Here is a 115,343-nt window from a genome sequence, read left to right on the forward strand (position 1 = left end):
TGCCTTGCCTGAAAATGCAGTTTTTTTAACACGTAATATACTGCCTTCAATCGTTGGTAACTCCACCACACCATTTGCTAAACCAGCAACGAGTTTTGCTGCCAGCCGCGGGGCCAATCCCTTGCCACTGAACGAATTGGATAGCACAACAATGGACGAATTTTCTTGCCTCGCGGCTGCTTCTATAATGGATGCATAAGCTTGATTTACGAAAGATTTAAGTTTATCTGAATTAGCAGTTAATATTCTATTTGCGCCGTATTTGCTTAGTCCTTTAAGGTTTTCATCCTTTACATCGCCAATAGAAAGTGCAACTAAGGGCTGATTAATGGTGTTCGCGATGGCTTTAGCATAAGAAACCACTTCATGTGCGGATTTCTTAAAGACACCTTCTATATTCTCTACAAATACTAATACCGACATCTTTTTTCGATTTAAATTATTGTATATGGTTTTACCTCAAAGTATGGGTCTTTTTAATGCCATACTAGATTACACGTGCTTTTGTATGTAATAGTTCAATTAATTTTTCAGGTTCGGCCGCATCTATTAGCGTAACTGCTCCCCTTGGAGCAGGACTTTCATATTGCACTATTTTGGTTAGTGTTTCCACTTCAATGGCTTCAATAACCTCCAACGGTTTTGTGCGAGCAGACATGATGCCTCGCATATTCGGTATGCGCGGTTCTGCTACGCCTTCTGCAGTCCCGACAACCAAGGGTAGGGGACTGGAAATAATTTCCTTACCGCCCTCGATCTCACGTTCTACCAATGCCGTTTTCTCATGAATATCAATTTTTTTTGCGATAGAAATGGACGGAATGTTAAGAAACTCTCCTAAAAAACCAGCTACCTGTACTCCGTTGTAGTCAATAGATTCACGACCTGTCAAAATCAAATCAAATTGCTTTCCATTTGCATAGTTTGCAATCTGTTTGGCTACAAACCAGGCATCGCGTGGTGCGGCATTAACTCGCACAGCATCGTCTGCTCCTGTGGCTAGTGCTTTTCTAATGGTTGGCTCAGTGCTTACCTCGCCTATGTTTATTACCGTAACAGTCCCTTTACCTCCTTCTGCTAATTCGATCGCTCTGGCGAGCGCTATTTCGTCATAGGGATTGATGATAAATTGAATACCTGTATTGTTGAAAGAAGTTTTATCTTCAGAAAATGTGATTTTTGACGTAGTGTCCGGAACATGACTGATACACACGAGTATTTTCATAATTGCTGCATTTAAATAATAAATTGATTCCCCGCTTGAACCAATGATAGAGGAAGTTATCTTCTGTCTTTGTGAAAAGAACCGTACTTTTTTATCTTTGGCTTCTAAAGTTCTAAAGATAGGAAAAATCACATAATAATTAAATTTTAACCGCTGAATCTATGAGCAATGACCGTTTGGAGCAACTTTTTAAATTTCTAGAGGCAAGTCCTGATGAACCTTTTATTTTATATGCAATTGCTACAGAGTACGTTAAAAGGGAGAATTCGACTAAAGCCTTACGTTATTTTCAGGAACTTGTAGATAAGCGGCCGGATTATGTCGGTACTTATTACCATTTTGGTAAACTATATGAGTCATTGGGAAGGGAAAATGATGCGATAGCCACCTATCAAAGAGGTATGGACGTAGCGAAGCAAGCGAATGATATGCATGCTTTCTCCGAACTTCAAGCGGTTTATAATAACATCCTAGGAATAGAGCCGGACGAAGAGGACTGGTAAATAAGTAACAAAACAAATATAGCGGCGAAGTGCGGCCGCTAATTCCCAATTTTATTTTATTTTTACGCCCCTAAAGAAAGTTGATTTTGGCAAAGACAGCAAAGAAAGAAACTCCATTAATGCAGCAATACAATAGTATCAAAGCAAAATATCCCGGTGCTTTGTTATTATTTAGAGTCGGTGACTTTTATGAAACCTTTGGTTCCGATGCCGTTAAAGCAGCGGAAATATTGGGCATCGTTTTAACTAAGCGTGGTAATGGCAGTGCTTCTGAAACCGAATTGGCCGGATTTCCTCATCACTCATTAGAAACTTATCTGCCGAAACTGGTGAGGGCGGGACAGCGAGTTGCAATCTGCGATCAACTGGAAGATCCTAAATCTGTAAAAACGATTGTAAAAAGGGGAGTGACAGAATTGGTAACTCCGGGTGTATCTTACAATGATAATATCATTCAACAAAAGGCTAATAATTATTTAGCTTCCTTGTATCTTGATAAGAATGCAATAGGTGTTTCCTTTTTAGACATTTCAACAGGTGAGTTTTTAGTTGCGCAAGGAAGTGGTGACTATATTGATAAATTGTTGCAAGGGTTTAAGCCAAGTGAAATTATCCTGCCGAAACGTTCTTATAGCGATTTTGTAGATCAGTTCAGCGATCGATTTTACACTTATACATTAGATGAATGGCCCTATAGCGGCGATTATGCGAAAGAAACGCTTCTGAAGCACTTCGAAGTTAATTCCCTAAAGGGATTTGGAATTGACCGTATGCATCTTGCTATTGTAGCGGCGGGGGTTGCTTTGCACTATTTGAACGAAGCGGAACATCGGAACTTACAGCATATCTCTAACATTGCACGGATTGAGGAAGATCGTTACATGTGGTTGGATCGATTTACCGTCCGTAATTTAGAATTGATCGGTTCAGCTAATGAAAATGCCATTACATTAGCCGACGTATTGGACAGTACTTCATCTCCAATGGGCGCCCGGTTGTTGAAACGTTGGATGGTTATGCCTTTAAAAGACAAACGACCAATTACGGAGCGATTAGAGGTTGTGGAGTACCTTTTAAAACGAGCCGATCTACGGGAACAACTGACGCAAGAGATTAAACAGATCGGTGATTTGGAGCGATTGATAAGTAAAATCGGACTGCAAAAAGCAAATCCGAGGGAACTGGTTCAGTTAAAAAGAGCTTTGCAAGCTATCGGACGACTTAAAGAGCTGACGGCTACTGCGGACGCTCAGGCCTTAAATGTGATTGCAGAGCAATTAAACCCCTGTAAAATAATTTGCGATCGGATAGAAAAGGAGTTGAAATCGGAGCCTCCTGTGTTATTGATTAAAGGGAATGTAATTGCTGATGGAGTGGATGCAGAGCTTGATCGCTTACGTAAGGTTGCATTCGGAGGAAAAGATTATTTACTTGAAATTCAGAAGCGCGAGTCGGAAATTACCGGTATCCCGTCTTTAAAGATTTCTTTTAATAATGTGTTTGGGTACTATCTTGAGGTGACCAATGCCCATAAAGACAAGGTACCCGCTGATTGGGTAAGAAAGCAAACCCTGGTGAATGCAGAACGTTATATTACCAATGAGTTAAAAGAATATGAAGAACAGATTCTTGGAGCGGAAGATAAGATACAAGTCATAGAAAATCGTTTATATAACGAACTTCTCGCTTCGCTGCTTGACTATATAAAGCCCGTTCAACTGAATGCCAATTTAATTTCTCAACTGGACGTACTGTTGAACTTTGCAACAATTGCTCATAAGAACCATTATGTGAAGCCTATCATCAACGATGGTAAACTCATTGATATCAAGGGCGGGCGTCATCCGGTGATCGAAAAAAATTTGCCGATTGGTGAAGAATATATTACCAATGACGTGTTTTTAGATAGTGACAGTCAACAAATCATTATCATAACAGGACCCAACATGGCGGGTAAATCTGCTCTATTACGACAAACAGGCTTAATTGTACTAATGGCACAGATGGGATGTTTCGTTCCGGCAAAACATGCCGAAATTGGTTTGGTAGATAAGATTTTTACTCGGGTTGGAGCCTCTGATAATCTGTCATCAGGTGAATCCACATTTATGGTCGAAATGAATGAAACGGCCAGCATTCTTAATAATTTATCCGATAGAAGCCTTATTTTACTAGATGAGATTGGCCGTGGAACAAGTACTTATGATGGGATATCAATCGCTTGGGCCATTGCCGAATACTTGCATAACCACCCTTCTGCCAAGGCAAAAACTTTGTTTGCGACGCACTATCATGAGCTGAATGAACTGACAAATACTTTTAATCGGATAAAGAACTTCAACGTTTCGGTAAAAGAAGTAAATAATAAAATTATTTTTCTTCGTAAACTCGTTCCCGGTGGTAGCGAACATAGTTTCGGAATCCATGTTGCTAAGATGGCGGGCATGCCTGCCAAGCTTGTTGTGAGGGCTAACGAAATACTAAAAAGGCTTGAACAGGAACGAACAGGTGGCGAACATATTAAGGATAGCATGAAGAAGATACAGAAGCAGGCTTACCAGCTGCAAATGTTTTCAATTGACGACCCGATTTTAGTCAAAATCCGTGATATGTTAAATAACTTGGATGTCAATGCATTAACTCCTGTTGAGGCCTTAATGAAACTCGATGAAATTCAGCGTCTATTGAAAAATTAATCGCGGAGCGACAATCGGACAAGATATTGGTCGTTTTCATCTTCGTATAGTATTTGAACCACCCAGCCATCTTGCCGGGCAATTTTGATGAGCGTATCTTGGTCGATATACAACCATCCAAATGAAGCGCCTCTTTGGCCTTTATATTCATATTGAAATTTCACCTCTCCATAATAAGCCCCAGCGGCTGGGATATGGCCCTCGTACAAGTAAGCAATGTCAGATGAGTCGAATAATAATTGGCCGCCTTTCTTTAAAATCTGTTTACAATGAATAAGAAGTTGTTTTAAGCCATGTATGGTTTCCACCAGACCGATGCCATTCATTAGAAAAAGTATCGTATCGAATTTTTTCTTTCTATAATGGAAAATATTAGCGTTCACCACCTGTTTTACTCCCCGATCCTTCATGATTTCGCATGCAGTCTTCGAAATCTCCAAGGCGGTGACCTCAAAACCTCTATTTTGTAAGTAGAGACAATGGCTGCCGGCTCCGGCTCCTACATCTAATACAACACCATCGCACAATGAAAGTGCGATGAATTCCAGCTCAGGAAACTCCTCTTCTTCTCTAAAGAATAGATCTACCGGCATTTCCTCATCTTCACCGTAATTATTATGTAATATCAATGGTGCAGTTTTTCCTGTTTTATAAAAGTCAAACAGGGCAGCTCCGTAAACATCTTGATTCATTATAATAAACTTAGGACCTAGTTAGTCATTGATGCCAAGGATAGTTTTGCTCAATTCAATCATATCTGGGTCTCCCGTATATTTGCCTTTTACGTCGGAAAGCTTTACTACCGGTGTCCAGTATGCTTCTTCCGGGTACGCTTCGGTCATTTTAACAACAATATTCATGGGCGTTAGCCCTACATCATTTGTGAAATTTGTACCTATACCAAAAGATATTCCGATTTTTCCCTGGCAATGTTTAGCAATTCGTTCGACCTTTTCATAGTTAAGTCCATCAGAAAAAATGATGGTTTTGGATATGGGATTTATCCCTTTACTTTTATAGTGTGCGATAGTTTTGTCGGCAAAATCAAGGGGATCGCCACTATCATGTCTTACACCATCAAAAAGCTTAGTGAACATTTTATCAAACTGAGAAAAAAATACATCGGTGGTATAAGTATCTGAAAGCGCTATTCCTAAATCACCTCTATACACATTAACCCAATGCTCTAACCCTAAGCCATTAGCCATCTTAAAGCCATATTTAGCTGCATGGAACATAAACCACTCATGTGCATGCGTACCTATTGGTTTGGTTTGGTTAAGCATAGCCATATGCACATTGCTGGTTCCGATGAAGCTGGTATTACCGTATTGTTTTAAAGTTTGTACAACTAAACGATGTGTATGATAAGCATGACGCCTACGCGTGCCGAATTCGGCAATGGTTACCCCCAACTTATTGTATTGTTCAATCTTATTTTTTGCTGTTGTAATAATTTGCTCATCTTGATCGCCTTGAAGGTGGTTAAGTTTATAGTAGAGCTCGGATATCAGCGACATGATAGGCACTTCCCATAAGATGGTTCGATACCAATACCCGGTAATTTTAACCAACAGATTGGGACCTTCCTGCGATATTATTACTTCATCAGGGTCATAACGATAGCCTTGTAAAAAGTCGAGGTAGGTGGGGTCGAGGTAAGGACAGGTATCTCTTAGGTATTTTTTCTCCTCGCGAGTTAAGTGTAGACCTGCCATGCTGTTAACGGAGGCTCTAAGTGCATCTGCAAAGCCGGAAGGGAAGTGGTGATTTCCACGATTGATGAATTCGTACTTTGCCTTAGCTTTTGGAAATAATTTAAACACGGCATGTTGCATAGTGAATTTGTAAAAATCATTATCCAACACAGAGTTTAACGTGATGTGAGAAGGTGTCATTTTATATGCTAAGCCATACGGCCAATGGTTTAAATCAAACGAGTTTATCTAAAATCGGGAATAGTCATTAATCGGTAAAATTAGGTAAATCCGTTGATCAATGGCTATTCATCCAAAGTAACTAGAGGCCGACTGCTTTAAGCCATGCTTGAGCCATTAGAGCCGCACCTGCCAAGCTGGGATGTACACCGTCGCCCGTCCAGTAATTTGCTGGAGCCTGTTTGATCGCTTCATCAAATACTTGTTGATAGGGAATAAAAACAGCATTGAATTCATTGGCGATTTCCTTTGCCGCCATTCTATATTCATTGAATTTAGGATACCATTCATCTGTTACTGCCCGAACATCCTTTACAGCAAAAGGTTCGCCTATGATCAGTTGCACTTCAGGTAATTCTTTTTTTGTTCGCACTAATAAACTTTTTAAATCTTTTTTGTAGGTGTCAATTGTTCCTTGATAGGGATTTTCTTTAGCAAGGGTGTGCCAATAATCGTTTACTCCTATTAAAATACTCAATACGTTCGGTTTTAACCTTAAGCAATCATCGTCCCATCGATCTGCTAATTGATAAACTTTGTTGCCACTAATGCCTTTATTAAAAATCTGAAGATTAAGCGAAGCTCTTTTTAACAATAGCTGTGAGGCAGCAACAAAGGAATAGCCGTTTCCAAGCGTTGCAGGATCATTGGCTTGCTCCTTCTTTTTGTCTCTACCGGCATCTGTTATGGAATCTCCTTGAAACAAAATGACATCATTTACGTTTAAGTTAATCGATGTTCCCTTTATACCGGCAGCAGCGACGATTTTAGGAAAGCTTAGTGCTACGGAGGTGCCAAGAGCCAAATTTTGAATAAATTTCCTTCTATTGGTCATAGATTTAAATTTAGTTAAGTAATGGTTAAAAAGTAAAAAAAATGTAACAGTTGAATTCAAAAGATATCAAACGAATGTTTAAAAGTAAGTCTTTTAGAATTAACACGAAGGAACAAAGATTAAAAAATTCACGAAAATATCATAAAAGGAAAAAAGACAAAAGAGGATTAACTTTTATGTTACTAAATCAGGAATTTATTCAATAAAAAACTACTTTTGCAAAAAAAGGCACTTGGCATCCTTTGTGCCCATAGCTGATAAATAGAACTAATGATTTCTAAGAAAATAGACCAAAAGCTTATTCAGCTGGGTAATGTACATCACTTTATCATGCGATTCTTCAAAGAGTTAGTTATGCCACCTTATGAATTTAAGGAGATCATAAATCAATGTTATGAAGTTGGTGTAAAATCTTTACCACTGATCTCTTTGACTGGTTTTATTACCGGTATTGTATTTACAAATCAATCGAGACCATCTTTAGAAGACTTCGGTGCGACGGCCATGCTACCGTCACTGATCGCTATTGCCATTGTACGTGCATTGGCGCCTTTGGTAACGGCCTTAATCGCTGCAGGGAAAGTAGGATCTAACATTGGCGCAGAGCTGGGGTCCATGAAGGTGACAGAACAAATCGATGCGATGGAAGTTTCGGGAACTAATCCATTTAAATTCCTAGTCGTGAGTAGGGTGCTGGCTACCACTATTATGATTCCTATTTTAAGCTGCTATACAGGGTTTGTTGGTCTTATGGGATCCTTTCTGAATGTCTATCAGCATGAATCCGTTAGCTTTATAAGCTTCTTCGATCAAGTGTTTGAAACGGTAACTTTCCTGGATATTTTTCAGGCAATTATAAAAGCTGCTTTTTTTGGTTTTACTATTGGCATTGTCGGTTGTTACCAAGGGTATAACTCTTCCAAGGGAACAGAAGGTGTAGGGAAAGCAGCCAACGCAGCGGTAGTCGCTTCCATGTTTCTCATTTTTATTGAGGAGCAATTAGTTGTAATGATTGTTCAAAGTATACGTGGATAAGAATGGAAAAGCAGCTATCTCATATTAATTACCAGAATCCCGTAATCAATATCTCAGGACTTCGTAAATCGTTCGGAGATCTACATGTGTTGCGAGGTGTAGACTTACAGTTGTTTGAAGGGGAGAATCTGGTGGTTTTAGGGCGGTCAGGTACCGGCAAATCAGTATTGATAAAAATTGTATCGGGCTTGCTTTCGGCAGATGAAGGAACAGTCAATGTTTTAGGACAAGAAGTAGGAGATCTCGATGAAAAAGAACTAATGGCTTTGCGGTTACGAATCGGTTTTTCTTTTCAAAACAGCGCGCTGTACGATAGCATGACCGTGCGTGAGAACCTTGAATTTCCTCTTGTTAGAAATAAACGTTCGTTAACGAGAGCGGAGATTGATAGAGAGGTACGTGAAGTGCTGGACTCCGTTGGTTTATTGCAGGCGTTGAATCAAATGCCGTCCGAATTATCAGGCGGGCAGCGCAAGCGAATAGGTATAGCTCGGACCTTAATCTTGCGACCGGATATTATGTTGTATGATGAACCGACAGCTGGTTTAGATCCGATAACCTGTACAGAGATCAATAATCTGATCAACGAAGTACAACAGATATATAAAACATCGTCCATTATTATTACACACGATCTTACCTGTGCAAAAGAGGTTGGTGATCGTATTGTTATGTTATTGGACGGAAAGTTTGAACGACAAGGCCGATTCAATGATATTTTTGATTCGGATGACGCACGTGTCAAAGCATTTTATGATTATAATTTTATTGCATAGTATATGGCTAATAATTCAGATAGTAAAAAGTCGGTTATTGTAGGTTTGTTTACCTTATTAGGGATTATATTTTTTGTTACGGCAATCTTCGTTCTTGGCGGAAATCAAAAGCGTTTTACAAAAACTATTGGGCTTAGAACAATATTAACTAACGCCGGAGGATTAAAAGCAGGGAACAACGTCTATTTCTCCGGTGTCAAAATCGGAACCATCAAGAATATCAAGTTAATTGAGAACTCGCATGTAGAGATTGATTTCAATATCGAGCAAAAATCACAGGATTATATCCGTAAAGACGCAGAAGTTCGTGTAAGTTCTGAAGGTTTTATCGGGAATAAGATTATTGTTATACAAGGGGGGAGTCCGAACGTTGCGGTAGTTGAAGAAGGTGATCTACTGCAATCGGTAAAAAGTATTGACACAGAAGAAATGATGGCTACTTTACAGGTGAACAATCAAAATCTGGTTGCCATTACCAGCGATGTAAAGAAGTTAAGCGAAAAAATAGCTAACGGGGAAGGAACAATTGGTGCTATCCTCACGGATTCAACCATGGCTCTTCAGGTAAGGGCGATCATGGCGAGTCTGACACAGACCGCTGCGAATACAGCTAAAGTATCTAGTGCTTTAAATGCTTTTACTACCAAATTGAATACGGAAGGTTCTTTAGCTAATGAGATTTTAACGGATACCAGTGTTTACCAAAGCCTACGCAGCTCAGCCGCGCAGTTACAAGGAGTTACGCAGAGTGCAGCAGCTTTGACCGCAAATCTTACCAAGGCAAGCGAAAAGATGAACAGTAAAGATAACACGTTAGGAGCGCTTTTAAATGATCAGGAAATGGCGGTTACCATGAAGCAGACCATGTGTAATTTGGAGGAAAGTACTGATAAGTTAAATCAAAACATGGAAGCACTTCAACATAATTTCTTGTTCAGAGGCTTCTTCAAAAAGCAAGCAAAGGAAAGAGAAAAAGAGGCAAAGGCCGCGCTGGAGAAAACGAATTAATCTACGGTATAGTTTACGCCGTTACGTGCGTTATTTAAATTTGTTTTCACCTTTTACCTCGGTTTTAAAGCTGTTAAATCGAGGTTTTACTATTTTTATACTCTGCTTGGACAACGCGATACTCGCATTGAGTTCAAAACCGATTAGCAAGATAAGCGAATTTAGGTATAACCAGATCATGATGACGATCAGCGTCCCTATTGAACCGTAGAGTTTATTATACGTGTTAAAGTTATTGATGTAGAAGGCAAAGCCCCAAAATGTAAGAGCGGCTAAGACAGTAGCTAAAGTAGCTCCGGGGCTAAAAAAGCTCCACTTTCTTGAGGAAGAGGGGCCATATTTGTAAAGAATACTGAGTGTGAAAAAGTAGATGCCCAATAATATAATCCAGCGTGTAATTCCGATAAGCCAAGTCCAAAAACCACCGGTAATTTCAATGGTGTTTTTTAAATGGTTGATAATAAAGGATGCCAGCGTAACGATACCCATCCCTATAGTCAATGCCATAATAATCATAATGGCCAATGCGAGTGCAACCAGTCGCTGTTTTACGAAGCTCCTACTTTCCAATACCAAGGAAGACTTATTGAAAGCTCGCATCAAGCTATGAATACCATTAGTGGCAAAAATCATAGCCATAAGGAAACCAAATGAGAGCAATCCGCTATTTTGATTAGTAACGATATCCAGTAAAGTAGATTCAATTGTTTTGTATGCATTTTCAGGTAAAATCATCTGCATAAATTCTAATAATTGCTCCTGAAAATCGTCGATGAATACCTTGATATAAGGAATAAGTGTAAACAGAAAAATGATACCCGGAAAAATGGCCAGCATAAAAGAGTAGGCCAGGGAGGAAGCTTTGTTTAGAAGTGATTCCCTGGCAATTTCCTGAAAAAAGAAAAGGCCTACTGTATAAAGAGGTAATTTGCCAAAACCAGGGAGCACGACGACCTTCGTCCACTCAATAAAAAGATAGTAGGGCTTTAGGTTTAGCAATTTTCGGTGTAACCAACTCATTTACCCTCCTCGAAATGTGGCGCTAATCGATTCTGAAAGTCTTGCGGAGGCAGGCACGGTTTATTCTTATCCATATCAATAAACACAAGTGTCGTGGCTCCTGTGTTGATTAACTCCATGCTTTCATTAAAAAGCTCATAGTCGAATTTAATCCGTAAAGACGGTTTACTTCGAATAGACACTTTTATAGTTAGCAATTCGTCGTATGTTGCCGGTTTAATATATTTACATGTTAAATCTAAAACAGGCATCATAACCCTTCTCGCTTCCATTTCTTTGTAGGAAGTGCCTAAGCTACGAAGCATTTCTACCCGCGCTACTTCATAGTATTCGGCATAATTGCCATAGTAGACGTAGCCCATTTGATCGGTTTCACCATATCTCACTCTTACTTGGGTTTCGAAGGTTAACATGTTTATCTTTTGATGTTTCGTTCGTTTAAAGCTTGTTGAAATTTCCTTGCATTAATCAAATGCTCGGCCTGATTAGTTGAAAAATTGTGATAACCCGAAAAATCTTCTTTTGCACACATGTAAATGTAATTGTGCTTTTGATAATTAAGAACTGCATCAATTGAGGCAATACTTGGCATCATTATCGGCCCGGGCGGCAAACCTTTATAAATGTAAGTGTTATAAGGAGAGTCTGTGCGTAAATGTCTATTTAGTACCCTCCGAATAGTAAAATCATTTGTAGCAAAAATCACCGTGGGATCAGCTTGGAGTAATATGCCTTTTTGTAATCTGTTCAAATATAAGCCTGCTATTTTAGGCATTTCGTCCGTATGTAACGCCTCGCCTTTTACAATGGATGCCAATATACTGACTTGGATGGGGGTTAAGTTAATAGACTCAGCTTTTTTCCTGCGTTCCTCAGTCCAAAAGTTATTATACTCCTTATTCATTCTGTCAAAAAAGTCATTGGCCGAGATATTCCAATACATTTCGTATGTATTTGGAATAAACATCGTGAAGAAGTTATCGGTATTGAATCCGTACTTAGCGGCTAGTGTGTCGCTGTCCAACAAGGTGATAAGGATAGAGGAATCGGGCTCTATTTGGGTGCCGATGTAGCCGGCAAACTGATCTTTTAATCGAATGTTTTGAAAACGTAATTTTACAGGTTCTTGGAATCCACCACCCAGCATATTAATTAGCGATCGGTTGTTCATGCCTCCTTTTAACTTGTATTTTCCCGGTTTGATGCGAGATGGATATTCCATTTTCTCTGCAGCCCACCGGAAACTGGCGGTATCCACCAAGATGTTTTTCTCTCCCAGCTCTTCCATTAAATTATCGAAGGAAGCCCCGGTTCTAACATATAGATATTCTTCTGATTCCGTTACATTAGGTGCAAAATATCTCTTATAGTAAGTATATGCAATAACACTACCTGCCAACAAAGCAATTAGTATGATGACGCTAATAATCCTTTTGCCTATTGACCTTTTCTTTGGTGTAGGAACTGTCTCCATGCTGCGATATTTAACAATTGTAAAGATTTAATTGCTCAAAGCTAAGTTTACGGGTGTGCCAATGCTCACTTTTTTCATGTTAGAAGTATCTGCTTCCGGTGTTTGGCTAACGACGCGCGCGCTAGCACTGTCTACAACGGGCCCCATATATTTTACAGTTCCTAACGTTAACGATGCCCCTTTTAGCGAGAATATAGCTTCATCAAGGGTGTATCCAACCAGATTAGGCACGGCTACTTCGCTATCACCCATTCCGTTCCCAAGAACCAAGTCAATTTTGCTACCCTTTGGAATTGGTTGACCGGCATTTATTTTTTGTCCTGCATATTTAACATCTAATACGCGATCACGAGCTATATCCGGTATATAAATAGTATCTCCCAATTTTAAGCCGTAATTATTCAACGTAGAAATGGCTTCCAGGAGTGCCATTTCTGTCAAATTAGGTAACTGGACCTCGGGAGCGTTTTTTGTAATAATTGTTAAATAAAGTGTCCGGTTTAATTTAACTTTCGTCCCTGGGTCTGGATCCTGTTCTATTACTAATCCTGGTTGCTTGTCTGCTTGGTAAACAGAATCAACTTGATATCGGAAGCCTTGGGCTTCCAGCTTTTCTATAGCATTTTCTATGCTTATCCCTTTTAGCGCTGGAACTTCTATTGATTCTCCGTGACGTGTATAAAACCTTAAGCTGTAAAAAAGTAAAAGAAGGAAAATCACACCGGATATAATGGCGATGATTAGATTCTTTCTGAATGTTTGGGTTCTTAAGTACTGAAAAAGTTTGTTCATCTAAGATGTCCTCGTTGAATTTTTAGCCTAATTCTAATACGTAAAAAGTATGCCAATTCTTGTAAGACGATGAATAAAGATAACAATATTCAATTATCTTTGCTGGTAATACTTTACTGATATATGAGCGCAAAAATAGCATTAATTACCGGTGGATTTACGGGTGAGATAGAAATTTCCTTAAAAAGTGCCGCTTTCGTTGAGCAGAAGCTGCAGACGAGTCGATTTGATGTTTATAAAATAATATTAACTCCTGAAAGCTGGTACCATGTAGATGATGCGGGGATTAAACATGAAGTAAACCGAAATGATTTTACCTTATCCCTTAAAGACGGCCTCGTTAAGTTTGACCTGGCATTTATTATGATCCATGGGTCACCTGGTGAAGATGGAAGGTTACAAGGTTATTTGGATATGATCGGACTAAAGTATACTTCTTGTGATACACTAACGTCGGCTTTGACAATGAATAAAGCTTATACTAAGTCTTTATTGCAGGGAATTGACGGTTTATATTTAGCTCCATCAGTTTGCCTTTCCCCTGCCACGAGAGCGGTTAGTGAAATAAATGTTAAGAATGAGCTGAAGCTGCCCTATTTCGTAAAGCCAAATGGAGGAGGAAGTAGCATCGGTATGACGAAAGTAAAGCAACTTGACGAACTTTCGTCAGCTATTGATCGGGCATTGGGTACCGAGAATGCGGGGAAGCAGGTTCTAGTAGAAGAATTTGTTTCCGGGAGGGAGTTTTCTGTAGGTATTTATAATAGTAAAGCAGGGTTAAAAGTACTACCGGCAACAGAAGTCATCACTACACGGGAGTTCTTTGATTTTGAAGCTAAATACATCCCTGGGCTTACAAACGAAATTACACCGGCTGATTTAACGAATGAGCAGCAAGGTCGGGTAGAGCAATTGGTGAAGGAAGTTTATATTAGATTAAACTGTAAAGGATTGGTTCGCATTGATTTTTTTCTTGAAAGAGAAACCGATAAGTTTTATTTCATTGAAATCAACACGATTCCAGGGCAAACCGAAACAAGTTTTATACCACAGCAAGTTAGGGCTGCAGGTCTTCAGGAAACCGATTTTTATACAGAACTGATCGAACAGGCTTTGGTAGAATAGATGGAAAAACAACAATTGGCTAATTATTAATTAGCCAATTTCAAGATAGCTAAATCGAATATTTCTCCAGCATTTCCTCCGTTATGAAGGCTGATTTCCCTGATTTGAGATCAATCAGCGCATAATCGAACCAGCCATCGCAGGAAACTTTTCCTGAATCTTTAAATTTTATAGCAAAAGTTACCACACATCCTTTGTCTTTCATTTCATCTACACCTGTTTCAACAATGAAGTATTGCCCTAATTTTAGCGGACGTTTGTAGTTAACATGAGCCGTACGCACTACCCACCCAAAGCCTTGTTCCATAAACTCTTCCATGGTCATACCATAAAATAGTTCCATTTGCTCATACCTCGCCGCTAATACATAGTCAAAATACTTGCTGTTATGCACATGCTGAAACATGTCTATATCATCGGGCCGCACTTTAAATTCGCTCTCAAAGCGAGCATAGTTATTAATCATTCCCGCTAATATAGCGAAAATTTTGGCTTAATCAAGCATTTCTCAGTCTTAAGGGACAATTTAGGTAGAACTGTGCAGTAAATGATTTCTAATTATTTACTGCTTTATTTGGAAAGCAGGCGTATTTGTACTACCTTTGCAGCCAATTAATTTTTTTATTAACGCTTTAATATTATTCAGGTAATGTATTTAAGTAAAGAGTACAAAGAAGGGATTTTCGCAGAATTTGCAGGAAATGCTAAGAACACGGGTTCTACCGAAGGACAGGTAGCATTATTTACTAAACGTATTGCTCATTTAACTGAACATTTGAAAAAGAATCGTAAAGATTTTTCCACTCAGTTAGCTTTGCAGAAGTTGGTAGGTAAACGTCGTTCCTTATTGTCTTATTTGTATAAGAAAGATATCGAAAGATACCGTGCAATTATCAAAGCTTTGGAACTGAGAGATATTATAAAATAACTTTTGGTAAAAAGAACGAGGAAGCCATTACGTGTAACGTAATGGCTTCTTTGTTTAAACAGATTGTGGATACACTTGCTAATGTGTTCATTTTAACCGATCGGAATCTTATTCTTCACGCAGAGACGTCACCGGTTTAGCGCTAGCTGCTTGAATTACCTGAATGGAAATGGTAAGCAATGCAATTATAAGCACAGCCATTCCTGCTATAAAAAACATCCACCACCGGAGTTGAATGCTATAGGCAAAATTATTTAACCATTTGTTCATCCATATATATCCTAGGGGTATCGAAATAAAAAGGGAGATAACGACCAACTTCAAAAAATCTTTGGAAAGTAATCCAACGATACCACTTATAGTAGCTCCCATAATTCTTCTTATACCTATCTCCTTGATACGTTGTTCAATTGAGAATGTTACCAAGCCTAATAGCCCCAAACAAGAAATTACAATAGCCAATATCGCGAAAATAATAGCAAGTCTCGACGTGGTTAATTCACTTTTATACATGTTTTCATACTCTTGGTCGGCAAATTGATACATAAAGGGAAAGTTTGGATTTAATTCATTATATACTTTTTCCAGATTCGCCAAGGCGGTCGTTAACTGATTAGGTTTGGTGCGAACAATAATAAAACCAAAATACTCATATTCCTTTACGTCTAAGATTAGGGGTTTTATTGGGTCGTGAAGAGACTCCGTATGGAAATCCTTTAAAACACCAATGATATGTCCTCTTTTGTTCCAGGCCGATACCCATTTACCCAAAGGATCTTTATATCCCATTTGCCTTACGGCTTCTTCGTTTACCAAAAAAGCATCAGCAGAATCCGTTTGTATGTTTCTTGAAAAATTCCTTCCTTCTGTAATCGTTAACTTCATTAAGTTGACAAAGTCAAAACCGACAGAAGCTGGCTTGAACGCTACGGAAGCATTGTCGGGCTTCCCTTGCCAATCAATGGGTGTAGTGGTTTCGAAGCTCATTTCATGAGGTGCTTCTGAACTCCGATCAATCATACTAATACCAGGTAAATTTGATGCTTTCTGTTTAAATAATTAATATTTATCAAATTTAGAAAGCTCGCCTTCGATGCGAACATAGAGCAAATTTTCGCGATCATAACCTAAATTGTTATTTTTAATGAAAGATACTTGATTGGAAATAACAACTGTAGCGATAATCAGTAAAGAGGAGAGGCTGAATTGAAATATAGTGGTAGTCTTTCTAAACAGAATGGCTTTTTTTCCTGAACAGTTAATGCCTTTTACGATCTGAATAGGCTTAAGTGAAGATAAGTATAAGGCAGGGTACATGCCTGCAATGATACCTGTTATAAGAACTAGGCTGATGATTTCAATCCAAAAAGAAAGTTGAAAAAATGGGTAATCCATTTCTTTACCTGTCAACCCATTAAAGGTTGGTAATAAAATTAACAAAAGTATAGCGGACAATATTGTTGCCAAAGCACAACACAGGATGGATTCCCCAAAAAATTGACCTATCAGACTCGTCCGATTCGAACCAACTACTTTTCGAAGCCCTACCTCCTTTGCTCTCTTTACTGATCTGGCGGTAGCTAAATTCATAAAATTGATACACGCCAAAAGGAGAATAAAGATGGCTGCCCCTTTAAATAGTCGTATATATTCTATACGTCCACCGGTTGGTTCACCTTCAACAAAATGATTGAACAGGTATTGGTCGCCAAATCGTTGTAGACCCAGCTTGGTTTGAATACCTATTCGTTTTTCCAATTTCGTATCGAGCAGTAGCGATAATTTTTTCTCAGCCTGTTTTATATTAGTATCTTTTTTAAATTGAACATAGGTAAAAATATTATTGGAAGCCCATTCCAGTAAGCGCTTTTGCGCATCCCAATTAAAGACGTAATCGAACTGAAGCGAGCTTTCTTTCGGAATATTTTCGAATACCGCCGTCACAATAAAATTGTACTTATTTTCATAACGTAAACTTTTTCCCATTGCTTCCCGTGGACTTCCAAAAAAGATTTCTGCCATTTTTCGAGAAATGGCAACACCATATAAGTTGTCCAACGCAGTTTCAGCCCCGCCTTCAATTAATGGAAAGCTAAACATTTTAAAGAAATCCTTGCTTGCTCGTGAACCGGCTAATTTCACTTTCTTTTCCCCTAGCTGAAAAGTTTCCAGGTGCCCCCATGGTAATTCATAGGCTGCGATATAAAATGAAAGATGCTCTATTTCAGGAATTTGCTCTTTTGCATCTTCCAGTAACAAAGTAACTTCTGTGCCATTACCGCGAAATGGGCTGGCATAGGTGGCTTCTTTTTTTCCGTCAGCGGTTGAAGTTATGTAGGTAGTGTAAAGTTTGCTTTGCTGTTCGTGAAAATTGTCTTTGCCCTGTTCATCCGATAGCCATAGCGAAATGAGTAGGTAACAAGTAATGCCCAAAGAAAGGCTCAAAATGTTGATGGCGCTCTGCACTTTGTGTTTGATGATATTTCGCCAAGCGGTTTTAAAATAACTTCTAATCATATTACGCATAAATTGGTATCTTTCAATAACTTTGTCTTATGAAGGCCAATTTATTAAGATTAAAATTGGACGAATGAACCAAGATCGATTCAAGTTCGTTCAACCTTGTTCAAATACGACCATTTTTCATAAATGATAGAAAATAAAGATAGATATAGGCTGGCTTGTTTACGTTTGATCGAAAAGAAAGTCGGTTGGGGTGATGGCTCACATTGGTCTAACGCTGATTTCGAAAAACTGAGCAATCTAATCTACGAGAAAACAAATGTATTATTAAGCGCAAGTACCCTAAAACGCGTTTGGGGAAGGGTCCGTTATGACGGAAAGCCGGCAATATCGACGTTAGATGCACTTGTGAATTTTATTGATTATGAAAATTGGCGAGCCTTTGTGGTACAATATGATGAACAAACAAAGCAGGAGACACCAACATCACCGCCTAAAGAAAGGAATGCCTCAAAGTTCAGAACAAGGCTGATATTTTCGTCGTTAATGGTATTAGTTGGTTTATTTGTGATTTTTTCGTTTTTGAACAGAAAAGAAGAAAAGGCAAAAACCAGTCATTTTACATTATCTGAAAAAGATTTTTCCTTTAGTAGCAAACCACTCACAAGAAGTATTCCCAATTCGGTCATTTTTACTTACGATGCTTCTAAGGCAATCGTTGATTCGGTCTTTATACAGCAGACTTGGGATGCAAACCGACGAGTTCAGGTTCCTAAGGACGGAAATACACACACCGCAGTTTATTATGAGCCGGGTTATTACACCGCGAAGCTGAGCATTGGAGACCAAGTTGTTAAGGAACATCCTTTGCTAGTTGCTACTGATGGCTGGCTAGCCACGATTGACCGTAAACCGATACCTATCTATTTAAAGAAAGAGTGGTACCTCAATAAAAACCAGCTAAGTATACCCGCTAGGATTGTCGAACAGTCTAAAATAAGTTTACTCCCGAATCCACCTGTCGTCAAATTTTTTAATGTAGGAAACTTTGAACCTACTTCAGTGAGTGATTTTTCTTTTGAAGTTCAAGTTAAAAATGCTTTTAATGACGGCAGTTCTGCCTGTCAATTTTCTCATATTCTTCTTATCACTGATGCAATGCCCATTGCCATTCCACTTTCTATAAAAGGATGTGTGTCAGACTTGAATTTAATGACAGTCGATTCCGTGATCTCGGGCAAATATACAGATCTATCCAAATTTGGTGCTGATCTTTCAAATTGGGTTGAAGTAGCTTGCAGATCGGACGGAAAAGTATTACAGTTTCATGTAAATAATGAAAAAGCCTTTGAGGCGCCCTTAATTTCAAAGAATGCAAAAATTGTTGGCATGGCTTATACCTTTATGGGTACCGGTTCAGTCAAAGGCATCAAACTGTCGAATTCAAGCAAAATGCTTTATAAAGCATTTTAACACCTTTGCTAAACTGCCAACAAAATATTTCATTACGGAGTTTGTGCAACAATTAACCCCGACCTTATACGTTAAGCCTCTTTAAAGTCTGTAAATTTCCAAATACCTTCGTCATCCTGTTGATAAGAGACGTTGTATTTTCTTTTACCGATTTCTATTTCGAAAGAAAATGGTTTACCTTTTGAAAGTTCAGGCTTATGCTGATTGAGCCTTGCATCGGCAATTTCCTGAATTTGTTCTTTACTATATACTTGGTCCATACTATTTTGATTGATGTTGTTAGCTTATGAACAATTTTCGGCTGGTAATGTTGATTCTTTTTTAAAAAATACAACGTGAAAACAGCTACTATGCTCTGTGCGAGAGATTATTACAGATCATTAAATATACTTAATAACTGCTCCGCAATAAGCTGATTGCCTCGGTCCGAAGGGTGTAACCCATCGTAGGTCATGTTAATAGACTGGGGCGGATAAGGGTATTCATCTTCGTCAGCATTAAAAGGAATGTTAATATAATCAGGATATTTGAAATTTTTATAGGCGCCGTTAGTTTTATCCCTAAGTCTTTTATAATGGACTAAATTTGCTAAATCAAGTTGCTTATTATGAAATAAATCTATTACCTTGAATCCTTCCAGTTTACCGATGCTAATGATCGCGTTGGCAAATTGCTCTAAATGCTGTCCGTTTTTCTCTTTGTAAGAGCCCCAGGCATTATTATGCATATCGTTAATGTAGACGAAATCTGTTCGTTGCATGGGAGTAATTAGAATAATATCCGCTTTGCGATTTAACTGTTTGATTTTATCGGTTATTGTTTTAAATGCTCCAAATACAGTCGAATTTCCTGTTCCTTGCTGATAGTCCTTTAATGAACCAAGTGTGAGCCCCGCCCACCAATCATTCGTGCCTAAAAAAATAGTATAGACATCTGCTTTCACCAATCCGAGGTTTTCAATCTCCTGGGCTATACGTACAGCAGTCCATCCATTATGCCCCTGGTTAATATAACGAAGAGACGGCTTTTTTTCGGTAACATAAGTCATATAGCCTTTATGGACCCTATTGCCCGTCTCGTTTAAATGATCGTTCAAATAGGTAATGGAATCGCCCAAGGCTAACCATACCGTTTCTTTTTTTGTAAAGGAAGAATAGATAGTAAACACCATCAAAAGAGTCAGAAATCTTTTCATATATAATCGCATTGATTCAGTTTTAGGTGCATCGTTTTTTACTTAAGCCGATAAAGGTTGAGGTGTTATTCATTGTGTATGTCCCTACAGTTGGTGTAAGCATGCCACCAATCTTCCAACGACCGGATAACAGGCATAAGTGTTTTTCCAAGATCTGTTAACTTATATTCGACACGTGGAGGTGATTCAGCGTAAGCCTTTCTGCAAATAATGCCATCACGCTCCAATTCGCGTAACTGGGTGGTTAATGTTGCTTGCGTAACGTCCTCCATTTCCCGTCTCAATTCTCCAAATCTTTTAGGGCAGTTACTATAAATAGCATTAATAAGCAAAACCTTCCATTTTCCTCCAATTACCTTAAAAACATTTGTCACGGCACAGTTATTTTCTTTCGAACTTGTTTTTTTCTCATTTTCAAGATGCTCATTATCAATAATAGTATTCTTTTCCATACTTAGTATCGCTTACCAAACTACTTGTGTAATACGCTGAAATCCCTCACTTTCGATTTCTAAAGATAAGTAAATAAGAGCAATCTAATAGGCTTAACATACAAAATAGAAAGCTTCAAAACACTGTTATATGAATAAAATGAATAATAAGTGGTTTCTCCTTCTCATTGTTTCCTCAGCGATTTTTTTATCTGTCATCGACCTTTTTATCGTAAACGTTGCCGTACCCTCCATTAAAGAGGGGATTCGAGGATCGGACGGTGATATTCAATTGGTAATCGTATTGTATGTTATTGGTTATGCGTCGTTTCTTATAACGGGAGGTAGGGCTGGTGATTATTTTGGAAAGAAGCGTGTATTCATTGCGGGTATCTTAATTTTTACCATCGCTTCCTGTGCTTGCGGCTTTGCTCAAAATGCCTGGCAGTTAAATCTAAGTAGATTGGCGCAAGGAATAAGTGCTGCTTTTATGGTCCCTCAGGGTGTCGCTTTTATACCGGTGCTTTTTCCGGATCCCAAAGAGCGAGAGAAAGCTCTAGGTATTTATGGCAGTATTGCGGGCACGGCATCCGTCATCGGACAATTTTTGGGCGGTGTATTACCAGATACCCATTTCTTTGTTGCTGGCTGGCGTCTTATATTCTTGATTAATCTTCCAATTGGTCTTGTTGCCTCTTATATGGCTTATCGTTTTCTGTATAACGACAAAGAGAGGCCATCAATAGATAAGACTGCTCAAACGCACAAGAAAACAACCTTTAACTTTTCCGGGGTTGTGCTTCTTATGTTGGCTTTGATCGCTTTTATTTATCCGCTTATCCAAGGGCGCGAACTAAATTGGCCCAAATGGAGCATCTTTTTATTGATTCTGTCCATACCGATATTCTTGATTTTTGTTTATAATCAACGTCATTGCATGAGAATAAAGAAGGAGTCACTGATCCGTTTCGATTTATTTAGTAACAAGTATTTTACTATTGGGTTATTTGCTGCGATTTTTTATTATATGGTGCAAGATTCTTACTTTCTTATCAACGCGATGCATCTTCAAAAGGGCCTTCATGTAAGTTCTTCAATGACCGGGCTTTATTTCGTATTCCAAGGCCTCGGATATGTCATTGCTTCCTTTCTTTCAATAAAACTGGTACAACGTTTTGGTAAATGGGTGTTAATAGGAGGGATTTCCTGTATGATTGGTTCTCTTTTCTTGCATCTCTTGGTGCTACGAGACGGTAATCTGCAGACGATGAAAGTTCTCCCCGTGTTGTTTGTTTATGGACTGGGTTGTGGTTCGGTGCTACCAACCATGTTCACCCTGTCACTTAAGAGCATTGCTTCGCAATTTGCAGGCGCAGCATCAGGCCTCTATTTAACCGTTCAACAAATTTCGATTGCTCTAGGTGTAGGTGTTGTTGGCGGATTGTTTTTCAGTGTGTTAGACAACAGGGAGGCCGAAGCGTCCTACTTTCAGGCATACAGCATAACGACAATAGCGAATATATTGCTATTGGTGTTTGTTGCCTTAATATGCTCCTTGTTCCCGTCGCGTCCGTCACGTAGTTAATAATCTATATTGTATACCACCAAAACGTAATCGGTTGAATGGAGTTGATACATTGATGATAGCTATGAATATTGCGGCATTTACTCTAGAATAAAAATCTTCTTTTCAGGAAGACTAATGGCTATTTTTTTGCCCAACCAGTCAATGCTGGTCTTACCTTCATAAATCAGACCTTCTACAAAAGATACCTTCGGTGCTTTTATATGGGCGGTATTATTTGCTGTTTTGATTGACTCAATGGAACCGATAAAAAATCGATTGGTTTTAAGTGAATCAAATTCACTTTTTTTAGCATAGCTCTCAAACTGATTGCTATCTAATTCAAGTGTTTTCATGAATTTTGAGTGAATCCAAAATGAGTTTTGACCCGCTCCCGCATCCAGCGCCACTTGGATCGTTATCTTATTGTTCAATGTTACATATGTGAAAATATCTAAAGCCTTATCTGCATGGTTTGCTATTTGAATATCAATATACTTTTTTTTATCCTTTATATCCAGCTCGCCTAAAGAGATTGTCTTATTTTTATAGTCAATGGTAATGGGAGTATTCTGAAAAGCTTGAAGTGAAATCAAACCATCAATCCCATCCAGCGTTAAGTCGAACGTACTGTAAATTTGATTTTCGAATAGTTGATTGCCAATCCTTAAATCTTTGGCATAATAAATTGGTGTTGTTATAGCTTCGCCGGTTGCCCGATGAGCGACGAAGATATTATAAGAATCTTTTACTTGCAGCTTTTTGGCGAAATCTTTAAAAAACAGATGAAGGCCGGCACCGGTATCGAAGATGAATTTTCCTTTAATGCCATTCACCGTTGCCTCGATCACAAGGTGTCCGGAAGAAGTCAACGTAAAAGGAAGAATGTCTTTTGTTTGTGATCGAGCAATTAAGCCATTTAATAACAATAATAAGATCAGGATTCTTTTCATACTATGCGGAAATACTTATTTTTTTAAGAGGGCCATTCCTCGTGATGTAGGCCAAACCTCCTCGAAACCATATTGAGCGTATAGCTTATAAGCGTCGCCATCTGCCACTAAGCTAATATAACAAGAAGCAGGCAATGCATTGTCTATATATTCTTTTAGTTTCTTCATAATCCGCTTACCTAATCCGTTTTTCTGATGGGAGGGAAGTACACAAATATCAACGATTTGGCAATGGCATCCTTTATCGCCAATAATACGCCCCATACCCACCGGTTGATTATTATCGATATCTAACGCGATTACCGAACAAATTGAGTTTGCCAATCCTATTTGAGCTGCTTCCAATGTCTTGGCACTTAAGCCGCTTGCGGTTCGTAGGTGAATATAAGTGATGGGATCAAGGTCACCAAAGTCAACTAAATAGTTATCTGCTTTCATCTTTTTCAAACTTAACAAAAGGGTTGTTAATAAGCAATTGGAGGACTATAAAGCTATTGTTTTTTTGGGGACTTGGTTAATTGAAGTCTATATACATAGATTGAAAATTGATAGTCATTTTATTAAATTGATTTATAATGTCTTGACCGATGTTGCCATAAAAATGCGCATCAAAGTCGCCAACAGATTCGGTTAACACCGGCAAATTAGCAAGTGCCACTTTTTTGCCCTGAATAGTAAAAGTTGACAAAGGTATTTTGTAGACCTCAATTTTATGCACACCGCCTGCGCCGCCTCTACCGATACTGTCGATCTTGCCTTCGCTTTCCACTTTTGATTTGTTAGCATCATAATATTTTTTAAAGAGCTCTGTTTTCATTGCTCCGGTGTCGAAGTGGCAAAGTAAGGTGTCATCTCCTACTTGCAATTGAATAACCGGAGTTAGCTCGTCTAAGAATAGGTTTTGACCAACATTGTTAGAAACAGATGGAGGGATATAAAATTGGCCATCTCGTGCAATTTGTACTTCCCGTAAAAGGTTCATTACCGGAAATCCGATAATCCCGTGAATAGCAAAGTCGAGTTGAGGGAATTGCAAGTTTTTATCAGGAAGAACTAAAAAAACCACATTTTTTAACTCAGTTTTATCAATAAAAATACTTGGTGCAATGGCGAGCATAGCTTGGTTTTGTATGGAAGTGCTACTTCCCAAATCGATGCTTGTTGCTATGATTTTCAATTTCAGCTTTTGCGCATAACTTAAACTAATAGTAGATAAGTTCGCGCCTGTATCAAACACGAAATCGCTCACTTGATTTCCTATGCGGATCGGAATATTCATTAACCCTATTTTGTCTCTCGTCCATTTTACACGACTTTCTACTTTCGTAATCTGCTGAGGGGGGACATTCTCCAGTGCACGCCATAGTTTTATTGTATTTTTCAAATCGGCAACTTTGGCTGAGTCTAAAAAAGTGCTATAAGAAGCAAGGATTTGCTCGCCCACTTTTGCCGCTTTGCGATACGCATTCAATTTAACGAAATTGTCCATCTGTACGTTTAATAATGGAGGTGCAGTCTGCGGTGTCAGTTCACTTTTATGGTATTTTAGTAGACTTTCAATTTTTTTCGCAGATTGTGTACATCGGTTTGAAGCATTGTCAATAAATGCTCCGTAATATAGGCTATTGAGTTCAGAAAGCGTGTCCTTTTGTTGTCTGTAGCTTGCTTCTAGTTTTAAAAAGTCTTTCTCCTGAAGAAATTTTTCAAGAACTGACGTTCCCGTCTGTTGAGCGAGTGCATAGTTACTAAGGGAGAGAAAAAAAATTGAGAGCCATTGTATTTTCATTGCCTTGAATCGATGTTTTGAACTAATTGCCTTAAGACGTAGAAATACCCTAAAAGGTTGCATAACTCGCTAATTTTTCTGATACGAATTAGCTGAAAGTAAGAGGTTATCGGTTGAGAAACTAGGCAGCGGATCCTGCTGAGTGCTTGAGGGGTTATACTGATGTAAACAGCCAAAAGAGCTGACTCGTCTAAATCGCGCTGATGATTTGTTAATATAAAAGCATTAAAGAATTAACACAGAGAGAATAGTTTTGTCGAATACTATATCGCAAAAAATTGAGATGAAACAGCTAATTCTTCTACTATTTATTTTTTTAATTGCTAAACAGCCGATCTTTTCACAGACTACGCAAGCCTCTATCGCCGGAAAAGTCAGTGACGAAACCGATCAACCCATAGCGGGTGCCTCGGTTCAGGTGCGAAATGAATCAACCGGATTTACGACAAAAACGTCTACCAGCACGAGCGGTGATTTCAATTTTAAAGAACTGCCACTGGGAGGACCCTATACGGTACGTGTACAATTTATAGGTTATGGCGAGCAAATCCGTACAGGGTATACCCTCAATCAGGGAGATGTGGTTCGTATTAGTGTAAAGATGGCTGAATCTTCCCAAAACTTAGATGCGGTAGAAATAACTGCTGCCACCGGTTTGAAGGATAAGATTGAGAATCTTGGAGCGGCAACCGCGGTTAGTGCTAAGGATGTGACCCGCTTGCCGGTTAATGGGAGGAATTTTACTTCCCTTACCGATTTATCGCCCTTGGCAAGTGGAGGAAGCATCGCCGGGCAATTGGGCTCATCAACCAACTTTACAATTGATGGGATGAATTCGAAGAATCCCACCTCGGCGGGATCTACAACCAGTCGAAGCGGTGCACCCTTTTCAATTTCCATTGAAGCGGTACGCGAATTTAAAGTTGTGACCAATCAATATGATGTTACATTGGGGCGCGCTGGAGGTGGTACTATCAGCGCTGTAACCAAAGCTGGTACGAATACACTGAGTGGTAGTGCCTGGAATTACATGCGTGCCGACTGGTTATCGAGTCCTTATGACATCCGTGGCAATAAACGCAATGATGATTTTTCTACTTATCAATATGGTTTTACCTTGGGAGGGCCCATTGTTAAAGATAAGGTTCACTTCTTTGTAGCTTGGGATCATCAGCGGGACGCAAGACCTTTAATTATTGCAGATATCAATTCCCCTACAGATGAAAGACGTTTTAATGTTACACAATCGACATTGGATGAATTTGTCGAAATCGGTCGTTCAAAATACGGTTTAGGTGCTGGTCCACAATACGGTTCTTTCGGAAAAAAAAGAGGATCCGACGCTGTTTTTGCCCGTATTGATTGGCAGTTGAATGATCGTAACTTATTAACAATCCGTGATAACTATACCAACGACCGAAATAAATTAGGTTTAGCCGATAACACGCGAATTAATTTGTATGAGTCTTATGGAGATGATAAGAATATTGATAATAGCTTTTTGGCTACTTTACGTACAACACTAAGTCCTCGGCTCACCAATGAACTGAAAGTGCAACACTTATATACCTATCAAAAAAGTAGTCCGGGTAGTCAATTACCGGAAGCCAATATTCCACGTGCTATTGTTGAAAACGTGGCTTCCCAGGTTGGCGAAGACAACTTGTTCACCAACATTCAATTAGGTGGCCATCGCTTTGCGCAAGAAGGGTTTACAAATAATGTGATTCAATTGATCGATAACATTTATTATAATACCGATAAAATCAATTATACATTTGGCGTCGACTTGATGTATACGCATGCCAAATCATTATATGGTAGTGAGGTGAATGGACGTTTCCAATTTAGGCCAACAGCGGCAACGGAGACTACCCCCGGAGCTACGGCTTTAGAGAACTTTAATAATCTCGCTCCTTATGCGTTCTACCGTGAAGTCCCTTTGGTAGCAGACCCAACTGTTGTTGGAAAGATTTTTAATGCAGGTATATACGGACAAATGCAAACAAAGTTAGCCACAGGTCTGGAAATGATGGCCGGTTTGCGTGTGGATTACGGGCATTATCCAAAATCACCTTTAAACCAGGAATTATACGATGCCTTAGGCGTACGTACCGATCATAAGTTGAAATCTTTTGTAATACAGCCACGCTTCCAGTTTACCTGGGATGTTAATGAGGAACATAGGGATTATATTCGCCTAGGAGCAGGTGTCTTTGCTTCGGATATCAATAATTACATGACCATTAATAATTTAACATTTGATGGTCGACATTTTGCTACGGTGGATGTAAGGGATGCTTCTATATTAAGGCCCGATTTCATTGCCTATAGAAATGACCCGTCTACTATTCCGACTTATGCAGACTACCAGGTGCCAACCATTAATACCTATTCGTCGGATGCTAAAATTCCAATTGTTTACAAGGGGAACATCTCTTACACCCGTTTTATCACCGATAAACTGAAAGTAGGTGTGACAGGTTATGCTACATTAGGAAGAAACAACTATATGTATGTAGATCGCAATATGGTAGCTGATCCGTTTTTTCGCTTAAGTAACGAAGATAACCGTGGCGTGTATGTACCGGCGAGGGCCATCGTTAATGGAGCTGCCGATTGGAAAGCCGGGCGAATTAGTGATCGCTTTGGCCGCGTGCTCGAATTGAATAGCGAAGGGAAAGTAAATCAATTTGCGGTGGTGGTTGACGGTACCTATCAATACTTTAAAGATGGAGAGATATCGGTAAGCTATACATGGAATGACACCAAGGATAATACATCTTATAATGGAAATGTGGCAAATTCAGCGACCTTATCCCTTCCGGTGAAAGATGATCCGCGTGATCTTAGCGTGATGAGTTATTCGAACAGTCAGTTTAGGCATAAGGTGGTTTTCTATGGTACCTCACCTAGTTTCCATGGTTTCAATATCGGCATTCGTTATTCCGGTGTTGCAGGTACCCGCTACAGTCTTCTGGCTGGTGGTAATACCAATGGTGACTTTGTTACCAATGACAATGACTTAGCGTTCGTTTTCGATCGGAACGACCCGAGCACTGCCGAACAGATACGTACGGGTTTACAAGCTTTATTGGATAATCCGGAAGCAAGCCAAAGTTTAAAGGATTATATCAACAAGTATTCGGGTAAAATTGCAGAGAGAAATGGCGGTGTTAATGGGTTCTATGGAGTGATTGATTTAAGGGTAACAAAAAAGTTTATGCTCTACAAAACACACTCGTTGGAATTATCATGTGATATTTTTAATGTCGCTAATCTGTTTAAAAAGACTTGGGGAGCAAACGAATCTTTAGGAAATCAAGCTTTGTATGCCTTGACTGGTTTTGATGCAGCAACGCAACAGTATAACTACCGTGTAAACAATACAGGCATTGTGAATCCTTCAGGAAATCCTTACCAATTCCAATTAGGTGTACGTTATGGATTTTAATTGCAAATACAAATATTAAGAAGCTTTTATGGCCGATCGAGCCCATAGTTATAATGAGGGTCCGATTGGTCAAATCCCTATACATTTTACAGAAGCCACACTATAAAGTGATGGCTTTTTTTATTTACCTTTGTGGCAAAATAAGAGTCTAATAATTAAAAATGGATGCGTTTTTTAAGACGACCAACGCATCACTGAACGAAAACATGAGTTATAACGCAATTAAAAAAACATTCGATATTGGCGATGGCCGTCAGATCGAAATTGAAACCGGTAAATTAGCGAAACAGGCTGACGGTTCCGTTGTGGTTAAGATGGGGAACACCATGCTTTTAGCCACCGTGGTATCCGCTCAAGAAGCAAAACCAGGAACTGATTTTCTACCTCTATCTGTTGATTATCAAGAAAAATATGCGGCAACCGGTCGCATTCCCGGCGGATTTTTGCGAAGAGAAGCACGCTTATCCGACTATGAAATTTTAATTTCACGCTTGGTTGACCGAGCGCTGCGCCCTTTATTCCCTGATGATTATCATGCAGATACACAGGTTATGATAACACTGATATCAGCTGATAAAGATATTATGCCGGATGCATTAGCGGGATTAGCGGCATCCGCAGCTTTAGCTGTTTCCGATATTCCTTTTAACGGACCCATTTCGGAAGTCCGCGTAGCAAAAATTGACGGTAAATTCGTAATTAATCCATTATTAAGTGACTTGGAGAGAGCTACGCTTGAATTTATTGTTGCAGGTTCGGCCAACGATATTGTGATGGTAGAAGGCGAGGCTAAGGAGATTTCCGAAGAAGAAATGGTGGAAGCCATTGCTTTTGCCCATGAGGCTATTAAAGTGCAGGTACAAGCACAACTCGAATTGGCAGAAATGGTTGGTAAACTTGAGAAAAGGGTTTACAACCACGAACCTAGTAACCTGGAATTAAAAGAACGTGTTTACGCAGCTACTTACGACAGTGTGTATGCCGTTGCTAAATCCGGTTTGTCTAAAAAAGAGCGATCAGCCAAATTTGCTGACATTGCAGAGGCTTTTGCCCTTACATTGGGCGAAGATGTGGATGAAGAAACCGTATTCTTAGCAAAGAAATATTTCCATGACGTACAATATGATGCTGTGCGAAACCTCATTCTTAATGAAGGTATACGGCTCGACGGACGTGATGTGCGTACCGTGAGACCTATTTGGAGTGAAGTCGATTATTTACCTGCCGCACACGGATCGGCAATTTTCACCCGGGGTGAAACGCAGTCGCTTACTTCAGTCACACTAGGGGCGAAGGAAGATGAGCAAATGATCGATGGTGCATTTATTAACGGCTATAGCCGATTTATCCTACACTATAATTTCCCTGGTTTCTCCACCGGTGAAGTGAGACCAAATCGTGGCCCGGGTCGTAGAGAGGTTGGACATGGTAACTTGGCGATGCGTTCATTAAAACAAGTGCTGCCTAGTCAAGAGGAAAATCCTTATACGATACGAGTTGTTTCTGATATTTTGGAATCCAATGGTTCGTCCTCTATGGCTACCGTTTGCGCCGGAACATTGGCACTTATGGATGCAGGTGTAAAAATCACAGCGCCTGTATCAGGAATCGCGATGGGACTTATTACGGATGAAAAAACAGGTAAGTATGCGGTATTAAGTGATATTCTTGGTGATGAGGATCATTTGGGAGATATGGACTTTAAAGTCACTGGAACTAGCAAAGGTATCGTTGCTTGTCAAATGGACTTGAAAATCAATGGGCTGAAATGGGAGGTTCTAAAAGAAGCACTATATCAAGCTAAGGAGTCACGTTTACATATCTTAAACGAGATGCTCAAAACGATCGAAGCTCCTCGTGAAGATTTTAAACCACACGCTCCGCGCATTGTGAGCTTAACAATTGATAAAGAGTTTATTGGTGCTATTATCGGCCCCGGAGGCAAAATCATCCAGGAAATGCAAAGGGAAACCGGTACTACCATTTCGATCGAGGAGATTGAAGGTAAGGGCATCGTACAAGTCTTTGCAGACAATAAAACTTCTATCGATGACGCTGTTAGGCGCATTAAAGCGATTGCAGCAAAACCGGAAGTAGGCGATGTTTACGAAGGCAAAGTGAAATCTATTATGCCTTTCGGTGCCTTTGTCGAAATCTTACCGGGTAAAGATGGATTGTTGCACATTTCTGAGATCGATTGGAAACGTTATGAAACCATGGAAGGAATTTTTCAAGTCGGTGAAATTGTTAAGGTTAAACTGTTAGATATCGATAAACAAGGTAAATTGAAGCTTTCCAGAAAAGCACTTTTGCCTCGTCCCGAAAAAAAGCAGGAACCGGAAAATAAACAAGAACAATAGTTAAATACTAGAAGCCATTGCTTTCTTTGCGTTTGAGCATTTAGCAATGGCTTTTGCTTTTCTACCGTTTTGGTCCTTCACAAAAGATTTTACCAATGAAACATTTAGTAGCTCCTTCAATTTTGTCTGCCGATTTTGCTAATCTTCAACGCGATATTGAAATGCTCAATAAAAGCGACGCTGATTGGATCCATGTAGATATTATGGATGGTGTATTTGTTCCCAATATTTCTTTTGGGTTTCCTGTTGTAAAAGCCGTAAAGCAACACGCCCTTAAACCTTTGGATGTGCATTTGATGATCGTAGATCCGGATCGTTACTTAAACGAATTTAAGGAGGCTGGCGCGAACAACATTTCCGTTCATTTTGAAGCCTGTATCCATTTGCATCGCACTATACAAAAGATTAAAGAATTGGGATGTCGGGCAGGGGTAGCGATTAATCCTCACACACCGATCGCCCAATTGAGCGATATTGTTGAAGATATTGATTTAGTCTGTATGATGTCCGTGAACCCGGGTTTCGGGGGGCAAAAATTTATAGAGAGCACCTACCGGCGCATTCGCGAATTGCGTTTGCTTGCTCAGGATAGAAATCCAAATCTGTTAATAGAAATTGATGGCGGTGTAAACCATCAAAATTCGTTATCTTTATTGCAAGCGGGGGCCAATGTATTGGTGGCTGGTAATACTGTTTTTGGCGCAGATGATCAAATGGCGTCCATAAAACAACTTAAAGACGTGTCGATAACAAGAAAAGCCGTTTAAAGACAATACAAAATGTAAAGGGGGCCGATGGCCCCTTTTTAGTTTTTGGATAAAATACAGAATTTAATTTTGTTATCTATTTAAGCCAACGAAAAGATTGTCATTATTTTGACAATAAAACCTCAAAAACTTTGAATTTTTTTTATAAAAAGTTTACATTTGCCAAACATAGATGAATTCGTTTATATGCAGTATCTACTGCATTGACATGTAAAATGAATCTGTTTAATTCTCCTCTGCCATTGAAGGCATTTTTATAGAGGAATAAAATGATTTATTGCTATACCAGTATAAAAAGCTATTTTAAGTGAAATTGTTAATTAATGCTCATTTTTTAAATCTATAGAAAGAATAATGAAACACAATTTTGGTGCGGGGCCATGCATACTTCCTTCAGAGGTCTTCCAAGAAGCTTCTCAAGCAATAATTGATTTTAATAATTCCGGTTTATCCATTTTAGAAATTTCCCATCGTTCCAAAGCCTTTGAAGCCGTTATAGAAGAAACTGAGGCGTTAGTAAAGGATTTATTATCTGTCCCCGATGGGTATTCGGTGTTGTTTTTGCAGGGGGGGGCTAGCCAACAGTTCGCAATGGTGCCGATGAATTTACTTCCTCAAAATGGAAAAGCAGCTTATTTAGACTCAGGAACCTGGGCGTCAAAAGCTTATAAAGAAGCTCAGAAATTCGGAGCTATTGAGGTGGTCGCTTCGTCCAAAGATGCGAATTATACCTACATTCCTAAGGAGTATACGATACCGGCGGATGCGGCTTATTTTCATTATACTTCTAATAATACAATTTATGGAACTGAGCTCTTCGAAGCACCACAGTCGCCTATTCCATTAGTCTGTGACATGTCGTCCGATATCTTAAGTCGTAAGATTAACGTTGCTGATTACGGACTCATTTATGCAGGGGCACAGAAGAATATGGGGCCTGCGGGAGTGACGCTCGTTATTGTTAAAAACGATATTTTAGGAAAAACCGGTAGGGATATCCCATCAATATTTGATTATCGTAAACATGCGGAAGCCGGATCTATGTATAATACACCGCCGGTTTATGCTATTTATGTCTCCTTATTAAATCTCCGTTGGCTGAAGGCGAAGGGGGGTATAGAGGAAATCGAACGTGAGAATATTATCAAAGCAAGAACATTGTACGATGAAATCGATCGTAATCCATTGTTTAAGGGAACAGCCAAGCTAGAAGATCGCTCAAGAATGAATGTTACTTTTGTTATGGAAAACGCTGAACTGGAAAAATCATTCCTTGCCCTAACGGAAGAGCGCGGGTTAGTCGGGCTGAAAGGACATAGAAGCGTAGGTGGTTTCCGGGCATCTATTTACAACGCGCTTACTATTACTAGTATTAATACACTAGTTGATTTGATGCAAGAGTTTGCTGAGAAAAATGCTTAGTGAACATAACTGCCCGAATTAATGATGAATGGCATATAGATAAAGGTTTTGATAAAATTGCTGCCAAATTCTTTATGCTATGTTTAAATTATTTCCTTGTTTGTCAACATGGACAGCAGGAGTTTTATGAATTTTTATAGATAGAATATCATAGTATGAAACTATTAGCAAACGACGGTATAGATCCACTAGGAAAGGAATTGTTAGAAAAAGCTGGATTTACTGTTGATACTAACCATATCCCTCAGGATGAGTTAGCTGTGAAATTACAGGCTTATGATGCCATAACGGTTAGAAGTGCAACCAAAGTCAGAAAGGATTTAATCGACGCTTGCCCAAATCTAAGATTGATTGGTAGGGGGGGTGTAGGCATGGATAATATTGATGTCGAATATGCAAAATCAAAAGGGATTGCCGTTGTCAATACTCCTGCAGCGTCTTCACAATCAGTAGCGGAGCTTGTCTTCGCACATCTTTATAATGGTGTTCGATTTCTGTATGATGCTAATCGCAAAATGCCTGTAGAAGGAGATACGAATTTTGCCGGATTAAAAAAGGCTTATGGAAAGGGGGTTGAACTGAAGGGGAAAACGCTAGGTGTAATTGGTTTTGGCCGTATTGGTCAGGAAACTGCAAAAGTAGCACTGGGCGTTGGTATGAATGTTATTGCCAGTGATTTTGTGGCTATACCCAAGGCGTTAACTTTAACGTTATCAGGTGGTATTTCTGTTGATGTGCCGGTAAAACAGGTAAGTACTGATGAACTGATCAAACAAGCAGATTTTATTAGCTTGCATGTGCCTTTCTTAGATAAGCCGGTTTTAGGTACAGCTGAATTTGCCCTGATGAAAAATGGGGTAGGTATTGTTAATGCCTCTAGAGGTGGTACGATTGATGAATTAGCTTTAATCGAAGCATTGAATAATGGGACGGTTTCGTTTGCAGGTCTTGACGTTTTTGATAGCGAGCCGACGCCAAGCAAAGAAATACTTACTCATCCAAGAGTATCGCTAACACCTCATATTGGTGCTGCAACAAACGAGGCGCAAGAAAGAATCGGAGAAGAATTGGCCAATATCATAATTGGATATTTTAAAGGGTAGTTTAAACAACCATTCATTCTTAATTATGAGAAGGGAAACTAAAAACGTTTCCCTTTTTTTGTTTGAAGCCTTCCTTCCAGGATTACCTCGCTTTGCTCGGTGATCCCCAGGAGGAGGGCTTCAAAGCAACATCAACGACTCTCTGCGTTCGTCACATTTTGTTGTTAATAGGCTTTTGTTTAAGCAAGCTCACAAAAGGGATTACCTCGCTTTGCTCGGTGATCCCCGGGAGGGGGGCTTCAAAGCAACATCAACGACTCACTGCGTTCGTCACACTTTGTTGTTAATAGGCTTTTGTTTGAGCAAGCTCACAAAAGGGATTACCTCGCTTTGCTCGGTGATCCCCGGGGGGGCTTCAAAGCAACATCAACGACTCACTGCGTTCGTCACACTTTGTTGTTAATAGGCTTTTGTTTGAGCAAGCTCACAAAAGCCTATTAACAACAAAACCCGGCTATTGCCGGGTTGATGTTGCTTTGGCGGAAAGTGAGGGATTCGAACCCCCGGTCCTGTTACAGACAACGGTTTTCAAGACCGCCGCATTCGACCACTCTGCCAACTTTCCGGGACAAAAGTACAAACTCCATCCGTTTTAACAAATTTAATTTTACCTTTTTTCGTTCATTTAAAGTAACTCCTTCATTTCTTGTAAATTAATTTTATGTAAACAAATCGTGCCTAAAAGTAAACCATATAAAGGAAGATTTATATAAGGTCTATGATTGTCTAAGTCCGATCTTTTTACCGTTTTTTTTATAAAGAAACGACCTCACAAAAAGGTCGCTTAACCTATTTTTAACGAATTTCTAAGTAAATTATTAGTGCTCCCTAATCAACAGGGTTTCGGTAAATTCAATTAAAGAAAGTTTTTTCTCACGTGCGACCGCCATTGCTTCTAAGGCTTGATAGGCTTGCTCAGCAAAACTCATTTTTTTCTTATGAGCTAACTTTTCTATGCCAAGATCGTTGTATATGGCCGTTACGCGATCTATTTTTTGTTGCTGATCAAATTCGTTAATCTCAGTCCAATGGATTAACTCTTGTTTATCTGATCCTTTAGCTAATTGTAGCGCATTGATAAGTAAATAAGTTTTTTTATTTTCAATGATATCACCCCCAACCTGTTTCCCAAATTTACTAGGATCTCCATATACATCCAATATGTCGTCCTGTAGCTGGAAAGCGATTCCTATATTAACGCCAAAAGTGTAAATGTTCGATCGATCCTGCTTGTCTGCTCCTCCCAGAATGGCCCCAATTTCTAAAGCCGCACCCAATAATACGGACGTTTTTAGACGAATCATATGGAGGTATTCTTCTTCGGTTACCGTCGCTAGTTTTTCAAAATCCATATCCAGTTGCTGGCCTTCGCATACTTCCTGAGCCATTTTGTTAAAAACTTTCAGCAATTCAGCAAGCAACTCAGGTTTGCACTCAGCAAGCAATTGATATGCCCGAATCAAGGTTGCATCCCCGGATAAGATAGCGGTATTGATATCCCACTTTTTGTGGATGGTCTCCTGTCCTCGTCGCAGTGGGGCTTCATCCATAATGTCGTCATGCATTAAGGTGAAATTATGGAACATTTCGATAGCCAAGGCCGCTGGAAGGCCTTCTTTTATTGTTGCCCCAAATAATTCAGCTGCCAATAAAGTGAGAACCGGTCTTAAACGCTTGCCTCCGATTGCCAAAAAATATTTGATCGGTTCGTATAGGGTATTTGGATTGTCTGGAAAATTTCTTTCTGTTAAGGCCTCGCCAATAATAGTCTGTAATGCTGCTATAGAATGCATGACACGAAGATAGAAAAATTAGTTCACATCACCTTTCATGTATTACTATTAAAGAAATCTTTGCCTTAAAAGCGAAACTTCTGCTTAACTCATGAGTGTAAAGTCAATCTGACGTTTTGCTAAATTGACCGTTTTCACTTTTATCTGTACCTCATCGCCTAGCTGATAGCGTTTCTTTTTGCGCTGGCCAATAATAGCATAATTCTTCTCGTCAAGCGAATAAAAATCATCTGTAATGTCTCGCAGTCGCACCATCCCTTCACATTTGTTTTCTTCGATTTCAACATACATTCCCCACTCTGTGACGCCTGAAATAATGCCGGAATAAACACTGCCGATCTGATCCTGTAAAAATTCCGCTTGTTTATATTTTACGGAAGTGCGCTCCGCATCTGCCGCTTTCTTTTCCATTTGTGATGCGTGGGTACACATCTTCTCGTACATTTCTTCATTTACAGCCTTTCCATCTGCTAGATAGTGCGCTAATAAACGATGTACCATCACATCCGGGTACCTTCTGATAGGTGAAGTGAAATGTGTGTAATAGTCAAAAGCCAGTCCGTAATGACTATGCTTTTTTGTAGTGTAAATGGCTTTTGCCATTGATCGGATGGCCAAGGTAGTAAGGACATTTTGTTCTTTGGTACCTTCAACGTCGTGCATTAACGTATTTAAAGATTTTGCAATCTCTTTTTCTGATTTAGTACTGACTTTGTATCCAAAGCGAGCGGCAAACTGTGCAAACGATGCCAAACTTTCTTCATTGGGCGCATCGTGACTCCGATAAACAAAAGGCAATTTATTCTTTCCTTTGCCTTGTTTGCCTATGAATTCCGCCACTTTTCTGTTGGCTAGAAGCATAAAATCCTCAATCAATTTATGGGCGTCTTTTCGCTCTTTGGTATAAACACCTAGTGGTTTGCCGTTTTCATCGAGTTTAAATTTAACTTCAGTTGATTCAAAATTGATCGCCCCCTGTTTAAATTTACGATCACGAAGAATATATGCGAGCTTGTTGAGAATCAGAAGCTCTTCGCTAAACTGGCCTTCCTTGTTCTCAATAATCTCTTGTGCCTCTTCATAGGTAAAGCGTCTGTCCGAATGAATGATGGTTCTTCCGAACCATTGCTCTTTCACGTGAGCTTGATCATCGATGATAAATACGGCAGAAAAACAGAGTTTATCTTCGTTAGGTCTTAATGAACACAAATTATTCGATAACCTTTCGGGTAACATAGGAATCACACGATCTACCAGATAAACTGACGTTCCTCTTTCATATGCTTCCTTGTCTAAGGCGCTGTCCGGTTGAACATAGTATGTTACGTCGGCAATGTGCACACCTACTTCGTAATTGCCATCCGGCATTTTTCGGAAAGAAATGGCATCATCAAAATCCTTAGCGTCGGCTGGGTCGATCGTAAAGGTTAGAACGCTTCGGAAATCTTTCCTTCTACTTATTTCGACTGGACTAATAACCTCTTCTATTTTGTCTGCTTCTTGCTCTACCGCTGTGGGAAATGCTAAAGGGAAACCAAAATCAGCAAGGATAGCATTCATTTCAGTGTTGTTTTCCCCTTGCTTCCCTAGTACATGCTTTACACGGCCAACGGGATTTTTGCTGCCCTGCGGCCAATCAGTAATAGTAACAACGACTTTATCCTGATCTTTCGCTCCATTTAAATCCTCAATAGGAATGTAGATATCATGAAGCATTTTTCGGTCATCGGCAATTAGGAAAGCAAATCGTTTGGATATGCTCAGTATACCGGTAAAATCACTTCTAAATCGTTCAATTATTTCTACAACTTCGCCTTCTTTTTTGCGGCCTCTACTTTTTTCATAAACGTAAACTTTTACGGTATCCCCATGCAGTGCATTCCGAAGCTTTCTAGGCGCTACAAAAATGTCCTCTTCGAATTCATCTTCGGTAACAATATAAGCAGAACCATCGGCTGTCATATCTACTTTGCCAACGATGAAGGTATGCAACTCCCGCAAAGTAAATTTGCCTGTTTCAACTTCTTTAAATAGACCTGATTTTGATTTCGACTCTTCTTGAAGGATCGATAATATAGTGTTTTTTGAAGTTGGGTCTGCAATATTTAGTTTAGCAGACACTTGTTTATAATTTAAGGCTTTATTTCCTGACTTTTCGAACACATCGGCTATCAGTTGGGAAAGTACCTGCTTAATTGCATTTGCTTTTTTTGTAGACATATAACAGCTTTTAAATAGGATTGCCTTAGCTTAAGGTAAAATTTATGCTTATTAATTACAATAACATTCGAACTACTCGATAGTTCTAAAATTATATCAAATTTAGGCGTCAGAAGCGTCCTTTAACGTTTTGCATTTATTGCATATGCCGATGGCATTAACCGATACCTGCTCTATCGTAAAACCTGATGGCGTACTGATGTTTGGCAACGTGATTTCCTCTAAGCAGTACACACTATTGCAATTCGAACAAGTGAAATGCACGTGTTCATCGTGATGCTCGTGACTCTTACACTGTGTTGAACAAAGGGCATAGGTGGCTGTGCCATGTAAATCGAAAATTTTGTGAATAATACCTTTTTCTTCAAACGCGCTTAAAACCCGATAAAGCGTAACCCGATCAATATCCTCTCCAATTGATCTTTCCAAATCGGGTTGGGAGGTCGCGGTGTCTTTGTTGAAAATCTTCTCCAATACTGATAGCCGCGGGTGGGTAACTTTCAGGCCATGTTTTCGCAAGATATTTTCAAACGTCTTTATTTTATCTTCTCTCATCACTGCTTGTATTGAATAATAGAAAAAACAACACCTATTTAGTCTTTAAGCCTGTTTGGTCTCTTTTTCTAAAAATGAGATATAAACCAATAGCCACAAAAGGTAAGCTTAACAGTTGCCCCATATTGAATGCCATGCTGTTTTCAAAAGCTTCTTGATTTTCTTTGACGAATTCAACTATAAAGCGGAGCCCAAACACCAAGACCATGAAACAGCCAAACAAAAAAGCAGGTTTGACATGTTTCCCTTGTTTATACAAGTTTAATAATAAAATAAATATTATTAAATAACCTATTGCTTCGTAAAGTTGCGCAGGATGTCTAGGAATGTTGTCGACCTGCGAAAAAATAACTGACCAAGGGAGTTGACTTGGTTTTCCAATAATTTCGGAGTTGAAAAAATTGCCGGTTCGAATAAAGGCGCCCGAAAGCGCAGCAACGATTACCAGGCGATCGGCTATCCACCAGAAATTTATTTTTGTTTTGCGGCAATAAAGCAATAAAGCTATTATGATACCAATAGCCCCGCCATGGCTTGCTAGACCCTGGAAACCTGTAAAAGTAATATGCCCGTTTACATTCCTAATAGGGAGTATCATTTCCAGTAGATGGTTTTTGTAGTAATCGAATTCATAAAATAAGCAATGGCCTAAACGAGCTCCTAATACCGTTCCTATAAACACATAAATGGTCAGCTGATCTAACAAGTCTTGTGGCTTTCCCTCTTTTTTGAAAATCCTTAGTAATATTACATAACTAAAAAAAAACGCCAACATAAAGCATAACGTGTAATAACGGAGACCGAATCCACCGATGCGGAAAATCTCGGGTTCGATATTCCAATGTATGCTTGATAAAAAACCGAACATAGGGATCTGTGTGTTTATGTGATGTACAAACATAGATAAAATTGTTCAATATGCAACCTTGTTTCCTTGTTTGGAAACTCAATATTCGTTACCGATTATGGCAGGCAACGAATATAAAGCTTATAAGCTTCTCGTTAAAAGTTAGGTTTAAGTAAATACTTGTCGTAGAATTTGAATATATGGCCCGCAGCTTCTTCAGCCGTATCCACCAAGCGATATAAATTAAGGTCTTCTGCACTGATTTTCCCCTCTTCCAACATTCTATCTTTTATCCAATTGAACAAGCCGCCATAGTATGATTTACCAACCAAAACAATCGGGAAGCGAGCAATTTTGCCTGTTTGTATCAACGTAATGGCTTCAAATAACTCGTCCATGGTTCCAAAGCCTCCAGGTAACACAATATAGCCTTGGGAATATTTCATAAACATAACTTTCCTTACAAAAAAATAATTGAATTCCAGTAACTTATCTCGGTCAATGTACTTGTTGTGGAATTGCTCAAAAGGAAGTTCAATGTTCAGGCCTACAGACTTTCCGCCGGCTTCGTAAGCACCTTTGTTGGCCGCTTCCATGATACCTGGGCCACCACCGGATATTACACCGTAACCTCTTTCTGTAAGTAAACGGGCACACGCTTCGGCAATTTTATAGTCATTATGATCCCTCGAAGTCCGAGCGGATCCGAAAATCGAAACACAGGGGCCTATTTTTGCTAATTTTTCAAAACCTTCTACAAATTCGGCCATAATCTTAAAAATCTGCCAGGAATCTTTTACCTTAATTTCTTGCCAGGTTTTATTCTCAAACGCTTTTCTTATCTTGTCTTCACTTGTTATCATACGCTTATATTTCAGTAATAAATAGTCTCTTCATACGCTAGAAACTGTTTTCTGCTAATGTAATGAAATTTTTTACCTTTTTATCTATGAACTTTTCTGTCAGTTTTCGCTTACCTTTGTGTTATGAACTTTTCTTCTAAGCTATTAGAGAACGCGGTTAATGAATTCAGTCGTTTACCTGGTATAGGACAAAAGACAGCTTTGCGTTTGGTATTGCACCTGCTAAATCAACCTGCCGATGATGTTACTAAATTTAGTGACGCCTTAACTAAATTGAAATCAGAAATATGCTATTGCGCTGTTTGTCATAATATCGCTGACGAAGCGATCTGTGAAATTTGCAACGCCCCCAAAAGGGATAAGGGATTGATTTGCGTGGTTGAAGATACGCGAGACGTAATGGCAATCGAAAATACGAATCAATTTAACGGAGTGTATCATGTTTTGGGAGGGCTAATCTCACCAATGGATGGAGTTGGGCCTTCCGATTTGAGCATTGATAGTCTGATAAGCCGTTTACGTGAAAATGATGTCCATGAAATCATCCTAGCGCTGAGTGCAACGATGGAAGGCGACACGACGATTTTTTACCTCTATAAAAAGTTGAAGGATTTTAATGTTCAAATTAGCACAATAGCACGGGGAATATCCTTCGGCGGTGAATTGGAATATGTTGATGAAGTTACACTGGGTCGATCCATCGTTACCAGAGTACCCTATGAACGTAGTATAGCGTAAAATAATGTCATTTCCGTGATTATAAACTGAGTTTACAAAAAAGTGCCTACTGCCGTATAACGATAATGATGACAAATAAAACGATTATTATAACCGGCGCCTCATCTGGTATTGGACTGGCTTTAGCGAGAGAAATGGCCAAACGAGGTGCTAACCTGGTGCTGGCTGCTCGAAAATATGTTGCCTTATGTCAGATTGCGCAAGATCTTGAGAAAGAATTTCATGTTCAGGTAGTTGCTATTCAATGCGATGTGGCTAATGAGGAGTCTTGTAAACAACTCGTCGCGCAAGCCTTATTAACCTTTAAAAAAATAGATGTCCTGATCAATAATGCCGGATTGAGCATGAGGGCTTTGTTCAAGGACCTGGATTTATCCGTGTTACATAATCTAATGAATGTAAATTTCTGGGGTACGGTTTATTGTACGAAATATGCATTGCCTGCATTGCTAGAATCTAAAGGTTCAGTTGTAGCAGTCTCTTCAATAGCCGGTTATCGGGGTTTACCGGGACGCACGGGTTACTCAGCTTCTAAATTTGCGATGAATGGCTTTATGGAGTCGTTACGCGTAGAAAATTTAAAAACCGGGTTGCACGTAATGCTTGCTTGTCCGGGTTTTACAGCCTCCAACATTAGAAATACGGCGCTTAATAAAGATGGCGTGCAATTCGGAGAAACAAGTATGGAGGAAGAAAAGATGATGACCGCCGAGGAAGTGGCTACACTTATTGCAAATGGAATTGCCGCAAGAAAACGCACCTTGATTATGACAACTCAAGGAAAGCTTGCTGTATGGATGAATAAATTTTTCCCTGCTTGGGTGGATAAAAAAGTGTTTACTCTTTTTGCAAAAGAAAAGAATCCTCTAATCAAAGCTTAAAGTGTAATGCCAAAAATATTTGCAAATATTAATCTAATTATTCATATTTGCTTTAGAAAGTATGAATACAACATTTGCTCATATAAATTGGTGGTGGCACGAGGGATAATCGTGGCAAAACCATTTTGTAGTGCATCTAAATAAGAAATAACAAAAAGGCTTGCCATATCGCAAGCCTTTTTTTATGGCTTAAAGCAAACTGATTTGGATTAGTTTCTTCACAAATAAAATTGCGCGAAACTATCTTTTAAAAAGGTAAAAATGGCGTGCAGTATATAAAAATTAACATTAGATGAAAAGAATATTAACACATTTGTTTGAAAGTAAAACTTTTACAAAGGAAGAGGCTTACGAAATACTAACCAATATTACTTCCGGTAAATACAATTCATCACAAATGGCGGCATTTATGACGGCATATTGTATGCGCAATATTACGGTAGAGGAATTAGCCGGTTTCCGGGATGCCATGCTTGACTTATGTCTAAAAATAGATTTTAAAGACTATAAACTGATTGACTTATGCGGAACGGGGGGAGATGGAAAAAACACTTTTAATATTTCAACGCTTGCTTCCTTCGTAGTGGCCGGAGCTGGGTATCAGGTTGCAAAACACGGCAACTATGGAGTATCTTCGGGATGCGGCTCCTCTAATGTCATGGAATTTTTGGGCTATCGTTTTACAAATGAACCTGGCGAAATTTATCGAAGCTTGGACGAAGCCGGCATTTGCTTTTTACATGCCCCCTTATTTCATCCGGCAATGAAAACTGTGGCTCCTATACGAAAAGAGCTAGGCGTGAAGACCTTTTTTAACATGCTTGGGCCGCTAGTTAATCCAGCAGAACCAATTTACCAATCGGTTGGTGTATTTAGCTTGGAATTAGCTAGGCTTTACGGGTATCTTTATCAGAAGACCAACAAGAGATATTCAATACTGCACGCTTTTGATGGTTACGACGAGATATCATTGACAGGCGATTTTAAGGTGATTGGAAACAAGGGAGAACAGTATGTGTCTTTGGAATCTATTGGATTTGATAAGGTACGAGCCAATGAAATAAATGGAGGAGAAACGATTGAAGAGGCCGCACGTATTTTTATGGATGTTTTAAATGGTACGGCATCCTTTGCGCAAAAAAATGTAGTGTTGTGCAATGCGGCTATAGCGATACAAACCATTTGTCCAAGTAAGTCTTTTGCCGATTGCTATTATGAAGCAGAGGCATCTTTATTATCAAAAAAGGCGCTCCTTAGCTTTAATCGATTGGTTAAAAAAGAAAAAGCAATTTATTGATATGCAAGCTAAGCTGAAAATTTGCGGCATGAAATATCCTGCAAACATAGAGGAAGTCCTTTTGTTAAAGCCGGATTACCTAGGTTTTATATTTTATGAGCAATCGAAACGTTATATTGCTGATTTATCACCTGAATTTTTGAGCGCTTTATCATCGGTCAAAAAGGTAGGTGTATTTGTCAACGATTCGACCGATCGGATAAGGGCAGCAAAAAATAGTTACAACTTGCAGGCTATACAGTTACATGGAAATGAAAACCCTGCTTTTGTGAAGACCTTAAAAGATTTAAACGTGCCGATTATTAAGGCCTTCGGTATTTCGCAGGATTTTGATTGGCAACAATTGGACGCATACGAAGCTTTAGTTGATTTTTTTCTTTTCGACACGAAAAGCCAGGGATACGGAGGAACAGGACAACTTTTCGACTGGTCGCTAATCGAACAATATAAACTGGAAAAACCTTTCTTTTTGAGTGGTGGTCTTGGTCCGGAAAACATCGCGAGCGCCTTATCTTTAAACGATCCGCGCCTTTATGCCCTTGATGTAAATTCAAAATTTGAAGAAAGTCCGGGACTCAAGGATTTAACGCTACTGCGATCAATATTCTCTAGTAGCCGCTGTTAAAATGTTGCAGTACATGCACCTTAATCAGACTTGTTGTTTATTACGATGAGTGCTTCCAACAAATCCAAATTGGTTCCCCTCTACCATTGTGGACTTATTTTTATAGAGGATACAGTATAAAAAGAATGTAAATTGAAAGAATAAAATGAGTAGTTATCAGGTCAATGAAAAAGGATATTATGGGGATTTCGGGGGGGCGTACATCCCGGAAATGATGTTCCCGAATATAGAGGAGCTACGGCTTCGTTATTTGGAAATTATGAACGAAGATGGCTTCAAAAAAGAATTCGAGCAGCTGCTGAAAGATTACGTTGGAAGACCTTCTCCGCTTTATTTGGCTCAGCGGCTTTCTGAAAAATACAGTGCCAATATCTTTTTGAAGAGAGAAGATTTGAACCATACAGGTGCTCATAAAGTAAATAATACCATCGGACAGATTTTGCTGGCAAAGCGTTTAGGAAAGAAACGCATCATCGCTGAAACCGGAGCGGGTCAGCATGGTGTTGCCACCGCCACGGTATGTGCACTGATGGGAATTGAGTGCGTGGTTTATATGGGCGAAATAGATATCAATAGGCAAGCGCCTAATGTAGCCCGCATGAAAATGATGGGAGCAGAAGTCCGTCCCGCAACGTCAGGAAGTAAAACCTTGAAGGACGCTACAAATGAAGCTATGCGCGATTGGATTAATAACCCGGTAGACACGCACTATATCATTGGCTCTGTAGTAGGCCCACATCCTTATCCTGATATGGTTGCAAGATTTCAAGCGGTCATCTCTGCCGAAACTCGTAGCCAACTCTTAGAAAAAACCGGTCGGGAAACACCTGATTATGCGATTGCCTGTGTAGGTGGAGGAAGTAATGCAATGGGAATGTTCTACCATTTTTTAGACGATGAGCAGGTACAGTTGATTGCCGCAGAGGCTGCCGGGAAAGGGGTAAATAGCGGCCACTCGGCAGCAACTTCCGTGCTTGGAAAAGAAGGAGTTTTACACGGTAGTCGAACTATTTTGATGCAGACTAGTGATGGGCAAGTGATTGAACCTTACTCTATTTCCGCTGGCTTAGACTATCCGGGTATTGGTCCTCAGCATGCATTTTTACATAAAATCGGCCGTGCAAAATATGTGAGCATAACGGATGATGAAGCGATGCAAGCAGGACTTTTATTAACCAGATTAGAAGGGATTATTCCAGCCATTGAAAGTGCTCATGCTTTGGCACAGTTGGAAAAAATGTCATTTAAACCTTCGGATAATGTAGTTGTATGCCTGTCGGGTCGCGGAGATAAAGATTTGGACAATTATATGAAATATTTCAATTTTTAGATAAGCATAGAAAAAGCACTAGAATGAACAGAATAAAACAATTATTTGATAACAAGGGCGATAAAAAATTGCTTTCTATTTATTATACTGCCGGTTATCCGCATATAGATAGTACCATTGCGTTAGCTAAAATATTGGAAGCATCGGGTGTTGATTTTTTAGAGATAGGTTTCCCGTATTCTGATCCGGTGGCTGATGGTCCCGTAATTCAGCACAGTTCGGAAGAGGCTTTAAAGAATGGTATGTCACTTGATCTTTTGTTCAACCAATTAAAAGAGTTAAGGAAAGAGGTACAGATTCCGGTATTGTTAATGGGATATGTAAATCCAATGTTGCAGTATGGAGTGGAGAGGTTTTGTCGGGCTTGCGCGGAAGCGGGTGTCGATGGGGTTATTGTTCCCGATTTACCAATGTATGAATACGAAGAGCTTTATCAAGAAGTTTTTAAGAAATATAATATTAGTAATATCTTCTTGATTACACCACAAACCTCGGAAGAGCGTATTAGAAAAATCGATGAATTAAGCACGGGCTTCATCTACATGGTATCTTCATATGCCACTACAGGTAAAAATCTTGTAGTATCTGAACAAACGGCGCATTATTTTCAACGCGTCGACGCCTTGAATCTTCGCAATCCCTTGGTTGTTGGCTTTGGCATTACTGATCAGGCAAGTTTTGATCATGCATTACAGTATGCAGACGCGGCCATCGTGGGCAGTGCTTTTGTTCGTTTGCTCAGTCAAAAGGATTATTTAGAACAGATTCCTTCATTTATAGGAGGTATAAAGGGAAATGTTGCTGTATAGTCAAGCGCGGAGGTAGCAAACATCAATGAAGCGTTGTGTTTTTTCAACGCTTCATTAACCGGAATACCCATAAAAACCCAATAGCTGTGATTACTGTCATTGCTCCGGTTCCCCACCACAAGGCAGTGAAACCATAAGTAGCAGCGATATGCGTTCCAATGTAAGGAGATATAATATGCGCTCCCGAAAACGCCAAAGCATTTAATCCCATATACGCTCCCTGATTATTTTTGCCACTTCTATTGGCAGTAACCGTTGCCATAAAAGGAATAGCCAAAATTTCAGATAAGCAAAGAATGAAAATAGAAAAATATAATATCCACTGACCGGTGTGGTGATTTAAAAGCACGTAGGATACACCGCATAATAATGTGCCAACTATAATAACGCTTGCGGTCGATAGCTTTTTTTCGGCAATATGCACTACCAGCATTTCCAGGGAAAAAACCACTAAACCGCTAAAAGCGAGTATCCGTCCAATTTGTGATTCGCTCAATTGATAGACAGAACGGTAGAATAAGGGAAGCGTATTAAGCAATTGAAAGAAACAGATTGCGTAAAGCGTGCATAGAATGCTAAATAGCATAAAAGGTGTGTCACGATAAGGTGAGCGCCGAGGAAAAGTATGCTCAATGTTATTTTCTCTTTTCTTTTGGTGGCCCTTTTTTCCTTTGAAATAAAAGAAAAACAAAATACCGGCCACTAAACAGGTGATGCCATTTCCATAAAATAGAAGATCATAAGAAACGGAAGCCAGAAAACCACCTAGGGCAGGACCAATTGAAAAACCTAAATTAATAGCCATTCTATTGAGGGAAAAGGCTTTTGTAATGTTTTCGGACTTCGCATAATGGGTAATGGATACTGAATTGGCAGGTCGGAAAGTCTCTGATATCAGACTCAATGAGAAAATTCCAAAAGCCAGTGATTCCATGGATTGTAATTGAGGCAAAATGAAAAAAAGTGGAGCGGTTAAGAATAAGCTGCACGTTTGTATCCTGAAATGCCCAAAACGATCGGTTAGCCACCCGCCAAGCCAAGAGCCACTAACCGCGCCGATACCAAAACAACTTAAAATGATTCCTGCATCTTCTATAGAATAGTTGAGCTTGTTTGTCATATAGACACCTAAAAAAGGGAGTACCATGGCTCCACTTCTATTGATAAACATGACAAGTGCCAGCATCCAGGCCGGGCGGGATAAACCACGGTAGGCATCTAAATAAATTTGTAAGAAACGAATCATTACAATATGTATATGTTGTGATAAAAAACGCTTAAGAATATTCGGAGTTAGCCCTTTTAAGGGTTGGGAAGCGACAATGCAAACTTAATTAAAAGCAAGATGAGTTTACGAAATATTTATACTTTAAATCCAATCCTTTGAATTTTGTAAATTGATAGAATTGGCTTAGATTCGTATTAGTCTCCCTGATCTAATCTTAAATCTTCTATCTCAATTTTCGAATCCACGTCAAGTCCACGTGAAGTCCACCTTATTTCCACGTCAGGCCCACCTGTCATTTAGTATGTATCCGCTTTCGCTTCTTGTTTTCCTGCATTTCTATATAGCCGATATAGTGTGAATATAGTACGGAACTAATATGGAGACATCGTGAGCTTACATGGGATTTTAACCGATTTTATGTAGGTTTGCAACAAACACAATAAATTATGTCACACATTAAAGACTATATTGAAGCAAACAAGCAACGATTTTTGGATGAATTGTTTGAATTGCTACGCTTTCCATCTGTTAGTGCCGATTCAAAGTATAAAAGCGATGTCTTAAAAACGGCCGATTATATTGCTGAAAAACTAAAGGTTGCCGGTGCGGACAATGTAGAAGTTTGCCCGACAGCTGGCAATCCAATTGTTTATGGGGAGAAAATTATAGACCCAACTAAACCTACTGTTCTCGTATATGGACATTATGATGTGCAACCACCGGAACCACTGGAATTGTGGCACACGCCACCGTTTGAACCTACCGTGCGCGACGGCAAAATTTTTGCCCGTGGTGCTTGTGATGATAAAGGACAAATGTATATGCATATAAAGGCTTTCGAAGTTATGCAACAAACGAGTGGACTGCCTTGTAATATCAAGTTTATGATCGAAGGAGAAGAAGAGGTAGGATCTGAAAATTTAGACGTTTTTGTTAAAGCAAATAGAGAAAAATTAGCCGCTGATGTTATCCTAATATCGGATACCGCCATGATCAGTTTGGAAACCCCATCACTCGAAACCGGCTTAAGAGGACTTTCCTATTTAGAAGTAGAAGTGGTAGGTCCCAATAGAGATCTTCATTCCGGCGTTTATGGTGGAGCTGTGGCAAATCCGGCGACCATCTTAGCAAAAATGATCGCTTCACTTCATGACGAGAATAACCATATTACCATTCCCGGGTTTTATGACGATGTCATTGAATTAAGTGCGGAAGAACGAGAAGCACTAAACCAAGCTCCTTTTAATGAAGATGAATATAAAAAAGATCTTGGAGTTGAGGAGCTATGGGGTGAAAAAGGTTATACAAGTATTGAACGCACGGGGATTCGCCCTACTTTGGAAGTTAATGGAATCTGGGGTGGTTATATCGGCGAAGGGGCAAAAACAGTTCTTCCATCAAAGGCATCAGCAAAAATTTCGATGCGACTGGTACCCAATCAGCAGTCTGCTGTTATTACGAGTTTATTTCAAAAGCATTTCGAAAGCTTAGCTCCGAAATATGTAAAAGTGAAAGTGACACCTCATCACGGTGGAGAACCGGCTGTAACACCAACAGATAGTACGGCCTACAAAGCTGCCGAAAAAGCAATTGAGGAGGCTTTTGGAAAGGCACCGATTCCATGTAGAGGTGGTGGCAGTATTCCAATTGTTGCCTTATTCGAAAAGGAATTAGGATTGAAGACGGTTTTAATGGGCTTTGGACTAGATAGTGATAATCTTCATTCACCAAATGAAAAGTATGATATCGCTAACTATTTTAAAGGTATTGAAACCATTCCTTTGTTTCATAAGTATTATGCGGAATTAAGCAAATAATCAATTTTGATTTTGTCTAGTAAGCTGTCTGGAAGCACATGGTAAGTGGTTTTTGGACAGCTTTTTTAATAAGAGCCGATTCTGTTAGCGATCGTGCTTGAAATAGCTTAACTTTGTGCATCTTTAAGATAGCCGTTGGAACATATTTAATTATTCTAGTGAATGACTAGTAGAGAAATAAGACAAGCATTTTTATTTTTTTTTAAAAGCAAGGGACATGAAATAGTACCTTCTGCACCGATCGTAGTAAAGAATGATCCAACCCTGATGTTTACCAATGCCGGGATGAACCAGTTTAAAGAACTGTTTTTGGGTGAGGCTCCCATTAAGTATTCAAGGGTTGTAGATACGCAACGTTGTTTGAGGGTGTCGGGGAAACATAATGATTTAGAAGAGGTTGGTATCGATACGTACCATCATACTATGTTTGAAATGCTGGGCAATTGGAGCTTTGGTGATTATTTCAAAAAAGAGGCAATAGCCTGGAGTTGGGAGCTCTTAACCAATGTTTACAAAATAGATAAAGACCGATTATATGTTACTGTATTTGAAGGAGACAGCGAGGAAGGTTTACCGGAAGATACCGAAGCCTATGGTTATTGGAAAGAACATATTGATTCAACCCGCATCCTGAAGGGAAACAAAAAGGATAATTTCTGGGAAATGGGGGAGACCGGGCCGTGTGGGCCTTGCTCTGAAATACATGTGGATTGTAGAAGCGACGAAGAGCGTCGGATGATTGATGGGAGCACCTTGGTCAATGCTGATCATCCGCAAGTAATTGAAATATGGAATAATGTCTTTATGCAGTTTAATCGTTTAAAAGACGGTTCCTTGCAACCTCTTCCTGCAAAGCATGTGGATACGGGTATGGGCTTTGAACGCCTGGTACGTGTATTGCAGGGCAAAACTTCCAATTATGATACGGACATCTTTCAGCCGCTTATCCAGTTAATTGCGAAAGCGGCGAAGGTACAATATGGCGAAAACGAGCAGCAGGACATTGCGATGCGCGTAATGGCTGACCATATTCGTGCCATTTCGTTTGCTATTGCAGATGGACAGCTTCCGTCTAACAACAAAGCGGGATACGTAATTAGAAGGATCTTGCGGAGAGCCGTTCGTTATGCTTATACATTTTTAAATTTCAAAGAGCCCTTCTTAAATACATTAGTGATTCCGCTGGCTCAGCAGTTTGAAGGCGTATTTGATGAACTTTACAAACAGCAGGATTTCGTACAAAAAGTTGTTTTGGAAGAAGAGTTATCTTTTTTACGAACTTTAGTAACCGGTATCCAGCGCTTTGAAAGCTATCACACTGATCAGGGGCTGGTTAGTGGGGATTTCGCTTTTGAATTATATGATACTTATGGATTTCCGATCGACTTGACTGATTTGATGGCTCGGGAAAAGGGATGGAAAGTAGATATGCCGGGATTCGAAAATGCGTTGAATAAACAAAAAGAGCGCTCACGAGCTGCGACTGCGATTGATACGGGCGACTGGGTTACCGTAAGTGAAGATGGAGAAACACACTTTGTAGGATATGATAACTTAGCAACCGAAACGAAGATACTTAAATATCGTAAAGTTTCAGCTAAGGGAAAGATTCAATACCAATTAGTGTTGTCGCAAACACCATTTTATGCGGAAGGTGGTGGACAGGTGGGAGATACCGGAATTTTAATACATGAAACATCGAAAGAAACGATTCAGATTGTTGATACGAAAAAGGAAAATGGATTGATTATCCATTTTTCTGATGAAATCCCTTCGCATCTTGAAGGTGTTTTTTTTGCGAAGGTAGCTGAAGATCGGCGTCGGGATATCCAAAGTAATCATTCAGCGACCCATCTGTTACACGCAGCACTAAAGCAAGTTTTGGGAGAACATGTAAATCAAAAAGGATCTTTAGTAAGCGAAGAGGTGCTCCGTTTTGATTTTTCCCATTTTGCTAAAGTTTCCGATGAAGAATTAAGAAGAGTTGAACAAGTTGTCAATGCAAAAATCAGAGAAAATTTAGCCTTGGATGAACGAAGGAATGTACCGTATAATGATGCTATTGATATGGGAGTGACAGCCTTATTCGGTGAGAAATACGGTGACTTTGTACGGGTGATAATTTTCGATGAAAACTTTTCAAAAGAATTATGCGGCGGAACGCATGTCCAATATACCGGAAATATCGGCTTCTTCAAAATTTTGAGCGAGGGTGCCGTTGCCGCAGGTGTAAGACGCATTGAAGCTATTACCGGTAGACGGGCAGAAGAAATTATTGATAGGCAGGATGAGTTGATCAATGAGTTGAAAAACTTACTTAAACATCCTAAAGATCTGAGTGCCGCTATTACCGGTCTTTTACAGGAAAACAGTAAACTGAAAAAAGAGGTAGAAAAATCATTGGTGGAAAAGGCCCAACAGTTAAGGCAGGTGCTTGTAGAAAAGGCAATTGACATTAATGGAGTGCGTTTTATCGGTGAGCAAGTGGAGTTACCAAATGCAGATGCTGTTAAAAATTTAGCCTTTGCTATAAAAAAGGCAATCGATAATGGTCTGTTTTTAGTATTAGCCGCTGATTTTGATGGTAAACCTAATTTAACTGTAGTATTATCGGATGATTTAGTGAGCCGTGGGCTGGATGCGGGAAAAATTGTTAGGGAGCTGGCAAAAGAAATAAAAGGCGGTGGTGGTGGTCAACCTTTTTATGCAACAGCAGGAGGAAAGGATTCTTCAGGTTTAACCGTTGCTCTTGAAAAAGCGAAATCTTTTGTTGGTTAAATGAATTTGAACTAAATATTTACGGATGAAGAAGATATTAGGAGCTCTAAGTATTTTTGTTTTGGCTGCTTGCAGTAATAAGGATCAGTTTGTCTTGAACGGCGAGCTTATCAACAACGATCAGGTCAAAAAAGTTTTTTTATATGAAGGAGGGGAGGTTGTAGATTCAGCTTTTTTGAATGACGATAATAAGTTTCGCTTTCGGAGAACGGCACCTATCCCGCAGTTTTACAATTTAAAAGTTGGAGAAAATAATTACTTTTTTGTTCTTTCCAACGGCGAAGAGGTGAGCTTTAAGGCCAATATCAAAGATCCGAGTGGAAATTACGAAGTTATTGGTTCCGAAATTTCTAGCAAAATAAAGGAGTTTAGTGAAATTAATACCCGTTATTCTGCCATATCCAGGGAAATAGAAGGCGAATTTCAAATGCGATTAAAAAGGGAGCCGTCAAAAGAAAAAGAGATTAGGGATGAACTGTTTGTGAAATATAAAAACAACCTGGACCAATTTTCAAAAGAGGTATTGGCCTTCGCTAATCGAAATGTTAACAATTTAGCGGGCTTCTATGCAATAAGTTCATTAGATCCCGCAGAGTACGAAGCGGAAATGATGGCCTATGCCGACACTATAAAGGATAAATTTCCTAAAAATGCTGCCGTGCGAGATTTTGTTACCCATATGGCTGAATTGAAACCGCTAATGGTGGGGCAGAAAGCGCCCGATTTTGAATTAATGGATCAAAAAGGGAAGACAGTCAAGCTGTCGGACTTCCGTGGTAAATATACCCTTGTCGATTTTTGGGCATCCTGGTGCGTGCCTTGCAGAGAGGAAAACCCCAATATTGTAAAACAATACAATACTTATAAAGATAGAAATTTTACGATATTAGGGGTGTCCTTGGATAATAATCAAGCTGCTTGGCTGAAAGCAATAAAAGATGATCAGTTAACTTGGACACATGTATCAGATTTGCAGGCGTGGAATAGTAAAGCTGCAGAATTATACAAAATTTCAAGTATTCCTGCGTCTTTTCTGCTTAATCCGGAGGGTATTATTGTTGCTAAAAATCTAAGAGGACAAAAACTGGCAGATTTTTTGGAAAAAACGCTATAATTTTAACTAGATGTCAAGCAATGGGTGATCATTAACAATTTGTTAATACTGTCTTAACTTTTATTTGCAATTAAGTACATAATTTAGACCTAAAATTATTGAACATGAGCAGTGCTAAATACAAGATATTAGTCGTTGACGATGAGCCCGATATAGTCGAACTAATTGAATATAACTTAAAGCGTGAAGGATATTCGGTTTTTACGGCCACTAACGGACAGGAAGCTGTATCAACGGCACGGAAGATAAACCCGGATCTCATCATACTTGACATCATGATGCCGAAAATGGATGGTATTGAAGCTTGTCGGATTATGAGAAGCATGCCGGAGTTTAAAAACACTTTTATGGTATTTCTTACAGCAAGAAGTGAAGAGTATTCCGAAATTGCAGGCTTTAATGTTGGTGCTGACGACTATATCGCGAAGCCTATTAAACCAAGGGCGTTGATTAGCAGGATTAATGCAATTTTGAGAAGAAACAGCAAAGGAGAAGAGACTTTAGAAAATAAAGTTGAAATCGCCGACCTTGTAATCGATAGGGAAACCTTTTTGGTATATAAGAACGATGAGAAAATTGTTCTTGCAAAAAAAGAATTTGAATTGTTATACTTATTAGCTTCTAAACCTGGAAAAGTTTATACTAGAGAAACAATATTGAAGAGTATTTGGGAAGATTCTGTTGTGGTAACTAACAGAACCATTGATGTGCACATTCGAAAGCTGCGAGAGAAGATAGGGGATGATTATGTTTCTACCGTAAAGGGAGTTGGGTATAAATTTGATGCCTAATTCATTATATTTCTAAAGGGGGTGCTTAGCCCCTTTTCCATTTAATCTTTCTGTGGCGCCCTTTGAGATTTCGAATTTTACCTGATCCTTTTCATTTTCGGGATATATAGGAAGTAAAGTCATCCAAGCCTTACAAATTTTTCCTTTACCGAAAAGAGGTCGCCCATTTTTTGTATCTTGCAATTGTGTCAATAAAAAATCATCTTAAGGGATATCAATGATCTCAAAGAAGATAGTTGAAATTATAATTATAGTTTTACGACATAATTGCTACCTATGGGAATCTATCGTCAGTGGCTCAATATAATTCCTCCGAACGAGCAGGACCGTTTGCGGAAGCTGTATAAGTATGATATTCTGAATACGCCGCCGGAAGACGCGTTCGATAAGATTGCGAAGTTGGCTATGGAGTTTTTTGAAGTTGCGGGCGCATTTATATCCTTTGTCGACGAAAAAACGGTATTCTTAAAATCAGATACTACAGGCCATTTTGAACGCTATACTAACCGTACTGATAGTCTTTGTTCTTGGGCGATTTTACAGGACACAGTAGCCGTGATTAATAATATAGAAGAGGCTTCGGAGATACTTGAAAATCCGGAACATTTAAAAGCGCTTGGTATCGGATTCTATGCTGCTGCGCCACTTCAGACGCCTGATGGGTATAAAATCGGCGCACTTTGTGTTAGTCATCCTACAGCTAAATATCCGTCAGAGAAGCAGTTGGAAATGTTGAAGAGTCTTGCGTCCATAGTAATGGATGAGTTGAAATTTCGTTTAGCTACACGCAATGCGGTACGGGTACAAACTGATTTAATGAACGCAGCCGTTCATGACCTTAAAAATCCGCTAACATCCATCAAGCTTTACGCGCAGTTGATTCAGCGAGAGGCAAAGGAGAATAAAGGGACGCAGGCAATGACCGAGCGAATTATCAAATCATCCGATTTTATCCTTTCGAGCTTGAACGATCTGTTAAATTTATCGCAGATAGAAGATGGCGAAATGAAGCTTAAGATAGAGCCGTGTGTGCTTGATTCATTGCTTAAAGATCTTTTGACGGATTTTGAGATTATTGCCAACCAAAAAAAACAGCGGGTAGTTTTCGAAAATACTATTCAACGGCCTGTCGCCGGTGATAAAGCACGATTACGCGAGATATTTGAAAACCTGTTAAGTAATGCTTCCAAATACGCATATGCTGATACAACGATTAATTTGATAGCTAAGGAGGTAGATAACAAGGCTTTAATTGAAATTCGAGATCAAGGGCAAGGCCTTTCTGAACAGGATATGAAGAAACTGTTCAAAAAATTTGCCCGTCTAAGTTCTGTGCCAACGGGCAAAGAAGGAAGTAATGGCTTAGGACTATCGATCGTTAAAACCTTGGTGGAACTTCATAGTGGAAAGATTTGGGCAGAAAGTCAAGGGAAGGAAAAAGGATCCTCTTTTTTCATTGCTTTACCTTTGGCGGAACTTTAAGCCTAAAGTAAATGATCGCTCTTTGACGAACATGTCGTCCTCTTTTTATACCTTTGCACTTCTATGGAAGAAAAAGCGCTTAATTTTAAATTTCCGAAGTTCAATCAGCTCATCATTTTCGAAGATGATAATCTAATCGTCGTAAATAAACCACCATTTATTGCATCGCTGGATGAAAGAGAGGGGCGAGAAATTAACATACTTCGAATGGCGAAGTCATACCATGCGGACGCGCAAGTTTGTCATCGTATCGACAAAGAAACTTCCGGTTTATTATTAATTGCTAAAAATCCTGATACCTATCGCTCTGTTTCTATCGAGTTCGAGAAGAGAAGAGTGAAAAAGATTTATCATGCTATTATTGGGGGAACTCACATCTTTGAGGACCTAAAGGTGGACCTTCCAATTCTGAATCTGGGTAATAAAAACGTTACCATTGATAAAGCGAATGGCAAATTAGCCGAAACGTGGTTTAAGTCGCTTGCTTATTTTAAGCATTATACTTTGGTGGAGTGTAGGCCAATAACGGGTCGCATGCACCAAATTAGAATTCACCTCGCTACGCAACATGCATCTATTGTAGGAGATAGTCTTTATAAAGGCAAACCCGTTTATCTCTCACAGATTAAACGGGGCTATACATTAAGTAAAGGACAAGAAGAACTCCCAATTATGAAACGATTTGCTTTACATGCTAGAGCATTGAGTTTCTCTATAAATGGAAAAGACTATAGTTTTGAGGCCCCGTACCCTAAAGATTTCGCAACTTTATTAAAACAGTTGGAGCGATTTGATAGCTAAACTGATGAGCCAGCCGTTGACAGAACGCACTACCTTTCAACAATCTAAAGGAGTGAAGAATTTATAAGTCAGTGAATCAGGAAAATATTAGAATCTCGAATTCGAAAACCTGCTAGCAACTATAAGTTCCTTGGCATCAGATTGTCGATAATCATAAAATCCAATAGTTGATTTTTTTCCCAGATGGCCCGCAGCTACCATATTGGTCAATAGCGGACATGGCGCATATTTAGAATTTCCGAAACCTTCGTGTAATACCTTTAGAATAGCTAAACACACATCCAAACCTATAAAATCTGCTAATTGCAGTGGGCCCATTGGATGCGCCATACCGAGCTTCATAACCGTATCAATTTCCATCACACCGGCAACGCCTTCATATAGGCTGTAAATTGCTTCATTAATCATCGGCATGAGGATTCTATTGGCTATAAAACCAGGGTAGTCTTGTACAATGACAGGTGTTTTTTGAAGTTTGGCTGCCAAAGTAAAAATTGTAATGGTAACTGCTTCACTCGTACGATAACCCCTTATCACTTCAACCAATTGCATCATTGGAACCGGATTCATAAAATGCATACCAATGACTTTATCCGGTCTTTTTGTGTTAGAAGCGAGTTGTGTAATGGAAATAGACGAAGTATTAGAAGCTAAAATGGTAGCATCAGCACAAAGGTCGTCCAATTCATTAAAGAGGCGCGATTTGACAGCCTCATTTTCTGTTGCCGCTTCAATGACCAGATCCGCCTCGGCAACGGCTCCTTTTAAATCTGTAAACGTCGTTATATTATTTAAAGTAGCGATTTTTTCATTTTCAGTTAGTTTACTTTTACTAATCTGCCTATCTAAATTTCTTTGTATAATATCTATGGCTTTTGTTAAGGCCTGCTCATTTAGGTCTACAAGAGATACCGAATAGCCATGAAGAGCAAAGGTGTGCGCAATACCGTTACCCATGGTTCCTGAACCAATTACCGTTATGTTTTTCATCTGTTATATTGTTTTTTCGGTTTGATGAACAGTATTTTATTCGGTTTTCATACCACTTATTGTTTTTTGCATTTGTGCCATCATGGTGGTAAGAGTTTCTAAGCTTGGCTCTGCCGTCGGTTCTGGAAATTCTGTACTAATAAATGCTTTGGCTTTCCATATTTCTAAAATATCCGGTGTTTCTACCCAGTAAGGTTCATATACTTTGTTGTCCGAAAGCAATTTCAATCCTTTCTCTTCCTTAAATTTATGCGCTATCCTTTTATAAACAATTCCATCGGATTTCGAAATAATGACGTAAGTCTGATTGGGTTTAACATCAAACCAATCTTCAACGTACTCGCAAATAACAACCGTACCAGGTTGTAAAGGAAGCATGGAATCTCCCTTCAATTCAAATGCGCGGTAAGTTCCTTGTTTAAAGAAAGGCAATCTGAATTTTGGCAATTCACTAATATAGTCCGGATCGGCATAGCCATTTAGATAACCTGCGCTCGCTTTAACCGGTACAAGCTCAATATTTTCACGATCATCCTCATTGACCGTAATACTTAAAACACGGACACTGGATGAATCACCCTTCGGAGTAGGCTTCCATTTATCGTCAATTTTTTCATTGACAAGTTCGTCCATAGTTAACTCATAATAGGATGCGAATTTTTTTAGCAACTCGTATTTCGGTTCCGCACGATCTTCCTCATAAGCGCCAACAAGAGAACGCTTAATTTCCATTAAATCAGCGAATTGCTGTTGTGTATGCCCCTTTTTTCTTCTGAGGTATTTAAGATTTGATGCGATATTGCTCATTTTTAAAATAATTTTGTTTTTACTAAAATTGTTAGTATCATTGTGCCAATAAAGTTAGTAAATAAAATTCAATTAGCGAAAAATATTAGTGTATTTTGTTATGAAGCGATTTGTATATATATTGACAGACTGTAACCGACAATATTTACATGTAGGATTAACCGATGATTTGTTTAAAACAATGACATTTTATAAGGAGCATAGGCAACTTTTTTTTGATACAGCTGCCAAGGTTTCCAGATTGGTTTATTTTGAGGAAATTGATACAGAGGAGTTAGGTATTGCTCGCTTCAATGTGTTATCTGCTTTTACGCGTTCTCAAAAAGAACGTCTTATTAGAGCAAAAAATAAAGATTGGCAGGATCTAAGTTTATGTTTAGGCATAGATAATTTAGTTGCTAATCCACAACAACCTCTTCGCTTTTCCTCGATGAGAGCTTGGTGATGATGAGTGTGCATGAAGCCGGTGTAAGGTCAAATCAATTAAAACAATTTACCATCCCGGCGCGAAGTTAAGACCAAAAGTACCAAATTTTAGATCCTTTCTGTTAAAAGGAACAGCATAATACGGTTCTAAAACAAAGTAACCAAAGATGTTAACCCGTAAAGAGACTCCGGCACTCATAGCAGGAACTCGTTCGTAGATGTCAACAGTTGATCCATCTGGGTTAACCTGTTCGCCAATTTTATCCGGATTACTTTTGAAAGCAATCTTATCTCCGGCACTCCAAGCGAGTCCCATATCAAAAAATACATTTAAATCAGAGAATAGTAGCCCGGATTTAATGGCTGCCAGCTTTTCCGGGCCTGTAAATGGTAACCTTGCTTCTAGATTCACTACCGCTATTCTGGAACCCATCAATTGATTCACATTGTACCCTTGATAAACGTTGCCGTTATTATTGTAGAATGACGCAGATTCATAGCCCCTGATGAGAAATGGATAGCCTATATAGAGCGGATATAATTGATCCTCACCACTACCAACACGCATGTATGTGTAAGCACGCGCAGCCAGGGAGATAGGCTTAATACGGTGATACTTGCGCAGGTCAGCGGTGTAGGCGGTAAAATTAAAATCGCCGAAATACTTTTCGGCAGCTAATCTATACCGATAACCACTTAAAGGGGCAGCTACACCAAAATAAGAATTATCACCAACAAAGGCCGCATTTAGTTGCTGCAAGGTAAAAGAATTAAAATTACCTCCATAGGTTCTGCTCGCTTCTTCTTTTGATAATTTTCTTCTGTCACTGCCTAAGAAATAGAATGTATTGGGGTCGTAATAATTAGAGAATCGATCAATCCGATAGCTGTAGCGGGCTACTGCGCCCCCCAGTTCAAATCTAGTTGTTCTCGATAGGGGGTAAGCGGCAAAAGCGTCTATCTGTGTTTGGAAAGTACGTATAATATCCGTATTCTCCGTAAAATAGGTGTTTCCGTTAATTTCCTCATTCCCATAGCTCATCAATCCGGACATAAAAGGAATATGAGAAATAGACCCTCCCCAACTGATTCTTCCCTTTTGATTGATATAGGCAAATTGACCGCCAAAATCATATACCTCCCCATTAATAGCAACCCCGGCAAATAATTGATTTCGTCCTAAAATATCGGAGAAAATACCTTGGATCCCACTGGATAAGCCCGCGCCATATCTACTGCCAACGGCTACGCCGACACCACTTCCCTGTAAATAGTCTAATTGAAATTTTGGTTTGTATGGTACCGGTTTTATGAGCGACTTACCAATACGCTGAAAAATATTGTAGTTTCGAAGGTTACTATTAACTACATCTACACCCAGTGATTGAGGAGGTGGCAGTAGCGCTGCGTTAAAATTTACTTCGTTATTTGGTACCTCCTTCGCCGTAAAGTCGCTTGGTTTAGCATTGTAGATGGTATATTTTTGCGAACGGTAATATGAGTAGAGAATATCATCGTTTGCAGATACACTTAAAGCAGGTGAATATTCGGTGATTCCGCTAATTCCTGTAAAATAATCGGTAAGCTGTTCAGTTTTTCCGGACGAAAACGTGTAACGGTATAGATTCCTGAAACCATCACGGTTTGACAGGAAATAAAGTTGCTTATCATCTGCCGAGAACTGGGGGTTCAGGTTATTGGCGCCCGGAAAGATATCGATCTTCCGGATTTCTTTTGTACTTATATCGATAATGGCTAAGCCCAATGGAATATCAACTCCTTCGTAACCACTTTCTAAGCTTAAACGATCGGTACTGAAAACAATTTTTTTACCATCTCTTGAAAAACTAGGATGGTAATCGGAATACCAGTCGTTGGTAAGTTGGGTCGAGCTCTTATTTGACAAATCATATAAGTAGATATCACTATATCCGTTTTTAAGTCCCGAGAATGCCACGAGGTTTCCATCGGGCGACCAGGTTATGTTAGCAAACTCACCGATATCTCCCATACTTTCTGTAGCAAGTGTTTTACCGGTCTCCACGTCGACTATCAACAATTTCGTGCGCCCTTGGCTAAACACACTAAACGCAAATTTCTTGCTGTCATGGGAAAAGGATCCTGCACTTTCTATATAACTGAACTCATCAATGTGCGAATTATTCTGTCGACTACTCAGCTTTCGTATGATTTTACCTGTTCCGGCATCTGCTAAGAATAAATCAATACTGAAGAGATCTTTTTCTGATAAGAAAGCGACGTATTTACCGTCGGGGGAAATGGTTGGGGAAACATTCATATTACCCCCGTTTTTATTATTAATGATCATTTGCCCCCTTGGTACTTGAGCCGTATCGATTAGAAGCGGTTTATAGGCATTTTCGATACTTGTACGCCATAAATTTGACAGCGTAGGTTCGTCATATCCAAAGGTGTATTTAATCGCCGCTTGATATCCGTACTTAGCGGTGTTTTTGAAGAAAGGCACAATCACTGTATCCCCGTAAGTAGAACCGATGTAAGCCCAGAATGCTTGACCATAGCGGTAAGGGAAATACTTATTGCTTTCTGTTAAGTCTCTAAGGCTCGGAATATCCTTATTTAAATAAGCATCTCGCATCCACATGGCGGTAAAAGCATCCTTTTTTCCGACGGATAAATATTCGGCCATTCCTTCCACCATCCAAAGAGGGAGATTTCCTATATTTTCCAGCTTGGTTGAATCGCCTTCAATAAGGGAATGATATTGAAAGGCGTGGACCAACTCGTGCCCCAGAACATGGCGTGTCTGGTTATTGATTTGCATAATCGGCATTACTACGCGATTCTTGAGCCCTTCTGTAACACCTCCCGTACCTATACTTATTTCTCCGCCAATAGCAGTAGTTTGTTGAAAGTCCGGATGGTTATTATAAAGTATGAGGGGATTCTTCCGAAGAAATGTATCTCTAAAAACTTGCTGATGCAGTTCGTACCAAAGCTCACTTTCTTGCATGAAACGAGTTAATAGACTATCGTTTTTTAGATAAGTATAGAAATCGAAATGGGGTGATTGCTTTACTTTAAAATCCAATGCTTTATATCGCATCTTATTTTGGCCAAAATATTGTCCAAAAACGGTAGGTATGAAACAAAATGTAAAGGCTATTGCCCAAATAGTTTTGTAAAATCTCTTTTTTGCCGGAATAAGGTGCTTCATATGATGCTTAGGTACAATTTGGGATACTAATTTAGCGTTTAGAATTTATTTGCGCAACTTAAACTCGGTTTCTTCTATTCATTCGGCTGTTGTTTAAGCTGTTCATTGATTCGTTGAAGCTCATCTTCACTGTGCGGTTCCAAAATCGGACTCAGAATGGGAGGGAGGCTATCTGCTCGTGTGCTGTCCGGAATCCGTATCCGCGGGCTTGGGCACTTATATTCGCGTGTAATCGCCACAGTTGGCTCGGGAAGAGGGCCGTAAGTATAGCCGCTTTCCGGGTCGTGGTATAATTTTTCCATAAACTTAGCAAAGATTGGAAGGGCCGTGCGCGAACCTTCTCCGGTTGCCGAATTTCGGAAGTGTATGCTGCGTTCATCATTTCCAACCCAAACACCGGCCACTAAGTCTTTCGTGATACCCATATACCATCCATCCACATAGTCGGAAGAGGTTCCCGTTTTTCCGCCTATTTGATTACCCTTTTTCCACAGATCCCATTCCCATAAGGCTTGCGATGTCCCTCCCGGTTCTTCCATCGTCCCGCGAAGCATATAAGTCATCAACCAAGCGATTTCTTCACTAATGACCCTTTTTGTCTTTGGTTTAAATTCTGCTAAAGAATGACCATCTTGGTCTGTGATACGCTTGACCAAAATGGGTTCTGCATGATTCCCTTTATTCAAAAAGGTAGCATAGGCGCTTACCATCTCATAAACCGTTACGTCATTTGATCCTAAACTTACCGACGGCACCGATTCTAAATGGCTGGTTATGCCGCATTTGTGGGCAGTCTTTACCACATTATCCCAGCCAACTTTTTCTGTTATTTGGGCCGTTACGGAATTAATGGACCTACCCATAGCCCAGCGTAAAGACATATTGATGCCCGAAAAGGTCCAATCGGCGTTTTTCGGTTCCCATGTTTTTGCTTCACCGTTCTCAACATAATTGATTTTTACCGCCTTGTCCTGAAATTTATCACAAGGTGACATCCCCTGTTCCAGGGCGGTTAAATAGGCAAATGGTTTAAATGTCGACCCCGCTTGGCGCTTCGCTTGATTAACATGGTCATATTTATAAAATTGATGGTTAATACCACCCACCCATACTTTTATCTCCGAACTATAAGGGTCCATTACCATCATGCCGGTGTTAAGCATTTTCGCATAATGTGCAAGCGAATCCATCGTGGAATACTCAACTTCGTTCATACCGTCCCAAGTGAAAACTTTCATCGGTTTTGGTTGATTCAGGTAAAAAAGAATACTGTCTTGGTTGTGCTTGAATTTCTTGTCAAGAAAAGAGTAAATTGGAAGCCTTTTTGCCAAATTTTCCAAAAAGTTTTCAATTACTTCTCCTTTGGAATCGCGCCATGGTAGCTCTTTCCCCCAAGTATTTTCCAACCTTTTTTGTAGAACAGCCATTTGATCGTAGGCTGCTTCCTCCGCATAGCGCTGCAATCTGGAATCAATGGTTGTATAAATCTTAAGCCCATCTTCGTAAAGGTCATAACCGTTCTCATCGCACCATTTTTCGATAAACCGCTCTACCGCACCACGCAGATAAGAATCTTCCTTCCCCACTTCATCTACTGTACCTAAGCTTAGATCAATAGGTGATTGCCTGTATTGTTTAAGTTGTGAAGGTGAAATGAAGCCTGCCTTTTGCATTTGAGATAGGACGATATTCCGTCTTTCTAAAGAGCGTTTGGGATTTCGTACCGGATTATAAAGAGTGGTTGCTTTGAGCATGCCTATTAAAAGGGCTGCCTGGGGCGGCGTAACATCATTGGTGTTTTGATTGAAGTATCGTTTTGCCGCCGTTTTGATACCATACGTATTATTGCCAAATGACACCGTATTTAAATACATTGTCAGGATTTCCTCTTTGCTGTAGCGACGCTCCAATTTGATAGCTGTAAACCATTCTTTTATTTTAATGATTAGCATTCGAACACCCGGAATATTACCTAATAAACCGGCCGATTGATTATAACGAGTCCGAAAGAGATTCTTTGCCAACTGCTGGGTAATGGTACTGCCTCCGCGTTTATCTCCTTGTGCAGTAGATAATAGACTGGATGCTACTGCAATAAAGTCGACACCGTTATGTTTAAAAAATCGTATATCCTCTGTGGCGACTAAAGCTTGTGTAATGCTTTTTGAAATACTATCATAAACTACGGGGGATCGGTTTTCTTTAAAATAACGACCGATTAACTTACCATCCGCTGTATATAATTCGGAGGCTACGTGAAGCGTAGGTGCTTTAATATCTTGTGCAGTAGGGGAATAGCCGAAAAGACCTAAAAAATTTAACTCGATCGCACATAAGAAGATTATGACGAAATAGATGAAAATCAATAAGTAACGAAGAAACCTACTCTTAATTCTTCTAAACATGCGGTAAATATCTAAAATGAATAGTTAAAATAAATGTAAAAAAATGTTAAATAGCTTTTCCGGTTAGCGTGTCGAGCGTTAATACTAGACCTGTCAAGCAAATCTCTATAAAAAATCTGAAGTTTTATTGTGGCAGCGTAAACTTTATTAACATTAAAAACAGATGCTAAACAGGGAATTCTTTACATCAAATTTTGTCAATTCGGACCCAATCCATGCCGGCAGCTTCTGCAGCGGCTACTCCAGGATCACCATCTTCGAAAACAATGCAGTCTTTAGGCGCCACTCCTAATTTTTCGGCGGCGGCGAGAAAAGGATCCGGAAAGGGTTTTCCATTAGGCGTTTCGCCGGCACAAACAAGCACTTCTATGTAGTCTGTCAAACCGAGTACTGATAGCGTCCGCTGTACGGTAGTGCGCGTACCTCCTGATACAACACCGATGTGTACATTGCCTGCATTTGCTTTTAAGTGCTCAGTAACGTAAGCGATAGGTTCGGTTGTATCAATGTATTTTTCGAAGAATACTGCCGTCTTTTCTTTGGAGAACGTATCCGGCAACATCACATTATAACGTCTACTGATTTCATCGGCAACAAGTCTGGTTGGCCAGCCGGCCAGTTCATCGATAATGTCGGTGTCCAAATTTATTCCATATTTAGCTGCGGCCTCTTTGTATGACAATTTATGAGCAAGCATATTGTCTGCTAAAGTTCCATCGCAATCATAAAGGAGCGCTTTATATTTACCGCTTGTTTTTTCATTAAGTATGTTTAGCTTATCGAGCGTTTCTTGATTCATCTATATAGTGTTCAAAATAAATAGCGCAAAGTTGTCCTTTATTTATTTTGTTTCCTAATGGAATTGCAAAAATGACAAAACTAGCGTTCGAAAAAGCGTTCAACCTTTGTACCTAAACCATTTGAATAGTTCTTTATAGCTTGCCTTTTTACCATACATTAAAATTCCAACGCGGTAAACCCTCGCGGCTGCATAAGTTGTTAACAAAAAGCCAATAACCAACAAGGCGATTGACAGCAATAGTTGCCAAACGGGGACTCCAAATGGAATTCTAACCAACATACCGATAGGTGAGGTGAAGGGAACCATGCTTAACCAAAAGGCCAAGGAACCATGTGGATTATTGATTAGTACGGAAAAAGAAAGCATATAGGTAAACAATAGCGGCATGATAATGGGCAGCATAAATTGTTGGGTTTCCGTTTCGCTATCTACCGCTGATCCTACCATGGCGAATAGGGCACTGTATAGCAGATAACCGCCAATGAAATAGATCAAAAAACAACCTAATACGTAAGGATAATCAATGGCTTTGATCTGTTGTACAATAGCCTCCATTTTTGACTGCCTTTCTTGATTGTTCTGCTTTACCTCACCGTTACCAACCCCATCTTGCATCTTAACGGACGTATGCATTTCGGGTTTAGAATTGATCATTACGGCAGAGGTTGCGGCCATGAAGCTTACAGAGAGAATAATCCAAAGAACAAATTGGGTAACTCCGACCAGGCCAACGCCGATAATTTTACCCATCATCAGCTGAAAAGGTTTTACTGAGGAAATAACTACTTCGATAATCCGGTTACTCTTTTCTTCTATAATGCCACGCATTACCTGATTTCCATATAAAAACAGGGATATGTAGATTAGGATTGATAAGCCAAAGCTAATTCCGATGGCCGTCCCAACATGGCTGTCCTTTTCTCCATCCACCGTAAGTTCTTTTGATTTGATGGACACAGCCGGCTTTATACCGTTTAAGGTATTTATGTCAATTCCTGCGTCAGCTAGAGCTTTCGCTCTTAGTATGTCATTTAATTTTGACTCAAGCGTGTTGATGGTACCTATACCTTTTTTTTCGGTGTCGTATAGCTCAACAGTTTGGGAGGTCGCCACACCGGCCGGGACAACCAGGAGTAGCGAGCTTGTTTCACCACGTTCCATTTTCTTTTTCAAGCTAGCAATTGATTCATCTGTGCTTAGAAATAACAGATGTTCCGTGTCTTCTAATTTGTTCGCCACAAAGCCTGACTGATCTACTACATAAACCGTTGTAATAGGTTCTCGATTGTTTAATGCGACATAAAAAATAAGCGCGTACATAGCGATAAACAAGAAGGGAACGAGGAAGGTCGTCACTAAAAATGATTTCTTTTTTACACGGCTTAAATACTCTCGTTGTATAATAAGAACTATTTTATTCATTATGCTGCTAGTTGGCGTTGATAGACGTTACTTCTTTTATAAAAATCTCATGGATGGTAGGAATGATTTCTTCTACATGTTGTATTTCAACCTGGGCGATTAGGTAGGAGAGCATATGATTGATCGTTTTTCCCTCTGCTATTTTTAGATACAGTGTGGTTACATGATTATCCGTAAGTCGTTTTTCCACGGTAAATAGCGTATCATTTGGATCGATAACCTGCGCGCCTATATATGTTATTTTATATTTGTTTTCCCGATAACTGTTTTTTATGTCAATAACCGGGCCATCCAAGATTTTTCTGGACTTATTAATGAGCGCAATATTATCGCAAAGTTCTTCTACTGATTCCATACGATGAGTAGAAAAAATAATGGTGGTGCCATTGCTATGTAGTTCCAGTATTTCTTTTTTTATAATTTCAGCATTTACCGGGTCGAAACCGGAAAAAGGCTCATCCAAAATCAGTAGCTCCGGTTGATGAAGTACCGTTGCAACAAATTGTACCTTTTGTTGCATTCCTTTGCTTAGGTCTTCCACTTTCTTACTCCACCAAGACTGCATTTCCATCTTCTCGAACCAATGTTTGATTCGCTTTTTCGCCTCTTCTTTTGACAAACCTTTTAGTTGAGCTAAGTAAAGCAATTGATCACCGATCTGCATTTTTTTATAAAGTCCGCGTTCTTCCGGTAAATAACCTATCTTGCTAATGTGTTCCGGTTGGAGCACATCACCATTGAACATTATATATCCACTATCAGGAGCGGTAATCTGTGTGATAATTCGAATAAGAGAAGTTTTTCCTGCACCGTTCGGACCGAGTAATCCAAAGATGGTGCCCTTTTCAATATGCATGGACACGTCATCTAAGGCTCGATGCTCCGCATATTGCTTTACGATGTTGTTGATTGACAGCATGAGCATTTTATCTTGTACCGTTTAGATAGGCGAGGTGCTTATTTGTTACAACATATGATATATAAAAAAAGGGATGTGCTTTGCACATCCCTTTTGGTTTCGCTGCGTAAAAGTTTAGAAATAAAATTGTACTCCTAATTGAGGTGCAAAGAAATCACTAGCTAAACCAAAAGAATTGGTAATTTGTTTAGATCCGGTCGCCTCATCTTTAATCCTGTCATTACCGTAGTAAAGACCACGTACACTTAATTCAATACCTACATTTTTATGTGGAAAGAATGCTAAACCGGGAGAAAGCTGTGCTCCGAAACTAGTTGTGCTAGACACTTTTGTGCCATCTACTTTTGTGCTTCCAAAAGCCATGGGAACAGAAAGTTGACCAAAGAATTTGAACATTTCATTTCCTTTATAGGCACGAGCAAAAGGTGCGACTACAAAAGCTCCTTGCTTAACTTTCAAATCCACATCATTTGCACCGTCAGTGTAGTACTGACCATAGCGATAACCGACACCGGTACCAATTGCGAAATTATCGCTGATAAAGTATCCTACATTAGGAACAATGTTGAAACTCTGGTTTGAATGGTCCGTGCCATTCACTTTGTTGTAATTATAACCAACAGATCCTCCTAGGAAGAGTTTACCTTTTTCAGTTTGTGCGTTGGCTGTAAAAGCTAGTGCTACAGCGGCAGTTAGAGTTAAAAATAATTTTTTCATGTTTAATATAAATTTGTTAACGTTATAGTCAGTGCTTCGACTGACTTTCACCGTGCATTAGTCAACTTATGTGCCAAATATGACGTAGAGCTTGTATAAAGTTGTATAAGCAACCAATCTTAAACTTCTATGACAATTAAAAGAAAGTGCAATTTTATTTGCTTTTTACAATAATTATATAACTTACTCGTTTACTGATCGTATGTTTTTTAAATGACAAAATCGATTATGCGGTATAAACTGACTATTTGTCTATTTTTGTCAACATTGACAATGACAGTATAGAGATTGGCAGGCATAAGTTAAAATAGGTGGTTACCAAGAAGCAAAAAAAAACGTCGAACCATTGCGTTCGGCGTTTTTTTATTTTATGCTAACATCTTATTCGAAGAATTCTTTTACACGTTCGAAAAAGCTTTTTTCATTTTTCCCGGGTTGGGGCTTGAAATTCGGCGATTCTCTTAATTTTTCTAATTGCTCTCTCTCTGTTTGGGAAAGCGCTTTTGGCGTCCACACATTTACGTATATTAGCTGATCTCCTTTGTGATAAGAATTTACCTCTGGAATGCCTTTGCCTTTTAGACGAAGAATTTTACCTCCCTGCGTGCCAGGATCTATTTTTATTTTCGCTTTACCGTCGATAGTTGGTACTTCTATACTGGCGCCAAGCGCGGCATCTACGAAACTTATATAAAGATCATATATAACATTATTTCCGTCACGTTTCAAAATCTCATGCGGAATTTCCTCTATCAATATGATGAGATCGCCCGGTACACCTCCGCGAGGAGCGGCATTTCCTTTACCGCTCATCGATAACTGCATGCCTTCGCTTACACCTGCAGGGATATTGATGCTGATGGTTTCTTCTCCACGTACCAATCCTTCGCCGTGGCAGGTAGTACACTTAGCTGTGATCTCAACTCCTTCACCGTTACAGGTAGGGCAAGTACTTGTTGTTTGCATTTGCCCTAATATGGTGTTAGTCACCCGCCTTACACTCCCCGTACCGCCGCATGTGCGGCAAGTAGAAGTTGAAGACCTATCTTTAGCACCGCTGCCATCGCAAGTTTTACAAACAACTTGCTTGTTTACCTTGATTTTCTTCTCAACGCCTTTTGCGATTTCCTCCAAGGTAAGCTTTACCTTTATGCGAAGATTCGTTCCTTTTACAGCTCGCCTTCCTCCGCGTGATTGCCCCCCTCCAAAGAAACTTTCAAAGGGGTTGCCTCCTCCAAAGATATCCCCAAAATTACTGAAGATATCTTCCATATTCATACCTCCTCCATAACCGCCGCTCGCACTGTTCCCGGCATGACCAAAACGATCATAGCGTTGACGTTTCTCCGGATTACTTAACACTTCATAGGCCTCGGCAGCTTCTTTAAATTTCTCTTCCGCTTCCTTGTTGTTTGGGTTTTTATCAGGGTGATATTTTATTGCCAGTTTTCTATAAGCTGATTTTATTTCAGCTTGTTCTGCATTTTTTGATACACCTAATACGTCGTAATAATCTCTCTTTGCCATCTTTATAATGATTCGCTACCTACTACTACTTTGGCGTAGCGCAGAACTTTATCGTTAAGGAAATAACCTTTCTCTACCTCATCGATTATCTTTCCAACCAGCTCGGGTGTTGGGGCAGGAATTCGCGTTATTGCTTCATGTAGATCAGCATTAAATTCTTGTCCAACTGACTCCATTTCTTTTAATCCTTTTCTGTTAAGGATAGACTTAAGCTTTTGATAAACGAGTTCGACACCTTCTTTTACAGAAGGGATGTCCTGCGCATTTTCCATTGATTTACGTGCACGCTCGAAATCGTCCAATACCATCAATAAGTCGCCGATAACTTCTTTACCCGCTGTTTGCAATAGCTCCACTCGCTCCTTGGAGGTCCGGCGCTTATAATTATCAAACTCTGCGTACAAACGAAGATATTTATTGTTGGCTTCTGTCAATTCTTGCTGAAGTTTTTCCTCTTGCTCCACTTCTACATCCGCTTCGGCCTCTTCTACATCATCGTTAAGACCTGCTTTCGTATGTTGGCGCGCTTCATTCACTGATTCCAACTCTTCCGCGATATCCTTGTTCTCGAGATTTTGATTTTCCTCAATATTTTCCTTTTTGCGTTGTTCTTCCATAATTCTAAAAAGCAGTTCAAAAATATTTTTTTCAGCACAAAACCTCTGCCAATGCATAGCAGACAGCCAGTCTGTCAGTCTTTGTTACTCAATACGAACATAATGACGCATTATGTCAACGATTGTCAGTAGGCAGCTAAAGCAAAATGTCGCTAGGAAATGGTTACGTTATCATGTAGTATACCGGATTCTGTTTTAACAATGCGGGAAGGCATGTTGCGGATAATCTGATAATCATGGGTAGCCATTAAAACGGCTGTACCTGCCCGACTGATTTCTTTTAGCAATAAGACAATTTCTTCTGATGTATTAGGATCTAAATTACCTGTAGGTTCGTCGGCAAGAATGATTTCCGGATCGTTCAGTAACGCACGGGCGATTACTACCCGTTGCTGTTCACCGCCGGATAATTCATGGGGCATCTTCTTCAACTTTGAACGTAAACCAACTTTATCTAAGACATCAAACATACGTTCTCTTATTAAGTTCTTGTCTTTCCAACCAGTGGCTCGCATTACAAATTCCAGATTCTTTTCAACTGTGCGGTCAGTCAGTAAATGAAAATCCTGAAAAACAATCCCTAGTTTTCTTCGTAAGAATGGAATGTCTCTGTCATGTAATCGACCAAGGTCGAAGCCGGCAACTAATCCGTCTCCTGTCGATATGGGAAGATCGCCATAAATAACTTTCAGTAGGCTACTCTTTCCCGAGCCGGTTTGACCGATCATAAAAACAAACTCGCCCGAATCAATCTGTAAATTTACATTTGACAGTACAAGATGCTTCTGTTGATAGATATCTATATTTTTAAGTTTGATAACGGTACTTGGAATCATGTTACAGTTCTATTTCTTTTATTTTTCCAAAAGGTAACTCCTCAACTATTTTCATTATGTACGATGCTTTATCTCCCAGTCCTATTTTTTCTAACGACTTATCCGGTCGGTCTACACGAAAATATGCTAAGAGCGTAAAATTTTCATCTCGCAGCTGTACATAGTCCGGAATTTTTGCTACACCTTTTACCTTAATGATATACATGGTACGCCAAAGTTAGTACATTCTACGAAATATCATCTTTTTTCAACGCACATTTTCCCTTTATCGTGTGTTGCACTGATTTGTTGAAAGAAGATTCGTTGGGAAAGACAGGGATTACAAACGAGAGGAAGCACGGGATTTCAGTATGTTATAGCCGCTGCTGCTAGTTCTGAAATATCTTTTAGAAGTTTATATTTTCAATTTACAGGGGAATGCAGGTGTAACGCCAATAGGACGCTATGAGCAATTTGTTGTCCATTCATTTTTTGAATAAAAAATGGGCGGCCTAATTATTTGCCGGACCTATCGTACCGGCTCCGTTCATAAAGCGCGTTTACAGAATCGGCTATGCGAGCAATTTGCGCCTCTTCGTTTTTTGTTTCATTGATCCAATCGAGATATGACTGCTTTTCCGTGTCCGCTAGTGCAGCATAAAACCGGAATGCAGCCGGCTCATCCGCTAAAATTTCTATGAAATCCGTTTCTGTTATCCGAGCGGATTTGTTCAAATAGATTTTGAGCTGTACGGTGTCGCCTACTTGCTTCTGCAGCTGTTTGCGAATACCGGCATTAAGTGGTAGAAATAATTTGCCGTCGCCCATAGGCATGAGGATCACTTTGTCAAGCATGTAACTGTCAATAGATCCGCTTACTTTTACTTGTCCGAAATGATTACGATAATCGGGCGATATCTCCGGAATCAAAATATATGACCATCCTCCTTTGCCGGGAAACCGTTCAATTAAAGCCTCTCGATTTATCTGTATGCTTTCCATAGTGGTGATCGCAATAACAAACGCTAACTTGTATTACCTAAAAAGGGTTTTCCTATCCTTAAAATTTAAGGGCATCTTTAGCAATGCCAAATTTTCAGCTAAAATAGAAAATATATTGGTTTGCATAAAATGTGTTGAAAACGGACAGACAGATAAAAATGCGGGTTAGTTTTTTTGTTCGGTATACTGTACTATATCGACTCCGATACCATTGGGATCCTGAATTGCAAAATGTCGATCACCCCACGGCTCTTCACGCAAGTCTATTTTTATTTCTACCCCCTTGCTCTTCAATTGTCGATACATCTCCTCAACATTATCTACTTCTATCGTCAGGTAAAGGCCTTTGCCATTAAATGGATCATGAAATAACGGTTGTTGACTGGCGTGATAAGGTTTTAAAAAGCTTATTTCTGCTGATTCATTTGGGGTATGCAACAAAAGATAAAAATCGTTTTCAAAAGTAATTCCAAATTGAAGAATTTCAGTGTAGAACGTTTTGCTCTCTTGAATCTTGTCTGTAATAATACCGGCGTTCAGTTTCATTGTTTTCAGATTGGTTTCTTTTGTTTGACCATTAATTGAAGATAAACCGCTTAGGCTTATGAAAATAGCTGTCATAAAGAATTTCATATCGTCTCTTTTTAACAAAGATGCGAACTGTCTTCATATAGTCATTGTAAAAAACGGACATTTAACGGACATTTATTTGAATGCTTTAGCCGGTGTGAAACCACACATTCTTTTAAATTCTTTAATGAAATGGGCCTGGTCGTAATACCCCAACTCATAGAAAAACTTTTCCGTCTTTAGTGTCTCCACAGTAGGATTGAGGCTCAATAAACTTTGAAAACGCACTATTTTACTAAACGCTTTAGGCGATTCGCCAACATAGAACTTGAATAAGCGCCGTAAATGTCTTGAGCTTACCGGTACATTTAGGTGTTCAATATCAATGATACCTCTTGTATTTACTATTTTATCGAAAGCCAGTTTAAACCGAAAGTCGACTTCAGTCGCTTGCCTTGCTATTTGATTGAAAAAGGCGTTAAATGGTTCGATAAGTTGATGGAGATTAAAAACCATGTCGGGTTGGCGATAAGCTGCCTCCCAATGCCGAGCGATCAAATTGTTCAGACGCTTATGCAGTTCTCGGTTTACAAAATTTAACGGCTCGCAATAATCGGTTAATTCGCTCGCGTTGAACTTAAATAGGGATGAGAAAGCTGCGGGTAAAAACCGGATGCCAATGTAATGGAAATCGTGGGAGAGCGAAAAAGCATGGTATTTGTTGGAAAGTCCCATAATATCTATGTCCGACAGGGTATGTACATCAATGAAGATGTCAATACATCCATCTGAAACAACATAGTAGGGAAGAGGTGTCGACAATCTTTCAAGGCTTTTTAATTCCCAATAGCAATATATATACCCCCGTAAGCTCGGGGCCGGCATATATTCCTTATAAGAAATGTCAGCCCATTCATGTAAACTGCTCGGTTGAATCGGTTTAAAGCAATATGTCTTAGGGCCTTGTAGCATATTCGTCATGCGCTTTGGACATAAAATTAATCCTTCGCATCCTAAAATGCAAGGATGTAAGGAAAATACGGTCTACCTATTTGTAGCAGTTTAAAATTACAATTGACGGAAACTTCGAAATAAATTGGTTGATCGTATTAGAATGTTCATTTTTGTTATCTGTAAAAAAATAATATATGATGAAAATGTCAGCCTATTTTATCAAACTTTTTGGTTATGACAAGGCTACCAATTTAAAACTTATTGAATTGCTGAAAATAGCGAAGGAATGTGATGAAGCTATCGGACTAATGGCACATTTACTGGTTGCACAGCAAATTTGGTTAAAAAGATGTAAGGGGGAAAATACCGTTGGAGGGAGTTTATGGCCAGACTGGGACATCATGGAGATGGAGGCCATTGTGCTTAGGAATAATACCGATTGGGTAAACTTTTTAAATACATTGAACGAGCAGGATTTTGTTAAATCCGTTAGCTACAAAAATTCAAGAGGCACGGCCTTTGCCAATCGACTGGAGGATGTTCTTGCCCATGTCATTAATCATGGCACACATCATCGTGCCCAAATTGGACAGCATTTGAAATTATGCGGACATAACTTGCCAAGCACCGATTATATCTTTTATATACGGGAACAAGATGCTTAACTATAACAATCAATCAAAACAATGAGCGTTTTCTGTGTTTGCCCATTCTGTGTCGATAATAATCAACGGACAGTCTCCCCGCGCCACTAAAGAAGAGAGAAAGCGAGGCAGCGAGCATAAATAGCGCGGGAAAAGTATCGGAATAAGCATCCCCTATATGTGCAATCAAGATGGCTGAAATAAAGTTAACGACCATAAAAGCAGCGGCAAAGCGTTGATAATATCCGAGCACGAACAAGCACCCACTGATAAACTGAGCATATACTGATACATATGCTGCCCATGGATAGGGAAACTGATGCGCATTTAGAAAGGAAATAAACTCCTGCATCCGCGCCTGGCTGAGTATATTATCAATTACGCCCTGTACTAAGTGATACCCGGCAACCAGTCTTATAAACAGAGGAGCCCATTGTCCATGTTTTTTAAAAAGAAGATTAGGCCTGTCGTATAACATAATAGAGGTTACCGTCCTGATTTAGCTATTCAAACATAGAAAAAATAAAGTTTTTCTCCAATTGGATGATAAATGATATTAATCGATTAACTGTCAGTTTACTATCTCAATATTTAAATAAGAGGTGTTTTTATGATTGCATATGATAACAATTTTATCTATGTTTGCCGAATATTTTTTCACCCGTAGTTCAATGGATAGAATGTCAGATTCCGGTTCTGATGATGGGGGTTCGAATCCCTTCGGGTGAACAAAGAAAGCCTTTCGAAAGAGAGGCTTTTTGTGTATAAGAAGGGATGAGAACAGTAGGGCAGGCAGGGTTCGAACGCTCTCTTGGCGGCCTTAAGTGCGGGGAGGGTGCGACGCCAACAATCCCTTCGGGTGAACAAAGAAAGCCTTTCGAGAGAGAGGCTTTTCGTGTATAAGAAGGGATGAGAACAGTAGGGCAGGCAGGGTTCGAACACTCTCTTGGCGGCCTTAGGTGCGGGGAAGGTGCGACGCCAACAATGTCTTCGGGTGAGCAAAAAAGGCTATCTCGCAAATGGGGATAGCCTTTTTTATTGGGAGGGTCCGGTCTTCAATTCTTATACATTAAACCTAAAGTGCATGATATCACCATCTTCCACTATATAAGTTTTTCCTTCTACACTTAGCTTTCCGGCCTCTTTACAGGCATTCTCTGAACCGTACTTAACAAAATCGTCATACTTGATGACCTCGGCTCGGATAAAACCTTTCTCAAAATCGGTATGAATCACACCGGCAGCTTGCGGAGCAGTAAATCCCTTATTGATTGTCCAAGCGCGAACTTCCTGCACGCCTGCCGTAAAATAAGTAGCTAAGTTCAATAGTTTATAAGCAGCCCGTATAAGCTTATGTACGCCCGATTCTGTAAGGCCCAAATCTTCCAAAAACAATTGACGTTCCTCGTAACTTTCCAACTGGCTGATCTCTGATTCGATTTGCGCTGATATAACCAAAACTTCTGCTTTCTCGTCTTTTACTGCCTCTCTTACTCGATCTACATAAGCATTGCCGTTAACTACCGACGCTTCATCTACGTTACATACGTATAAAACAGGTTTTACGGTGAGGAGACTTAAATCACCGATATACTCAAAATCGTCTTCCGTTATGGGAGCGGTCCGAGCTGATTTACCGGATTCGAGATGCACTTTTACGATGGATAAAATATCAAAGGTTTTTTTTGCGTCCTTATCACCACCGGTTTTAGCCATTTTCTCCACTTTCTGAATGCGCTTTAATACCGTTTCTAAATCTTTAAGTTGCAATTCAGTGTCGATAATTTCCTTGTCGCGAATCGGATCGACGGATCCGTCTACGTGAATCACATTACCGTTATCAAAACAGCGTAATACGTGTATAATGGCATTGGTTGTTCGGATGTTACCTAAAAACTGATTTCCTAATCCCTCGCCTTTACTCGCTCCTTTCACCAAGCCTGCTATATCAACTATTTCGATTGTATTGGGAACCACGCGTTGGGGATTAACCAATTCAGCTAGTTTATTCAAACGTTCATCAGGAACAGAAATAACACCGACGTTCGGTTCAATCGTGCAGAACGGAAAGTTAGCGGCTTGTGCTTTTGCATTTGATAAACAATTAAATAAAGTAGATTTTCCGACGTTGGGTAAACCAACAATACCACATTGAAGTGCCATTTGATAAGTGCTTTTTTCTTTTTTGTTACAATTGCGGCAAAGATAGGAAATAAAAAGCGTTTTAAGATATCTTCGTTTTTGTTACAAAAAAAGCCATTTTTATTCTATTACCTATATAAGTATATTAAACTTTGATAAAAAAATTAATAAGTCTATTGCTTTTTGATATATACTTACTTATGTTTGCTACATCAATCTAAATTGTTGTGGAAGAAAAGCCTAAAAAGCAAAATGCATTAAAGCTAGATATTGTGCGGTATCTGTATTATCGGGGACCGATGGCTATCAATGAGCTCAGTAAGCTTGCGGGTAAAAGCTTACCTCTGATTACAAGCAATGTCAACCTCCTGAAGGAACAAGGATTGATAATAAATAGCCAATATGCACAGTCGACAGGTGGTAGGAGGGCTCATGAATATCAGCTTAATAGAGATTCAGGAAAATACATAATAGCGGTTTCTGTGGATCAGCTCATCACTAAAATAGCCGTATTCAACTTGCATAATGAAAAGATTAAAGAGCCTGACGAGAGGGTAATCAATCTTGAAAATGCCAGTGAATCGTTGAATGATCTCATCAATTTTATCAAAGAATATATAGAAGGACTTCCCTTATCTCTGGTTGATATCCTGGGGATTGGAATTGCAATGCCTGGTTTTGTAAACGCAGAGAGGGGAATTAATAATACGCACTTCGGTTTGGGCGACAAGAGCTTAGCCGATTATATAGCAAGACGGATCGGTTGTGAAGTCTTTATTGACAATGATTCAAGCGCTATTGCACTGGCGGAATTAAATTTCGGCGTGGCCCGAGGAATGCAGGACGTGATGGTGGTAAACGTTGGCTGGGGGATTGGCTTGGGTATGATTGTGAATGGGAAGTTATTTAGAGGACATAGTGGCTTTGCCGGCGAATTTAGCCATATCCCTTTAGCAGATAGTAATAATCTTTGCGTATGCGGGAAAAGAGGCTGCTTAGAAGTTGATGCTTCGCTGTTAGTGCTGACCGGAAAAGCCCGAAAAGAAATACAAAATGGGTATGCATCGAAAATGGAAGGCATGTTTTCCGGTGATGGTGCTTCCGATGTGGATGTTATTTTAAATGCCGCTAACGCAGGGGATCAATTAGCCGTTAATTTACTTTCGAAAGCAGGATTTCTTATTGGAAAAGGGATCGCTACGTTGATACACATCATGAACCCCCAAGGCGTCGTGGTAAGTGGTAGAGGAGCCGTTGCATCCCGGATTCTGATGGCGCCGATACAGCAAGCAGTAAATGAGTTTAGCATACCCATGTTAGCAGAGCAATGTACGATTTTGTCTTCATCGCTAAATAAAGAAGCCGAGTTATTGGGAGCAGCCACCTTGGTAATGGAAAGAACCGATCGATTTTAAAAAGCTAAATAATTGCCTATGATATAAAGTCAAAACCAAATCTAAATTTAAAATTAATCAAGAATCAATCAACTAAGTCGAATTTTAACAAACCAATCAAATCATGAAAGAAATCTATTTAAGAGCACTAGCTGCAGTGTTATTTTGTATGATAACTATCAGCAGCTTTGCACAGAAAGCGGTCACAGGAACCGTTTCGGATGCTCAAGGCCCCTTGCCGGGGGTCACCGTACGTGTAAAAGGAACCAGTAAGGCAGCCTCTACAGACGCAAAAGGTAATTTTTCCATTCAGGCGACTTCAGGCGAAACATTAACCTTTTCGATGATCGGTTATATCACGCAAGAAATAGCGATTACCAATCAAAGTAGTTTAACCGTTTCCATGCAGAATGATGAAAATGCACTGGAAGAAGTGGTCGTAACATCACTCGGTATTAAAAAAGAAGCCAAATCACTGGGATATGCGACAAGTACTGTAGGTGCGCAGGAACTAACAAAGACAGGTTCTCCCAACTTTGCTGGCGCATTATACGGAAAAGCACCAGGCGTGCGAATTTCAGCGGCACCAGGTGGAGCGACTTCAGGTATTAATATTAATATTCGGGGTATTAATTCAATCACAAAAAGTTCACAGCCCTTAGTGATCATTAATGGTGTCCCAATGCGCCAAACAGCTTTTAACAACTCCGATTATTGGGGCGATCAGCGAGCGAGAGGTAACGGATTGGAAGATTTAAATCCAGAAGATATTGAATCGATCACCATCTTGAAAGGCGCTTCGGCTGCAGCGCTTTACGGTTCGGAGGCGATGAATGGTGTTGTGCTAGTTACGACCAAATCAGGAAAAGGAGCTGAAGGTTTCACTGTTGATTTCAATGCTACCTATACTGCGGATAGAATCGCCTATTTGCCTAGATTTCAGGATGTGCGCGGGCCAGGATATGATGTTTCCTACGCAGATATTGGACAAGCAGAGGATATGTTTTTTTATTATCCTGATGGTGTAAGAGGTGTCGCTAATACTAGTTTAAACTTTGGACCTAAATTTGATGGTCAGCCTATTCGTTCTTGGGATGGCGAGATTCGCCCCTATAATGCCCAAAATGCTTATAGTAAATTCTTTAATAATCCAAATAATACCATCTTCAACCTTGCTTTGGGACATACAGGAAAAAGCTCAAATACGCGTTTTTCCTTAACGCGCCAAGACAATCAGATGACATCTTTGGAATCCTATAATAAACGGAATATTGCCAGTCTTAATACATCCTTCAAACTTTGGGATAAATTAACCACCGACGTGGTAATCAACTATGTCAATCAACATACGCATAATCGGCCATTCTTGACAGATCGTTTAATTAACAATTTTACAGGAATGATTTCCACTTTCGATAATCCTGAGTGGTATATGAATAAGTACAGAACTAGTCAAGGTTATAAGTATGTGACAGGGACCAATCCAAGCCTGACACCAGAGGAAAACCTTACTTATAATGGTTATAAAACCGATGTATTGGATTATATGTGGAACACTTTGGCCAATCAGTCGGATGAGTATTCCAATAGGGTAATCGGATCGTTTACTAATACATGGCAAGTAACACCTGATTTATCTCTTAGAGCACGAATTTCAGCGGACATGACCTCTATGAAACGAGAAGATAAAAATCCGACAGAAAGGCCAATTTCAATAGATCCAAATACAGGTTCCTATTTCTTAGGAAACCAAAACGCCAATGTATACTATACCGATTTATTAGCGAGCTATAACAAGCAAATAACGAGTGACGTAAAATTAGGAGCTATGCTCGGCTATACCGCTTCTAAAACGGAGGATACCTATGTACAAAGGAGAACAGATGGCGGTTTAAGTGTAAGAGATTGGTTCGACTTGAACGCTTCGGTAAATCTAGCTAGATGGGATGATCGATATAACTATAGAAGAAATATGTTGAGAGATGCGTTATTTGGAACCTTAAATTTTAACTTAAAGGATTACTGGTTCGTGGAAGGAACATTACGCAGGGAACGCATTTCTACAATGCATCCGGATGATAATGTATTATATTATCCGTCAGTAAATTCGAGTCTAATTCTAAACGAGGCCTTTAAGTTGCCTGAGGTTTTTGACTATGCCAAATTAAGGGGATCATGGGGTATAGTAGGTAATTATCCTGACATCTATCAAAGTGCTCTTAGTTTAACGCAAACAAGTTTGGGCATTCAGGCAGAGGGGGGGCGACCTGTAACATATACTTTAGTGCCTACCTCAGCATTTGGTAATGAAGGAATAAAGCCAGAAACAAAATATGAATTTGAGTTTGGATTAGAAACTCGCTTACTAAGTAACCGATTAGGATTTGACATTACTTACTACAATGGTCAGGTTCGCGATCAAATCTTGAATTATACTTTACCTATAACTTCGGGGGCTTCTTCCATTTTAGCCAACGTAGGTACGTTGCGTAATTCAGGCTGGGAATTCGCAATCACAGGAGTTCCTGTGCAAACGGATAACTTCCGTTGGAATTCGGTATTGAATTTTTCGATGAATAAAAATAAGGTCGAGGCCCTGCCTGGGGGTGCTGATAGGTTAACGCTGAGAGACTATGACGGTGCCGCAGCTCAATTGGTAGCCAACGTAGGACAACCTATTGGCGATATTATGGTGCATCCTGTTGCAACGGATGCTAATGGGAATAAGATTGTTCAGGATAACGGTCTGTATCAATTAGACGCCGACACCTGGGTTAAAGCAGGGAACGCTATGCCAAAGGTCGTAGGAGGTTTAACCAATACGTTTACGTATAAAAACTTCACATTAGACGCCCTGATTGATTTTCGTTGGGGAGGGCATGTAATGCCAACAGGTATCAATTGGATGATCAGTCGTGGCTTATTGGAAGAAAGCTTAAATTATATGGATGCCGAACATGGAGGTCTTAGCTATTACATAGATGGTGAAAGAGGAGTTGCCTTCGAAGGGACTGTTGGTCCTAATGGTCAAAAGATATACCACGACGGAATGCTAATGGAAGGTGTACTGGCTGATGGTACACCTAATAGCAATGTGATTTCGCAAGTTACTTACTATGCAAATACGTACAACTGGGGCGGTCCACAATATTCGAATTCTCGCTATGAATTATATGTACAGAAAAACAATTATATCAAAATGCGAGAGCTATCGTTAGGTTATAGGCTACCAGCGTCTATTGCATCTAAATTGAAAGCAAAAAATCTCCAGCTTTCAGTATTCGGTAGAAATTTGTTTTTCATCTATAGATCTATTAAAGATCTGGACCCTGAACAAATGACTGGAGGATCCTTTTGGATGGATCAGGTAACCAATGCGGGAACAAGTCCAGCTACCAGAACTTATGGTTTAATGTTACGTGCAAGTTTTTAAACTAACAGAAAATGAAAAAATATTTTATCATAGGGCTATGTACAGCCACATTATCGATCTCTTCATGCAAAAAGTCATCTTTCGATGAATTTTACAGAGATCCTTCAAAAGTAACAGAAACAACGGTAGATAAACAATTTGCGGGCATGATATATGGTTACCGACAGCTTATAGTTCCGGATTACCGTAATTATTTTGTAACCATACTTCCTACTATAGCACGGTATATCCAAATAGATGGTTGGGCAAATGAGGCAAATCAATTAACACCTGGCGCGGCAGCTATTGACGACCGATGGTCAAGATACTATGAAGGTCTTGCACAATTTAGAGAACTGGAAACAACCTACAATAATTCAGATCCTTTAATACAGGGAGAAACACGAATTTTCTATTTAACAGCTAAGATCTTGTTCTATGATCAGACGCAACAAATTGTTGATTTGCATGGTGACATCCCATGGAGCCAAGCAGGTAAGCTAAGTTCAAACGGAGGTGATTATTCGATTTCTTATGCGCCATACGACACGGCGATAGACATCTACACTGCCATGTTGGATGATCTTGCGACCATTGAAGAAGAGTTGAATAGTCTCACAGTCCCGAGTACTTCAAACTTTTCTTCTCAAGATCTGGTCAATAATGGAGATGTAGAACTTTGGAAAAAATATTGTAATTCTTTACGTTTGAGAATGTTAACTAGAGTTTCGGCATCTTCGCAATTTAGCTCTAGAGCACAATCGGAAATCGCAGAAATTGCGAATGATCTTTCATCATTGATCTTAACCAATGCCGATAATGCACAGCTAGACGTCTTTGATGCGTCGACTGGAATTAATGCTACTGGTTTTCAAGATGCACTAGAAAGTTGGAATGGAAATATTGCTGGAAAAGTAATGATAGACCATATGCTGGCCAATCTTGATCCTCGACTTCCCTTTATTTTTGAACCTGGAGCTGAGGCTGATGGAAGATATATTGGATTGGATCAGTCATTGACTGGATCCGTTCAATCAAATTTGATTACTGGACCAGCTGCTAGCGGGGGTGGAACGATAGCCATCTATAACCGGTCAACATTTTCAAGAAACGATTATTTCCCTGGTATGCTGATTTCAGCTTCAGAAGTGAACTTTCTTTTGGCAGAATACTTCTTGAAAGCGGGCAATATGGCTTCCGCCAAGACCTTTTTTGAAAACGGTATTAAAGAGTCTATCGCGCTTTTTCAACAAATTAGGGCAGTAAGTAATGATATTCTTGTTCCTGCAGCGGCAGCTCCAACTGCGACACAAATTAATACATATATTAATAATGTTAATTGGGATGGCAATACAAATAAAATTGAGCTCATAGCCTATCAAAAATGGTTGCACTTCAATATGATGCAACCCGTTGAGAATTGGGCTGAAGTAAGACGCTTGGATTATCCAACGTTTTTATTTCGAGTGCAAAATTCGGATATTCAGAAAACTGTTCCTGTTAAATTTAATTTACCCTCATCAGAGCAAGTATATAATTCGACGAATTACCAAGCTGTTGCAGGACAAGACAATGTTAACACTAAACTGTTTTGGGACGTAAATTAATGCGAACCATTAGCAGAAAATATTAAAATTGGTCTATAAATGTTTGAGGGGTGGACACATCAGTCCACCCTCTCTTTTTATAGAAAGGACTACAAGTTATAATCCTTATTCAATTCAACATCCGTTGTCAATAGGATATTGTCCGAAGAAGAACCGATCATAATCTTAAATCTACCTTTTTCGGTAACCCATTTCATCTGCGCATTTAATAACTTTAAATCTTCCGCATGAAGAACAAATTCCATCTTTTTTTCTTCTCCTGCCTTCAGATGAATCCGTTGAAAGTTTTTCAGTTGTAAAATAGGCGTTACTACGCTTGAGATCTCATCGCGCACGTAAAGTTGAACCACTTCATCACCAGCATATTTGCCTGTATTTTTTACTTTAAAGGATATGCTTAAATTAAAATCATCCGGTGTTTCTGTTAATTGATGTCTAATATCGGTGTAAGCAAAAGTGGTATAACTTAATCCGTAACCAAACGAATAAAGGGGCTTAGCGTCTACTTCTACATAATCGTGTTTTGTGGGGTTTTTATAATTGTAATAAACCGGTAGCTGACCAACAGATTTAGGAACAGAAACGGAGAGGCGGCCCGCAGGATTGTAATCGCCAAACAGCACATCTGCAATGGCGTTTCCACCTTCTTGTCCCGGATACCATGCATCTATAATGGCATCTACATGCTCTTGTGGCCAATTTAAATTTAGCGGACGTCCTTTAATGGTAACCAGCACCACCGGTTTGCCCGTCGCTTTAACTGCTTTTAGTAATTCTAATTGCTTTCCTAACAAATCTAGCGTCGCACGATCAAAACCTTCACCGCTTTCCATGTCACTTATTTTTCCTTGTGTGGCAGTTACCTGCGCCGCCCCTGTTTCCTGATAAGAAGTTTTAAAATCACGTGCACTGGAGCCCCCTAAGACAATAACGACTACTTCGGCAGCTTCGGCAGCTTGAACTGCTGTACTGATAGCTATTTCCGATGTATCTCGAATATCACAGCCTTTTACATAATCAATCCTGGTGCCGGCTCCTAATTTAGCTTGTAGGCCTTCTAATACCGTCACAATGTTTTCTTCCGCTTGCGGAGCCGTATAATCTCCTAGTTGATTATATATATTGTCGGCATTAGGACCGATAAGGGCCAATTTTTTTATAGACTTGCTCAGGGGTAAAAGATTTCCATTATTTTTTAATAGAATAATTGATTGTTGCGCCACTTTTCGCGCCAACTCAATATGGTTGGGAATTCGTACTGTTCTACTTACTTGTTTTATGTCTACGTAAGGGTTTTCAAAAAGACCTAAAGCGAATTTCTGATATAAAACCCTGCTCACAGCGGTGTCTAAGGTTGCCTCCGTAACTTTTCCTTCCTTAATTGCTGCCAAAAGGGCCCGGCCATAGCCGTAACCACTCAAATCAGCGTCGAGCCCGGCGTTGATAGCTTGGCTTGCAGCTTCTGCGGCATTGGCTGCTACATGATGACTGCCTACTAAACCGGAGATACTTCCGAGGTCGGATACGACAAAACCTTTGAAATTCCACTGATTTCTTAATAAATCTTTTAATAACCAGGGGTTGGCAGAACAAGGAATACCATCTATCGAGTTATAGGCGGTCATAACGGATAAAGCACCCGCTTTAACTGCTTCCCCGAAAGGAGGGAGGTAGCTTTGATAAAGTTCTCTTTGACCTACGGTAACACTACCGCCATTGTGGCCGCCTTCGGGTACTCCATAGGCAGTAAAATGTTTTAGCGTTGAGATTATATTTTTTCCACTGCTCAAATCGGTTCCTTGGAAACCGGTAACCATTGCCCTTCCCATTTTTGCATTCAAAACAGGATCTTCCCCGTAAGTTTCTTCCAGGCGTGACCAGCGTGGCTCTCGCGCCAAATCGAGGATAGGCCCATAACCCACATGTCCACCAACAGCGCGAGTTTCCGCCGCGATTGCCTGCGCCATCTCTTGTATTAGCGTCGGATTCCATGTGCTAGCTTGTCCGATAGCAGTTGGGAAAACAGTGGTTCCGATTGCCATATGACCATGAGGACATTCTTCGGATAGTAAAAGTGGTATTCCCAAACGTGTACTATCGACCATATATTTTTGCAAAGCATTGGTAGCCATCGCCGCTTCTTGAGGCGACAATCCTGTTTCTAATGTCTTTTTAGTCCATGGATCAGCACGTAGGGTAGCCCAAAGCATGCCGATGTGCTCTCTTTGCACGGCTTCTTTAAATTTAGTACTGACAGTAACGCCTTTACCGCTCTTTGTATACATTTCCCAACCTAATAAAGTAGCAAGTTGTCCTACTTTCTCTTCCACTGTCATTTTATTAAGCAAATCTTTGACGCGTTCGCTGATCGGCTTTCGAGGATCTTTATAGATGGGTTGCGGTTTAACATACTTAAAAGAGAGGAGTGGGCAAATAATAATGAGTATTAAAACTAAGTTGATCTGTCTTTTTATCATAAGGTATTGTGCTGATAATTTGATTCTAATTTACCAAAAGTACCAGAAAGTGTAGGTATGACCATTAAAGAATTTATAAAAAAAATGCCGCCCTTTTTATGGGGCGGCACATACTTTTATTGAAGGGAAGCTTATTTAGATTTCTTAGAACCTTCTTCGTCTTCCATTTGCTCTTTTAACTGAGCCAATACATCTAAATCACCTAAGGTAGATTTTTCAACAGAATCTTTTACCTTTTTAACGGCATTTGATGCAGCTTTCGCTTCTTTCTTACGATTATTGAATTCTTCAATACGGGCTTCTGCTCTTTCATCTTCCCAAATACGAGAATGTGAAATTACAATACGCTTCGCTTCTTTATTGAATTCGATAATTTTAAATTGAGCGGATTCTTCTGCTTTTAAAGCTTTACCATCTTCTTTGATGCTGTGCTTACTAGGGCAGAAGCCTTCAACTCCATAAGGAAGTGCTACGATGTCACCTTTATCAGTTACTTTTAATACGGTACCTTCGTGAATAGAATCAACCGTAAAGATCGTTTCAAAAGTATCCCAAGGATTTTCTTCTAATTGTTTGTGTCCTAAACTTAATTTACGATTTTCTTCATCAAGTTCCAATACAACTACATCTAGTTCTTCACCTACTTTTGTGAATTCATTTGGATGGTTGATTTTCTTAGACCATGATAAGTCAGAAATGTGAATTAAACCATCAACTCCCTCTTCAATTTCAACAAACACACCAAAATTAGTCATGTTTTTAACCACTGCTTTATGCTTGCTTCCGATAGGATAGCGTTCAGCAATGTTTTTCCAAGGGTCTGGAGTTAATTGTTTAATACCTAAGCTCATTTTACGCTCTTCGCGATCCAAGGTTAACACCTCTGCCTCGATTTCGTCACCTACTTTCAGGAATTCCTGCGGGCTGCGTAAATTTTGAGACCATGACATTTCAGATACGTGAATCAAGCCCTCAACACCGGGAGTGATTTCTAAGAATGCACCATAATCTGCAACAGTAACAATTTTACCCTTTACTTTAGAACCTACCGCTAATGCCGGATCTAAGGATTCCCAAGGATGAGGAGTCAATTGTTTTAAACCTAATGCAATACGTTTTTTCTCGTCATCAAAATCAAGAACAACCACGTTGATCTTTTCGTCTAATGACAATACTTCTTTTGGATGCTCGATACGGCCCCAAGAAATATCTGTGATGTGCAATAAACCATCAACACCACCAAGATCGATGAATACACCGAAATCTGTGATGTTTTTAACAGTACCTTCCAGTACTTGTCCTTTTTCAAGTTTTGCAACGATTTCTGATTTTTGGTTTTCTAAATCATCCTCGATCAGCACTTTGTGTGAAACCACCACGTTCTTGAACTCATGGTTAATTTTAACTACCTTGAATTCCATTGTCTTACCCACATAGATGTCATAATCACGAATGGGTTTGATGTCAATTTGAGAACCTGGTAAGAAAGCTTCAACACCTTTGATATCCACGATCAAACCACCTTTTGTACGGCTTTTTACGTAACCGTTGATGATGGTGTCGTTTTCTAAAGCTTCATTGATTGCTTCCCAAGATTTTTGTGTTTTAGCACGCTTGCGGGAAAGAACTAATTGTCCGTTCTCGTCTTCGCGTGATTCAACGAACACGTCTACCTTATCACCTACTTTCAGGTCAGGTAGATCGCGGAATTCAGAAAGAGATACCAAGCCATCTGATTTAAAACCGATGTTAAGTACCACGTCTTTGTTGTTAATGGAAACCACGGTTCCTTCAACAATTTCTCCTTTATTGACGGAGTTAAAAGTACCAGCGTATTGCTCTTCTAATTTAGCACGCTCGTCTGCGCTGTAATTTCCGAAACCTTTTTCGTCTTGATCCCAGTCGAAGTCGCCTTCAGGTGTGATCCAAGTATTGGATTTGATTTCGTCGATGAACGTCGAATCAGCTTCTGATTCAATGTTTTCTCTTTCCTTAACTGATTTTAAATCAGCATCTTGGATTTCAGCTTGTTTAGCTTTTAATTCTTTTTCTGCTTCTTGTTTTTTTGCCATTAATTATTTTGTCTCCTTTTCCTGAAATTCATCAGGACTGCAAAGGTGCAAAAATTATTTCTAAATAAAGCAAAAATTATGAGTTTTATTAGCAAAAAGTGGTGATTATCAGGTAACTTAACCAAGAGAGTTTGTCCATTATGCGTTGCAAAGGCGATTCATAAGAAAGTCTGTATTACTGCTCGGTGTTTTTAGGTTTTTCGTCTTAGCACTAATGGTGCTGCCACTGGTTAACCACTTAAGTGCTTCCCTGCGTAACGTCTCCGAAACGAGCAACCAACTCTGCTCTTTCTTCTAAACGTTATCGGGATTTTATCGGGGCGGTATCGTGGCCTGATCGGGAAATTGCCGATAAAAAGCCGATCAGGAGTAAGTAAAAAGCAAATAGAACGCAGCATTTAGTTAGAAGTTGATCAGGCTATCTTGCGTTCGCTAACGATCAGTAATTTAACTACCCACAACGCATAACGTTTAACTTATAACTAACTTTTCGCTTTCCCCACTTTATCTAGTACAAAGTCGAGCTGTTGTTCCTCAGTCATATCGGTATTATCTAAAATAATAGCATCTTCGGCTCGTACCAGCGGGCTTTCTTTTCGCGTAGTATCTTGATAATCACGATGGGCGATATTTTCGAAAACCTCTTCCAGTGTGATGTTTTCACCTTTGTTCTTTAGTTCCAAGTACCGGCGTTCAGCTCGTATTTTAGGGTCAGCGGTCATGAAAATTTTAACCTGCGCATGTGGAAAAACAGCAGTTCCTATATCTCGTCCGTCCATCACCACATTTTTTCGTGCACCCATTTTCTGCTGCTGTTTTACCATTGCCTGTCGGACCGATTTTATAGCGCTTACGGTACTCACATTTTCAGAAACAGGCATTTGTCTGATTTCGTCGGAGACGTCCTCCTCATTTAAAAGGACATGGGTTACCCCTTCTTCTTTATGAAAATCGATGTGGATGTGTTCAAGCGCATTTTGCACCTGCTCTTCATTAGTCACATCAATGTTGTTTCGCAAAAAGTATAAGGTTACAGCTCGGTACATGGCACCACTGTCTACATATACATAATGAAGTTTATTTGCTAAAGCCTTTGCGACCGTGCTTTTCCCGCAGGATGAATAACCATCAATCGCTATAATAATATTCTTCTTTGTCATGGGTGCACAAAACTAGAGAAAATGCTTGGTATTCACGAACAGTAATAAGTAGTTTAATGTCTGTTATTACTTAACTCTATGGTAGTAAAACCACTAGATTATTTATTACATGCTTATCTTTGTGGTTTAATGGGTAATTATGCACAGTATAGATGAATTAAGTCCTTATATTCAATATAAAACTTCAAGAAGCGGAGGAAGCGGTGGCCAGCATGTGAACAAGGTTTCTTCGAAGGTTGAGTTACAATTTGATTTCGAAGCTTGTAAATTATGGAATGAAGAAGAAAAAACGCACCTACGGCAAAAATTGAGTAATCGATTGTCATCCGAAGGTAAGTTGCAAATTATTAGCCAAAAGGATCGATCCCAATTTAAGAACAAAGCCTCAGCACAAGAAAAACTTTTGCATATACTCGCTGCTGCATCAAGTGTGCAAAAATTGCGGAAGCCTACTAAAAGAAGTAAAGCTTCGGTCGAGAAAAGGTTGGCTGATAAACGATATCGGGCACTGATAAAAATGAAAAGAAGCGGAAATGTAGATTAGAATGATTCTTAATAAAGCCTTGCCCTTGCTATGTTGCCTGTATGTATTTAGTATTTAGTATTTTTGCGCAAAATCTGTATCAGAAATCTGCACTGTTTTTAGTGCAAGGAGAAGTGGTATATCGGAATGATAAACCGGCAAAGACGCAAGAGACAACACTAAAAAACTGAAATATTACATGAAGAAGGGAGCTATTTTAGGTATTATAATTATTGCAGTAGCGATAGCGATGATCATTAGTATTTACACGGATTCCAGTACATATGCGACATTTACCGATGCGCAGAAGACAGAATCAGAAATACATGTGGTAGGAGAATTGAATAAAACAAAAGCCTTATACTACAACCCGACGGAGAATGCCAATTATTTCGCTTTTTATATGCTTGATAATAATGGTACGGAATGTAAAGTTGTTTTTAATGGATCCAAGCCGCAGGACTTCGAACGTTCGGAGCAAATTGTTTTGACAGGAAAAATGGTAGGAAAAGAGTTTCATGCATCCAAAATTTTGATGAAGTGTCCTTCCAAGTATAACAAAGATCAGGTAGAAGTTACGGAGTCTGCTTCTACTAATGTTTAAAATATTGTTGTATTTCCAATCCTAATCGTAACTTTTATAAAATTTAATGGATATTCAGTATCAAGGTGAAAACCTCCTTCCCGGCCAGCTCGGCCAGTTTTTTATCATTCTTTCTTTTGGCGCAGCGCTTTTATCGTGCATTAGTTACTGCTTCGCTACCCGATATAAAGATGATGCATCTTGGCATAAAATAGGTCGTATTGCTTTTTTTATTAATATAATAGCGGTAATTGGCATTGGAAGTAGCCTTTTCTATATTATTTATAATCATTTATTTGAATATCACTATGCTTGGTCTCACTCTTCACGAACCTTGCCGGTATATTACATAATCTCAAGTTTTTGGGAAGGACAGGAAGGTAGTTTTTGGCTTTGGATGTTTTGGCAGGCTGTCTTAGCGCTCGTAGTAGTGGCTCGAGGTAAAAGTTGGGAAAGTCCTGTTATGACGACAATTATGTTATGCCAAACTGTTTTGGCCTCCATGCTTATAGGAATCGAAGTTTTAGGTGAGCGAGTGGGGAGCTCGCCCTTTATTTTGTTGAGACAAGCGTTAGAAGCGCCTATTTTCTCTAATCCGAATTATCTTAGCATGATTGCCGACGGTAACGGTTTGAACCCCTTATTGCAGAATTACTGGATGGTAATCCACCCACCAACGTTATTTTTAGGCTTTGCTTCTATGGTGGTTCCTTTTGCTTACGGGATAGCCGGCTTATGGCAACGGAAATATAAGGAATGGCTGCGGCCGGCCTTGCCATGGTCTCTCTTCGCTGTAATGGTATTAGGTGCCGGTATTATTATGGGGTCATTTTGGGCTTATGAAGCACTTAATTTTGGTGGATTTTGGGCTTGGGACCCGGTTGAAAATGCTTCCATTATACCTTGGTTTACATTAATTGCTGCAGTGCATGTTATTGTCGCCTATAAAAACTCGGGGCATTCTTATTTTACGGCTACTTTTTTAGTGTTAATAAGCTTCGTATTGGTTATTTACGCATCGTTCTTAACCCGTAGCGGCGTATTGGGCGAAACATCTGTTCACTCCTTTACCGATCTGGGCATGTACTGGCAGCTTGTTGTTTTTAACCTGACCTTTTTCGCCCTTATGGTTTATTTCCTTGCTAGTAGATGGAAAGAACTACCGATCACTAAAAAGGATGAGGAAACGTATTCAAGGGAATTCTGGTTGTTTATTGGCGCTTTAATTTTGGTAGTGGCGTGTGTCCAAATTATCGCTACGACATCAATTCCGGTCTTTAATGCAATGTTTGGAACAAAGATAGCGCCGCCCGTTGATGCGATAGCGCATTACAATAAGTGGCAAGCTGCTTTTGCGATCCTGGTACTTATTCTGTCGGCCATCGCACAGTTTCTAAAATATAAAAAAACTACCCCGAAGATCTTTTATGCTAATTTGCTGGCTTCATTCGTCGTTTCGCTTGTTGTTACCGGTATTTTACTCTATTTCACAAAGGTTTATACCAATTTTATTTACGTGTTGTTGTCTTTCGGAGCTGTATTTGCGCTGGTTGCCAATGCAAGAATACTAGGAGATGCTTTTAAAGGAAAATGGAAGTTGGCGGGCTCTTCAGTAGCGCACATCGGATTTGCACTATTGATTATCGGTGCATTGGTTGCGGCTGCAACAAATAAGGTCGTTTCTTTAAATGCCGGAGGTTCCATTCCTATAGCAGGTTTTGAGGAGCGCGAAAAACCCGGTGAAAATCTGTTTTTATATATCAACCAGCCGGTTGAGATGGGTGGTTATACAATCACCTATATTGGCGATAGTATTGCGATGCCTAATATTTATTATAAAGTAAATTACGAACGCAAGGATGAGAAGACCGGTAAGGTCATCGAAAAGTTTCAGTTAACACCCAACGCGCAGCAAAATCCGAAAATGGGATTAATAGGAACGCCGAGCACAAGGCATTATATAACAAAAGACATTTATACAATTGTAACTTCTGCTCCTAAGTTAGATGATCCGCAAGAGCAGGAACATAATCATGAAGGGCATGATCCGAATGAGGGATATGAAGAGCCAACAACGCAATTGGTCAATATCGGAGATACACTGCGTTATAAGAACGGCTTTATTGTAGTCAAAGGTGTAAATAGAAATGCGACTTTGCAAAATATGCCTTTAGCCAATGGTGATTTGCTCTTTGCATTGCAATTAGAAGTGCATGCAGTTACCGGTGAAGTATATCAAGCAGATCCAAAATATTTGATAAAAAACGGGAATAGCTTTGATTTTGCTAAAGATGTAGAGGAACAGGGTTTACGTTTGCGGTTTACAAAGATTGCTCCCAATAAAGGTATGGAATTGATGATTTACCAAAAGCCATTGCCGGAAAAAAAATGGATCGTTATGAAAGCCATCGAGTTTCCCTATATAAACTTCTTCTGGTGTGGAACAATCATTATGACCATTGGTTTTGTGCTTTCAATCTTTAGGCGAAACAAGGAATTAAAAGGAAAAATAGTGTAAACATTTATTTCCTTTTATTGTTAATTTTATCCCACGGGGACTGCAGTGAAAATCTCAGTCCCCGTTATTCTTTAATTTATGGAGATAGTTATTCTAGGTAGTGGAAACGTGGCGACCCATTTAGCTTTTGCCCTGAAAAAAGCGGAGTACCATATTAAACAAGTATATAGTCGCGATATCGATCATGCAAAACATTTGGCAGACGGTATAGGTGCTGAGCCCATCGACAACTTACTATACATTACTACCGAAGCAGATGTATATGTTATCGCTGTTAAAGATGAAGCGATTCTTGAAGTAGCTTCCGAGCTGCGTTTACGGAACAAGATTTTATTGCACACTTCGGGGAGTACTGATATGGATGTGCTAAAGCCCTTTTCGTCATCGTACGGCGTATTGTACCCCTTACAGACCATCTCGAAAGAAGTAGAGTTAGATTTCTCAAAAGTGCCGTTGATTTTGGAATTTTCCGATCAAAGAACAAAGGAGGAGATATTGAACATGGCCTTTAAATTGTCGCCGATTATTCACGAATATAACTCGGAACAAAGACGATGCTTACATCTTGCAGCCGTTATTGCTTGTAATTTTAGTAATTATTTATATGCCATTGCTCACGATTTTTTAACAGAAAAGAAAGTGGATTTTGATTTGTTAAAACCGCTAATTAGCGAGACAGCTCATAAAATACAAAGTCATGATCCGAATGCAGTGCAAACAGGGCCGGCAGTAAGGAATGACGGGAATATTATTCGTAAGCATCTGGATTTATTGAAAGCCCATCCCAACTGGCAGCAAGTTTATGAGCTGATTAGTGAAGATATCGTGCGCAAATATTGGAAGGAAGACAAACAGAACGAAACCAAGTAAAAAGAAAGAATGTTATTTGAAAAATTGAAGTCGGTTAAAGCCTTTGCGTTAGATGTAGACGGCGTGCTTACTGATGGGCTTGTATTGGTTAATGAAGAAGGGCATCAACTGAGAAGGTTTAATATTCGCGATGGCTACGCCTTGCAGCTTGCGGTTAAGAAAGGTTTTCCATTGCTAGTGATAACCGGTGGCCAGTCTGAGGGCGTTAGAAAGCGTTTAGCAGGTTTGGGAATAAAGGATATTGAGCTGGGTGTTAGCGATAAAGTCGCTGTATTTAAAAACTGGTTGACCAAGTTGGAGTTACATCCGGAAGATGTTTTATATATAGGTGACGATATTCCTGATCTTGAAGTGATGAAAATAGTAGGTCTTGCTGCATGCCCGAATGATGCTGCAGAAGAAATTAAAGCAATCGCTCACTACATCGGTGCCAAAAACGGTGGGGAAGGGGTTGTCAGAGAAATTATGGAGAAGGTTTTAAAGCTACAGGGAGCTTGGGATGCAGATCAATATATAAAAAGCGTATAAGGCAAAAACGATTGCCTGAAATTTTTTAAGTTATGGAAAATTTGGATCAAAAGAATATTATTCTAGCCTCGCAATCACCCAGACGCAAAGAGTTGTTGACCTCATTGGGACTTGATTTCAAGGTGGAAATAAAGGAAATTGAAGAAACATATCCCGATACCATGAGAGGGGCAGCCGTTGCACTGTATATCGCTACAAAGAAGGCGGAGGCGTTCGGTTTAAAATCGGATAAAGATATTTTAATCACTGCTGATACCATTGTTAGTATTGATGATCGGATTCTCGGGAAACCGGTTGATTATGATGATGCGTTTAAGATGCTCAAGTTGCTGTCGGGGCGAAGACATGAGGTAATCACGGGCGTTGCGCTAAAAACAATAGAGAAAGTTCGATCCTTTTATGAGGTGACGGCGGTTTATTTTAATGAACTGAGCGATGAGCAAATAAACTATTATATTAAGACTTTTGAACCCTATGATAAGGCCGGGGCTTACGGTATCCAGGAGTGGATCGGTGCGGTTGCTGTTGATCATATAGAAGGCTCCTATACGAATGTAATGGGATTGCCTACGGCAAAACTTTATAAAGAACTGGTGAAATTATAACGCTAAAGGGAAAAGGATGACAAAAATAGGCTTGCTTGCCGACACACATAGCTATCTGGACGATGCCATATTTAAACACTTCGCATCATGTGATGAAGTTTGGCATGCGGGTGATTTCGGGGACATTACATTAGTTGATAAATTAGCTGATTTTAAACCCTTAAGGGGCGTATATGGAAATATTGACAATAAAGATGTCAGGATACGTTACCCGGAGGATTTACGCTTCAGATGTGAAGAGGTTGATGTGTGGATGACACATATTGGCGGCTATCCTAATAAATATGCACCTCGCGTAAAAGCAACTATTTACTCAAATCCTCCCCAACTATTTATTTCGGGACATTCTCATATATTGAAAGTGATATATGACAAAAAAATTAATTGCTTACACTTAAATCCGGGTGCCGCAGGCAAACAAGGTTGGCATAAAGTTAGAACACTTATGCGTTTTAGCATCGACAAAAACCTTATTAAAGATCTTGAAGTGATTGAACTTTCAGGTTCTTAGTTACACTAATTTAAATTTATTTGATGATGTTTTTTTATTTGTAAATTGTTTTTTATCAATGCAGTATGTGTACAATTTGTGTAGTTTGTACACATATTTTGATTAGGGTGTTTTACACTAAGTGTTGTTTTTTTAGTATTTTTACAGCGCAATTTTTTGTTGTTGTTAAAAATAAAAATCGTTTCTTATTGTAAATTTTAAAGACTAAATTATGACAGCCGTAAAGACCCTGGGTCAATTTATTATTGAAAAGCAAGCTGACTTTCCGTATGCAAAAGGTGAATTAAGCAGATTATTAAGAGATATTGGTATAGCCGCAAAAATAGTAAACAGAGAGGTCAATAAGGCTGGATTGGTTGATATACTTGGAGACGCAGGGACAACGAATGTGCAAGGAGAGGGGCAGAAGAAATTGGACGTATATGCCAATGAGCAATTCATCGCGGCTTTAAGGAGCGGAGGAGAGTGCTGCGTAGTTGCTTCTGAAGAAAACGATGAGTGCATCTATATTGAATCCGAAATATCAAAAAATGCCAAATATATAGTAGCCATAGATCCCTTGGATGGATCTTCAAATATCGATGTAAATGTAGCGATAGGGACGATCTTTTCTATTTATCGCCGGCAAAGTTTGGACGGCAAGCCGCTAATAAGTGATGTGCTGCAAAAAGGAAGTGAGCAGGTTGCGGCCGGTTATGTGATTTATGGTTCATCAACCATGCTAGTGTATACCACAGGTAAAGGTGTGAATGGCTTTACATTAGATCCGTCAATCGGAGAATTCTGTTTGTCTCATCCTAATATGAGAATTCCAAAGGAGGGTAAAATCTATTCAATAAACGAAGGCAATTACGTTCACTTTCCGCAAGGAGTAAAAGATTACATCAAATATTGTCAGGAGGAAGATATAAATTCGGGACGTCCTTATACATCCCGATATATTGGATCGATGGTAGCTGATATTCACCGAAATCTCATTAAAGGGGGAATCTTTCTCTACCCGGTATCATCAGCTTATCCGAAAGGGAAATTAAGGCTTGTTTATGAATGTAATCCGATGGCCTTTATATTAGAGCAGGCTGGGGGAATTGCCATCGATGGTTCCAACCGCATTTTAGATATCGTTCCCGATCATCTTCATCAACGTTCGGCTATTTTTCTCGGTTCAGAAAACATGGTTAACAAGCTTATGGAGTTTTTAAGCGGCAGTAATTTGATGACCTATAAGGCTGATAGTGCTATAAGCGCTCCTTAACCTCAATTAAAAATTGCTTTAACTTTTCAAGAGAATCAATCACCCGTTGGTTCTCTTTCGCTTGGTTTTTATTCGCCTTTAAATAATCACGCGCTCCTTGTAAGGTATATCCTTTGTTCTTTACCAAATTAAATATGATCTTGAGATTTTCGATATCTTCCGGTGTAAAGAGTCTATTACCTTTTTTGTTTTTCTTTGGCTGGATAATATCAAACTCGCGCTCGTAAAATCTTATTTGCGATGCGTTCACCTCAAACATCTCCGTAACCTCTCCCATGGTATAATAGAGCTTGTTGATTTCTCGTTCTTTATAAGGCATATTTTATGGATATTTGCAGGTGAATTTACAAAAAAGTTTCTTGTTGATCCACTGCTTAATTCGATCTCAAAAAAAAAGAAAATACCCAAATAATCAAAATAGATTTTTTTATTAAAAAGGGTTCACTAAATATTCTTTATGTGTATTTCAAGTCAAGATTCCTGCGGGGGCCTTTATCTTCGGAAGAAAAAAACTATATTTAAGGCATACTGTTTAAAAAGTGCAAATGATTGTCGTTAGTGTTAGTTTATGAACAAGAGTTTTATAGAACATATTTCCCACGCCTTTGAAACACCTTTAACGAATTCCGTACTGATCTTTTCCCTGATTTTGCTGATCATACTTTTGGCTCCTATCTTATTGCGGAAAATTAAAATTCCAGGTATTATAGGATTGATTCTTTCCGGGGTTATTATTGGACCTCACGGATTGAATATATTAGCGCAAACAGATGCGGTCAAGCTATTTTCAACAATAGGTTTGCTTTATATTATGTTTATTGCGGGGCTCGAGTTGGATATGAATGAGTTTCGTAAAACCAGGCATAAAAGTATTGTTTTTGGTGTTTATACTTTTTTTATTCCCATTGCCATCGGATATCCGGTTTGTTACTATATCCTGGGATTTGATGTAGGTGCCAGTATATTGGTTTCCAGTATGTTTGCTACGCACACGCTGGTGGCTTATCCGGTGGTAAATAGCTATGGAATTGCTAAAAATCAAGCAGTTGCTATAACCATCGGCGGAACCATTTTAACGGACACGGCTGTTCTAATCATTTTGGCGGTTATCGTTGGTTCATCACAAGGACAGCTTGATCAGCAATTTTTGATGAGGCTGACTTTTTCTTTTTCCGTGTTTTTGGCCATTATGTTTGGAATCGTACCGAGGATTGCCAAATGGTTTTTCCAGAAAGTAGAGAGTGAAAAAACATCTCATTATATATTTGTTCTGTTCATTGTTTTTTTTGCCGCCTTTATTGCTGAGGTATCCGGACTCGAACCGATTATTGGTGCTTTTGTTGCGGGGTTGGCCTTGAACAAGTTCATTCCGCACTCGTCGGCACTTATGAACAGGATTGAGTTTATTGGCAATGCGATTTTCATACCGTTCTTCCTGATTAGCGTTGGTATGATTGTCGACATCAAAGTTCTTTTCAAAGGTCCGGAAGCACTTATCGTGGCGGGCACGCTGACTGTGGTGGCAGTTTGTGGCAAATGGATAGCTGCTTGGTTCACTCAGCTCACTTTTAAATATAGTGGCGCGCAGCGTCAGGTGATCTTTGGATTGAGTAGCGCACATGCCGCTGCCACACTTGCTATCATTATGGTGGGCTATGCCAATAATATAATTGACGAAAATGTATTAAACGGAACCATCGTACTGATACTCATCACCTGTATAGTTGCTTCTATTGCCATGGAATCGGCCTCAAAGAAAGTGGTCCTGGCGGGGGAGCAAGATGTAGTTGAAGAGGATAAGGATATGCTTCGGGATGAACATATTTTAGTGCCAATAGCCAACCTGAATAATATGGAAATCCTTTTGGATTTCGCTACAATGATTAAAAACAAAAAATCACCTCATCCGGTTACTATATTATCTGTTGTGCCTAATAACGAACTAGCTGAGGCTAATTTAAAGAAAGCAAGGAAAAATCTGGATTCTACAGCTAAATATGCTTCGGGTAGTGAGATAGAAGTGAATATGATGGCTACGATCGACTATAATATTGCCGGCGGGATTAGCAGGGCATCGCGAGAGATTATAGCGGATAGTATTTTACTTGGATGGCCCAGCCAGGTTGGCATTATTGAAAAGATGGTTGGAGAAAAAACGGAAAGTATTCTTAACCGTACAGATATCAATATCTTTATGTGTCATTTCGGTAAGCCTTTTGTAAGTAATGATAAAATCACATTGGTTTGCCCGCCAATGGCGGAAGACGAAAAAGGGTTCTCCTATTGGCTGACAAAAGTTGGTCAATTGGCGATTGAGCTTACGTTACCGGTTGTTTGCATTGCGAATGCCCGATCAGAGTCGGCGGTTACGTCCTTTCTCAAGAAAAGCAAAATCAATTGCAATATCCGGTTTGTTAACCATACTGATTGGGACGACCTGGCATCTCTTAGAGGCTATATAAGCGATACCGACCTACTGGTGTTCGTTTCGGCGAGAGCGGGTGAAGTCTCTTATAATCGAGAATTCGACGGTATACCGAAAAAACTCGCTCGGAAATATGAAAATAATAATAGAATACTAATTTATCCGAGTAGGCGACCAACTAGCGTGTTTGATAATTATGATGAGGTGAGTGCCATGTCGACAAACCGGGGCTATACTCGTCTACAGAGGATGGGCAAAGGTTTAGGAAGCATATTGAATATAAGAAACAGAAACTTACCGGGATCAACTAAATGAAAAAGTTATGGGACAGAAAATAACCATAAATGAAAAAGGACATTTAACCGTTCCTGATAATCCAATCATACCCTTTATCATCGGTGATGGAATAGGGCCTGATATCTGGAATGCAGCCGTTCGTGTTTTTGATGAAGGTGTACGAAAGGCTTATGCAGCGAAGCGGCAGATCGAATGGAAAGAGATTTTGGCAGGGCAAAAAGCCTATGACCAAACTGGCAGCTGGCTTCCTGAGGAAACAATTGAGGCCATGAGGGAGTACGTTGTTTCGATAAAAGGACCACTAACTACACCCGTTGGAGGTGGTATCCGATCGTTAAATGTGGCTATTCGGCAGTTGCTCGATCTATTTGTTTGCCAGCGCCCGTTATCCTGGATTGAGGGAGTCCCCTCACCGGTTAAACACCCGGAAAATGTAGATATGGTCATATTTCGTGAAAATACAGAGGATATTTATGCCGGCATTGAATTCGAAGCTGACAGTAAGGAAGCCCAAGTTTTAAAAGAGTACCTAACAAATCAGTTTGGTGTGGACTATCCCTTCAAAGAAGAGACGGCTCTTGGCATAAAACCGGTATCGAAGGAAGGGTCCGTTCGTTTAATACGGGCAGCTATAGAATATGCAATAAAGGAGAAACTTCCATCCGTGAGTTTAGTTCATAAGGGGAATATTATGAAGTTTACAGAAGGTGCCTTTAAGAACTGGGGTTATGAATTAGCGGAAAATGAATACGCCGAAGACGTGTTTACCTGGACTCAATGGGAAAGATTAAAGGCTACCGACGGTGAACAAGCTGCAAACAATGCGTTACAAAAAGCACAACAGCAAGGGAAAGTTATTATAAAAGACGTAATTGCTGATAATTTTCTGCAACAGATTTTGCTAAACCCAAGAGACTATGCAGTGATTGCTACATTAAATCTCAACGGTGATTACATTTCAGATGCATTGGCGGCCATTGTTGGCGGAATCGGCATAGCTCCGGGAGCGAACATTAATTACCTTAAAGGGCATGCGGTGTTTGAAGCAACGCATGGAACAGCCCCTCGTTTTGCAAATACAGATAGTATGAACCCTTCATCAGTTATCTTGAGCGGCGTGATGATGTTTGATTATATGGGATGGCACGAGGTATCATCAATCATTAAAAAAGGACTGGCTAAAACCATTCGTTCAAAACAAGTTACCATAGACTTTTATAATCAGATGGAAGGGGCTACCTTACTTAAAACGAGTCAATTTGCAGATGCGATTATTCGATATATGGGTAACTAATTCATAATAATTAAGTGCTAATCGGCGAAAAAATAGTAGTTTTGTAGATTAACGTAATATACTAAAAAACGAATTGTTTCCGTTGGAGGATAAAGACAAATAAATATGGCCAAAATCCTGCTTGTAGAAGATGATACTACCTTTTCGACTATTCTCGAAGGCTTTTTGAAAAAAAATGGTCATCAAGTTGAAATGAGGTACAATGTCAAAAGTAGTGTCAAATCATTGGACGAATCTATTGACCTTATGTTGCTGGATTATCGTCTGGGGGATGGAACGGGTTTGGATGTATTGGAAGAAGTTCGGAACAGGGGCCTAAATATCCCTGTTATTATCATGACCAGTTTCAATGACGTACGCACTGCAGTAAGGGCCATGCGTTTGGGGGTGTTTGATTATATTACGAAACCGGTAAACCCCGATGAATTATTAATGGTTTTAAAAGATGCATTAAACCATAATAGTGAAGAACAAATCCCTTCGACCACCAAAAAATTACCGGAAGAAGAGTCGTCAGACTTTGTAAAAGGCGTTAGTACCCAATCTAAAAAGCTTCAAGAATACATCAATTTAGTTGCACCGACCGACATGTCTGTGTTGGTAAGGGGGGAAAGCGGTACGGGAAAGGAGTACGTGGCAAGGTCCATTCATTTAAAAAGCAACCGAGCCAATAAACCTTTTGTATCCATTGATTGTGGAACCCTTTCCAAAGAGCTGGCAGCCAGCGAACTGTTTGGACATATTAAGGGGTCGTTTACAGGAGCACTTACGGATAAAAAAGGACAATTTGAGGAGGCTGATGGCGGTACGCTGTTTTTAGATGAAATAGGGAATTTGTCGTATGATGTGCAGGTGAAATTATTAAGAGCTTTACAAGAAAGAGTAATACAGCCTATTGGTGCTAATAAGCAAATTAAAGTTGATGTTCGTGTCATAGCCGCAACGAACGATGATTTATTGGGTAGTTCAGCATCGGGAAATTTTAGAGAAGATCTATATCATCGGATCAATGAATTCGAAATTATTGTACCGGCTCTAAGAGACCGGGGAAGTGACATGGATACGTTTATTGAGTTTTTTGTAGCTAAAGCTAATAAAGAATTGAATCGACAGGTTGTTCACCTTTCTAAAGAGGTAAAAGATATTTTCAAAGCTTATGATTGGCCCGGCAACCTACGGGAACTTAAAAATGTAATAAAGAGGATGGTGCTATTGACACCGGGTGATACAGCGGAATCGAGCGCGTTACCGGATGAGATGGTATTGTCGATCAATCAGCATAAACATCATGAAAGCCATCCGAATTCCGAGCATGTGGCTGCTGATCTTAAATCCCAAAGTGAGGCACATGAGCGACAGCTTATAATGGATGTCTTACAGCAGGTGAAATATAATAAAAGTAAGGCGGCACAGGTCTTAAATATAGATCGAAAAACCCTCTATAATAAATTAGATAAGTACGGTATTTCCTAATTCGCGTAATTTATTTCTCAAGGTTATAGAACCGTTCCATTGATGAAGGATCGGCTATGCAACTCTTCTTTCAGATAATCCAATAGGCGGTATAATTGATCTATAATCCCTTGAATTTCCAGAATGTCGAATTCATTATTTCTGATGTCAATCTCAAGCTTTCGAAGTTTAATAGCTATCTTCTGTCCGCCGATCTGGGATGTTCTTCCCGCTAGTTTATGACAAATCAACGCGAGTTGTTCTCTCTCGTTAGCCTGCAAAGCATTGCGTAGATTAATAAGATCTTTTCCCGTATCTTTAATGAAAATGTTTAGTATTTTGGTAACCTGATTACTGTCATTGTAGGTCAATTTCTTCAGATTAGAAAAATCAAAATCTCTCAAATCGTTCCGGTTTTTTATTTTAAGGGGCTCTTCGTTTGTTTTACGTAAACCAAGCAGATGCAAAAGATCAGTTTCCTTAAATGGCTTCAGCAATAAACCATCAAAACCCTGAGAAATTATTTTTTCACGCTCTTCCGGTAATGCCTGAGCTGTGAAGGCATATATTTTCACATCCTCTTCGATTCTTGGCCGTAACTCATGATTTAATTCTACGCCCGTTTTTCCCGGCATACGCATGTCCATTAAGACAATGCTAACACTTGAGTCCCATGGTGTATTCAATAAATCATTCGGATCGGAGAAGGTACGATGGTTGATTTTATATTTATTGAAAATATTGTGACAGAGCTCGAGGATAAAACTATCATCGTCTATTACCCAAATAGTTCCTGTGAAATCTTTTATAGGGATCAGGTTGTTTTCCTCTCTACTTGTTTCGATTAACGTAGACGTTTTTAAAGGGATAAATACGTCAAATGTGGATCCCTTACCCAGCTGACTTTTTATCCTAATATTTCCTCCCATGGCTTCGCATAGCGTCTTTACAATGCTCAGCCCCAAGCCACTGCCAAAATGGGTGCCGGAATTTGAGTTTTCCGCTTGTTCAAACTCGTTGAAAATTCGATGAATATCACTTTCAGGAATACCTTTTCCGGTGTCTTCAACCGTTATTCTTAATTCGGTTAGCTCATTTTTTATGGCGGTACTAACCATCAAGGTAACCGATCCCTGATCGGTAAATTTAATGGCGTTACTAAGCAAGTTATAAAGGATTTGTTTGATCCGAAAAGGATCGCCAAATAGATAACCCGTCCCTTCAATCTCTTTGCTCAAATTTAAGGACAGTGATTTTTCTTCGGCCTGTAGTTGCATAGCTGCAACTACCTCTTCAATTAATTGTGACAAGTAAAAATCCTGGTTATTAAAATGAAATTTACCGGAATTGATACGATTGTAATCCAATACTTCATTTACTATCTGCAATAGGTGTTCTGAAGACTGATATATTACGTTCACCTTACGGCTATCCTCGGGGTGTTCGTCCCGTAATTGTTCGGCATAACCAATGATCGATTGTAGAGGTGTACGAAGCTCATGACTCATGTTGGAAAGGAACCGCTGCTTGGCTGCACTATGGTATTCGGCTTCTTCTTTGGCAATTTCGAGCTCTCGCCTATAGCGATTACTTTTTCTAATATCCGACAAGATCAGTAAGACGAGAATAATTGTAACGCCTAAAAAGCTTAATACCACCAAATTAATCCGACTCAAACTATGGTTCATCACCGTTCTGGCTCCCATATTCTCGTTTTCCATCTGCAGCATTCCCTCTTTTTCCACTGCATTCAGTATACTAAGCATCTTGCTGATCAATAGATTCCCTGCATAAGTCAGCTCCACTTCTCTGTCTATAAATGAATCGCTTTGTGCGCGTTGGGTTTCTTCAATGGTTCTCAAGACGCTATCAATTAATTTAATGGCACTGTCTTGTTTTGAAGTTGCAATTGTATCTATCAGTTCCTCAATACCTTCTTTAACGATCCGTCTCGATTGCGTAATCGTATTCGGGCGGGGCGGGTTTTTTCGTTTCGATCCGAATATCTTTCCGAAGAAAGAGCGGTCATCTTGCATCGAATCAGCCTTCACTATCTCCCCCGGTTCGATGGTGGTTGTTTCCGTAATTTTCCTTCTCGTTACAACAGTACTATCGCTATTCGGGGTGTTTTGAACAATCTCTCCAATGCTTTGTAATTGTTTAGAAAACTCATGACTGTCAACCATTTTTTCACGAACTTGAACATAAGCCTTAAAAAGCTTGTCACGTTCTTTCAACAGCGTTTTAATGGAATCGATCCTTTTGGTTTGATTGCTGTCTTGCGAATATAGATTCTTTAACGAATCGAGGGAGGCAGAAACTAATTTTGATTCTTTTTGTAGCTGTTCATATGAATTATCTCCATCAGTCAATACTTGAGACCGTTGCAACTGATCGAGCTGCATAATGTCTCGCGATACTTTACTAACCAAGCGCATCTTTTCGTTTGGCTTCGCAATATTATCTACAGCCGATAGCACTTGATTAAAAGCATCCTTGCTGATGGTCCATGCCAGAGCAAGGGCAATACAACAACAGATAAAGACAAAAAGAACCTTTCGTCTGACTCCTTTATTTGATAGCTTTTGATCAACCATTAATGTAAAGTTACGAATTTTGTAATTAGTTAAGTAGGATAATGGTAAGTAGGGTAGTGGTTGGAAAGAGATAGTGACAAGAGTCGTTGCAGCGAAGTCATTTTGGTAGTACTCCGATGCTTTTGGAAGAAACAGGTAAGTCGTATACTATATATAAATAAAAAAGAAGAGTGTCTCGCAATATTTGTCTTTGACAAAGAGGAGACACTCTCTTTTCCTGAAAAATGAATATTAGCTATTCTCCTGTAAGAAAACGAATTTGTGATCAAACATATCTAATTTGATTTTACTGTCTTTGTCAATTTTTCCGGCAAGGATTTCTTTTGACAGCTCATTCAAAATTCGTTTTTGTATGACGCGCTTCAACGGTCGTGCGCCAAATTGAGGGTCATAACCCAATTGAGCTAACCAATCGAGCGCTTCATCCGAGGCTTCCAGCTGTATGCCCATTTCAGCCAATTGTCTTTGTACCCCATTAAATTGAAGACGAACGATCTCACCGATTTCATCACGATTTAGTGGAGTAAACATGATAACTTCATCGATCCGATTCAAAAATTCCGGTCTAATCGATTTCTTCAATAGCTCGAATACTTCATTTTTTGTCTTGGCTATAATCTCATCTCGGTTTATTTCATTCAATTCACTGAAATTTTCCTGGATCAGGTGAGAACCAATATTTGAGGTCATAATGATAATGGTGTTTTTAAAATTCACCACACGTCCTTTGTTGTCGGTTAAATGTCCATCATCTAAAACTTGTAAAAGAATATTGAATACGTCAGGATGCGCCTTTTCGATTTCGTCCAATAACACAACCGAATAAGGGCGGCGGCGGATAGCTTCGGTTAGCTGGCCACCTTCATCATAACCAACATAACCGGGAGGCGCACCGATTAATCGTGAAACGGCGTGCCGCTCTTGGTATTCGCTCATATCAATCCGGACCATTGAATGTTCATCGTTGAACAAAAATTCGGCGAGCGCTTTTGCCAATTCTGTTTTACCAACCCCTGTTGTTCCCAAAAATATAAAAGATCCGATCGGTCTTCTTTTATCGCTTAAACCTGCACGCGACCTTCTAATGGCATCCGAGATGGCTTCTATGGCTTCACTTTGTCCTGCAACTCGTTTATGAAGTTCTTCTTCCAAATGAAGCAACTTTTCCCTTTCGCTCTGCACCATTTTGCTTACAGGAATCCCCGTCCAACGGGAAACCACATCAGCTATATCTTCGGCGGTAACTTCCTCCTTAAGCATACGACCAGTGCCTTGTTTTTCTTCAAGTTCTTTTTTTAACTTTTCAAGCTCATCTTGTGCCTGCTTTATTCTACCGTATCTAATTTCAGCAACTTTTCCGTAGTCGCCCGCCCTTTCAGCCTGCTCGGCTTCCAGCTTAAAATCTTCAATTTGCTGTACGTGATGGTTCAAATTATCGACAAGTGATTTTTCACTTTGCCAAGCGGCGCGCAAGGAGTCTCTATCCGAGGCTAGGTTTGCTATTTCGCGACTTAACTCTTCTACTTTATGGGTGTCGTTTTCCCGCTTGATTGCTTCGCGCTCAATCTCAAGTTGCATGATTTTGCGTTCGATTTCATCAACTGCTTCCGGAACGGAATCCATTTCTAATCGAAGTTTAGATGCAGCCTCATCCATCAAGTCAATGGCCTTGTCCGGTAGGAAACGATCCGCAATATAGCGTTGTGAAAGTTCAACGGCAGCGATAATCGCTTCGTCTTTTATTCGCACCTTATGGTGCGTCTCATACCGCTCCTTAATACCTCTTAGAATAGAGATCGCATCTTGTGTGTCGGGCTCGTCTACCATGACTTTCTGGAATCGGCGTTCCAAAGCCTTGTCTTTTTCAAAATATTTCTGGAATTCATTGAGTGTAGTGGCCCCTATGGCACGTAGCTCTCCTCTCGCCAGAGCCGGTTTTAAAATATTGGCGGCATCCATGGCCCCTTCACCACCTCCTGCACCTACGAGTGTGTGGATCTCGTCGATAAAGAGAATGATCTCTCCATCGCTATCAGTTACTTCCTTTACAACGGCTTTTAACCGTTCTTCAAACTCACCCTTATACTTGGCACCGGCGATTAGGGCCCCCATATCTAGAGAAAAGACCGTTTTACTTTTCAAGTTCTCCGGCACATCACCCTTGATAATACGATGGGCAATACCCTCTGCTATTGCTGTTTTACCGACACCCGGCTCCCCAACTAAGATTGGATTATTCTTGGTCCGGCGGGAGAGTATTTGGATAACCCGTCGAATTTCTTCGTCTCGTCCTATCACCGGGTCGAGCTTTCCCGATTCGGCAAATTCATTCAGATTACGTGCATATTTGTTCAAGGCATTATATGTAGCCTCCGCATTCTGATCGGTTACCCGTGTGTTACCTCTTAATTCAATGATGGCTTTCTTTAAGTCTTTTTCCGTGACACCCTGATCTTTTAATGCAGCAGCGGCTTTATCACCCGCGTTTAGGACGCCCAATAATAAGTGCTCTACCGATACAAAGTCATCTTTGAAATCTTTCAGGTATCCCTGTGCTTTTTGTAAAGCTGTATTAGTAGAAGAAGATAAATATATATTGCTTCCGCTTACTTTAGGGAAACCGCTGATTTGTTGATCCAAGGCTTCGTTCAAGCGATTTATATTGACATTGAGTTTTTTTAATAAATGACTTACAACGTTTTCATCAACTAAAAGAAGAGCCTTCAATAAGTGCGCATTTTCAATAGCTTGGTGTTGGTTTCCACCCGCAATCTCCGAGGCTTTTTGAATAGCTTCCTGCGCCTTGATTGTAAAGTTGTTTAAATTCATTTTCGTTTTATTAATAGTCTTATAAGGATTTGCTAGACTATATCAAAACGAATACCATCAAAAGTAGTTTGACGAAAACAGACATTTTGTCGCTACGTGATTTGGTTTCAATGACTAACTGTCTGTTCTTTAAAGTTTTATATGAAAAAATGGCGGAGTAAATCTCTGTCTCTATATAAAAAAACCTGCCTAAAATAGACAGGTTTTTTTACTAAAGGAGTGTCCCAAGCTAGGATTCCAATTCTTCTTTTAATTTCGTTGTCTGGTAATCCGTCAATTTCTTTAAAGGCCCGCTGGCAAGCATCTTCATCATCATGTTTAGATCTGCCTGAATAGTGAAAACAGCCTCGCTGGTGCTAGGGTCAATTGATTTAACCTTCCAACTTAATGTGAGATCAAAGGGGGCCTTTTCCGAAGGTACAATGGATATTTCTTGATTTTCTTTACGCTCACTAACTCTTAAGGCAAGTTTAGACATATTCTGAACAGTAAAACTTGCCTCGTCTTTAGTAGATGACCAATTGTAAACATTTTCGGGCATCAGTTTTTCATGATTATTGCAATCGGCAAGAAAGTTATATACCTTCTCTACGGGTTGATTGATAATGCTTTTGCTTTCTATAACAGTCATCGATATGCTTCTTTACGAAAATCTATACAGTTTTAGGTTCCCAATTTGCCGGATCTCTTCGCCATTCACGTAGCAAATCTTCTTCTTCATGATGGACGAAGCCATTCTCGGAAGCATATTTTATTAAAGCATTGTAGTTTGACAACGTAGTATACCTACATTTAGCCGCTTTGAAATTTTCATCCGCTACATCAAATCCATAACTGAAAATAGCTACTAATCCCACTACATCGCATCCGGCTTCTCTCAATGCCTCTACCGCTTTCAAACTACTTTTTCCTGTAGATATTAAATCTTCAATAACTACTACCCGTTGCCCTTCTATGATTTCTCCTTCAATCATATTTTGTCGTCCGTGCTCTTTTGCACTTGATCGTACATAGGCAAAAGGCAGGCCGAGATCTTGTGCCACCAGTACACCTTGTGGGATACCCGCCGTCGCTACACCGGCTATCATTCCGATAGAACCAAACTCTTCTTGGATAACTTCAGAAAGCTTTTGTCTGATGTACGTTCTTACGGTAGGATGTGATAATGATATGCGATTGTCGCAATAAATTGGGGACTTCCAACCCGATGCCCAAGTAAAAGGTTTGGAAGGTTGTAATTTAATTGCTTTAATTTGCAATAAAAATTCAGCAACTTTTTGTTCAATCTCACTCTTGTGATTCATGATGCAAATTTATAAAATTTATATGAACGAATCGGTCCTTCTCTTGACCGATTTTACGCCTAGCTACTTGGATGCTTTTCAACAAATTGATTTACAGTCTTTTGATTTTGTAAAACTTTTTAAGAAAAGTTTATCACTTGAAAGTGCCACTAAATTTTTACTTTTAGTAGAAGATCCGAAAGCGATGCTTAAAATGATCAAAAGGTCGGTAAGGTTAATCGGTGCAGCCGGCGGCTTGGTGCGGAACGGAGATGGAGATATCCTTTTTATACATCGATTGGGAAAATGGGATTTACCAAAAGGAAAGATAGATCCGGGAGAAAAAAGTAAGCGCGCTGCTCTTCGTGAGGTTGAAGAAGAATGTGGTATACATGTCGACTATTTGGGGCCAAAAATTATATCATCTTACCATGCTTATGAGATGAAAGGCAGTGTAGTGCTTAAAAAGACAAATTGGTATGAAATGGGGGTGAACAAAAAGCCAAAACTGATTCCTCAGACAAGTGAAGATATTACGGATGCGCAATGGGTCCATCCTGATCGTGTAGGCGATGTTTTGTCAAATACCTACGGCATTATTAAGGATGTGCTTGAGAAAAAAGCCTATATATAATTTAGCACTTCCTTTGGTACAAGATGTTTGATAGAGCCTCGGTGCTTAAGTATATCTCTTACAATGGTGGAGCTGATATGCCCAAAGCCGGGGCTTGCAAATAATAAAACAGTTTCAATAGTCGGTTCAAGTTGTCGATTATTCTGCGCTATTGCATTCTCAAAATCAAAATCTGCTGCATTCCGAAGCCCTCTAAGAATATAGGAAGCGCCCACCTCTTTGCAATAATTTACGGTTAAACCGGTGTAGCTTGAAACATGAACTGAAGGTTTACCCTTGAAAATAGCTTCAAGAATTGTTTTTCTCATATCACTACTTAGAAGAGGCGTTTTTGAACTATTTAATCCAATTGCGATATGGATCTCGTCGAACAAAGGAATGGCTCTTAATATGATATCCATGTGTGCATTAGTAATAGGGTCGAAAGACCCGGGAAATACAGCAACTCGCTTCTTCATGGTGGTGTATGTTTATTGCTATCAATTTAAGCTCAAACTTATCGAAAATAATTCGAATATAAAGCGCGCTAGGAAAGTTCAAAAAAGCTAAATGATGAATAACCGTACACGCGTTGCTCCACAAAGCTAACATGCTGATCCACCTTTCTAGTAGTGGGATGCTCTAAAACGAACAATCCTTTTGGATTCAATAGTTTATGCTCGAAGAGCATGTTAGGTAACAAAGGGAGTTGTGGCAAATCATAAGGGGGGTCAGCAAAAATGAAGTCAAAAGATTGTTTGCATCCGGTTATAAACTTCAGCACATCTGCTTTAAGGATCTTCATCTGCTCCAATTGATATTTGCTCTTTTGAGTATCTATATATGTGCAACATTTACCGTGAATGTCTACGGATAAAAGACTTTTGACGCCTCGTGAGGCCAATTCAATTGAAATATTGCCTGTGCCACTAAATAAATCCAATGCGTCCGTTTCGCTCCATACAAGTCGATTTTCCAATATATTGAATAAGGCCTCTTTTGCTAGATCGGTTGTTGGACGAACCGGTAAATTTGTGGGGGGTGAAAGTTTTACCCCCTTAATACGTCCACCAATTATGCGCATAATAATCCGAATAATGATAACTTTTGATACCCCTTTTTCAGTACATTGAAATTGCTACATTCCATTACACCGGACAAATCCAAAAAAGACAATTGATTACTGTATTTTTTCAGGCGTTGATAGGTTGGATCGTCAACTTCTATTTGACCTGAAATTATTATTGATATACTAGAAAGGTTGATGTTGTATTCTTGGGCAATAGCCAATAGAAAGTAGTTAAATTCGTCTGCATCCTGACTTGGCTGCATATGGTGGTATATCAATTTCCCGTCTGAGATGTAAGAGAAGTCTGCATACCCTTCGCCAAAGTTAAGAGAGAGATAGTTTTTGTGATCTGAAGCAATAGCTGCGAGTGCACTTAATATGGCTGTACTATCGGATTGAATCATGAAATCCGGAAAATTCAAAAGTAATTGTCTTTGCTCTTCTTTTGATATGCCGTAGATGCACTGCGCGGCGAATGGCTTTATATAACTGCTTAATAACGAATGATTTTCCTTGTCTAAAAAAAAAGCATTTAAGTAATATACTTCTTGAGATGGATTGTATAATTCGTTAGGTATTAACATCTTGTAATTCGTATCAATTGATAGAACTTTGGATTGATAAGCCAAGTGCAACAATTGGTCGACACGCTCTTCCCTGACATCTTTTTGCCAAGAGAGCAGTAATAATAGGCGATTTTGCTGACTAAAAATGGCCATTTGTGATCGATGGTTGCCTTGTCTTACTAATAACTGGTAATCCTCACTTTTATCTACGGTGAAGTTGTCGTCAATAAATTCTATTTGCAATAATTCACTCATGGCTAGCAAAAGTACCCTTTACAAACGATATTGCAAAAAGCATTTTTTTGTGTTAGGTTTGAATGTGGAAATAATTAACAAATTCGAGCAATCGTTTCCCGCTACACCCACTCCGCAGCAAAAGGAAGCATTTAAAGAACTGGCCACTTTTTTAAGTTTTAAACAACAGGCGACTTGTTTTATTTTAAAGGGCTATGCCGGTACGGGTAAAACTACGCTTATTAGCACCTTGGTACGTGTATTGCCGGCCCTAAATATGCGGTCGATCCTATTGTCACCTACGGGAAGAGCAGCTAAAGTAATGAGTGCTTATGCAGAAAGACCGGCATTTACTATCCATAAAAAAATCTATCGAAAGAAAGTCGCCGGCACACCGGATATGTCTTTTACTTTGTCCGATAATTTACATAAAAATACGTTATTTATTATAGATGAGTCTTCTATGATTTCAAATGAGCAGAGTGGTTTCGGAAAGACCGGCTTGTTGGAAGACCTGATAACTTATGTTGAAAGCGGTGATAATTGCAAACTTATGTTTGTAGGAGATACCGCCCAGCTCCCCCCGGTGGGATTATTGGAAAGTCCCGCCTTAAACCCGAGGTATATAAGAGACCATTTTGGCTATCACGTAATGAGCTGCGAATTGACCGAGGTGGTGCGACAAACGAGTAACTCCGGTATTTTGCGTAATGCCACCGCTATTCGCGAACAAATTAGGTTAGACGGTAGCAATAAAAAGCTCCACTTTCCGAAACTAAAGGTAAGAAACTTCGCCGATGTCTATCGGATGACGGGTGAGCGTTTTATCGAAGGGCTTCATTATGCTTATGACAAATATGGAATCGAAAATACATTGGTTATTTGTAGATCAAATAAAAGTGCCAATTTATATAATCAGCAAATACGTAACCGGATACTCTATCGAGAAGAGGAATTGACCGGAGGAGATCATGTAATGGTGGTGCGAAACAATTATTATTGGACAAGTGGAGAAAGCGATGCGCAGCAGTTTATTGCTAATGGAGATATGGCAATTGTAAAACGGGTTCGTAATGTACATGAACAACATGGTTTTCGGTTTGCCGATGTAAGTTTGGCTTTCGTCGACCAAGATAATTTGGAGCCTTTATCCTGTAGAGTCCTACTAGATTCTTTATACACAGACTCTCCTAATTTACCTACAGAAAGTCAGCGAAAATTGTTCGACTCGGTAATGGAAGACTATCAAGAATTGGGAAGTAAGAAAGAGCAAATAGCAGCTATTAAAAACGACTCGTATTATAACGCATTGCAAATCAAATTTTCTATGGCAGTTACTTGCCATAAGGCACAAGGTGGGCAATGGGACGCCGTTTTTATTGATCAAGGCTTTTTAACGGATGAAATGCTTAATATGGATTTCCTTCGTTGGCTCTATACCGCTTGCACGAGAGCCACAAAGGAACTGTTTTTTGTGAATTTTCATGATAAATTTTTTGCCGATTAATCGCCCACTTGCTGAACACTGTATTGCTAAGGTATTTTGTGGGTCAGGTCAAATTGTGCTGCCTCAACCGGTAAACCATAAAAAATGCTGGCCTTTTCCTTGAAATTCTCAACATTTTCAGTTGTAAAAAACTGCCGTGCGCCATTTTTTGTACAAAGAGCTTCTATTTCCTTATGTCTATACAGATAATCTGCTAAACTTTTCGCTACGATGCTTCCTTGTGAAATCACTTGTACACCTTTTGGCATAAATTCCTTAATTGTAGGTAACAATAGGGGATAGTGTGTGCAAGCTAAAATGACGGCATCAATTTCGGTAGACTGTTGCAAGAGGCGATCGATATGTTGTTTTACGAAATAACGGGCGCCAGGCGAATCCATTTCATTATTCTCTACTAAAGGAACCCACATGGGGCATGCTTCCTGATACACCTTAATTTGAGGGAAAAACTTATGGATTTCCAGCACGTAGGACGCTGAATTGACCGTTCCCGAAGTAGCCAAAATACCGACGTGATTGCTTATAGTGAAGCGATCGATAATTTCGGTCGTTGGTCTGATAACACCTAAAACATTTCGTAAGTCTGTGCGTTTCGGTAAATCTTTTTGTTGAATAGTCCTTAAGGCTTTTGCAGAAGCCGTATTGCAAGCCAATATAACTAAATGGCAACCCAAATCAAATAAATGGTTTACACATTCCATCGTATAGTGATACACAGTGTCGTACGAGCGTGTACCATAGGGAACTCGAGCATTATCGCCAAAATAAATGTAGTCGTATTGAGGAAGCGTATGGCTGATTTCTTTAAAAACTGTTAATCCTCCATAACCGGAGTCGAAAATACCTATTGGGCCCATATTATCTTTATGTCAATATTATCAGTTTGTCATCGGTTTTCTTGCCCACTCTAATTCGTCCCAGTTAAGATTGCTGAAGTTTGGTGTGAAAGAATGTGGATCACTTATTGTCATCAACAGCTCAAATTGTTTAGCATATGGCTTTTTGAGTAATGAACCTTTGGGTATATAGGGATAGCTGTCTAAATAAGTCAAAATTTTATCCGGAGAAATTCTTCGATGGATATAAGCTCTATGAATGTCATCGGGGTGTCTGATGCCCGCCGCTGCCATAAGCTCAATGGCACTTTTTATTGTTTGCTGATGAAAATTGGCAACTCTTGTTTTTTTATCTTCTACTACGAGGCCACGTACCAGATGAGCGTTTTGTGTAGCTACGCCGGTAGGACACTTGTTGCTATTACACTCTAAAGCCTGTATGCAGCCAAGGGCCATCATCATCCCCCGCGCGCTATTGCAGATATCTGCACCAAGCGCGAAATTCTTAACAAGATCGAAACCCGTGGCGATCTTCCCGGAAGCTATAATCTTAATGTGTTGCTTCAGGTCAAAGCCTGTAAGTGTGTCGTAAACAAAGGCTAAGGCATCTCTTAGAGGCATCCCAACATTGTTGGAAAACTCCAAGGGAGCGGCGCCTGTTCCTCCTTCACCACCATCGACGGTAATAAAATCAGGGCAAATCTTCGTTTCAGTCATCGCCTTGCAGATGGCTACAAATTCACTTCGATGTCCTATACATAGCTTGAAACCAATGGGTTTCCCATTAGATAGCTCACGTAACTGTTGGATGAAATTTAATAGCTCAATCGGTGTTTTAAATGCGCGATGATAGGGGGGAGAGTCAACGTCTTTGCCCATTTCAACTAACCGTATACGCGCAATTTCTTCCGTTAGCTTTGCCGCAGGCAATATGCCTCCATGCCCTGGTTTAGCACCTTGTGATAGTTTGATTTCAACCATCTTAACCTGCGGGAGATTCACCTTTTGTTCAAATGCTTCCGGATTGAAATTTCCATCCGGGTAGCGGCATCCAAAATAGCCTGTTCCTATCTGCCAAATTAAATCACCACCACCTTCCAAATGATAATCACTTATGCCACCTTCTCCGGTATTATGAGCAAAATTGCCGATTTTAGCACCTTTGTTTAGTGCCATGATGGCATTTTTACTTAAGGCACCGTAGCTCATTGCCGATATATTCAATATGCTCGCTGAGTACGGTTGTGAACAGGAGGGACCACCTATAATAACCCTTGGATCTTCACATGACGCATCCATATGTAAAGCATTGATGCTATGATTAAGCCATTCATAATTGTTTTCATACACATTTAGTTGGGTGCCAAAAGGAGTAGTATCCATTTCTTTTTTTGCACGTTGATAGATCACACTACGATGAATTCGGCTAAAAGGTCGTCCGTCCGTGTCACTTTCGATGAAATATTGCTGTACCTTGGGGCGGAGGCCTTCCATCACATAACGGAGTCTACCGAAAACAGGGAAGTTGCGTCTGATGGCTCGTTTTGACTGATAAACATCGAAGAGACCGAGAAAGAACAAGGGTATAACGATGATGAACGACCAATATATTGGCGTCCACCAAATGCCTGTGATAATAATCCCTGCTAGTAGGAAAAAGGAGATGAAGAGAAACGTGTTTTTCATCAGTATTAATTTATTAATTAGCCCGCCTATTTGAGGCAATCATTTACCTTGCTCGAATCAACGATGGCATCAAACAATATTACTCCCATAAGCGGGTCGCGTTTTAATAGGAAAAGACGAATAAACTTTTAATGAAAATATTATCTTTGCCGTAAAGCATACTGTCATAACATTTCATGCAAAGCTATTATTAATTAATGAAACCTGCATGGATTACTGCTTAAAAAGCGTTGCGCAAAACGATTATAAAGATGAAAATTCAAATCATTAACGGCCCAAACCTCAATTTACTTGGCGTGCGGGAACCTTCAATATACGGAAATAAAGGGTTTGAAAGCTATTTCGAAGAACTGAAAGGGTACTTTGATTCAATCGATCTGTCTTATTTTCAAAGTAATCATGAAGGTGAAATTATCGACAAATTGCATGAAGTGGGTTTTTCTTATGATGGTATCGTTTTAAATGCCGGAGCATATACGCATACTTCAGCGGCAATAGGTGACGCAATCGCTGCTATAAAAACACCGGTTATCGAGGTGCATATTTCGAACGTTCATGCGCGGGAAGCGTTCAGACATCATTCGTATTTGGCTAAATATTGTAAAGGGGTTCTATGTGGTTTTGGATTAGATAGTTATCGCTTGGCGGTGCATAGCTTTATCTACTAACACTATTCGCTACTGATACATGCGACTCCATATTTCATAAATGGGTGCTCCTTTTGAGCTCAACCCGCTGTGATGCCATTGACCATTGTCTAATTTCCCATTGAAAGTCAGGCTCGCTCCAACACGGCTGTCATCCCGGGAAAAAAAGTCGATATTCTCAATATACTTACCATCTTTGAAGCTATAGGTCCCACCTCCCGTACCTGAAAATTCGCCGGTT

Annotated in this window: 100 protein-coding genes and 2 tRNA genes (2 of these 102 running past the window's edge); 46 read left to right on the forward strand and 56 right to left on the reverse strand. The window is 39.6% G+C overall.

From position 1 onward, the window contains the following. Positions 1 to 423 carry the beginning of an electron transfer flavoprotein subunit alpha/FixB family protein gene (locus E0E36_RS19310; protein ID WP_130857380.1) on the reverse strand. Its footprint begins 552 nt before the window's first position, so the window shows 423 of its 975 coding nt (coding positions 1–423); the start codon lies at positions 421 to 423; its stop codon lies off the left edge, out of view. 64 nt (positions 424 to 487) lie between these two features. Further along, positions 488 to 1,225, reverse strand: a complete 738-nt coding sequence (locus E0E36_RS19315) for an electron transfer flavoprotein subunit beta/FixA family protein (RefSeq protein WP_013666326.1) — start codon at positions 1,223 to 1,225, stop codon at positions 488 to 490. Between the two features lie 161 nt (positions 1,226 to 1,386). Here E0E36_RS19315 and E0E36_RS19320 point away from each other — a divergent pair, with 161 nt between their 5' ends. Then, positions 1,387 to 1,728: a tetratricopeptide repeat protein gene (locus E0E36_RS19320; protein WP_130857381.1), complete on the forward strand. Its 342-nt coding sequence runs from the start codon at positions 1,387 to 1,389 to the stop codon at positions 1,726 to 1,728. An 86-nt stretch (positions 1,729 to 1,814) separates the two neighbouring features. Further along, on the forward strand, positions 1,815 to 4,424 hold the full coding sequence (gene mutS, locus E0E36_RS19325) for a DNA mismatch repair protein MutS (RefSeq protein WP_041388326.1): 2,610 nt from the start codon (positions 1,815 to 1,817) through the stop codon (positions 4,422 to 4,424). Here mutS and E0E36_RS19330 read toward each other — a convergent pair. The 3 genes from E0E36_RS19330 to E0E36_RS19340 all read right to left on the reverse strand — a co-directional run bounded on the left by E0E36_RS19330 (position 4,421) and on the right by E0E36_RS19340 (position 7,196). Then, entirely contained in the window at positions 4,421 to 5,116 is a 696-nt protein-coding gene (locus E0E36_RS19330; RefSeq protein ID WP_013666329.1) for a class I SAM-dependent methyltransferase, read from the reverse strand. The two genes, mutS and E0E36_RS19330, sit on opposite strands and share 4 nt — an antisense overlap. Positions 5,117 to 5,137: 21 nt before the next feature. Next, positions 5,138 to 6,322: a nicotinate phosphoribosyltransferase gene (gene pncB, locus E0E36_RS19335; RefSeq protein WP_013666330.1), complete on the reverse strand. Its 1,185-nt coding sequence runs from the start codon at positions 6,320 to 6,322 to the stop codon at positions 5,138 to 5,140. A 121-nt stretch (positions 6,323 to 6,443) separates the two neighbouring features. Beyond that, a complete protein-coding gene (locus tag E0E36_RS19340; protein WP_013666331.1) occupies positions 6,444 to 7,196 on the reverse strand; it encodes an SGNH/GDSL hydrolase family protein in 753 nt (250 codons plus the stop codon). Positions 7,197 to 7,466: 270 nt separating this feature from the next. On the opposite strand from E0E36_RS19340, the gene E0E36_RS19345 reads away from it, so the two are divergent. The 3 genes from E0E36_RS19345 to E0E36_RS19355 are packed head-to-tail and all read left to right on the forward strand — an operon-like array spanning position 7,467 to position 10,015. Next, positions 7,467 to 8,231 (forward strand): MlaE family ABC transporter permease, encoded by a 765-nt coding sequence (locus tag E0E36_RS19345; protein ID WP_013666332.1) that lies wholly within the window; start codon positions 7,467 to 7,469, stop codon positions 8,229 to 8,231. Between the two features lie 2 nt (positions 8,232 to 8,233). Beyond that, a complete protein-coding gene (locus tag E0E36_RS19350; RefSeq protein WP_013666333.1) occupies positions 8,234 to 9,007 on the forward strand; it encodes an ABC transporter ATP-binding protein in 774 nt (257 codons plus the stop codon). A gap of 3 nt (positions 9,008 to 9,010) precedes the next feature. Then, entirely contained in the window at positions 9,011 to 10,015 is a 1,005-nt protein-coding gene (locus E0E36_RS19355; RefSeq protein WP_013666334.1) for an MlaD family protein, read from the forward strand. A 30-nt stretch (positions 10,016 to 10,045) separates the two neighbouring features. Here the strand turns inward: E0E36_RS19355 and E0E36_RS19360 are convergent, their stop codons facing one another. The 4 genes from E0E36_RS19360 to E0E36_RS19375 are packed head-to-tail and all read right to left on the reverse strand — an operon-like array spanning position 10,046 to position 13,301. After that, positions 10,046 to 11,035, reverse strand: a complete 990-nt coding sequence (locus E0E36_RS19360; RefSeq protein WP_130857382.1) for a YihY/virulence factor BrkB family protein — start codon at positions 11,033 to 11,035, stop codon at positions 10,046 to 10,048. Beyond that, complete coding sequence (locus E0E36_RS19365; RefSeq protein ID WP_130857383.1) at positions 11,032 to 11,448, reverse strand: acyl-CoA thioesterase; 417 nt, start codon at positions 11,446 to 11,448, stop codon at positions 11,032 to 11,034. The genes E0E36_RS19360 and E0E36_RS19365 overlap by 4 nt, the downstream gene beginning before the upstream one ends. Before the next feature lie 2 nt (positions 11,449 to 11,450). Further along, a complete protein-coding gene (mltG, locus tag E0E36_RS19370; RefSeq protein WP_130857384.1) occupies positions 11,451 to 12,509 on the reverse strand; it encodes an endolytic transglycosylase MltG in 1,059 nt (352 codons plus the stop codon). A 27-nt stretch (positions 12,510 to 12,536) separates the two neighbouring features. Next, entirely contained in the window at positions 12,537 to 13,301 is a 765-nt protein-coding gene (locus E0E36_RS19375) for a PASTA domain-containing protein (protein ID WP_130857385.1), read from the reverse strand. Positions 13,302 to 13,424: 123 nt separating this feature from the next. Between E0E36_RS19375 and E0E36_RS19380 the strand changes: the two genes are divergently transcribed. Beyond that, entirely contained in the window at positions 13,425 to 14,426 is a 1,002-nt protein-coding gene (locus E0E36_RS19380; protein ID WP_130857386.1) for a D-alanine--D-alanine ligase, read from the forward strand. 49 nt (positions 14,427 to 14,475) lie between these two features. Here the strand turns inward: E0E36_RS19380 and E0E36_RS19385 are convergent, their stop codons facing one another. Beyond that, the gene (locus tag E0E36_RS19385) at positions 14,476 to 14,892 is read right to left on the reverse strand and encodes an acyl-CoA thioesterase (RefSeq protein ID WP_130857387.1); all 417 of its coding nucleotides are present in this window, start codon (positions 14,890 to 14,892) and stop codon (positions 14,476 to 14,478) included. Between the two features lie 183 nt (positions 14,893 to 15,075). Between E0E36_RS19385 and rpsO the strand changes: the two genes are divergently transcribed. After that, the gene (rpsO, locus tag E0E36_RS19390; protein ID WP_013666341.1) at positions 15,076 to 15,354 is read left to right on the forward strand and encodes a 30S ribosomal protein S15; all 279 of its coding nucleotides are present in this window, start codon (positions 15,076 to 15,078) and stop codon (positions 15,352 to 15,354) included. A 108-nt stretch (positions 15,355 to 15,462) separates the two neighbouring features. Here the strand turns inward: rpsO and E0E36_RS19395 are convergent, their stop codons facing one another. Continuing rightward, positions 15,463 to 16,374, reverse strand: a complete 912-nt coding sequence (locus E0E36_RS19395) for an ABC transporter permease (RefSeq protein ID WP_130857388.1) — start codon at positions 16,372 to 16,374, stop codon at positions 15,463 to 15,465. Positions 16,375 to 16,413: 39 nt separating this feature from the next. After that, a complete protein-coding gene (locus E0E36_RS19400) occupies positions 16,414 to 17,880 on the reverse strand; it encodes an ABC transporter permease (protein ID WP_130857389.1) in 1,467 nt (488 codons plus the stop codon). 123 nt (positions 17,881 to 18,003) lie between these two features. Between E0E36_RS19400 and E0E36_RS19405 the strand changes: the two genes are divergently transcribed. Further along, complete coding sequence (locus E0E36_RS19405; RefSeq protein WP_130857390.1) at positions 18,004 to 19,290, forward strand: hypothetical protein; 1,287 nt, start codon at positions 18,004 to 18,006, stop codon at positions 19,288 to 19,290. 71 nt (positions 19,291 to 19,361) lie between these two features. Here E0E36_RS19405 and E0E36_RS19410 read toward each other — a convergent pair whose 3' ends face one another. The 3 genes from E0E36_RS19410 to E0E36_RS19420 form a co-directional block, all read right to left on the reverse strand. Beyond that, on the reverse strand, positions 19,362 to 19,550 hold the full coding sequence (locus E0E36_RS19410) for a hypothetical protein (protein ID WP_013666343.1): 189 nt from the start codon (positions 19,548 to 19,550) through the stop codon (positions 19,362 to 19,364). Positions 19,551 to 19,660: 110 nt separating this feature from the next. After that, positions 19,661 to 20,485: an SGNH/GDSL hydrolase family protein gene (locus E0E36_RS19415; RefSeq protein WP_165447034.1), complete on the reverse strand. Its 825-nt coding sequence runs from the start codon at positions 20,483 to 20,485 to the stop codon at positions 19,661 to 19,663. A 65-nt stretch (positions 20,486 to 20,550) separates the two neighbouring features. Beyond that, complete coding sequence (locus E0E36_RS19420) at positions 20,551 to 20,937, reverse strand: winged helix-turn-helix transcriptional regulator (protein WP_013666345.1); 387 nt, start codon at positions 20,935 to 20,937, stop codon at positions 20,551 to 20,553. Between the two features lie 130 nt (positions 20,938 to 21,067). Between E0E36_RS19420 and E0E36_RS19425 the strand changes: the two genes are divergently transcribed. Beyond that, on the forward strand, positions 21,068 to 22,501 hold the full coding sequence (locus tag E0E36_RS19425; protein WP_130857392.1) for an MFS transporter: 1,434 nt from the start codon (positions 21,068 to 21,070) through the stop codon (positions 22,499 to 22,501). An 80-nt stretch (positions 22,502 to 22,581) separates the two neighbouring features. Here E0E36_RS19425 and E0E36_RS19430 read toward each other — a convergent pair whose 3' ends face one another. From E0E36_RS19430 to E0E36_RS19440, 3 genes are all read right to left on the reverse strand, one after another. Then, positions 22,582 to 23,433: a retropepsin-like aspartic protease gene (locus E0E36_RS19430; protein ID WP_130857393.1), complete on the reverse strand. Its 852-nt coding sequence runs from the start codon at positions 23,431 to 23,433 to the stop codon at positions 22,582 to 22,584. A 15-nt stretch (positions 23,434 to 23,448) separates the two neighbouring features. Beyond that, entirely contained in the window at positions 23,449 to 23,871 is a 423-nt protein-coding gene (locus E0E36_RS19435) for a GNAT family N-acetyltransferase (RefSeq protein ID WP_013666348.1), read from the reverse strand. A gap of 76 nt (positions 23,872 to 23,947) precedes the next feature. Then, the gene (locus tag E0E36_RS19440) at positions 23,948 to 25,219 is read right to left on the reverse strand and encodes a retropepsin-like aspartic protease (RefSeq protein ID WP_165447035.1); all 1,272 of its coding nucleotides are present in this window, start codon (positions 25,217 to 25,219) and stop codon (positions 23,948 to 23,950) included. Between the two features lie 283 nt (positions 25,220 to 25,502). Between E0E36_RS19440 and E0E36_RS19445 the strand changes: the two genes are divergently transcribed. The 5 genes from E0E36_RS19445 to E0E36_RS19465 all read left to right on the forward strand — a co-directional run bounded on the left by E0E36_RS19445 (position 25,503) and on the right by E0E36_RS19465 (position 34,325). Next, positions 25,503 to 28,673, forward strand: coding sequence for a TonB-dependent receptor (locus E0E36_RS19445; RefSeq protein ID WP_207303788.1), 3,171 nt, complete (start codon positions 25,503 to 25,505; stop codon positions 28,671 to 28,673). 206 nt (positions 28,674 to 28,879) lie between these two features. Next, the gene (pnp, locus tag E0E36_RS19450) at positions 28,880 to 31,033 is read left to right on the forward strand and encodes a polyribonucleotide nucleotidyltransferase (RefSeq protein WP_130857491.1); all 2,154 of its coding nucleotides are present in this window, start codon (positions 28,880 to 28,882) and stop codon (positions 31,031 to 31,033) included. 95 nt (positions 31,034 to 31,128) lie between these two features. Further along, the gene (gene rpe, locus E0E36_RS19455; RefSeq protein ID WP_013666352.1) at positions 31,129 to 31,800 is read left to right on the forward strand and encodes a ribulose-phosphate 3-epimerase; all 672 of its coding nucleotides are present in this window, start codon (positions 31,129 to 31,131) and stop codon (positions 31,798 to 31,800) included. 354 nt (positions 31,801 to 32,154) lie between these two features. Then, on the forward strand, positions 32,155 to 33,222 hold the full coding sequence (serC, locus tag E0E36_RS19460; RefSeq protein WP_130857395.1) for a 3-phosphoserine/phosphohydroxythreonine transaminase: 1,068 nt from the start codon (positions 32,155 to 32,157) through the stop codon (positions 33,220 to 33,222). Positions 33,223 to 33,377: 155 nt separating this feature from the next. Then, entirely contained in the window at positions 33,378 to 34,325 is a 948-nt protein-coding gene (locus E0E36_RS19465; RefSeq protein ID WP_130857396.1) for a D-2-hydroxyacid dehydrogenase, read from the forward strand. Positions 34,326 to 34,802: 477 nt separating this feature from the next. On the opposite strand, the gene E0E36_RS19470 is transcribed toward E0E36_RS19465, so the two are convergent. The 6 genes from E0E36_RS19470 to E0E36_RS19495 all read right to left on the reverse strand — a co-directional run bounded on the left by E0E36_RS19470 (position 34,803) and on the right by E0E36_RS19495 (position 40,600). After that, positions 34,803 to 34,890, reverse strand: a tRNA-Ser gene (locus E0E36_RS19470). A gap of 253 nt (positions 34,891 to 35,143) precedes the next feature. After that, on the reverse strand, positions 35,144 to 36,118 hold the full coding sequence (locus E0E36_RS19475; RefSeq protein WP_130857397.1) for a polyprenyl synthetase family protein: 975 nt from the start codon (positions 36,116 to 36,118) through the stop codon (positions 35,144 to 35,146). Positions 36,119 to 36,202: 84 nt separating this feature from the next. After that, a complete protein-coding gene (rnr, locus tag E0E36_RS19480; protein WP_130857398.1) occupies positions 36,203 to 38,338 on the reverse strand; it encodes a ribonuclease R in 2,136 nt (711 codons plus the stop codon). 102 nt (positions 38,339 to 38,440) lie between these two features. Beyond that, positions 38,441 to 38,893 (reverse strand): Fur family transcriptional regulator, encoded by a 453-nt coding sequence (locus E0E36_RS19485; protein ID WP_013666357.1) that lies wholly within the window; start codon positions 38,891 to 38,893, stop codon positions 38,441 to 38,443. A gap of 34 nt (positions 38,894 to 38,927) precedes the next feature. Beyond that, positions 38,928 to 39,794 (reverse strand): prolipoprotein diacylglyceryl transferase, encoded by an 867-nt coding sequence (gene lgt, locus E0E36_RS19490; protein ID WP_242627321.1) that lies wholly within the window; start codon positions 39,792 to 39,794, stop codon positions 38,928 to 38,930. A gap of 101 nt (positions 39,795 to 39,895) precedes the next feature. After that, on the reverse strand, positions 39,896 to 40,600 hold the full coding sequence (locus E0E36_RS19495; protein WP_041388330.1) for an LOG family protein: 705 nt from the start codon (positions 40,598 to 40,600) through the stop codon (positions 39,896 to 39,898). Positions 40,601 to 40,726: 126 nt separating this feature from the next. On the opposite strand from E0E36_RS19495, the gene recR reads away from it, so the two are divergent. From recR to trpA, 6 genes are all read left to right on the forward strand, one after another. Beyond that, positions 40,727 to 41,341: a recombination mediator RecR gene (gene recR / locus E0E36_RS19500; protein WP_130857399.1), complete on the forward strand. Its 615-nt coding sequence runs from the start codon at positions 40,727 to 40,729 to the stop codon at positions 41,339 to 41,341. Positions 41,342 to 41,406: 65 nt separating this feature from the next. After that, entirely contained in the window at positions 41,407 to 42,222 is an 816-nt protein-coding gene (locus E0E36_RS19505; protein ID WP_013666361.1) for an SDR family oxidoreductase, read from the forward strand. 292 nt (positions 42,223 to 42,514) lie between these two features. Next, positions 42,515 to 43,519: an anthranilate phosphoribosyltransferase gene (trpD, locus tag E0E36_RS19510; RefSeq protein WP_130857401.1), complete on the forward strand. Its 1,005-nt coding sequence runs from the start codon at positions 42,515 to 42,517 to the stop codon at positions 43,517 to 43,519. 28 nt (positions 43,520 to 43,547) lie between these two features. After that, on the forward strand, positions 43,548 to 44,144 hold the full coding sequence (locus E0E36_RS19515; RefSeq protein ID WP_242627323.1) for a phosphoribosylanthranilate isomerase: 597 nt from the start codon (positions 43,548 to 43,550) through the stop codon (positions 44,142 to 44,144). Positions 44,145 to 44,289: 145 nt separating this feature from the next. Then, the gene (gene trpB, locus E0E36_RS19520) at positions 44,290 to 45,474 is read left to right on the forward strand and encodes a tryptophan synthase subunit beta (protein WP_130857402.1); all 1,185 of its coding nucleotides are present in this window, start codon (positions 44,290 to 44,292) and stop codon (positions 45,472 to 45,474) included. 23 nt (positions 45,475 to 45,497) lie between these two features. Continuing rightward, entirely contained in the window at positions 45,498 to 46,283 is a 786-nt protein-coding gene (gene trpA / locus E0E36_RS19525) for a tryptophan synthase subunit alpha (protein ID WP_013666366.1), read from the forward strand. A gap of 43 nt (positions 46,284 to 46,326) precedes the next feature. On the opposite strand, the gene E0E36_RS19530 is transcribed toward trpA, so the two are convergent. Next, entirely contained in the window at positions 46,327 to 47,529 is a 1,203-nt protein-coding gene (locus tag E0E36_RS19530) for an MFS transporter (RefSeq protein ID WP_130857403.1), read from the reverse strand. Between the two features lie 428 nt (positions 47,530 to 47,957). Between E0E36_RS19530 and E0E36_RS19535 the strand changes: the two genes are divergently transcribed. From E0E36_RS19535 to E0E36_RS19560, 6 genes are all read left to right on the forward strand, one after another. Further along, positions 47,958 to 49,328: a dipeptidase gene (locus E0E36_RS19535; RefSeq protein ID WP_013666368.1), complete on the forward strand. Its 1,371-nt coding sequence runs from the start codon at positions 47,958 to 47,960 to the stop codon at positions 49,326 to 49,328. Positions 49,329 to 49,490: 162 nt separating this feature from the next. After that, on the forward strand, positions 49,491 to 52,106 hold the full coding sequence (gene alaS / locus E0E36_RS19540) for an alanine--tRNA ligase (RefSeq protein WP_130857404.1): 2,616 nt from the start codon (positions 49,491 to 49,493) through the stop codon (positions 52,104 to 52,106). A 25-nt stretch (positions 52,107 to 52,131) separates the two neighbouring features. Continuing rightward, complete coding sequence (locus E0E36_RS19545; RefSeq protein ID WP_130857405.1) at positions 52,132 to 53,220, forward strand: peroxiredoxin family protein; 1,089 nt, start codon at positions 52,132 to 52,134, stop codon at positions 53,218 to 53,220. 104 nt (positions 53,221 to 53,324) lie between these two features. Continuing rightward, positions 53,325 to 54,011 carry a response regulator transcription factor gene (locus E0E36_RS19550; RefSeq protein WP_013666371.1) on the forward strand — a complete coding sequence of 229 codons (687 nt, stop codon included), beginning with the start codon at positions 53,325 to 53,327 and terminating at the stop codon, positions 54,009 to 54,011. Positions 54,012 to 54,287: 276 nt separating this feature from the next. Next, positions 54,288 to 55,493: a GAF domain-containing sensor histidine kinase gene (locus E0E36_RS19555; protein WP_130857406.1), complete on the forward strand. Its 1,206-nt coding sequence runs from the start codon at positions 54,288 to 54,290 to the stop codon at positions 55,491 to 55,493. 63 nt (positions 55,494 to 55,556) lie between these two features. Beyond that, positions 55,557 to 56,294, forward strand: a complete 738-nt coding sequence (locus E0E36_RS19560) for an RluA family pseudouridine synthase (RefSeq protein WP_013666373.1) — start codon at positions 55,557 to 55,559, stop codon at positions 56,292 to 56,294. An 87-nt stretch (positions 56,295 to 56,381) separates the two neighbouring features. On the opposite strand, the gene E0E36_RS19565 is transcribed toward E0E36_RS19560, so the two are convergent. Together E0E36_RS19565 and E0E36_RS19570 are read right to left on the reverse strand one after the other, a co-directional pair. Then, positions 56,382 to 57,284, reverse strand: coding sequence for a 3-hydroxybutyryl-CoA dehydrogenase (locus E0E36_RS19565; protein ID WP_130857407.1), 903 nt, complete (start codon positions 57,282 to 57,284; stop codon positions 56,382 to 56,384). Between the two features lie 36 nt (positions 57,285 to 57,320). Further along, positions 57,321 to 58,091, reverse strand: coding sequence for an XRE family transcriptional regulator (locus E0E36_RS19570; protein WP_013666375.1), 771 nt, complete (start codon positions 58,089 to 58,091; stop codon positions 57,321 to 57,323). Positions 58,092 to 58,191: 100 nt separating this feature from the next. Here E0E36_RS19570 and E0E36_RS19575 point away from each other — a divergent pair, with 100 nt between their 5' ends. Then, complete coding sequence (locus E0E36_RS19575) at positions 58,192 to 58,536, forward strand: GIY-YIG nuclease family protein (RefSeq protein WP_130857408.1); 345 nt, start codon at positions 58,192 to 58,194, stop codon at positions 58,534 to 58,536. A gap of 48 nt (positions 58,537 to 58,584) precedes the next feature. Here the strand turns inward: E0E36_RS19575 and E0E36_RS19580 are convergent, their stop codons facing one another. From E0E36_RS19580 to E0E36_RS19645, 13 genes are all read right to left on the reverse strand, one after another. Further along, on the reverse strand, positions 58,585 to 61,716 hold the full coding sequence (locus tag E0E36_RS19580; RefSeq protein ID WP_130857409.1) for a basic secretory protein-like protein: 3,132 nt from the start codon (positions 61,714 to 61,716) through the stop codon (positions 58,585 to 58,587). A gap of 74 nt (positions 61,717 to 61,790) precedes the next feature. Next, positions 61,791 to 64,121, reverse strand: coding sequence for a transglycosylase domain-containing protein (locus E0E36_RS19585; protein ID WP_130857410.1), 2,331 nt, complete (start codon positions 64,119 to 64,121; stop codon positions 61,791 to 61,793). A 187-nt stretch (positions 64,122 to 64,308) separates the two neighbouring features. Next, entirely contained in the window at positions 64,309 to 64,920 is a 612-nt protein-coding gene (locus E0E36_RS19590; RefSeq protein ID WP_013666379.1) for an HAD family hydrolase, read from the reverse strand. A 99-nt stretch (positions 64,921 to 65,019) separates the two neighbouring features. Next, positions 65,020 to 66,345 carry an ABC transporter permease gene (locus E0E36_RS19595; protein WP_130857411.1) on the reverse strand — a complete coding sequence of 442 codons (1,326 nt, stop codon included), beginning with the start codon at positions 66,343 to 66,345 and terminating at the stop codon, positions 65,020 to 65,022. A gap of 7 nt (positions 66,346 to 66,352) precedes the next feature. Beyond that, on the reverse strand, positions 66,353 to 67,264 hold the full coding sequence (locus E0E36_RS19600) for an ABC transporter ATP-binding protein (RefSeq protein ID WP_130857412.1): 912 nt from the start codon (positions 67,262 to 67,264) through the stop codon (positions 66,353 to 66,355). A 114-nt stretch (positions 67,265 to 67,378) separates the two neighbouring features. Continuing rightward, the gene (locus E0E36_RS19610; protein ID WP_130857413.1) at positions 67,379 to 67,981 is read right to left on the reverse strand and encodes an acyloxyacyl hydrolase; all 603 of its coding nucleotides are present in this window, start codon (positions 67,979 to 67,981) and stop codon (positions 67,379 to 67,381) included. Positions 67,982 to 68,362: 381 nt separating this feature from the next. Continuing rightward, positions 68,363 to 69,508: a molecular chaperone DnaJ gene (gene dnaJ / locus E0E36_RS19615; RefSeq protein WP_013666383.1), complete on the reverse strand. Its 1,146-nt coding sequence runs from the start codon at positions 69,506 to 69,508 to the stop codon at positions 68,363 to 68,365. Positions 69,509 to 69,510: 2 nt separating this feature from the next. Further along, complete coding sequence (locus E0E36_RS19620) at positions 69,511 to 70,125, reverse strand: nucleotide exchange factor GrpE (RefSeq protein WP_130857414.1); 615 nt, start codon at positions 70,123 to 70,125, stop codon at positions 69,511 to 69,513. Positions 70,126 to 70,277: 152 nt separating this feature from the next. Continuing rightward, positions 70,278 to 70,961, reverse strand: a complete 684-nt coding sequence (locus E0E36_RS19625; protein WP_013666385.1) for a cell division ATP-binding protein FtsE — start codon at positions 70,959 to 70,961, stop codon at positions 70,278 to 70,280. A 1-nt stretch (position 70,962) separates the two neighbouring features. Then, positions 70,963 to 71,166: a hypothetical protein gene (locus tag E0E36_RS19630; protein ID WP_013666386.1), complete on the reverse strand. Its 204-nt coding sequence runs from the start codon at positions 71,164 to 71,166 to the stop codon at positions 70,963 to 70,965. Between the two features lie 290 nt (positions 71,167 to 71,456). After that, the gene (locus E0E36_RS19635) at positions 71,457 to 71,942 is read right to left on the reverse strand and encodes a YdeI/OmpD-associated family protein (protein WP_013666387.1); all 486 of its coding nucleotides are present in this window, start codon (positions 71,940 to 71,942) and stop codon (positions 71,457 to 71,459) included. A 165-nt stretch (positions 71,943 to 72,107) separates the two neighbouring features. Continuing rightward, positions 72,108 to 72,575: a VOC family protein gene (locus E0E36_RS19640; RefSeq protein ID WP_207303789.1), complete on the reverse strand. Its 468-nt coding sequence runs from the start codon at positions 72,573 to 72,575 to the stop codon at positions 72,108 to 72,110. A 72-nt stretch (positions 72,576 to 72,647) separates the two neighbouring features. Further along, the gene (locus tag E0E36_RS19645; protein WP_049795023.1) at positions 72,648 to 73,493 is read right to left on the reverse strand and encodes an AraC family transcriptional regulator; all 846 of its coding nucleotides are present in this window, start codon (positions 73,491 to 73,493) and stop codon (positions 72,648 to 72,650) included. Between the two features lie 167 nt (positions 73,494 to 73,660). On the opposite strand from E0E36_RS19645, the gene E0E36_RS19650 reads away from it, so the two are divergent. After that, positions 73,661 to 74,131, forward strand: a complete 471-nt coding sequence (locus tag E0E36_RS19650) for a DinB family protein (protein WP_013666390.1) — start codon at positions 73,661 to 73,663, stop codon at positions 74,129 to 74,131. Positions 74,132 to 74,144: 13 nt separating this feature from the next. Here E0E36_RS19650 and E0E36_RS19655 read toward each other — a convergent pair whose 3' ends face one another. Then, positions 74,145 to 74,588: a DoxX family protein gene (locus E0E36_RS19655; RefSeq protein WP_130857415.1), complete on the reverse strand. Its 444-nt coding sequence runs from the start codon at positions 74,586 to 74,588 to the stop codon at positions 74,145 to 74,147. Between the two features lie 179 nt (positions 74,589 to 74,767). On the opposite strand from E0E36_RS19655, the gene E0E36_RS19660 reads away from it, so the two are divergent. Then, positions 74,768 to 74,839, forward strand: a tRNA-Arg gene (locus tag E0E36_RS19660). 333 nt (positions 74,840 to 75,172) lie between these two features. Here the strand turns inward: E0E36_RS19660 and ychF are convergent. Beyond that, positions 75,173 to 76,273 (reverse strand): redox-regulated ATPase YchF, encoded by a 1,101-nt coding sequence (ychF, locus tag E0E36_RS19665; protein ID WP_130857416.1) that lies wholly within the window; start codon positions 76,271 to 76,273, stop codon positions 75,173 to 75,175. 206 nt (positions 76,274 to 76,479) lie between these two features. On the opposite strand from ychF, the gene E0E36_RS19670 reads away from it, so the two are divergent. The 3 genes from E0E36_RS19670 to E0E36_RS19680 all read left to right on the forward strand — a co-directional run bounded on the left by E0E36_RS19670 (position 76,480) and on the right by E0E36_RS19680 (position 82,665). After that, positions 76,480 to 77,667: an ROK family transcriptional regulator gene (locus E0E36_RS19670; RefSeq protein WP_013666393.1), complete on the forward strand. Its 1,188-nt coding sequence runs from the start codon at positions 76,480 to 76,482 to the stop codon at positions 77,665 to 77,667. Between the two features lie 103 nt (positions 77,668 to 77,770). Continuing rightward, the gene (locus E0E36_RS19675) at positions 77,771 to 81,079 is read left to right on the forward strand and encodes a SusC/RagA family TonB-linked outer membrane protein (RefSeq protein WP_130857417.1); all 3,309 of its coding nucleotides are present in this window, start codon (positions 77,771 to 77,773) and stop codon (positions 81,077 to 81,079) included. Positions 81,080 to 81,090: 11 nt separating this feature from the next. Beyond that, positions 81,091 to 82,665, forward strand: a complete 1,575-nt coding sequence (locus E0E36_RS19680) for a SusD/RagB family nutrient-binding outer membrane lipoprotein (protein ID WP_130857418.1) — start codon at positions 81,091 to 81,093, stop codon at positions 82,663 to 82,665. 89 nt (positions 82,666 to 82,754) lie between these two features. On the opposite strand, the gene E0E36_RS19685 is transcribed toward E0E36_RS19680, so the two are convergent. The 3 genes from E0E36_RS19685 to cmk all read right to left on the reverse strand — a co-directional run bounded on the left by E0E36_RS19685 (position 82,755) and on the right by cmk (position 88,374). After that, positions 82,755 to 85,142, reverse strand: coding sequence for a glycoside hydrolase family 3 N-terminal domain-containing protein (locus tag E0E36_RS19685; RefSeq protein WP_130857419.1), 2,388 nt, complete (start codon positions 85,140 to 85,142; stop codon positions 82,755 to 82,757). Positions 85,143 to 85,273: 131 nt separating this feature from the next. Continuing rightward, on the reverse strand, positions 85,274 to 87,214 hold the full coding sequence (gene rpsA / locus E0E36_RS19690) for a 30S ribosomal protein S1 (RefSeq protein WP_013666397.1): 1,941 nt from the start codon (positions 87,212 to 87,214) through the stop codon (positions 85,274 to 85,276). Positions 87,215 to 87,696: 482 nt separating this feature from the next. Further along, entirely contained in the window at positions 87,697 to 88,374 is a 678-nt protein-coding gene (gene cmk / locus E0E36_RS19695; RefSeq protein ID WP_013666398.1) for a (d)CMP kinase, read from the reverse strand. A gap of 139 nt (positions 88,375 to 88,513) precedes the next feature. Between cmk and arfB the strand changes: the two genes are divergently transcribed. From arfB to fbp, 8 genes are all read left to right on the forward strand, one after another. Further along, positions 88,514 to 88,918, forward strand: a complete 405-nt coding sequence (gene arfB / locus E0E36_RS19700; RefSeq protein WP_242627327.1) for an alternative ribosome rescue aminoacyl-tRNA hydrolase ArfB — start codon at positions 88,514 to 88,516, stop codon at positions 88,916 to 88,918. A gap of 178 nt (positions 88,919 to 89,096) precedes the next feature. After that, on the forward strand, positions 89,097 to 89,501 hold the full coding sequence (locus E0E36_RS19705) for a cytochrome c maturation protein CcmE domain-containing protein (RefSeq protein ID WP_013666400.1): 405 nt from the start codon (positions 89,097 to 89,099) through the stop codon (positions 89,499 to 89,501). A 46-nt stretch (positions 89,502 to 89,547) separates the two neighbouring features. Beyond that, positions 89,548 to 91,998: a heme lyase CcmF/NrfE family subunit gene (locus E0E36_RS19710; RefSeq protein ID WP_130857421.1), complete on the forward strand. Its 2,451-nt coding sequence runs from the start codon at positions 89,548 to 89,550 to the stop codon at positions 91,996 to 91,998. Between the two features lie 78 nt (positions 91,999 to 92,076). After that, positions 92,077 to 92,868 carry a Rossmann-like and DUF2520 domain-containing protein gene (locus E0E36_RS19715; RefSeq protein WP_130857422.1) on the forward strand — a complete coding sequence of 264 codons (792 nt, stop codon included), beginning with the start codon at positions 92,077 to 92,079 and terminating at the stop codon, positions 92,866 to 92,868. A gap of 9 nt (positions 92,869 to 92,877) precedes the next feature. Then, on the forward strand, positions 92,878 to 93,396 hold the full coding sequence (locus E0E36_RS19720; RefSeq protein ID WP_130857423.1) for a KdsC family phosphatase: 519 nt from the start codon (positions 92,878 to 92,880) through the stop codon (positions 93,394 to 93,396). 32 nt (positions 93,397 to 93,428) lie between these two features. Beyond that, on the forward strand, positions 93,429 to 94,001 hold the full coding sequence (locus tag E0E36_RS19725) for a Maf family nucleotide pyrophosphatase (RefSeq protein WP_130857424.1): 573 nt from the start codon (positions 93,429 to 93,431) through the stop codon (positions 93,999 to 94,001). A gap of 16 nt (positions 94,002 to 94,017) precedes the next feature. Continuing rightward, a complete protein-coding gene (locus E0E36_RS19730) occupies positions 94,018 to 94,512 on the forward strand; it encodes a metallophosphoesterase family protein (RefSeq protein ID WP_013666405.1) in 495 nt (164 codons plus the stop codon). Positions 94,513 to 94,723: 211 nt separating this feature from the next. After that, a complete protein-coding gene (gene fbp / locus E0E36_RS19735; protein ID WP_013666406.1) occupies positions 94,724 to 95,767 on the forward strand; it encodes a class 1 fructose-bisphosphatase in 1,044 nt (347 codons plus the stop codon). On the opposite strand, the gene E0E36_RS19740 is transcribed toward fbp, so the two are convergent. Then, complete coding sequence (locus tag E0E36_RS19740) at positions 95,751 to 96,086, reverse strand: MerR family transcriptional regulator (protein ID WP_013666407.1); 336 nt, start codon at positions 96,084 to 96,086, stop codon at positions 95,751 to 95,753. The genes fbp and E0E36_RS19740 overlap by 17 nt on opposite strands. 249 nt (positions 96,087 to 96,335) lie before the next feature. Between E0E36_RS19740 and E0E36_RS19745 the strand changes: the two genes are divergently transcribed. The 3 genes from E0E36_RS19745 (at position 96,336) to E0E36_RS19755 (ending at position 101,256) form a co-directional block, all read left to right on the forward strand. Beyond that, the gene (locus tag E0E36_RS19745; protein ID WP_130857425.1) at positions 96,336 to 98,507 is read left to right on the forward strand and encodes a cation:proton antiporter; all 2,172 of its coding nucleotides are present in this window, start codon (positions 96,336 to 96,338) and stop codon (positions 98,505 to 98,507) included. Between the two features lie 7 nt (positions 98,508 to 98,514). Further along, on the forward strand, positions 98,515 to 99,783 hold the full coding sequence (gene icd, locus E0E36_RS19750; RefSeq protein WP_130857426.1) for an NADP-dependent isocitrate dehydrogenase: 1,269 nt from the start codon (positions 98,515 to 98,517) through the stop codon (positions 99,781 to 99,783). Between the two features lie 105 nt (positions 99,784 to 99,888). Beyond that, positions 99,889 to 101,256, forward strand: coding sequence for a sigma-54-dependent transcriptional regulator (locus tag E0E36_RS19755; RefSeq protein ID WP_013666410.1), 1,368 nt, complete (start codon positions 99,889 to 99,891; stop codon positions 101,254 to 101,256). Positions 101,257 to 101,279: 23 nt separating this feature from the next. On the opposite strand, the gene E0E36_RS19760 is transcribed toward E0E36_RS19755, so the two are convergent. From E0E36_RS19760 to pyrE, 4 genes are all read right to left on the reverse strand, one after another. Next, a complete protein-coding gene (locus E0E36_RS19760; protein ID WP_130857427.1) occupies positions 101,280 to 103,832 on the reverse strand; it encodes an ATP-binding protein in 2,553 nt (850 codons plus the stop codon). Between the two features lie 231 nt (positions 103,833 to 104,063). Continuing rightward, entirely contained in the window at positions 104,064 to 106,661 is a 2,598-nt protein-coding gene (gene clpB / locus E0E36_RS19765) for an ATP-dependent chaperone ClpB (RefSeq protein ID WP_130857428.1), read from the reverse strand. Positions 106,662 to 106,890: 229 nt separating this feature from the next. Then, positions 106,891 to 107,292: an SRPBCC family protein gene (locus tag E0E36_RS19770; protein ID WP_130857429.1), complete on the reverse strand. Its 402-nt coding sequence runs from the start codon at positions 107,290 to 107,292 to the stop codon at positions 106,891 to 106,893. Between the two features lie 22 nt (positions 107,293 to 107,314). Next, positions 107,315 to 107,965 carry an orotate phosphoribosyltransferase gene (pyrE, locus tag E0E36_RS19775; RefSeq protein WP_130857430.1) on the reverse strand — a complete coding sequence of 217 codons (651 nt, stop codon included), beginning with the start codon at positions 107,963 to 107,965 and terminating at the stop codon, positions 107,315 to 107,317. Between the two features lie 22 nt (positions 107,966 to 107,987). Here pyrE and E0E36_RS19780 point away from each other — a divergent pair, with 22 nt between their 5' ends. Then, complete coding sequence (locus E0E36_RS19780) at positions 107,988 to 108,578, forward strand: NUDIX hydrolase (RefSeq protein ID WP_207303790.1); 591 nt, start codon at positions 107,988 to 107,990, stop codon at positions 108,576 to 108,578. On the opposite strand, the gene coaD is transcribed toward E0E36_RS19780, so the two are convergent. The 3 genes from coaD to E0E36_RS19795 all read right to left on the reverse strand — a co-directional run bounded on the left by coaD (position 108,569) and on the right by E0E36_RS19795 (position 110,447). Continuing rightward, positions 108,569 to 109,036, reverse strand: a complete 468-nt coding sequence (coaD, locus tag E0E36_RS19785; RefSeq protein ID WP_013666416.1) for a pantetheine-phosphate adenylyltransferase — start codon at positions 109,034 to 109,036, stop codon at positions 108,569 to 108,571. The two genes, E0E36_RS19780 and coaD, sit on opposite strands and share 10 nt — an antisense overlap. A 68-nt stretch (positions 109,037 to 109,104) precedes the next feature. Next, complete coding sequence (locus E0E36_RS19790; RefSeq protein WP_130857432.1) at positions 109,105 to 109,641, reverse strand: RsmD family RNA methyltransferase; 537 nt, start codon at positions 109,639 to 109,641, stop codon at positions 109,105 to 109,107. After that, a complete protein-coding gene (locus tag E0E36_RS19795; RefSeq protein WP_130857433.1) occupies positions 109,632 to 110,447 on the reverse strand; it encodes a DUF3822 family protein in 816 nt (271 codons plus the stop codon). The genes E0E36_RS19790 and E0E36_RS19795 overlap by 10 nt, the downstream gene beginning before the upstream one ends. A 49-nt stretch (positions 110,448 to 110,496) precedes the next feature. Between E0E36_RS19795 and E0E36_RS19800 the strand changes: the two genes are divergently transcribed. After that, the gene (locus E0E36_RS19800) at positions 110,497 to 111,933 is read left to right on the forward strand and encodes an ATP-dependent DNA helicase (protein ID WP_130857434.1); all 1,437 of its coding nucleotides are present in this window, start codon (positions 110,497 to 110,499) and stop codon (positions 111,931 to 111,933) included. A 26-nt stretch (positions 111,934 to 111,959) separates the two neighbouring features. On the opposite strand, the gene murI is transcribed toward E0E36_RS19800, so the two are convergent. Then, positions 111,960 to 112,790, reverse strand: coding sequence for a glutamate racemase (gene murI, locus E0E36_RS19805; RefSeq protein ID WP_130857435.1), 831 nt, complete (start codon positions 112,788 to 112,790; stop codon positions 111,960 to 111,962). A gap of 21 nt (positions 112,791 to 112,811) precedes the next feature. Beyond that, positions 112,812 to 114,455, reverse strand: coding sequence for an FMN-binding glutamate synthase family protein (locus E0E36_RS19810; RefSeq protein ID WP_130857436.1), 1,644 nt, complete (start codon positions 114,453 to 114,455; stop codon positions 112,812 to 112,814). 251 nt (positions 114,456 to 114,706) lie between these two features. Between E0E36_RS19810 and aroQ the strand changes: the two genes are divergently transcribed. Continuing rightward, positions 114,707 to 115,123: a type II 3-dehydroquinate dehydratase gene (gene aroQ / locus E0E36_RS19815; protein WP_041387448.1), complete on the forward strand. Its 417-nt coding sequence runs from the start codon at positions 114,707 to 114,709 to the stop codon at positions 115,121 to 115,123. Between the two features lie 9 nt (positions 115,124 to 115,132). Here aroQ and E0E36_RS19820 read toward each other — a convergent pair whose 3' ends face one another. After that, positions 115,133 to 115,343: the 3' end of a membrane or secreted protein gene (locus E0E36_RS19820; protein ID WP_130857437.1), read on the reverse strand. It continues 491 nt past the right edge of the window; the window shows 211 of its 702 coding nt (coding positions 492–702); its start codon lies beyond the right edge, outside the window; it ends in the stop codon at positions 115,133 to 115,135.

It is taken from the genome of Olivibacter jilunii (assembly GCF_900607235.1).
Lineage (GTDB): Bacteria > Bacteroidota > Bacteroidia > Sphingobacteriales > Sphingobacteriaceae > Olivibacter > Olivibacter oleidegradans.

Bases quoted from the DNA above. Each gene is read 5' to 3' on its own strand.
- E0E36_RS19315 (WP_013666326.1), bottom strand. From the start codon at position 1,225: ATGAAAATACTCGTGTGTATCAGTCATGTTCCGGACACTACGTCAAAA.
- E0E36_RS19320 (WP_130857381.1), top strand. From the start codon at position 1,387: ATGAGCAATGACCGTTTGGAGCAACTTTTTAAATTTCTAGAGGCAAGT.
- E0E36_RS19330 (WP_013666329.1), bottom strand. From the start codon at position 5,116: ATGAATCAAGATGTTTACGGAGCTGCCCTGTTTGACTTTTATAAAACA.
- pncB (WP_013666330.1), bottom strand. From the start codon at position 6,322: ATGACACCTTCTCACATCACGTTAAACTCTGTGTTGGATAATGATTTT.
- E0E36_RS19340 (WP_013666331.1), bottom strand. From the start codon at position 7,196: ATGACCAATAGAAGGAAATTTATTCAAAATTTGGCTCTTGGCACCTCC.
- E0E36_RS19345 (WP_013666332.1), top strand. From the start codon at position 7,467: ATGATTTCTAAGAAAATAGACCAAAAGCTTATTCAGCTGGGTAATGTA.
- E0E36_RS19350 (WP_013666333.1), top strand. From the start codon at position 8,234: ATGGAAAAGCAGCTATCTCATATTAATTACCAGAATCCCGTAATCAAT.
- E0E36_RS19355 (WP_013666334.1), top strand. From the start codon at position 9,011: ATGGCTAATAATTCAGATAGTAAAAAGTCGGTTATTGTAGGTTTGTTT.
- E0E36_RS19360 (WP_130857382.1), bottom strand. From the start codon at position 11,035: ATGAGTTGGTTACACCGAAAATTGCTAAACCTAAAGCCCTACTATCTT.
- E0E36_RS19365 (WP_130857383.1), bottom strand. From the start codon at position 11,448: ATGTTAACCTTCGAAACCCAAGTAAGAGTGAGATATGGTGAAACCGAT.
- mltG (WP_130857384.1), bottom strand. From the start codon at position 12,509: ATGGAGACAGTTCCTACACCAAAGAAAAGGTCAATAGGCAAAAGGATT.
- E0E36_RS19375 (WP_130857385.1), bottom strand. From the start codon at position 13,301: ATGAACAAACTTTTTCAGTACTTAAGAACCCAAACATTCAGAAAGAAT.
- E0E36_RS19380 (WP_130857386.1), top strand. From the start codon at position 13,425: ATGAGCGCAAAAATAGCATTAATTACCGGTGGATTTACGGGTGAGATA.
- E0E36_RS19385 (WP_130857387.1), bottom strand. From the start codon at position 14,892: ATGATTAATAACTATGCTCGCTTTGAGAGCGAATTTAAAGTGCGGCCC.
- rpsO (WP_013666341.1), top strand. From the start codon at position 15,076: ATGTATTTAAGTAAAGAGTACAAAGAAGGGATTTTCGCAGAATTTGCA.
- E0E36_RS19395 (WP_130857388.1), bottom strand. From the start codon at position 16,374: ATGATTGATCGGAGTTCAGAAGCACCTCATGAAATGAGCTTCGAAACC.
- E0E36_RS19400 (WP_130857389.1), bottom strand. From the start codon at position 17,880: ATGCGTAATATGATTAGAAGTTATTTTAAAACCGCTTGGCGAAATATC.
- E0E36_RS19405 (WP_130857390.1), top strand. From the start codon at position 18,004: ATGATAGAAAATAAAGATAGATATAGGCTGGCTTGTTTACGTTTGATC.
- E0E36_RS19410 (WP_013666343.1), bottom strand. From the start codon at position 19,550: ATGGACCAAGTATATAGTAAAGAACAAATTCAGGAAATTGCCGATGCA.
- E0E36_RS19415 (WP_165447034.1), bottom strand. From the start codon at position 20,485: ATGAAAAGATTTCTGACTCTTTTGATGGTGTTTACTATCTATTCTTCC.
- E0E36_RS19420 (WP_013666345.1), bottom strand. From the start codon at position 20,937: ATGGAAAAGAATACTATTATTGATAATGAGCATCTTGAAAATGAGAAA.
- E0E36_RS19425 (WP_130857392.1), top strand. From the start codon at position 21,068: ATGAATAAAATGAATAATAAGTGGTTTCTCCTTCTCATTGTTTCCTCA.
- E0E36_RS19430 (WP_130857393.1), bottom strand. From the start codon at position 23,433: ATGAAAAGAATCCTGATCTTATTATTGTTATTAAATGGCTTAATTGCT.
- E0E36_RS19435 (WP_013666348.1), bottom strand. From the start codon at position 23,871: ATGAAAGCAGATAACTATTTAGTTGACTTTGGTGACCTTGATCCCATC.
- E0E36_RS19440 (WP_165447035.1), bottom strand. From the start codon at position 25,219: ATGAAAATACAATGGCTCTCAATTTTTTTTCTCTCCCTTAGTAACTAT.
- E0E36_RS19445 (WP_207303788.1), top strand. From the start codon at position 25,503: ATGAAACAGCTAATTCTTCTACTATTTATTTTTTTAATTGCTAAACAG.
- pnp (WP_130857491.1), top strand. From the start codon at position 28,880: ATGAGTTATAACGCAATTAAAAAAACATTCGATATTGGCGATGGCCGT.
- rpe (WP_013666352.1), top strand. From the start codon at position 31,129: ATGAAACATTTAGTAGCTCCTTCAATTTTGTCTGCCGATTTTGCTAAT.
- serC (WP_130857395.1), top strand. From the start codon at position 32,155: ATGAAACACAATTTTGGTGCGGGGCCATGCATACTTCCTTCAGAGGTC.
- E0E36_RS19465 (WP_130857396.1), top strand. From the start codon at position 33,378: ATGAAACTATTAGCAAACGACGGTATAGATCCACTAGGAAAGGAATTG.
- E0E36_RS19475 (WP_130857397.1), bottom strand. From the start codon at position 36,118: ATGCATTCTATAGCAGCATTACAGACTATTATTGGCGAGGCCTTAACA.
- rnr (WP_130857398.1), bottom strand. From the start codon at position 38,338: ATGTCTACAAAAAAAGCAAATGCAATTAAGCAGGTACTTTCCCAACTG.
- E0E36_RS19485 (WP_013666357.1), bottom strand. From the start codon at position 38,893: ATGAGAGAAGATAAAATAAAGACGTTTGAAAATATCTTGCGAAAACAT.
- lgt (WP_242627321.1), bottom strand. From the start codon at position 39,794: ATGTTTGTACATCACATAAACACACAGATCCCTATGTTCGGTTTTTTA.
- recR (WP_130857399.1), top strand. From the start codon at position 40,727: ATGAACTTTTCTTCTAAGCTATTAGAGAACGCGGTTAATGAATTCAGT.
- E0E36_RS19505 (WP_013666361.1), top strand. From the start codon at position 41,407: ATGATGACAAATAAAACGATTATTATAACCGGCGCCTCATCTGGTATT.
- trpD (WP_130857401.1), top strand. From the start codon at position 42,515: ATGAAAAGAATATTAACACATTTGTTTGAAAGTAAAACTTTTACAAAG.
- E0E36_RS19515 (WP_242627323.1), top strand. From the start codon at position 43,548: ATGAAATATCCTGCAAACATAGAGGAAGTCCTTTTGTTAAAGCCGGAT.
- trpB (WP_130857402.1), top strand. From the start codon at position 44,290: ATGAGTAGTTATCAGGTCAATGAAAAAGGATATTATGGGGATTTCGGG.
- trpA (WP_013666366.1), top strand. From the start codon at position 45,498: ATGAACAGAATAAAACAATTATTTGATAACAAGGGCGATAAAAAATTG.
- E0E36_RS19530 (WP_130857403.1), bottom strand. From the start codon at position 47,529: ATGATTCGTTTCTTACAAATTTATTTAGATGCCTACCGTGGTTTATCC.
- E0E36_RS19535 (WP_013666368.1), top strand. From the start codon at position 47,958: ATGTCACACATTAAAGACTATATTGAAGCAAACAAGCAACGATTTTTG.
- alaS (WP_130857404.1), top strand. From the start codon at position 49,491: ATGACTAGTAGAGAAATAAGACAAGCATTTTTATTTTTTTTTAAAAGC.
- E0E36_RS19545 (WP_130857405.1), top strand. From the start codon at position 52,132: ATGAAGAAGATATTAGGAGCTCTAAGTATTTTTGTTTTGGCTGCTTGC.
- E0E36_RS19550 (WP_013666371.1), top strand. From the start codon at position 53,325: ATGAGCAGTGCTAAATACAAGATATTAGTCGTTGACGATGAGCCCGAT.
- E0E36_RS19555 (WP_130857406.1), top strand. From the start codon at position 54,288: ATGGGAATCTATCGTCAGTGGCTCAATATAATTCCTCCGAACGAGCAG.
- E0E36_RS19560 (WP_013666373.1), top strand. From the start codon at position 55,557: ATGGAAGAAAAAGCGCTTAATTTTAAATTTCCGAAGTTCAATCAGCTC.
- E0E36_RS19565 (WP_130857407.1), bottom strand. From the start codon at position 57,284: ATGAAAAACATAACGGTAATTGGTTCAGGAACCATGGGTAACGGTATT.
- E0E36_RS19570 (WP_013666375.1), bottom strand. From the start codon at position 58,091: ATGAGCAATATCGCATCAAATCTTAAATACCTCAGAAGAAAAAAGGGG.
- E0E36_RS19575 (WP_130857408.1), top strand. From the start codon at position 58,192: ATGAAGCGATTTGTATATATATTGACAGACTGTAACCGACAATATTTA.
- E0E36_RS19580 (WP_130857409.1), bottom strand. From the start codon at position 61,716: ATGAAGCACCTTATTCCGGCAAAAAAGAGATTTTACAAAACTATTTGG.
- E0E36_RS19585 (WP_130857410.1), bottom strand. From the start codon at position 64,121: ATGTTTAGAAGAATTAAGAGTAGGTTTCTTCGTTACTTATTGATTTTC.
- E0E36_RS19590 (WP_013666379.1), bottom strand. From the start codon at position 64,920: ATGAATCAAGAAACGCTCGATAAGCTAAACATACTTAATGAAAAAACA.
- E0E36_RS19595 (WP_130857411.1), bottom strand. From the start codon at position 66,345: ATGAATAAAATAGTTCTTATTATACAACGAGAGTATTTAAGCCGTGTA.
- E0E36_RS19600 (WP_130857412.1), bottom strand. From the start codon at position 67,264: ATGCTGTCAATCAACAACATCGTAAAGCAATATGCGGAGCATCGAGCC.
- E0E36_RS19610 (WP_130857413.1), bottom strand. From the start codon at position 67,981: ATGAAAAAATTATTTTTAACTCTAACTGCCGCTGTAGCACTAGCTTTT.
- dnaJ (WP_013666383.1), bottom strand. From the start codon at position 69,508: ATGGCAAAGAGAGATTATTACGACGTATTAGGTGTATCAAAAAATGCA.
- E0E36_RS19620 (WP_130857414.1), bottom strand. From the start codon at position 70,125: ATGGAAGAACAACGCAAAAAGGAAAATATTGAGGAAAATCAAAATCTC.
- E0E36_RS19625 (WP_013666385.1), bottom strand. From the start codon at position 70,961: ATGATTCCAAGTACCGTTATCAAACTTAAAAATATAGATATCTATCAA.
- E0E36_RS19630 (WP_013666386.1), bottom strand. From the start codon at position 71,166: ATGTATATCATTAAGGTAAAAGGTGTAGCAAAAATTCCGGACTATGTA.
- E0E36_RS19635 (WP_013666387.1), bottom strand. From the start codon at position 71,942: ATGGAAAGCATACAGATAAATCGAGAGGCTTTAATTGAACGGTTTCCC.
- E0E36_RS19640 (WP_207303789.1), bottom strand. From the start codon at position 72,575: ATGAAATTCTTTATGACAGCTATTTTCATAAGCCTAAGCGGTTTATCT.
- E0E36_RS19645 (WP_049795023.1), bottom strand. From the start codon at position 73,493: ATGACGAATATGCTACAAGGCCCTAAGACATATTGCTTTAAACCGATT.
- E0E36_RS19650 (WP_013666390.1), top strand. From the start codon at position 73,661: ATGATGAAAATGTCAGCCTATTTTATCAAACTTTTTGGTTATGACAAG.
- E0E36_RS19655 (WP_130857415.1), bottom strand. From the start codon at position 74,588: ATGTTATACGACAGGCCTAATCTTCTTTTTAAAAAACATGGACAATGG.
- ychF (WP_130857416.1), bottom strand. From the start codon at position 76,273: ATGGCACTTCAATGTGGTATTGTTGGTTTACCCAACGTCGGAAAATCT.
- E0E36_RS19675 (WP_130857417.1), top strand. From the start codon at position 77,771: ATGAAAGAAATCTATTTAAGAGCACTAGCTGCAGTGTTATTTTGTATG.
- E0E36_RS19680 (WP_130857418.1), top strand. From the start codon at position 81,091: ATGAAAAAATATTTTATCATAGGGCTATGTACAGCCACATTATCGATC.
- E0E36_RS19685 (WP_130857419.1), bottom strand. From the start codon at position 85,142: ATGATAAAAAGACAGATCAACTTAGTTTTAATACTCATTATTATTTGC.
- rpsA (WP_013666397.1), bottom strand. From the start codon at position 87,214: ATGGCAAAAAAACAAGAAGCAGAAAAAGAATTAAAAGCTAAACAAGCT.
- cmk (WP_013666398.1), bottom strand. From the start codon at position 88,374: ATGACAAAGAAGAATATTATTATAGCGATTGATGGTTATTCATCCTGC.
- arfB (WP_242627327.1), top strand. From the start codon at position 88,514: ATGCACAGTATAGATGAATTAAGTCCTTATATTCAATATAAAACTTCA.
- E0E36_RS19705 (WP_013666400.1), top strand. From the start codon at position 89,097: ATGAAGAAGGGAGCTATTTTAGGTATTATAATTATTGCAGTAGCGATA.
- E0E36_RS19710 (WP_130857421.1), top strand. From the start codon at position 89,548: ATGGATATTCAGTATCAAGGTGAAAACCTCCTTCCCGGCCAGCTCGGC.
- E0E36_RS19715 (WP_130857422.1), top strand. From the start codon at position 92,077: ATGGAGATAGTTATTCTAGGTAGTGGAAACGTGGCGACCCATTTAGCT.
- E0E36_RS19720 (WP_130857423.1), top strand. From the start codon at position 92,878: ATGTTATTTGAAAAATTGAAGTCGGTTAAAGCCTTTGCGTTAGATGTA.
- E0E36_RS19725 (WP_130857424.1), top strand. From the start codon at position 93,429: ATGGAAAATTTGGATCAAAAGAATATTATTCTAGCCTCGCAATCACCC.
- E0E36_RS19730 (WP_013666405.1), top strand. From the start codon at position 94,018: ATGACAAAAATAGGCTTGCTTGCCGACACACATAGCTATCTGGACGAT.
- fbp (WP_013666406.1), top strand. From the start codon at position 94,724: ATGACAGCCGTAAAGACCCTGGGTCAATTTATTATTGAAAAGCAAGCT.
- E0E36_RS19740 (WP_013666407.1), bottom strand. From the start codon at position 96,086: ATGCCTTATAAAGAACGAGAAATCAACAAGCTCTATTATACCATGGGA.
- E0E36_RS19745 (WP_130857425.1), top strand. From the start codon at position 96,336: ATGAACAAGAGTTTTATAGAACATATTTCCCACGCCTTTGAAACACCT.
- icd (WP_130857426.1), top strand. From the start codon at position 98,515: ATGGGACAGAAAATAACCATAAATGAAAAAGGACATTTAACCGTTCCT.
- E0E36_RS19755 (WP_013666410.1), top strand. From the start codon at position 99,889: ATGGCCAAAATCCTGCTTGTAGAAGATGATACTACCTTTTCGACTATT.
- E0E36_RS19760 (WP_130857427.1), bottom strand. From the start codon at position 103,832: ATGGTTGATCAAAAGCTATCAAATAAAGGAGTCAGACGAAAGGTTCTT.
- clpB (WP_130857428.1), bottom strand. From the start codon at position 106,661: ATGAATTTAAACAACTTTACAATCAAGGCGCAGGAAGCTATTCAAAAA.
- E0E36_RS19770 (WP_130857429.1), bottom strand. From the start codon at position 107,292: ATGACTGTTATAGAAAGCAAAAGCATTATCAATCAACCCGTAGAGAAG.
- pyrE (WP_130857430.1), bottom strand. From the start codon at position 107,965: ATGAATCACAAGAGTGAGATTGAACAAAAAGTTGCTGAATTTTTATTG.
- E0E36_RS19780 (WP_207303790.1), top strand. From the start codon at position 107,988: ATGAACGAATCGGTCCTTCTCTTGACCGATTTTACGCCTAGCTACTTG.
- coaD (WP_013666416.1), bottom strand. From the start codon at position 109,036: ATGAAGAAGCGAGTTGCTGTATTTCCCGGGTCTTTCGACCCTATTACT.
- E0E36_RS19790 (WP_130857432.1), bottom strand. From the start codon at position 109,641: ATGCGCATAATTGGTGGACGTATTAAGGGGGTAAAACTTTCACCCCCC.
- E0E36_RS19795 (WP_130857433.1), bottom strand. From the start codon at position 110,447: ATGAGTGAATTATTGCAAATAGAATTTATTGACGACAACTTCACCGTA.
- murI (WP_130857435.1), bottom strand. From the start codon at position 112,790: ATGGGCCCAATAGGTATTTTCGACTCCGGTTATGGAGGATTAACAGTT.
- E0E36_RS19810 (WP_130857436.1), bottom strand. From the start codon at position 114,455: ATGAAAAACACGTTTCTCTTCATCTCCTTTTTCCTACTAGCAGGGATT.
- aroQ (WP_041387448.1), top strand. From the start codon at position 114,707: ATGAAAATTCAAATCATTAACGGCCCAAACCTCAATTTACTTGGCGTG.